Below are 112,484 nucleotides of genomic sequence, written 5' to 3'. Positions count from 1 at the left end.
GCCCTGCACACCCCCGAGGGCCTGCGCGGCGCCCCGATCCCCGCCGCGACGCCCACCGCGCGGGTCCTGCCCGCCCCCGGCGAGAGCGCGGCCCGCCGCAACTGGCAGCACTGGCACACCGATTCCTACGCCGACCTGCACGACGACCTCGCCGCCGACGGCACCTCGCACCTGTCGCCGTACCTGCACTTCGGCTGCCTGTCCGCCAACGAGCTGGTCCACCTCGCCGGGCAGCGCGGCGGGACGGGCGCCGAGGCGTTCGTCCGGCAGCTGGTCTGGCGGGACTTCCACCACCAGGTGCTGGCCGCCCGGCCCGCCGCCGCGCACGCCGACTACCGTTCCCGGCAGGACAGTTGGCGCACCGACCCGGAGGAGTTCGACGCCTGGCGGACCGGCCGCACCGGGTTCCCGATCATCGACGCGGGCCTGCGCCAGCTCGCCGAGACCGGCTGGATGCACAACCGGGCCCGGCTGCTGACGGCGAGCTTCCTGGCCAAGAGCCTGTACCTGGACTGGCGGCTCGGCGCCCGGCACTTCCTGCACCACCTGGTGGACGGCGACGTCGCCAACAACCAGCTCAACTGGCAGTGGGTGGCGGGCACCGGCACCGACACCCGGCCCAACCGGATCCTCAACCCGCTGACCCAGGCCGACCGTTACGACCCCGACGGCGCCTACGTCCGCCGCTGGGTGCCCGAACTCGCCGACCTGCCGGGCCGCTCGATCCACCGCCCCTGGCAGCTGCGCCACCGCCCGGCCGGCTACCCCGCGCCGCTGATCGCCCCCGACGCCACCGCGCGGCGGCTGCGCGCGGCCCGGCTGGAGGGCGAGGAGCGGGAGCGCGGCCAGGAGTCACTGCCCGGACTGGGTTGACGAACCGTCAAGGTCCGTGGGGAACCGTCCGGGTGAACCACGCGCGTCGTCACCCACCGTGTTCCGGGAAGCGGACGGGTCGGCCCGGAATCCGGTACCGCCAACCGGAGTAAATCCTGTGCAGATCGTCGGGTCGACCAGCGAATTCCTCCGTCGGGCGGGGCCTGGCCATGACATTTCGCGGAAATTCCTCTCCGTGGCCGCGAAATCATCACCTTCGGCAGGATTGCCGCGGCCGGAATCGGGCACAGGCCGCATACCCCAAGCGATCCCGGAGAAAGGCACCAGAGTGGCACTGAGCGTGAGCTACGGGGAGCGATACGGCTGGACCGTGGTCCAGGTGGCCGGCGAGGTGGACATCAGCGGCGTGGCCGCCCTCCGCGAACGCCTCCAGCGGCTGATCACCGACGGCTGCCTGCGGATGGTGGTCGACATCAGCCGGGTCGACTTCTGCGACTCCACCGGCTTCGCCGTCCTGGTCGCCACCCGCCGCATGCTGGCCTCCCGGTCCGGCCGGCTGCGGCTGGTCCTGCCGGGGCCGGAGACCCACACCCGCAAGATCCTCCAACTCTTCGGCATCGAGCGGATCTTCGACGCCCACGACTCCGTCGAGGACGCCCTCGCCGACCTCCGGGAGGCCGTCCTCGCCGAGGACGCGCCCGCAGAGTCGGCGGGGGCGGCCGGACCGGAGGGTGCCGAGGTCGTCCCGCGCCAGCGCGAGGGCAGCCGCGTCACCGCCGACTGAGGCCACGGGCACGGGACATGACGGGCCGTCAGCGTCGACGGACCGTCAGCACCCGTGTATCAGGCGGGAGTTCCGAAGTCCTGCGTCCACCACGGCCCGCCCGTGCCCAGGTGGATGCCCACGCCCAGCTCGGTGAACTTGCAGTTCAGGATGTTCGCCCGGTGACCGGGGCTGTTCATCCAACTGTCCATCACCGCCGCGGCGTCCTTCTGCCCGCGCGCGATGTTCTCGCCCCAGCCGCTCCACCGGTACCCGGCGGCGTCGATCCGCTGCTGCGGGCCGGCGCCGTCCGGGTTGGTGTGGTCGAAGAAGTTGCGCGCCGCCATGTCGTCGGAGTGCCGCTGCGCCGCCGTCGCCAGCTGCCCGTTCGCCCGCACCGGTCCGCAACCCGCCTGCGCCCGCTGGGTGTTGACCAGGTCCAGCACCTGCTGGCCGAGGTCCGCGGACCGCTTCGCGGCGGTCGCCGCCGCACTGGTCGCGGCGGGCGGGGCCGGCGCGGGGGCCGAGGTCCTGACCGAGGCGGACGGGGAGGCGGACGGGGAGGGCCTGGCCGAGGGCGACGCGGACGGCGCGGCCGAGACGCTCTCCGCGGCGGCCGGTGCCGTGCCTTCGGCCGGGTCCACCAGCGCCACCGCGGTCGGCGCCTGCTCGGCCGCGCCCGTCGCGGGCGGCGGGTCCTCCATCCCGAGCGCCACCAGCAGGCCCACGGCCACCGTCAGCACGCCGCCGCCGACGACCAGCACCCGGGCCGGGCCGCGCCGACGCGCCCCCCGGTGGCCCCGGCGCGTCCCCGCCCGGCGCGCACCGCCCTGCGGCCCCCGCCGGTGCGACCCCGCCGGACGCGCCGCCGGGTGCGCCGTCGGCCGGGCCCCCGAGGCGGCCAGCACCCCGTCCAGCAACCGCCCGTCCGGCAGCGGCACCATCGCCAGGCCGGCCAGCAGCCCCTCCGCCGGGAACAGCCCCTGCCGCTGCTCCGCGCAGTGCGCGCACTCCCGGACGTGCCGTCCCATCCGCTTGCGCCACAGCGTGCTCGGCACCCCGTCCCAGGACGCCGTCAGCTCGCCCAGCCACGGACACGGCGGCACCGCCGCCAGCGCCCGCACCACCAGCCGGGCCGCCTCCAGCTGCCCCTTCATCCGCTGCACCCGCACCGCCGCGTGCTGCGGCGTCACCTCCAGCGCGGCCGCCAGCTCCGGACGGCTCAGCTCGCCCGCCGCCTCCAGCCACCACAGCGCCAGCAGGTCGCGGTCGCCCTCGTCCAGCCAGCGGGTCGCCTCCGCGACCTCGCGGCGCTGCTCGGACAGCCCGAGCCGGACGATCGTCAGGCCCACGAAGTCGCCCGCCGGGTCGGCGACCACGACCGGGTCCGGCACCGCGTCCGGCCCGCTGTCGCGGAACCGGCGGCGGACCTGGTTCACCGCGATGGCCACCAGCCAGCTCCGGAAGCCCTCCGGCTCCCGCAGGCCCGGCAGGCCGTCCACCGCCCGGAGCATGGTCTCCTGCACCACGTCGTCGGTGTCCGGGTGCCCCGAGAGCGCCCGCCCCACCACGTTGTACACCAGCGGCAGATGCTCGCCGACCAGTTCCGCCACCGCCTGCCGGTCCCCGCGCTGCGCGCGCTCGACCAGCGCCGTCACCCGCCCACTCTCCACAGCCCGGACCGTCCTCGTGCTCTCGCTGCCTGCCCTCACGTACTGGGAGATCCACCGACCAGCAGCTGATAACACAAATCTCGGGGAAAACTCCTGGGCCGACGCGAAGCATAAGCGAGAGCCCCTGCCGGGGAGCCCACCGGCACACGGCACGGACATCCCGGGCCCCTGGGGGCTCCCTAGAAGATCTGCAGGGAGGCCCACAGGGCCAGGACCGACGCCGCGAGGGTGGTCGGGACGGCGAGCAGACCCAGCCTGGTGAACGTCGCCGCGCTGCTCGCGGGGGTGAGGCGGCGCCACAGCAGGGTGGCGAGGGAACCCGCGTAGGTGAGGTTCGGGCCGAGGTTGACGCCCAGCAGGACGGCCAGCACCGGGCCCGGCCCGGCCGGCGCGGCGAGCGGGACGAGCAGCAGCGTCGCGGGCAGGTTGTTGACCAGGTTGGCGAGCAGCGCGGCCAGCCCGGCCAGGGCGAACAGCACCGGCAGCGAGTCCCCGGCCGGGACGAGCGCGGCGAGCTGCGCGGACAGCCCGTTGTCGACCACGGCCTTCACCACCACGCCCAGGGCCAGCACGAACGCCAGGAACGGCACCGCCGCCGCGTCCACGATCCGGCGCGGCGTGGTCCGCCCGTCCCGCAGCGCCCGGACGGCCAGCACCAGCGCGCCCGCCGCGGCCGCCCACGCGGGGGACACGTCCAGCGCGGAGGCCAGCACGAAACCGGCCAGCGTGCCCGCCACCGTGAACAGGGCGAACCGGGGCAGCCGGGGCCGTCCGGCGGGGACGGGGTGCTCGGCGGGGACGGCCAGGTCGGCGGCGAAGAACCGCCGCAGCACCAGGTACTCCACGCCGACGGCGGCCAGCCAGGGCAGCGCCATCAGCGCCGTGAACCGGCCGAAGCCCAGGCCGCTCGCCGTGAACGCCAGCAGGTTCGTCAGGTTCGACACCGGCAGCAGCAGCGACGCCGAGTTCGCCAGGTGCGCGCACGCGTACAGGTGCGGGCGGGCCCGCACGCCCAGCACCCCGGTGGTGGCCAGCACCACCGGCGTCAGCAGCACCACCGTTGCGTCCAGGCTGAGCACCGCCGTCACCACGGCCGCCACCGCGAACACCTGCCGCAGCAGCGGCACCGGCCGCCCGCCCGAGGAACCCGCCATCCACCGGCCCAGCGCCTCGAACAGGCCCTCCTCGTCGCACAGCCGGGCCAGCACCAGCACCGCCGCGAGGAACCCGACCACCGGCGCGAGCCGTCCGATCTCGGCCCACGCCGCCGACGGCGACACCGCGCCCACCGCCACCAGCACGCCCGCCGCCGGGACCGCCGCCACCGCCTCCGGCCAGCCGAACGGCCGCCGCACCGCGCACCCCAGCACCACGGCCAGCAGCACCAGCGCCACCACTTCCGCGCCCACTCCCGTCACTCCCGCCACCTCCGGCCCTCTCCTGCCCGCGCGCAAAGGTTCCATCCAAACACCCGCCGAACAGGCCCTTTGCGCCGGGGGAGCGGGCACGGCAGGCTGACCGGCAACGATCACCGGACCCACGGGAGGCGACATGTCCGTCCAGCGGAGCGCGCAGTGGCTGCGGAAGGCGGCGGCGACCGGGTTCCCGGCCGGTTCGACCGGCTCCCTGCTGTCGGTCGGCTCGGTCGGCTCCTTCCTGTCGATCGGCTGCGCCCACTCGGTGCTGTCCATCGGCTCGGTCGGCTCGGTGCTGTCCATCGGCTCGGCCGGTTCGGTGCTGTCGCTCGGCAGCCTCGGCTCCGCGCTGTCGGCCCTGTCGGTCGGCTCCTGGCGCAGCGCCGGGTCGGTGCTCTCCGCGGAGTCCACGCTGGCCGTCCTCTCCTACCGCTCGGTGCTCGCCGTCAGGGCGGTCCGCAAGCGGCGCGGGACCGGACCCGCGATCGCCGCCCGCTGAAAATGCGGTGCGCCGGGGCGGGTCGGACCGCCATCGTTGGCCCATGACAAGTGCGGCCCTCGAAGGCGCGGTGGCAGGACTCGGCGTGGCGGTGCCCCTGGGCGCGGTCGGAGTGCTGCTGCTCCAGGAGGGCCGCCGCGGCTGGGCGCCCGCCGCGGGCGGGGCGACGGCCGTCGCCGCGGTCGACGGCGCGTACGCGACGGTCGCGGTGCTGGCCGGCCCGCAGGTCGCCGCGCTGCTCGCCGGGCACGAGGGCACGGTCCGCCTGGTCTCCGCGCTGCTGCTCGGCGCGATCGCCGTGCACGGCCTGCTCGGTCTGCGGCGCGCCGTCGAACCCGCCCCCGACGCGTCGGCCCGCGGCGCCGGCCGCGCCTTCCTGCGCTTCACCCTCCTCACGGCGGTCAACCCCGCGACCGCCCTCTACTTCACCGCCCTGATCGCCGCCCGCGGCACGGGCACGCACGCCGGGGCGACGGCCTTCGTCACGGGCGTCTTCCTCGCCTCCCTCCTGTGGCAGCACCTCCTCGCCGCCGCCGGCGCCTTCGCGGGCGCCCGCCTGGGCCCGCGCCTGCGCCGGGTCACGTACGCCGTCGGCTACGGCCTGGTCGGACTGCTGGCGCTCCGCCTCGCACTCTGACCTCCGGCAGCTCACTCCGAGCAGGTCGCCCGGTCCTCGGCTCCGCCGAGGGCGGGCCCTACGTCCAGGCGACGGCGACGACGGCCGCGGCGGCCGTCGCGGTGGCCACGGTGTAGAAGGCCCACGGCTGCTTGGTGCGCAGGCCCAGCAGGGCGACGGCGGCGATCAGGACGTCCAGGGCGAGTTTCACGCCGGTCTTCGCGTGCGGGACGGGGAGGTCGAGGGCGAGGCGGGTCCAGACGAGGCCCGCGCCGGTGACCAGTTGGACGACCGCGCTGGTGACCATGTAGCCGCCCGCGACCGGGTCCTTCCCGCGCACCTGGTAGAAGACGCCGCCCAGCAGCGCGGCGAAGCCGAACAGGTGGAAGACGAGGAACACGTACCGAAGGATCTGCATGTCGGTGGTCTTTCTCCAGCGCCGGAACGGGGTGGCGGCCGCCCCCGGGAGGGCGTCCGCACCCTGGACGGGGCAGCGGCCCGGGCTGTGACATCCCGCCGGGGAGACGTGCGTCACACCGGTCCGTGTCACAACGGCGGGCGCCGCCCCGTCCAGGGAGGGCAGGAACGCAACGATCCGGAGGAGCACACGATGGACGCACGACTCGACTACTTCGCCACCCCGACCGCCGGCCGGGCGCTCAAGCACGTGATGGCGGCCGGCCGGACCCTGCAGGAGACGTCGCTGCCCGCCGCGACGCGGGAGCTGGTGGCGCTGCGGGTGAGCCAGGTCAACGGCTGCTCGGTCTGCGTCGACATGCACCTGAAGGAGGCCGCGGCCGCCGGCGAGAGCGCGGTGCGGCTGGGCATGGTCGCGGTCTGGCGCGAGGCCACGGTCTTCACCGAGGCCGAGCGCGCCGCGCTCGCGCTCGCCGAGCAGGGCACCCGGATCGCCGACGGGGCGGCCGGGGTCGACGACGCGACCTGGGAGCGGGCCGCCCGGCACTACGACACGGAGCAGCTGACGGCCCTCGTCGTGCTGGTGTCGTTCATGAACATGGTGAACCGGCTGAACGCCATCACCCGGCAGCCCGGCGGCAGTTACCGGGCGGGGCAGTTCCACTGAGCCGGGGTTCCCCGGCGGGGCGGGAAGTGCCAAGATCACGACGAGCCGGACGGTCCGCGGGAGCGCGGGCCGCCCCGGCTCCGTATCGGGCCCGTCCGGCACCCCCGGGCGGCACGCACCGCAGGGGGAGAGCCGCGTGGGCAAGGTCGAGGAGTTCGAGGAGCTGCGGCCGCTGCTGTTCTCGATCGCGTACCGGATGCTGGGCAGCGTGAGCGAGGCGGAGGACGCCGTCCAGGAGAGCTGGCTCCGCTACGACGCCTCACCGACCCGCCCGGACTCGCCCCGGGCCTTCCTGTCGACCACCGTCACCCGGATCTCCCTCGACGTGCTGCGCTCCGCCCGGGTCCGGCGCGAGGCGTACGTCGGGACGTGGCTGCCCGAACCGCTGCTCGACGACCCCTACCAGGACCCGGCCCGGGCGGCGGAACTCGCCGACTCGGTGTCGATGGCGGCGCTGCTCCTGCTGGAGCGGCTCAGCCCGCTGGAGCGGTCGGTGTTCGTGCTGCGGGACGTCTTCGGCTTCGGCTTCGACGAGATCGGCGCGACGGTCGGCCGCGCCGAACCGGCCTGCCGGCAACTGCTGGTCCGGGCCCGCCGCCACATGAGCGAGGGCCGCCCCCGGTACGCCGCCGACCGCCGGGAACGGGAGGAACTGGCCGGCCGGTTCTTCGAGGCCCTCTCGCAGGGGGACCTGGACGGGCTGCAGCGCCTGCTGTCCGCGGACGTCGAGCTGGTCGGCGACGGCGGCGGCAAGGCCCCGCAACTGGCCCGCGCCGTCGTCGGGGCGGAGAAGGTGGCCCGCCTGCTCGCTACCGCCCACCCGCTGATGGCGGAGACCGGGGTCCGCTGCGAGCCGTGCGAGGTCAACGGGGAGCCGGGGGCGCTGTTCCGCGACCGCGACGGCCTGGTCCTGCGCGTGATGGCCCTGGAGGTGCTCGACGGCCGGGTCCGCACCGTCCGCACCGTCATCAACCCCGAGAAGCTCGGCCACCTCGGCCCGGTCGCCGACGCCTGGGCCCTCGACCGGGAGATCCGCCGCGTCCGCCGCAACCGCTAGGCAGGCGCTTCCGGAAGAAACCAGGGGCCCGGGGAACGGCGGGGCCCAGAGGCGACGCGCCGGAGCACAGCGGGGCGCCACGGGGCGTCGGCCCAGGACCCTCCGACCCGAAACGGGGTGGCGCCTCCGCAGCCCGTCGGACGCCCCCTCCCTCGGCGCCGCCGTTCCCCGGGCCCCTGATTGCGCAACCCCGCCCGGCCGCGGAGCGTCACTCGGCCCGCAGCCAGGTCCGCGCCGCCGTGTCCAGCGGGAGGCCGAGCGCGGCGCAGAGGCCGACGACGGTGCCGAAGCCGGGGCTGGGCAGGCGGCCCATCTCGATCTTGCGGAGGGTTTCGGGGGAGATCCCGGCACGGTGCGCGACCGCCGCGGGGTCGCGGCCGGCCCGGGTCTCGCGGAACAGCGCGCCCAGGCGGCGGCCGGCCTCGATCTGCTCGGGGGTGAGGGGGACTCGGACCATGCCGACACGCTACTGAACGAGGTGCCCGGACGCCCAGGCCCTTCCGTCCGGCGGCCTCAGCGCAGCGGCAGCCGCTCCGCGCCGTCGCGCTCCTCGGCGGGCCGGGGCCCGAAGATGCGGCGGTCGGCGGCGTCGATGGGGGTGTCGTTGATGCTGGCCTCGCGGCGGGCCATCAGGCCGTGCCCGTCGAACTCCCAGAGTTCGTTGCCGTAGCTGCGCCACCACTGGCCGTCGGCGTCGTGCCACTCGTACTGGAAGCGGACGGCGATCCGGTCGTCCTCGAACGCCCACAGGCTCTTGCGCAGGGCGTACTCGTGCTCGCGCTGCCACTTGGCGGTGAGGAAGGCGGTGATCTCCTCCCGGCCGGTGACGAAGGTGTCGCGGTTCCGCCAGACCGAGTCGGGGGTGTAGGCGAGGGCGACGCGCCGCGGGTCGCGGGAGTTCCAGCCGTCCTCGGCGGCCTGGACCTTGGCGAGCGCGCTCTCGCGGGTGAACGGCGGGCGGGGCGGGCGGTCCTCGGGCACGGCGGCCTCCTCCAACAGGTGGAGAACGATCGTTCTCCACGGTCTCGGGCCTAGAGTAGGGAACGACCGTTCTCCAGGTCAATCCGGATCCGACCGCCCGAGGAGCCGCCGTGCCCGCCCCGCTCACCGAGGACCAGGTCCGCCAGGACGGCGCGGCCCTGCTCGACGCCGCCGAGGCGCTGTTCTACGAGAAGGGCGTCCGCGCCGTCGGAATGGACGAGGTGCGCGCCGCCTCGGGGCTGCCGCTGAAGCGGATCTACCGGCTGCACCCCACCAAGGACGACCTCGTGGTGGCGGTGCTGCGCCGGCGGGACGCGCGCTGGCGCGGACGGCTGGCGGCGGCCGTGGCCGAGCGGACCGGCCCCCGGGAGCAGCTGCTGGCCGTGTTCGACTGGCTGGAGCGGTGGTTCGCCGAACCCGGCTACCGGGGGTGCGCCTGGATCAACGCCTTCGGCGAACTGGGCCCGGCCTCGCCGGCGGTGCTGGCCGAGGTCCGCGCCCACAAGGAGGCGTTCCACCGGGACCTCGCCACCTGGTCGCGCGCGGCCGGCCTGACCGACCCGGCGCCGGTCCACCTGCTCGCCGAGGGCGCCATCGTCACCGCCGCCGTCACCGGCGACCCGACCACCGCCGCCCGGGCCCGCACCGCCGTCGAGACCCTGCTCTCCGCCGCCGGCCACTGAACCGGGCGCGGGGCGGGGTGCCGGGCCGGGTGCGGCGGGTGGCGGTATTTGAATACCGTTCGCCTGCTAGCGTGGCGCTGTCCGCCGCCGGTCCGCCAGGGCCGGCGGCCCTTTCGAGCGGGCGGCCGGGCCGTCCTGGGAGCCGCGCCGTGATCGAGTTCAAGAATCCGCAGTCGATCGAGAAGATGGCCGTCACCGGCCGCTTCGTCGCCGACACGCTGACCGAGCTGTCCGCCCTCGCCGAGGTCGGGCGGGACGTGATGGACCTGGAGCTGCGGGCCCGCGAGCTGATCGAGCGGCGCGGCGCGCAGTCCTGCTACTGGGACTACGCGCCGTCCTTCGGCCGCGGCCCGTTCCGCAACGTGATCTGCCTGTCCGTGAACGACGCCGTGCTGCACGGGCAGCCGCACCCCTACGTGCTGCGCGACGGCGACGTGCTGAGCCTGGACTTCGCGGTGTCGATCGACGGCTGGGTCGCCGACTCGGCGGTCACCGTCATCGTCGGCACGCCCGCCGAGCAGGACGTCCGGCTGGTCGAGTCGACCCGGGCGGCGCTGGACGCGGCGATCGCCGCCGCGGTGCCCGGCAACCGGATCGGCGACATCTCGGCCGCCATCGCCGCCGTCGGCCAGGGCGCGGGCTACCGGATCAACACCGACTTCGGCGGCCACGGCCTGGGCCGCACCATGCACGAGGACCCGCACGTGGCCAACGTCGGCCGCCCCGGGCGCGGCCTGGAACTGCGCCCCGGCCTGACGCTGGCGCTGGAGCCGTGGTGGTGCGCCGGCACCGCGAAGCTGAAGACCGACCCGGACGGCTGGACGCTGCGCTCGGCCGACGGCTCGCGCGGCGCGCACGCCGAGCACACCGTGGCGATCACCGAGGACGGCCCGCGGGTGCTCACCGCCCGTTCCTGAGGCGGCAGTTCGGCCACGGTGGGTGAGCAGCGGGTGGACGGTCGGTGGCGGCTGTGGCCCGCCCCATAGCCGGAACGCTGGACAGTCGGCAGCCGGTCAGCGCCCCGTCACGCGCTGTGCGCCGTTCCCCGGCGGTCGGCGGCCAAAACCGGTGAGCCCGGTCACAGCGGCCGCCGGCCGGGCCCGGAAAATCGCGGCCCGGCCGCCCCGCAGCAGCCGCTGTACCGGCGGTAACAGGGCTCTGAGCTGCGCAGACCTTCGAATGCTTGGAGTTCGGTCGGAACGCCCGTAGCTTCGTAACCAGTGCAGGGCGCACTACCCGGGATCACCCGAATCGAAGCCCCGGCGCGGCAGACCAGCCGCCCGCACGGGCAGGGTGACCGCGACGAGCGCCGGTCGACGAGCGACCGGCCCCGTCCGATCCACAAGCGCGAGAGACCGCGGGCCCCTCCGGGCCCTGGTTCCGCCTTGCCTGCCCGGGGCATCCGAAAGGAACCGCATGATCTTCCGTAACGAGACCGCTGCCGCCAAGACCGCCACCACCGCCGAGAAGGGCAGCCGTACCCGCAACCGCGTCCGTGCCGCCGTCGTGGCGGGCTCCGCGGTGGCCGTCCTCCCGGTGGCCGGACTCGTGGCGGCGACCTCGGCCTCGGCCGCGGACGTGTCCACCTGGGACAAGGTCGCGCAGTGCGAGTCGACCGGCAACTGGTCCATCAACACCGGCAACGGCTTCTACGGCGGCCTGCAGTTCACCTCCTCCACCTGGGCCGCCTTCGGCGGCACCGCCTACGCCCCGCAGGCCGACCAGGCCAGCAAGGCGCAGCAGATCGCCGTCGCCGAGAAGGTGCTCGCCTCGCAGGGCCCCGGCGCCTGGCCGGTGTGCTCCGTGCAGGCGGGTCTGACCAAGGGCGGCGCGGCCGCCCAGGTCGACACCTCCTCCTCCAGCTCCAGCAGCAGCACCAAGTCCTCGAAGCCGGCCACCACCTCGACCGACGCGGAGTCCACCAACTCCTCCTCGAACAAGGGCACTTCGCAGCGCTCCACCGACCAGGGCCAGTCCCAGGGCCAGTCCTGGAAGAAGAGCGACAGCGGCTCGAAGGGCAACGGCGGCAGCTACACCGTCAAGGACGGCGACACCCTGGGTGCGATCGCCGCCGCCAACGGCACCACCGTGGACGCGCTGTTCAGCGCCAACGCGCAGACCATCGGCGCCAACCCGGACGTCATCTACCCGGGCCAGGTCCTCTCGGTCTGAGGCAGCCCACCGGCCCCCGGGGCCGCTTCGCAGGACGCCGACGGCCGCCCCTCATGTCGGGAGGGGCGGCCGTCGGCGTCTTCGCGCGCTCCGGCGGCGGCTCAGTCGAACCAGTCGGGGTCGGCGGCGTCGATCAGCTCGCGCAGCGCCGGCCGGTCCGCGAACGCGCCCGAGAGCAGGGCGCCGAGCTCGCGCAGCGCCGCCGGGTCGTCGCCGTAGGCCACGAACATGCCGGCCTCCGGGTCGTAGCGGAGCCGCCCCTCCAGGTGCGGGGCCCGGTTGTGCACCGCGGAGCGCGCCACCGCCTCCCAGCCGTAGCCGCCGTTGGGCTGGCCCGCGGCCTCGAACACCTCGTCCACCTCGACCATCCGGTCGTCCGTCAGCATCAGGCAGTAGGAGCCGGGCCGGTGGTCGTACTCGAAGAACACCAGGGGGGCGTAGGTCTCGCGATCAGTCATGGCGCGGACGCTACCGGCCGCCGCCGACAGCGGGGCGGGCGGGTTCAGCGCGGCAGGACCTCCTCGACGGCGCTGGTGCCCGCGCCCGGGCGGGACTCCCAGCGCCAGGTCTCGTCCAGCCGCAGCCGGCCGTCGGCGAGCCGGGTCAGCACGCTCACGCAGTGGCCGGAGTTGGTCTCGCCGTCCCGGTTGAGCTGCACGTAGCGGAACTCGACGGTGTCGCCGGTGCGGGTGCCGACCAGGTGCCCGTGCACGATCTCGCCGCCCCGGTAGTCGGCCCAGACCCGGCCGTCCCGCTCGCGGTAGGCGAACCGGGTGCCGGGGTCGACCTCGCCGTGCGCGGCGCGGGCGACCGGCGCGAACTCCAGTCCGTCGAGCGAGGGCAGCACGGGCACCACGGCGAACTCCTTCGGCCAGGGGTCGGTGTGCCGCCAAGTCGATCACGGCCGGTACCGGTGCCACCGGTCTTTCCGCATGGTGGGACGCGAGCCGGGCTCGCCTTCCGCGCGGCCGGACACCGGGCCCGGTGGGCCGAGCTGCGGACCGGCGGGAAAGCGCTTTCCGGAACGCCGGCGGGGCGGCCGGGGGACAGGTAGGGGGTTCGGTCCGGTTCGGGGGAGTGCGCGCGGCCGCGCCCCGGGGGTCCGGGGCGCGGCCGTGGGTGTGCGGGCGGTGCGGGGTCAGGCGGCCGCGGCGATCTGGCCCAGGACGGCGGTCAGCTGGGCGGCGACCTCGGCGTCGTCGGACGGGTGGGTCTCGGCGAAGCGGACCACCGAGCCGGCCACCGAGAGCTTGACGTCCTCCAGGACCTTGGCGCCGGCGATGCCGGCGGCCTTGCGGGCCTCGTCCTGCGCCCAGACGCCGCCGTACTGGCCGTAGGCGGTGCCGACCACGGCGACCGGCTTGCCGGTCAGCGCGCCCGCGCCGTACGGGCGGGACAGCCAGTCGATGGCGTTCTTCAGCACGGCCGGGATGGTGCCGTTGTACTCGGGCGAGAACAGCAGCAGCGCGTCGGCGGCGGCAGCGGCCTCGCGCAGCGCGACGGCGGCGGCCGGGACGCTGCCCTCGACGTCGATGTCCTCGTTGTAGAACGGGATCTCGGCCAGGCCCTCGGCGATGGTCACCTCGGCGCCCTCGGGCGCCAGCTTGACGGCGGCCTCGGCGAGCTGACGGTTGTGCGAGCCGGCGCGGAGGCTGCCGACGAGGGCGAGGATACGGACGGACATGGGAACTCCCGGGAGACGTCATCTGCCCGCGGCCTTCGCGGGCCACGGGAACGAGCGGCGGACCCGCTTTACCGGACTGCGGTCCGGTTCGAGGCCCGGGAAGAGCCTGCCACAGAAACGGACCACAGTCCATTTTCTTCCGCGGGGAGTTAGAGTGAGGCCCATGACCTCCCCCGCCCCCTCCGGACCGGTCGCACCCCCCGGCGCGGACCACCCCCTCCTCCCGCTCCACGACCAGGAGCCGAACGAGCGCGCGGACGCCGCCCGCAACCGGGCGAAGGTCCTCGGCGCCGCCGCCGCGCTGATCCGGGAACGGGGCGCGGAACATCTCACCATGGACGCGGTCGCCTGCGCCGCCGGAGTCGGCAAGGGGACGGTCTTCCGCCGCTTCGGCGACCGCACCGGCCTGCTGTACGCCGTGCTCGACAGCATCGAGCGCGAGTTCCAGGCCGCCTTCATGTTCGGCCCGCCGCCGCTCGGGCCCGGCGCCGACCCGCTCGCCCGGCTCACCGCCTTCGGCGAGGCCGCGCTGCACCACCAACTCGCCCACATGAACGTCTACCTGGAGTCCGACCAGCGCACCGCCACCCGCTACACGGCCGCCCCCCGCGCCGTCCGCACCCGCCACCTCGTCCTGCTGCTGCACGCGGCCGGCGTCCACGGCGACCTCGAACTCCTCGCCGACGCCCTGCTCGGCATGCTCGACCCGGCCCTGGTCCACGACCAGTTGACCCGGCGCGGCCGCACCCCCGAACAGCTCGCGGCCGCCTGGCGCGACCTGGTCGCCCGGCTGGCCCGCTGACTCCCCGTCGGCTCCGGTCGCCCCCGTCGGTCCTCATCGACCCCCGTCCCGCTCCGGCGGCCGCGGAGACGTCGGCGGAGACGTCGGCGGAGTGTGAATCCCGGTGCGGCGGAAAGGCGGCACCCGTTCCCCGGCGGACCGTTCGGGGACGGAGGTCGGCGTGAGGAGGCGGGAGCGTGTGGTGGAGCGTGGTACGGCTGGTGGTGGCCGGGGCGGCGGTGGGGGTGCTGCTGTACGGGCTCGACCGGCTCGTCGAGGCGGTCGCGGTCCGGCTGGCCGCCCGGTCCACCCGGTCGGGGGCGGTGCCGGAGCTGCTGCGCGGCTGCCGGCGGCCGATGCTGGCCGTCGCGGCCTGCCTGCTGATGCTCGCCGCCCAGCCGTGGGTCCGGGCGCCCGCCGGTGTCGCGCACCTGCTGACGCTGGCCACCATCGGCTCCTGCGGATGGCTGGCCGGCCGGGCCGCCGTGCTGCTGCTGGACGGCGCGGTGCACCTCGCCGTGCGGCGGCGCGACCCGGGCTGGGTCGGCCGGGCCCGCACCCAGGCCGGGCTGCTCGGCCGGATCCTGCAGGCCGGGATCGCGCTGCTGGCGCTCGCCGCGATGCTGATGACCTTCCCCACGGTGCGGGTGGTCGGCACCAGCCTGCTGGCGTCCGCCGGACTGGTCGGCGTGGTGGCGGGCATCGCCGCGCAGAGCGCCCTGTCGAACCTGTTCGCGGGCATCCAGATGGCCTTCGGCGACCTGGCCCGGATCGGCGACGTGGTGGTGGTCGGCGGCGAGTGGGGCACCGTCGAGGAGATCACGTTGACCGCCGTGGTGATCGCCACCTGGGACCAGCGCCGGATCGTCATGCCGATGTCCTACTTCGCGGGCCGCCCGTTCGAGAACTGGTCCCGCCGCACCTCCCGGATCACCGGCACCGCGCTGCTGCACCTCGACCACAGCACGCCCGTCGACCTGCTGCGGATCGAGTTCGAGGACTTCCTCGCCAAGAACCCGCACTGGGACGGCGAGGGCAGCGCCCTCCAGGTGGTCGACACCACCCCCAGCACCCTGGTGGTCCGCGCCCTGGCCACCGCCGCCAACGCGGACGACGCTTTCGCGCTCCGCTGCGAACTGCGCGAGCACCTGGTCGCCCACCTGCGCGAGCACCATCCGCACGCGCTGCCCAGGGTCACCGTCTCGGGCGGACGGGAGGGGTGAACACGCCTCCGGCCTGTATGGTCCGACATGTCGTCAGGAAGCTCGGGGAGGGGCGGACGTGATCGGTCTCGAGGTCGCGGTCGGGTACGTGTTCGGGTGGCTGGTGCGCAAGGCCGGGCGGGTCGCCGGCCGGGCCGACGCCGAGGTCGACCGCACCGCGGACGCCCTGATGGACCGGCTGCACGACGCGGTCGGCCGCAAGCTCGGCGCGGACCCGGCGCTCGCCCGGGCCGCCGAGGAGGCCGCCGCCGGGCAGGCCGAACCCAGCGAGCGGACCGGGCGCCGGCTCTCCGACGCGCTGGCGGACGCGATCGAGCACGACCCCGGCTTCGGCGAGCAACTCCAGTCCCTGCTGAAGCAGTTGCAGGCCACGGGCACCGCCACCGGGCCGGGCGTCACGGCTTCCGGCGACGCCGTCGTCGTCCGGGGCGACGTCGACATCAAGGCGGAGGGCGGCTCGGCCGCCGCCCTCCGGATGGGCAACGTCACCCTCGGCGCGGCCCCGGACCGGAGGCCGTGACGCCGGGGATCGGGCGGGTCAGGTCAGCGGCGGATTGTCGGGGGCGGCGGTGACGGTGTCGGCCTGCAGGGACAGCAGGCGGCCGGCCACGTACTGCTCGGGGGTGAAGCGGACGCGCCGCCCGGTGTCGTCGTCGTCACCGGGGACGCCGGTCCCGGTCCATTCCAGGGCGGCCCGGCCGGACAGGTGCAGGGTGCGGCCGGTGGTGAAGTCGCAGAAGAGCAGTGCGGCTGCCGGGTCCGCCTGCAGGTTGCCGAGCGTGTTGAACATGTTGTTGCCCCGGTAGTCGGGCCACCACAGGGCGCCGCCCTCGACCCGGACGAATCCCGGGGGCCCTCCGCGGTGCGAGGCGTCGTTGCCGCGGGCCGGGTGGGTGGTGCCGATCACGAGGGTGTCGGCCCGGCGGACCAGGTCGATGTCGTCGGCGGTCAGGCCGCGCCCGCGGCGTACCGGCCCCGTATCGGGGGCTGTGCCGGGCCCGCTGTGCAACTGCCGGCTCTGGATGTACTGGGGGCAGTTCCCGTAGGCCTGCTCCACGTCGACGCGCAGTCCGTGGCGGTGGGCGTGGGACAGGGTGCCGTTGATCCGCAGGCGCCGCCGGGCGGCGAACTCGAGGGCGATCAGTCCGACGGCCTGGTGCGCGGGCAGGTCCTCGAGCGGGTCGCCTGCCGCGGGGAGCGCGCGTACGTCGAGGGTGGTCGGCGAGGAGGCGTGCAGGAAGCCGGGCGGGCCGGTCAGCGGCGACGTCCACAGCGCGCCGTCGGTGTCGCGGGCGGCGATCGCGGCGAAGGTGCGTCCGGCCAGGAACCGCGTCGCGCCACCGCTCAGGTCGGCCGGGGCCAGCATGCCCGCGAGTCGCGCCGCCTGCCGTGTCGCGCCCGCTCTGAGCTGCACGGCCAGTTCGCCCTCGTGGAAACCGGTCCTGACGCCGTGTGCCGGGTTCGTCATGGTGTCTCCTTCCGCCGGACCGGCGCGGGGCGCAGGTCCGTGCGAGGCGGGCCGCCCGCCGGGCCCGAGGAGCGGGGTCGGCGGGCGGGGTTCCGGCGCGGGTCAGGCTGCGGTGCGCAGGGGGACCGCGGGCCAGTCGTTGTCGACCTTCGCCAGGACGTTGAAGTAGTTCGTCAGCACGTTCAGGGCCAGGTGTCCGACGACCTCGCCGATCTCGTCGTCCGTGGCTCCCGCGTCCCGTGCCGCCCGCAGGACGCTGTCGTCGACCTGGCCCCGGCCGTGGGCGATCGCGTCCGAGAGGGTCAGCAGGGCCTGCGTGCGGGGGTCCGCGGCCTTCGCGTCCCGGGCCGACTCCAGCTCGACCGCGTCGATCCCGGCGATGTTCGCGCCGATGTAGGTGTGGGCCGACAGGCAGTACGCGCAGCCGTTGTACTCGGCCGTCGCCAGCGCGAGACGCTCGCGGACCGGGGCCGGCAGGACACCGCCGGCCAGCGCCCCGTTCAGGGCGAGGTAGCCCTTGAGCAGGGCCGGGCTGTTCGCCATCGCCTTGGTCATGTTCGGGGTGAGGCCGAAGGTCTTCTGCACGTCGGCCAGCAGGTCGGCGGCCTTTCCGGTCGCGGCGGCAGGCTCGACGAGGGGGAAACCGGTCATGGGGACAGCGCTCCTTCATTCATCCGATTCTGACGCTTGGATGCACCAGTAACCGTTAGGGGAACCATGGCATCGGGTTTCCGGGATGTCAAACGGTTGGAGAGGCATGTATCCGTTGGAAGTGCGGTAGTCTCGGCGCCATGGACACGAACGCACCGCTCCTGGGCGAGTCCCTGCCCGTGGAACTGATGAACACGGTCTGGGCGGACCGCGACGGTGTGCACGACGCACTGCGCGATCCGGACGGAACCCGGGCCTGGCTCCGTGCCGTCTCCCCCCGGGTCGATCTGCTGGTGCCGGAAGACCTGGACGCGCTCACCGCGGGGGAGGTGGGACGGCTCGCCGACCGTCTGGTCGGCCTGCGCGACGCCTTGCGCCGGCTCGCGGCCGAGGTGACCGGGGATCCGCGCCCGGCCGCCGCGTCCGACATCCGCGAGCTGGAGGCGGCCGTCGCCGTGCTCAACCGGGCCGCAGGCGACACGCCCCACTGGTCGGCGCTGTCGTGGACGCCCGGCCAGGAGCCCATGCGACACACCCGCACGGGCGGGCGGACGGCCTCCGCCGCCCTCTCCGCGATCGCGGAGGAAGGAGTCGCGCTCTTCGGCCAGGACGCCCGCCACGAACTGCGCGCCTGTCTCGCGCCGGGGTGCGTCCTGTACTTCCTCAAGAACCACCCCCGCCGCGAGTGGTGCTCCGCGGGATGCGGCAACCGTGCCCGCTCCGCCCGCCACTACCAGCGCCACCGCCGGAGCGCCGTCTGACGGCCGTGCGCGGGCGGCGGCGCAGGTGGGGCGGGTGGGGCGGTCCGGGCGGCGGCGCAGGTGGGGCGGTGGCGCGGGTGGGGCCGGGGTCAGTTGAGGTCGAGTTCGCCGACGGTCTGGTCGCCGCTGGTCTCGCCGGTGGGGCGGAAGCCGAGGCCGAGGTAGAAGGCCTCGGGGCCGTCCGGGCCGGGGTGCCAGGTGGTGGTGAGGCGGGTGCCGCCGCGGCGGCGGATCTCGGCGGCGACCTGCTGCACGGCGTAGCGGCCGTAGCCGCGGCCCTGCTCCCCGGCGACGATGTTCAGCCGCCACAGGCCGGAGCGGTGGTCGGTGCCGTCGTTGCGGAAGTCGATGTCGAAGAAGGCCATCAGGAAGCCGACGATCCGCTCGCCGTCCATGATCAGCCGGGGCCAGGCGACCCCGGGGTAGACGTACGCCTCGGCCAGCGAGTGGACCACCGGGGAGACCAGGTGGGCCTGGTCGGGGCGGACCTGCACGGCGAGTGCCGCGTCCAGGTTCGCGGCGGTGATCTTCTCCAGACGGGGTGACGTGATCATTCGGGAAGGCTACCTCCGCCCGTCGGTCCGGCCGCATTCCCGGTCAGAGGTAGTCCTCCAGGCGGGCGACGGCGAAGCCCTGGGCGGTGGCGGTGTCGACCACCCGGCGCAGCATGTCGGACATGTCGCCCTTCCAGTCGGCGGCCGGGGCCCGGAAGTGGGTCAGCACGATGTCGCCGGGGTGCAGCTTCTGGTCGGCGTAGCGGTACTCGACGTGGTCGGGGAAGGCTTCCTCGTTCCAGAGCGGGACGGCCTCGACGCCGCAGGACGCGGCGGTGCGCAGCGCGGCCTCGGTGTACTCGCCGTACGGGGGCCGGAACAGGCGGGGGCGGGTGCCGGTCTCCTGTTCCAGGCGGTCCTGCTGGCCGCAGATCTCGCGCCGCAGCGCGTCGGGGCCCAGCCGGCGCAGGTCGGGGTGGTTGACGGTGTGGTTGTTCAGGGCCGTGCCGTGCTCGCGCATGGCGCGGAAGTAGCCGTAGTCGGAGCGGGCCAGGTAGTCGGAGAGGAACGCGGACAGCGGCACGCCCAGCTCGGCGGCCATCGCGGCGAACCGGGGGTCCTTCTCGGCGCCGTCGTCGACGGTCAGGAACACCACCTTGTCGGTGGTCGGGACGCGGTACACCACGGGCGGCAGGCCGGGGGAGCGCTTGACGCCCGGGCCGTCGGCGAGCGCGGGCTTGACGGCGGGCGGGGCGGGAGCCTTCGGCGGGAGCGCGGCCAGGCCCCAGCGGCGGGCCGTCGCGGCGGCCTGCTCGATCGTCAACTCGTGCTCGGCGGAAGACAGTTGGGCGTTCATCTCCTGCCGCCCGGCAGCCTGCGGGAGCACCGCGGGCGCGGCGGCGGGTGCGGCGGGCGCAGCGGGTGCGGCCGGTGCCCCGGCGGCGGGCGGGGCGGCCCGGGTGGGCCGGTCGGCGGCCTGCGGGGGCGGGTCCTGGGCGTGCGGTCCGGAGCAGCCGGCCGCGAGCGCGGCGAGCGCCGTGAGGGCGGCCAGCCCCCGGCGGCGGGGACGTTTCGCGGGGCGGCGGGCCGCGACGGGCGCCGCGGCCCCGGAGCAGTCGGCGCGGCCGGGGGTTTCGGCGGGTTCGGCGGGTTCGGGCGGGGCGGCAGGGGTCGGCATACCGGCCGATGATCCCCTTGTCGTACCGGGCGTACCGCCGGTTCGGGGGCCGTCACCCGGACGGACCGCCGTCGTCCCCCGTTTGACGCGCACCCGGTGGCGGCGTACAGAGAAGAACATGCGCCTGGGTGTCCCGGCGGAGCCTCCCGAACCGCCTCCGTCCCCGTCACCGCGCACCGAGCCGGCGACGCGTCCCGTCCGGACCACGGACGACGCCCGCCCGCCCTGGAGCGCGGCCGAACCCCTGCTCGCGGACGGTCTGCTGCGGGCCGTCCGGGCGACGGCCGCGTACGGCGGGGTGCTCTACCTGCGCTCGGCCGACCGCCGCTCGCTGGTGGCGGCGGCCGTCGTCGGCATCCCGCCGCGCCTGCTCGAACCGTTCCACCGGATCGCCGTCGCCGCGCCGCTGCCCGTCGCCGACTCCTACCGGGGCGGCCGCACCGTCGTCCTCGCCGACGCCGACGACACCGCGCGCCGCTACCCCCGGCTGGCCGTCGGGCTGCCCTACGCGCACGCCTCCGCCACCACCCCCGTCACCGCCGGGGACCAGGACTTCGGCGCGATCGCCGTGTTCTGGCCGTCCGACGGCACCCGCCCGCCCGCCGCCACCCGCCGACAGCTGCGCAGCGCCGGCAACCGCCTCGCCACCGGCCTGCTCCCGTACGGGGACCTGGTCCGCGCCGCCGACGGCCCGCCCGCCGTGGTGCCGCTGCCCGGGCCCGGCGGCGACGGCGTCCGGCTCGGCTTCCTCGACCTGGACCCGGCCACCGGCCTGCTCGTCCCGGACGCCGCCCTGCGCGACCTGCTCGACCCGGGCAGCGGCCTGCTCGAACCCGGCGACCCGATCCCCGGAGACCCGGGCCCCGGTGCCCCGGCACCGGCCGGGTCCGGGTCCGGGCTGCTGGACCGCCTCGTCCCCGAGGACGCCGCCCGGCTGCGCCGCACCGCCCGCCGGGCCGCCCAGCAGGGCCGTCCGTTCAGCGAGCAGGTGCGGCTGCGCGATCCCGGCGGGGGGCTGCGCCCGCTCGCCCTGCACGGGCACCCGGTGGGCGGGTCGGGCCGGCTGGTGGTCGCCGTGGTCGACGCGACCGCCGCCGTGGCCGCCACCGTCGCCGTCGAACGGCTCCGCGACGGCGTGTTCGCGCTCGACCCCGACGGGCGGGTCGGCCACGTCAACCGGAGCGCCGAACTGCTGCTGCACGTCACCCGGGCCGAGCTGCTCGGCCGCCGCCCCTGGGAGGTGCTGCCCTGGCTCGCCGACCCCGCCTACGAGGACCGCTACCGCTCCGCGATGCTCTCCCAGCAGCCCACCGCGTTCCTGGCCCGCCGCCCGCCCGGCCACTGGCTGGCGTTCTCGCTCTACCCCGACGGGCACGGCCTGACCGGCCGGATCGTGGCGGCCGCGCCCAGCGAGGACACCACCCTGCCGGAGGCCCCGCCCGCCACGCCCGCCTCCGTCGGCACCGTCTACCACCTGCTGCAACTGGCCGCCGCGCTGGCCGAGGCGGTCACCGTCCAGGACGTCGCCACGGCCGTGGTCGAGCAGATCCTGCCCGGGTTCGGCGGCCAGGAGACCGCCCTCTACCTGGCCCGCGACGGGCGCATGCACCTGGTGACGGAAAGCGGTTACCCACCGGGTTTCCTCGAACCCTTCGAGGGCACCCCGATCCGCACCCGGCTGCCCGGCACCGAGGTGTTCACCACCGGCGCGCCGGTCTTCTTCGAGTCCGAGCGGGAACTCGCCGCCGCCTACCCGGGCATCGCCCGCGACGAGATGCGGGCCTGGGCGTTCCTCCCGCTGATCGCCTCCGGCCACCCCGTCGGCAGCCTGATCCTGGGCTTCGACCGGCCCCGCTCCTTCACCGTCGAGGACCGCTCGGTGCTCGGCGCCCTCGGCGGACTGATCGCCCAGGCGCTGGAGCGGGCCCGGCTCTACGACGCCGAGGCCGCCGTCGCCCGCGGCCTGCAGCGGGCCCTGCTGCCGCACCGGCTGCCCGACGTCCCCGGGCTGGAGACCGCCGCCCGCTACCTCCCCGGCACCCGCGGCATGGAGATCGGCGGCGACTGGTACGACGTGCTGCCGGGCCGCGCGGGCGTCGTCCTGGTGATCGGCGACGTCGAGGGCCACAGCGTCAAGGCCGCCGCCCTGATGGGCCAACTCCGCAGCGCGGTAAGGGCGTTCGCCACTGGCGGGGAGCCGCTGGCGGACGTCGCCCGGCGCACCAACCGGCTGCTGGTCGACCTCGACACCGGGTTGCTCGCCTCCTGCTGCCTGCTCCGCCTCGACCCGGCGACCCGCCTGCTGCACGGCGTCCGGGCCGGGCACCTCCCGCCGCTGCTGCGCGACCCGGGCGGCCGCACCGCCCTGCTCGACCTGGACGGCGGCCCGCTGCTCGGCATCGACGCGGACCTGGACTTCCCCGTCACCGCGACCGTGCTGCCGCCCGGCGCCACCCTGGTGCTGTACACCGACGGCCTGGTCGAGTCCGCCACCGCCCCGCTCACCGAGGGCATCGACCGCCTGCGCAGCACCCTCGCCCACGCCGCCGCCGACACCCTCGAACCGCTCGCCGACACCCTGCTCGGCCTGGCCCGCCACCGCGACCACCGGGCCGACGACGTCGCCGTCCTGATCGCCCGGCTGACCGGCTGACCGGTTGACCGGCTGACGCGCGGGCGGGCCGGCGGGCCGGCGGGTACGACGATGGTCGCGGCCGGGGCGCTGCTTTCGGCGACAGCGGGGCGGGGCGCGCACTCGCTAGGGTCGCAGCGTGACGCGTGTGTGGATGGAGAAGGCGTTCCCGGGGCCGTGGAACTGGCGGCTGGTGGTTCGCGAGGTCCTGGTCGGCCTGTTGGTCGCTGCCCTGGCCTGGCTGTTCCAGCTGGGCGACAGCGTCGGCTGGCCGCCCGTCCCGGTGACGGTGGTGGCCGTGCTGCTGTTCGCGCTGCGGCGCGGCCTGCCCGGCCCGGTGCTGGTGCTCACCGCGCTCGGCAGCGGCGGCGCCTCCGGCTTCGTGCCGGTGCTGGCCGCCGCCGGGTACTCGGCGGGCCGCCGGATCACCCGCCCCTGGCAGGCGCCGCTGCTGTTCGGCCTGGGCTTCGTCGGCATGATCGGCGCCGCCCTGGTCCAGCACGCGCGCGAGCCCTTCCCGGTGATCGGCCTGATCGGCGTCTGCACCGTCGGGTTCCTGCTGACCGGTGTGCTGCCCGCGGTCTTCGGCCGCTACCGGGCCCAGCGCACCCAGCTGTTGGACAGCCTGCGCCAGCGCAACGAGCAGCTGGTCCGGGAACGGGTGATGATCGCCCACCAGGCCCGGCTGCGCGAGCGCCACCGGATCGCCCAGGACATGCACGACAGCCTCGGCCACCAGCTGGCCCTGATCGCCGTGCACACCGGCGCGCTGGAGGTGGACCGCACCCTCGGCGAGCGCCAGCGCGAGGCGGTGGGGGTGCTGCGGCAGGCCGCGACCGGGGCGATGCGCGAACTGCGCGAGGTGGTCGGCCTGTTGAAGGACGACAGCGCCACCGTGCCCGGCGGGGTGGACGCGATCGACGCGCTGGCCGAGGCGTCCCGGACGGCCGGCACCGAGGTCGAGCTGCGCCGGGAGGGCGCGCCGCGCGAGGTGTCCGCGCCGACCGGCCACGCCGCGTACCGGATCGCGCAGGAGGGGCTGACCAACGCGCACAAGCACGCCCCCGGCGGGCGGATCGTGCTGACGGTCCGGTACGAGCCGGACACCCTGGTGGTGGAGGTGCTCAACGGCCCCGGCGGGGACGGCGCGGCGGCGGTCTCCGGCGGCCAGGGCCTGACCGGGCTGCGCGAACGGGCCCGGCTGCTCGGCGGGATCGTGCACGCCGGGCCGGCGCCGGACGGCGGGTTCCGGCTGGCGGGCCTGCTGCCGTACGCCCCCGACGGCGCGGCCGCGGCGCTCTCCGCCGAGCTGGAGGACGAGGAACTCGCCTCGCTGACAGGTCAGTTGATCGGCCCGGAGAAGCGTCGCCGGAGCCCGATGATCGGCTGCGCGCTGGGCGCGTTCGTGGTGCTGGGCCTGGTCGCGGTGGTCGGCGTGGTCGGGGTGATCCTGTTCGTCAACTCGCTGCGCGAGGCCACCGTGGACACCGGGCTCTACGACTCGATCCAGGTCGGCCGGTCCGAGCAGAGCGTCAACGACCAGCTGCCGTCCGGCAGCGACTTCCTCACCCACGACTTCCGCAAGGTCGGCCCGCCGGTCCCGGACGGCGCGCACTGCCGCTGGTTCGCCGGCGACCTCGAGACCGACCCCGAGGGCGAGCAGGACGTGGTCCGGTTCTGCTTCAAGGACGGCGTGCTGGTGGAGAAACAGCACTTCCGTGGGAAGGTGTAGCCGCCCGGTCCGCCGGACCGGGCGGAGCGCGAGAGGGAGTCCGTGCGGTGATCCGTGTGCTGGTGGCCGACGACGAGCCGCTGATCCGGGCCGGCATCCGGATGATCCTCGGCTCCGCCGAGGACATCGAGGTGGTCGGCGAGGCCGCGGACGGCGCGCAGGCGCTCCGGCTGGCCCGCGACCTCGCCGCCGACGTCCTGCTGCTGGACATCCGGATGCCGGTGCTGGACGGGCTGGGCGCGCTCGCCGAACTGCCCCGCGCGGCGCCCGGCACCCGGGCGATCGTGCTGACCACCTTCGGCGAGCGGGAGAACGTGCTGCGGGCGATCAGCGCCGGCGGGGCCGGGTTCCTGCTCAAGGACACCGCCCCCGCCGAACTGATCCAGGCGGTCCGGGCCGCCGCCACCGGGCACGCCTTCCTCTCCCCGGCCGCCACCCGGCACATCGTCGACAGCCTCGCCGACGGGACGGCCGCCGCGCGCGGCGAGCAGGCCAGGCGGCGCCTGGCGGTGCTCACCGCGCGCGAACGCGAGGTGGTCGACCTGCTCGGGGAGGGCCTGTCGAACGCCGACACCGGCGCCCGCCTGCGGATGAGCGAGGCCACGGTGAAGACCTACGTCAGCCGCATCCTCGCCAAACTGGACTGCGGCAACCGGGTGCAGGCCGCCCTGCTGGCCCGCGACGCCGCACTCTGACGGACCGTCCGGCGGGCCGTCAGGAGAACGGGACCTCCGGGTCGATGCCGAGCCGCTCGGCCTGCTCGCGGTACTCCTTCCGGAAGACCGCCAGCGCCCGGGCCGGAACGGGTCGCCGGGGTCGATCGCCGCGAACGCCGCCAACGCCTCCTCCATCAAAGCCAGTTGGAGGTCCCGGCGGAGCGCCACCGGCGGGTGGCCGGCCATCTCGACCGCGGCCAGCGCCAGGCGCGGCAGGTGCGCCTGCGGGGCGATCCGGGCCAGCAGCCGGTGCGCCCGGTAGCTCTCCCACGGGCCGGGCGCCTCGCTGCCCGCCAGCAACACCCGCGCCCGCAGGGCCAGTTCATGATCAACGCGTGTGGACACACGGCTCCCGTCGACTCGTCCAAGGGGGGAATGCGGACGAGTCTGCGCCCCGGCGGGCCGCCCCGGCAAGGGTGGTCGGATGTGCGTCCGGTCCTACCGGAACAGCCCTCCCAGCAGGCAGAATGGGGTCGGTACGCTGCCGGAGGGGATCTCAGGACACGCGATCGGGCCCCGCGGCCGGGTCGGTGGCCGATTCTGTGGCCGGGCCCGCGGGCGGGCCCGCCGCGGCGGCGGCGAGACGGTCGCGCATCGCGTCCAACTCGGCCGCGACCTCCGCCCGCAGGGCCGGCAGCAGCGTCAGGGCCGCCCGGGCCGCGTCCGGATCGGGGCACCGGTCCCGGTGGGCGGCCGCGACGGCGGTGCGCACCGGCAGGACGGCGAGCGCGGTCTCCCACGCCGTGCGGTGCACACCCGTCGCGTAACGGGACGTCAGGTACTCCAGCGGGGAGAGCGCCGAGGCGTCCCGGTCGGCGGGCCCGGCGAGCCGGTGCCCGGGCAGCAGCCAGGCGACGCCGTGCCGGGCCACCAGGTCGAAGGCCAGCGCCAGGTCGGGGGCCGAACTGCCGCGCCCCGCACCGGCGCCGGCCGCCGACAGCAGGCGCTCCAGCATCGCCGCCTCGCGCGGGTCGACCGGCCGGTCGGGGTGCTCCCGGTCGGTGAGCAGCTGCTCCAGGTGGTAGCGCTGGCCCCAACTGCCCTCGGCCCGGTGCATCGCCCCGGCCCGGGTCTCCCGGATCGCGGCCAGCGCCAGCGCCCGGGTGCTGAGGTCCCGGCGCACCGCGAACCCCGCCCCGTCCGGGCCGGGCCGCTCCAGCGCGCAGCGCACCGCCGCCACCGTCGGCCCGTCGTACCAGCGCAGCGTCCAGCGCCGCCCCGCCGGGTCGTACTGCGGCTCGATCGGCACCCGGAACCGCACCGAGAGCCGGTCCGCGACCCGCCGCGCGTGCGGCCCGCGCTCCGGCCGCCCGTCGGCCGCGGCCCGCTGGACGTCCTGCGCCGGGCCGGGGCTGAGCCGCTCGGCCTCGGCAAGCTGTTCGGGGGTGCCCATGGCCGGAGCGTAGCCAGCGGACGGGCCCGCACCGGCCCCGCCGGCGGGCGACGCGCGCGGCGGCTCAGCCGTTCGCCGCAGTCCCGGCCGGGAACGGGCACCCGGCGGTCCGGCTCGGCCCTCGGCCCTCGGCCCTCGGCGGCGGCGGCCGGTGGGACGGTGACCGGCGGGGCAGGTGACCGGCCGTCGGTCCGGTTCAGCCCTTGGCGGCGGCGGCCAGCGGGGCGGTGACCGGCAGGTCGGGGGCCGGGCGGGGGACCGGGATCGGGCCGACGGGGGCGGGGGCGGGGGCGGTGAACACTATCGAGGCGAGCCGGGCCGCCGAGGTGCGCGGCAGCAGGACGGCGGAGGCCACTCCCGTCGGGAGCGGTCCGGGGGCCGTCACCAGGGCGCGCAGCCTGGCCGAGGCACGGCGGTGCCGGGCGAACGCGTACCGGGAGACCCGGCGGCCGCGGCGGCGCTGCCCGTCCGCGGCCTGCGCCGCGCTCGCGTCGAGCAGCAGCAGGTGCACCCGGCGGCCGCGGGCCGCCGCCGCCCGGACGATCGCCCCGCGCACCCACGGCAGCGTCCCGCAGTCGTGCACCACCAGCGGGCCGCCGGCCCGGATCGCCGCCCGCAGCCCCAGGTAGTGCGCCAGCCGCACCGCAGGCCGGTACAGCGCGTACGGGACGCCCGGCAGTGCGGCCGCGAACCGGGCCCGGGTGTGCTGGGAGTCGACCACCCGGGCCCGGGCGCAGCGCCCCATCAGGGTGCTCTTGCCGCTGCCGGGCAGCCCGGACACCACCAGCACGTCGTCCGCCGGGTAGGCCAGCACGGCCGGTGCGGGACGGTCCGTCAGGTCGTGGCGGGCGTGCGGCCGCAGCTGTGGGTGCACGCGGTCCTCCTCGGGTCGGGGCGCCCAAAGGAATGGCCAAGGGCGCGTCATGACAACGTCATGCCCGGGGCATGCGGTTCCAGACCTGCGGCAATGCGGCTGTGACCCGGCTGTTTCCGTTCCCGGACACCCTGGGCGAAATCCGCCCGATGATCCGTGGCAGGGTGGTCCGATGCGAAACGCCCCGGGCGGCCGGACGGTTCGGCGGCCGAGGGGCGGCGAAAGGGGTGGGGTAATGAGGTTCTGCTTCCTGGTCGAGGAGCACTACCGCAACGACGGGATGCCGCTGGCGGTGGTCGACCGGCTGCGGGCCACCGGCCACCGGGTGGACGTGCTGCGCCCCGGCGCGGACCTGCTGGACCTCGCCAAGCTGGTGCGGTCCGGCAAGCACGACGCCTGGGTGCTGAAGACCGTCTCCGGCGGGCCCGGGCTCGGCCTGCTGGAGTCCGCCGCCGCGGCCGGCCTGACCACCGTCAACGACGCCCGGGCGATCCGCCCGGTCCGCGACAAGGCGCAGGCCGCCGTGGTCGCCGCGCTGCACGGCCTGCCGATGCCGCGGACCTGGGCCGCTGCCGACCCGGCCGCGTTCGCCTCGATACCCGGCCGCCGCTGGCCGCTGGTGGTCAAGCCCGCCGACGGCTCCTCGGGGCGGGCGGTCCACCTGGTCGAGCACCCCGGGCAGCTGTCCCGGATCGCCGCGCCCGCCGACGGCGGCCTGCTGATCGCCCAGCCGTACGTGCCCAACGACGGCCTCGACCTCAAGGTGTACAGCGCGGGCGGCGAGCTCTTCGCCACCCAGCGGACCTCCCCGCTGCACCCCGAACACCCCGCCACCGAGCGCCCGGTGCCGCTGCCCCGCGAGGTCGCCGCGCTGGCCGCCCAGGTCGGCGAGGTCTTCGGCCTCGACCTGTACGGGCTCGACGTGCTACTCGGCCCCGACGGCCCGGTGGTCGTCGACGTCAACGACTTCCCGAGCTTCCGCCAGGTCCCGCACGCCGTCGAACGGGTCGCCGACGCGGTGCTCCGGCTCGCCCGCACCGGCTCGTCCTGGCCCACCCCGGCCGCGGGTTCGCTGATCGACGCCGCCCGGGCCGGTCGGTGACCGCCCCGTTGCGGATCGCCGTCCTGGCCCGCGACCTCGACCACCCGCTGCTCGCCGCCGTCGGCGAACTCCTCGCCGCCGCAGGGCATCTGATGGTTCCGGCCGGGCCGGAGCCGGACGCCGACCTGCTGCTGCTCAAGGCCCGCGGCCCGGCCGACCTCCGACTCGCCCGCCGCTACGAGGCGTTGGGCCGCCCGGTGCTCAACCCGGCCGACGCCACCGGGTTCTGCCAGGACCGGGTGGCGATGGAGCAGCGGGCCCGGGCCGCCGGCCTGCCGTTCGCGCCCACCGTCGCCACCGGCGTCCTGGGCGAACTCGCCTGGCACGGACCGGTGGTGGTGAAGAGCCGGCGCAGCCGCAAGGAGGACCTGGTGGCCCGGGTCGAGACCCCCGCGCAGTGGGCGGAGGTCGCCGCCCGCTGGCCCGGCGAACCCGTGCTCACCCAGCGGCCGGTGCCCGGCGACGGCTGGGACCGCAAGATCTGGGTGGTGGCCGGCACCGTCTTCGCCGAGCAGCGCCGCTCCGAACTCGACCCGCACGCCCCCGACCGCCGCCCCTGGACCCCCGACCCCGTCGAACGCGCCCTCGCGCTCGCCGCCGGCCCCGCCTACGGCCTCCAGGTCTACGGCGTCGACCTGCTGCCCGGGCCCGACGGCCCGGTCGCCGTCGACGTCAACGCCTTCCCCGGCATCCGCCACCAGCCCGGCGCCCCGGAGGCGCTCACCGCCCTGGTCCTCCGCACCCTGAACCGCTGACCCGCCCCTGTCATGACCTGCCGTTCCTCGCTCGGCGCATTCCGCCCCGACGGTCCACCCGGCCGCCCGGGTCTGCGAGAATCGCGGGGCGGCGGAGCGACGGACGAGGAGGAGCGCGGTGCGCGAGGAGGAAGTGCGGTCGCGGCTCCCGCAGCTCAGGCTGGACGAGCTGCTGGCCGAACTGCAGGCCCGGATCGACGTGGCCCGCGGCACCAGGGACCGGGTGCACAGCCTGCTGGAGGCGGTGCTCTCGGTCGGCCGGGAGCTCGAACTCACCCAGGTGCTGCGCCGGATCGTGGAGGCGGCGGCCGTCCTCGCCGACGCCAAGTACGCGGCGCTCGGCATCATCGGCCCCGACGGCGACACCCTCTCCCAGTTCCTCACCGTCGGCCTCGACGAGGAGGAGATCGCCCGGATCGGCCCCTACCCGACCGGCAAGGGCCTGCTCGGCGAACTGATCCGGCACCCGCAGCCGCTGCGCCTGGACGACCTGAAGCGGCACCCGGCGTCCACCGGCTGCCCGGCCCACCACCCGGAGATGCGGACCTTCCTGGGCCTGCCGGTCCGGGTCCGGGACGAGGTGTTCGGCAACATCTACCTGACCGACAAGCGCGGCGCGGCCGGTTTCGACGACGACGACGAGTCGGTGATCGCCACGCTGGCGGTCGCCGCCGGAGTGGCGATCGACAACGCCCGCCTGTACGAGGAGGCGCAGCGCCGGCAGCGTTGGCTGACCGCCACCGCCGAGATCAACCGCCGTCTGCTGTCCGGGAGTTCGCGCACCCAGGTGGTGGAGCTGATCGCCCAGCGGGCCTGCGACATCAGCGGGGCCCGGCGGGCCGACGTGCTGACGGCGCTGCCCGACGACGGCGGGCTGCGGGTGGAACTGGCGCTGGGCGGGGAGAGCGCCGGGCGGCTCGGGGCGACGGTGCCGCTGCACGGCACGCTGTGCGGCGCGGCCTGCGTCGAGGGCGTCCCGACCACCTCGTACGACCTGGCGGCCGACCCCCGCTACCGGGCCGGGGCGGCCCGGTTCGACGGGATGGGCCCGGCCGTCGCGGTGCCGCTGGGGCGGGCCGAGGGGCACACCGAGGGGGTGCTGCTGCTGGTCCGGGCGGCGGGCGAGCCGGAGTTCACCGAGCGCGAGATCGACCCGCTGCTGGGCTTCGCCGACCAGGCCGCGCTGGCCCTGGAGCTGGCCGAACGGCGGCGCGACGCCGAGCAGTTGGCGGTCCTGGAGGACCGCGACCGGATCGCCCGGGACCTGCACGACCTGGCGATCCAGCGGCTGTTCGCGACCGGCATGACGCTGCAGAGCGCGTCCCGGTTCATCGACCACCCCGGGGCGGCCGACCGGGTGCTGCGCGCCGTCGGCGACCTGGACGAGACCATCAAGATCATCCGGTCGACGATCTTCGGGCTGCGGGTCCGCGAGGCGGGCGCCGGGCAGGGCCTGCGGGCCCGCGCGGTGCACGTGGTCGAGGAGGCGCAGGCCGCGCTGGGCTTCGCGCCCCGGCTGAGCATGGAGGGCCTGCTCGACACCGACGTCCCGCCCGAGGTCGCCGACCACCTGGTCGCCGTCCTCGGCGAGGCGCTCAGCAACGCCGCCCGGCACGCCCGGGCCGGACGGGTCGAGGTCACCCTGCAGGCCGCCGGCGGCCAGGTCGCGCTCACCGTCCAGGACGACGGCGTCGGCATCCCCGCGCAGGGGCGCCGCAGCGGCCTGCGCAACCTCGCCGAACGCGCCGACGCCCTCGGCGGCACCCTCGCCGTCACCGCCCCGCCCACCGGCGGCACCGTCCTCAACTGGACCGCCCCGCTCGTACACTGACGTTCCGTCAGGAGTTCCGCGCGGATTCAGCGGTGCTCCGCCGGGGTCCGGTCCGGTGGCGGTGGGGCGGCGGGCCGCACGTCGAGGGAGAGCAGCGTGCCGGCCAGCAGGCCCGCGCAGAGCAGGCCGAGCGCGGTGGCCAGGCGGCGTCGACGGGCGGGGTCGGCGGCGGACGGCGGAAAGGTCATGGGGGCGTGGCTCCTCGGGAACCGTCGGGGTTTCAGAAGGCGAAGGTCTCGCAGTGGACGCGCCGGGGCGGCACACCGGCCCGCCCCAGCGCCTCGACGGCGGCCGCGGTCATGCCCGGCGGTCCGCACAGGAACACGTCCCGCTCGGTCAGGTCCGGCAGCAGCCGGAGCAGCAGCGCGGGCGCGAGCGGGTTGTACTCGCCGTCCGAGGACCCGAGCAGGTAGTGCAGCTCGGCCTGCCGCCGGGCCGCGATCTCCTCCAGCTCCCGACGCAGCACCAGGTGGTCGGCGCTTCCCGCCCGGTACAGCAGGGCGAGGTCGCCCGGGCCGCCCGGCAGGGTCTCGAAGAGCGCCCGCATCGGGGTGATGCCCACGCCCCCGGCCAGCAGCAGCACCTTGCGGCGGGTGCGCCGGTGCGCGGTCATCGACCCGAACGGCCCGGTGGCGACCACCCGGACGCCGGGGCGCAGCCGCCGGACCCGGCGGGTGTGGTCGCCCAGCGCCTTGACGGTGATCCGCAGCGCGCCCGCCTGTGGCGCCGCGGACAGCGAGAACGGCAGCGCGGTCGACCACAGGCGGCGGGTGAGGAACCGCCAGCGGAAGAACTGGCCCGCCTCCGCCCGGAGTTCGTCCAGCCGCTCGCCCGCGATCAGCACCGAGACGACGTCCGGCCCCTCGATCTCCACCCGCACCACCCGGAGGCGGTGCCGCAGCACCTGCCGGAGCGGCACCGCGCAGCGGTACCAGAGCAGCAGCACCGCGACCTGCGCGTGCAGCAGCGACCACAGCAGGGCGAAGAACGGCGGGTCGGCGAGGTCCGGCCCGGCCGCCTCGTGGGCGAACACCAGGGAGGCGGCCAGGTAGGTCAGCAGGTGCACGGCCCGCCAGGTCTCGTGGCGCACCCGGCGGCGCACCGCCCGCGCCGAGACCGCGCCGACCAGGGCCAGCAGCGCGGTCCCGAGGGCGGCCGCGGCCAGGGCCGGGAAGGCGAGCAGCGCGCGGACGGAGGCGACCAGGTCACGGCCGGAGAAGGCCGCGAAGCCCGCCGCCGCGAGCAGCACGTGCGCCCCGACCAGGGCCAGCACGTACCGGCCGCCCCGGGCGTGCCAGCGGGCCAGGACGTCCGCGCCGACCCCGTGCTCGATCGCGGGCACCCGCGCCATCAGCAGCAGCATCACCAGCATCCCGTAGTCGGCCAGCAGCCCGGCGAGGTGCGCCCCCGTCGCCAGGACCGCGGCCAGCCGCGCGGACGGCACGGCTCCCACGGCCCAGCAGGCCGCCGTCGCCGCGCCCCCGGCCCGGATGCCGAGCAGCAGGGCCTGCGGACTCAGCCGGGGGACGGTGCCGGCCCCGGCCCGGGCGCGGTGCCGCGCGGCGGACAGGCGGGTCGGGGTCGGGCGGACGGGTGGACGGGTCGCGGGCGGGTGGACGGGCGGGGCGGGTGACGGGAGGTCACCGGGAACGGTCATGGCGAGGGACCCTGCGCTGGAGGTGAGGGACGGTCCGGCCGGTGCGCCGGCGGCCCGTCCACGACCCTAGCCAGCCTCCCCGGGGCCGGCAGCCCGCGCGGGCTTAAGGAACCTGCAAGGAACGGTAATCGCCCCTCGCCCGGTGGCCGTCACTCCCGTCCGCCGTCGGGGGAGGGGCCGAGGTCGGGGACGAGGCGGTCGGCCAGTCGGTCGGGCGTCAGGCCGAGTCCGTCGGCGAGCTCGGCGACCTTCTCCTGGGCGCGGGTGCGCAGGCCCTTGAACTTCACCCACTGCGCCAGGGCGTGGAGTTGGCGCAGCGCGGTGTCGGTGCCGAGCGCGGCCAGCACGTCCAGGCCCTCGACGGCCCGCCGGTGCGCGCCCTGGCCCGGCCACTCGCACAGCACCGGCGTCAGGCCGCGCGCCACCGCGTCGTCGCCGAACTCGCCCAGCAGGTGCAGCGCCCAGCCCTCCTTGGCGGGCATCCCGGCCAGCCGCCACTCCTGGAACAGCGCCCAGCAGAACGCCGCCAGCGCCTGCGGCCGCAGCACCTCCGCGACCTGCGCCAGCCCCGGGTACGGGTCGCGGGGCCGGGTCAGCGCCGCCATCGCCAGCACCCGCCGGACGGCCTGCCCGGACAGCGCCGAACCGTCGGGCAGCAGCAGGGGCGGCAGGGCCGACGGGTCGGCCCAGTCCGGCAGGTGCGGCATCCGGGCGGGCAGCGCGGCGACCAGCGGGTCGGCGGCCAGCAGCTCTTCGACCGGCCCGGCCACCGCCGGGCCGAACCGCTCCGCCACCGCCGCGACCAGCGCCCCGGCCCCGGTGTCCGCCGCGACCAGGCGCAGCGCCCGCTCGGCGGCCGTCCGGGCCGGGCCCGGACGGCCCACGGCGTCCGGGACGAGCAGCAGCGCCCCCGCCGTGCCGTGCCGGGCGAGCCATGAACGGGCCGTCCCGCGAACCGACTTGAGCGTGGTCAGGCCCTCCGCGAGCAGCCGGGCCGCGTCCGCGTCCAGCACCGGCAGCAGCAGCGGCGAGGCCGAACCCGGCAGCAGTCGGACGGTGTGCAGCACGGCGGGGAGTGCCGCCGTGCCGTACCGGGCCAGCACCGGACGCAGGTGCTGCGCGTCCCCGTGCGCGGCGGGCGGCCGCCAGGACGCCAGGTACGGGGTCAGCACCTCGGCCGGGCCCAGGCGCAGCAGCCGGCAGACCTGGCCGGGGCTCCCGGTCCCGAAGCTCCGCCCGGCCTCGACGGCCCAGTCGGTCGACTCCGGGTGGTCCCACCGGTCGTCGGCGTGCCCCGGGTCCGCCCAGGCGGCCCGTTCGCCGTCCTGCCAGCGCAGTTCGGGCTCCGGGTCGGTGAACAGCCCCGGGAGCGCCTTCGGCCGGGCGGGCCGGCGCGGCCGCTCCCAGGGCGGGGCGGTCAGCACGGCGGGCAGCGCCTCGGGCGGGGCGGTCGGCGCGGGGGGCCCGGCCGCCTCCAGGGCGGTGACGAACGCGGCCGTGGTGGCGTCGAGTTCGGCCAGGATCGCGGGCAGCACGTCCGCGTGCGTGCGCAGGTGGCGGTCCAGCAGGTGCCCGGCCATCGGCCGGCCGGACCGGGCGGCGGCGGCCAGCATGCGGGTGGCGCGCACCGGTTGACGGTCCGCGGCCTGTCGCAGCACCGGCCCGACGTGCCGGTCCTCGGCCCGTTCCAGCAGGGCCGCGAACGCCTCGTCGGAGGGGAACTCCAGGAGGTAGTCGGCGAGTTCGCGGACCGCTTCGCCGTCCACGTGCACCCGCAGCGCGGCGGCCAGCAGCGGCACGCACGCGGTGCCGACGCCGTCGGCGAGGGTGGCGACCACGGCCGGCGTCCACACGTACCCGTGCGGCGGGGTCGCCCCCAGCCGGGCGACCTGCGCCGCCGTGCCGAGCGCCGACAGCACCTGGCGCTGCCGCACCTGGGTGTCGTTGCCGTGCCGCGAGGGGAACTCGTCGAGCGCGGCGTCCACCCAGCCGGTCTCCGCCGGGAACAGGTACGCGGCCAGCGCCCGCCGGTCGGTGTCGGTGCGCAGCTCCGCGACCGCCGCCCGGGCCTCCTCGTAGGCGGGACGCCCGGCGATCGACAGCAGGTGCCTGGTCCAGCGCAGCAGTGCCGTCTGGGCCTCGCCGAGGTGCCGGGTGAAGCGGTTCGGCCGGGTCAGCCCCGTCCGGTGGGCGTCCGGGTCGGCGGCCCGGTAGTCGATGCCGAAGGACTCGACGGCCGCCCGGGCCGCGAACGCCAGGCCGTGCCGGGCCGTCCAGGCGTCCACCAGGTCGCCCCCGGCCGTGCGGTGGGGCAGGTGCACCGGCGGCAGCATCGCCGCGACACAGGCCGCGCCCAGCGGGTCGGCCGCCCCGTGCAGGTAGGCGCGGGCGGCCTCCAGCAGCTCCGGGTCGGTGCGCTCCGACCGGCACACCCACTGGACGGCGGTGCGGTTCCCGGCGATCAGCGCGTCCTCGACGGCGACGGCCGCCGCGTCCGGCCAGTCCGCCGGGGACTGCGCCCGGCCGCCGCGCCGCGGCACCACCAGGGTCCGCCAGTGGTCGGGCAGGGTCGGGGTGTCCTCGTCCGGGAGCGGGCCGCCGACGGCGGGTGCGGCGCCGACCGGGCGGTACCCCTGGCGCTCCTGATCGGCGATCATCCCGGCCAGCCGGGTCGAGGCGACGGCCGGATCGCCGAACGGATGCACGCCCCAGCCGGTTCCGTCGTCGGCGCCGGTCCGGCCCGCGCGGACCCGGACCGTCCCGCCGAGGAGTTCGGCCTCCCAGAACCTCGCCGCCCCGCCGCCGGCCAGCTCCCAGCGCCGCACCGTGCCCCCCGGACCACCCGCGAGAACCATCCGATCCACCCATCCGATCATGCGTGTGATCGGTTGACCGGACAGTCGGACGATCACTGCGCCGCACCCTAGCGACCGCCCCCGACAGGGCGGGACGCGACCGCCCCCGGAGGGGCGGCCGCGCCCGGGCCGACGTCGGGTCAGAACGCGGAGGTGTAGGCGGTCAGGAACGGGGCCGAGACCGGCGCCCCGCCCGGGTTGAAGCAGAGCGGGTTGAGCTTCACCGTGCCGGAGACCCGGCTCCACGGCAGCGCCAGCTGGCACCAGCCCGGGCCGGTGCCGTACGCGGTGACCTGCGCGGTGTCGGACGGCACGGCCACGCCCGGCAGGGTGACGGTGGCGGGGACGCCCGCCGCGAAGCCGTTCACGCCGCCCACCGAGTTGAAGTTCGTCCCGCCGGGCACCCCGCCGTTGAACCACAGGTAGCCGAAGGACTTCGGCGGGAACGCCGGGCCGTGCACGGCCCGCTTGACCGAGTAGCTCAGCGTCCACTGGGTGTCGTACGGCACGTTGCCGGCGTTGAAGCAGGCCACCACGAAGGTCTGCCCCGTCGCGGCCGGGGCCCAGGTCGCCACCTTGCAGCGGGCGCCCTGCGACGGGTCGACGGCCGTCACCTCGACGTTGCCCAGCTCGGTCGAGGAGCCCAGGCCCGGCAGCCACGCCTTCCAGATGCCGGTCGAACCGTGGCTGGACAGGTTCGCCCCGCCCGAGGAGTTGTACTGCGTCACCAGCGCGCCGCTCACCGTCGAGTACAGGTAGCCGTAGTCGCCGCCGGGCGGCGCGGGCGTGCCGGTGCTACTGGTGAACAGCACCGTGAACGGAGAGTTGTCGGGCGTCCCGGTCGGCTTGTAGCAGGCCACCTTGACGTCCAGTCCGGTGCCGACGGTGCCCCAGCCCTGGATCTGGCACCAGGTGCCGGTCCGGTTGACGGCGGTCGCGTGCGCGATCCCGCCCGGCCCGCCGATCAGCGGGAAGTGCACCACGTACGCGCCGAGGCCGACCTGGTCGACCTTGACCGGGTTCGCGGCCGGAGAGGCCCAACTGCCCCACTGGCGCGTGGTGTCGGGCACGTAGCCCGGCGGCGGCGTCGGGTTGTCCAGGTAGGCGAAGCCCCAGCGGTCCGGCACCGCGGCGTGCGCGGGCGCGGCCGCCGGGACGACCACCGCCAGCAGCGCCGCCAGCAGGGCGAGGACCAGCGGGACGCTGCGGGCGGGTCTGAACCCCGACGCTTCGAATCGGTCGTGCATGGACGTAACCCCCAGAGTGGTGAGGACGGTCGCCGCCCGAAGGCTCGGGCGGGCGCGACGACTCCCGCCCGGGGCGCGGCCGGAGCCGGACCGGGACGGGACGAACCGTTCGAACTACCGGACCGGGCAGGCCCGTTGGGCCGCACCGACCGGCAGCGGAGCGAGGGAGCCCGACGCCCTCGCGGCGGCGTCGCGGACACGTCGTGCACGTGCCGGACCACTGCGGGACGGGGATGGTGCGGGGCGCGGCCGGCGGCACGCCGGGACGCCCGGGAACGGGCCGCCGCCACCCCGGACAGCGGGTCGGGCAGCGGCCGTCACCGCACGGGCGGCCGCCCGACGGCGCCTCACATGCTAGGAGCGGCAAGCCCCGGCGGCCCATACCCCCGGCATGCCCACGCCCGTCGATTCCCGGCCGATCCGACCCCCGCCACCCCCGCCCCGCACCCCCCAGCCGCCGCGCCCCGCCCACCCCGTCGCCCCACCCGCCCCACCGCCCGCCCGCCGCCCCGCCCCGCACCCCCACCGGCGGCCGGAACCACGCCTCCCCGCTTCCGGTTCCGGTTCCGTTCCCGCCGCCCCGCCGGTCGGCCCCCTGCCCGGCCTCCTTGCGCGGCCCCCTTGCCCGGCCCGGGGCGGTCGCGCCGGCGTGGCATCATCGCCGGATGCGAACGATCGAAGAGCTGACCGACGTCGACGACCCGGCCTGGCCCGAACTCCGCGACCTGCTGGCCGGTGCGGCCGTCCCCGTGCGGGTGCTCCCGGCCGACCCCGTGGAGGGCGCGCGCTGCCTGCTCCAGACGCAGGTCACCGCACGGTCCACGCTGGGGGCGCTGACCCTGCACACGGGCGGGCTGCTGGTGGACGGCGGCTGGCTGCGGGTCTTCGGCGGCGGCCGGGCCGACGGCCCCGAGGGCGTCCCGGGGCTGGGGCAGGTCAACGGGTTCCCGGCGGAGTTCGACCCGGCCTGGTACCCGGCGGACGGGCTGGTCGTCGGCCACGACGTCCTCGGCGGGGTCTTCGTGCTCAACGGCCACGACCCGGCGGCCGCGCACCGCCCCGGCGCGCCCGGCCAGGTGGTCTACTTCGCGCCCGACACGCTGGCCTGGGAGGCCCTGGGCATCGGCCACTCCGGGTGGATCGGCTGGCTGCTCTCCGGCGGTTCGACCGCCTTCTACCAGGGCCTGCGCTGGCCCGGCTGGGAGGAGGAGACCGCCGGGCTCACCCCCGGCCAGGGGATCTCCACCTACCCGTTCCTCTGGTCGGAGGAGGCCGCCGCCGACCTGTCGACCACCAGCCGCCGTGCCGTGCCGATGCGCGAAGTCCTCGGCCTGGCGGCCGACTTCGCCCGGCAGACCGGCGCCTCCGTCCCCGGCTTCCTCGGCCTGGTCTGAGTCACCGCGCCTCCACCGAACTTTCCCGGGAACCGGTTGTACGGCTGCTCCCGGTGTCGTGCACGGCTGCTCCTGACCCGCCGTTCGGCGGTCGACGCGAGGGGGAGGGCGCGGGGGTGCCGCTCAGGGGGACGTCAACCTGCCTAGTTCGGTGAGGAGTTCGGAGGAGGTGACCGGGTCGAGGGTGCCGAGGCGCTCGGGGGGCCGACCGGGGACGGGCCAGTGGTCGCCGGGGCGGGTGTCCAGCCAGACGGTTTCGAAGGTCTGCTCGGGGGCTTCGCCGACCAGGCCGACGCAGATGCCGGGACGGAGTTGGACCACCAGGTGGCGGCCGTCCGGGAGGGGCTTGTGGAACCAGCGCTCCACGCCACCGTCCTCGGGGGTGCCGCGCTGCCAGCTGCGTCGGGCGAAGGACAGCAGGCGGCCGGTCGGAACGGTGGCGCGCTCGAACCGGTGCAGCCGGTACCCGGCTGCCTCCTCGGGGGTGAACACGTCGACCGGGCGGGTGAGTTGGGGGAACGGCTGGGCGAGTCCGCGCTCGGCGAACCGGGCTGTCCAGGCGGCGAGGTCCGGGCCGGGCAGTGCCGGGTGGGCGAGGCGGACCTCGGCGCCGGCGGGCAGGGGGAAGGGCACGTCGTGAACGTCGACGGGGGTGCCGTCCTCGGCGATCCGGAAGGCGGTGCCGTCGGCCGTCCACAGCAGTTGCCGGACCGGGTGGCCGAGCAGCGGGTGCGCCACCAGCAGGTCGGTGAACTCGCCGGTTTCCCAGCTGCGTTGGGAGACCATGGCGGCTTCCAGGCGGGTGAGCTGCTCGGTGGCCAGGGCCCGGGCGTCCTTCTTCAGCGCGGCGTAGCGTTTGCGGGCGGCGGCCGCCGCTTCCGGGTCGTCCTGCGGGCCGGGTGCGGGCAGGTCCTTGCGTCGCCGACCGTTCGCGCCGTCGAGCACGTACGGGCGCAACTGCTCGTCGAGGCCGACGGTGAACGTCCGTGCCCCGTAGTCGAGCACGGTGGTGCCGTCGGGGGAGAGGCCGAGGTCGGGGACGAGGCGGTCGGCCAGTCGGTCGGGCGTCAGACCGAGGGCCTCGGCGACTTCGGCGACCTTCTCCTGGGCCCGGGTGCGCAGGCCCTTGAACCTCACCCGCTGGGCCAGGGAGTGGAGTTGGCGCAGCGCGGTGTCGGTGCCGAGCGCGGCCAGCACGTCCAGGCCCTCGGCGGCCCGCCGGTGCGCGCCCTGGCCCGGCCACTCGCACAGGACGGTGGCGAGCCGCCGCGCCGCCCCGTCGTCGCCCCACTCGCCGAGCAGGTGCAGCGCCCAGGCGTCCGCGGCGGGCATCCCGGCCAGCCGCCACTCCTCGAACAGCGCCCGCGCGAAGGCGGCGGTCGACTCGGGCCGCAGCAGCGCGGCGACCTGCGGCAGCCCGGGGTACGGGTCGCGCGGCCGACCGAGGGCGGCCATGGTCAGGACGTGCCGGACGGCGGACGGCGGGAGCGCCGAACCGTCGTCCCGCAGCAGCAGGCGCGGCAGCACGCCGGGGTGCAGCCACGGAGCCGGTTCCGGCAGGCGGGCGGGCAGCGCCGCCACCAGCGGGTCGGCGGCCAGCGTCCGGCGGACCTCGGCCGCCACCCGCGCCCCCAGGCGCTCCGTCACCGCGGCGAGCAGCACGTCCGCGCCGTGCCGCCCGGCGACCAGTCGCAGCGCGTGCTCGGCGGCGTCGCGGGCCCGGCCCGCCCGGCCCGCCCGGCCGACCGCGGCCGGCGCCAGCAGCAGCGCGCCCGCCACCCCGTGCCGCTCGAACCACGAACGGGCCGTCGGGCGCAGCGACTTGAGTCGCAGCAGGGCGTCCGCCATGACGCCCGCCGCCCCGGCGTCCAGGACCGGCAGCAGCACCTGCGCGGTCCGGCCCGGCCGGACCAGCGCGGCCTCGCGCAGCAGCGGGACGGCGGCCTCCCCGTACTTGGCGAGGACCGGCCGCAGCGACTCGGCGTCGGCCCAGAAGTCGGCGGGCCGCCAGGTCGCCAGGTAGGGGGCCAGTACCTCGGCCGGGCCCTCGACCAGCAGCCGGACGCCGTACCAGAGGCCGCCGGTGCGCAGCCGCCGTTCCGCCTCGGCCCGCCAGTCGGTGCCCTCCGGGTAGGCGCGGTGCCGGTCGTCGTCCCGCGCCCACGCGGCGGCCTCGCCGTCCCGCCAGACCACCCGGACGGCCGGGTCGGGCTCGACGCCGGTCAGCGCCTTCGGCCGGTGCGCGGTGCGCGGCCCTAGCCAGGGCGGGGCGACCAGCAGGGCGGGCAGTGCGGCGACAGGGGCCTCGACGCCCCGCTCCCGGGCGTCGTCCAGCGCGCCGACGAACGCGGCGGTCGGCCCGTCCAACCTGGCCAGCAGCGCGGGCAGTTCGGGGCCGAGCGCCGCCACCCGGCCGTCCAGCAGCTGCCGGGCGGCCTCGCCGGGCCGCCCGCCGGCCCGGGCGGCGGCCGCCAGCAGCCGGAAGGCGCGCACCGGGCGGCGGTCGACGGCCCGCAGCAGGACCGGGCGCACCTCGTGGTCGGAGATCCGGTCGAGCAGCGCGCCGAAGGCCGCGTCGGACGGGAACTCGGCCAGCAGCTCGGCGAGCCGGAGCGCCGCCGGGCCGGTGTGCGCGCGGTCGAGCAGCGCCACCAGCAGCGGTGCCCCGGCCGCGCCGGGCCCGGCGGCGAGGGTGGCGGCCAGCCGCTCGGTCCAGCCGGGCGAGAGCGGGGCGGTGCGTCCGGCCGGCAGCCGCTCGACCTGCTCGGGGCCGCGCACCGCGAACAGCAGCAGGGTGCGCAGGAGCCAGCCCTCCGCCGTCCCGAGGCCGGGCTCCTCGTCCAGGCAGCCGTCCACCCAGCCGGGCACGTCGGGGGCGAGGAAGGCGGTCACGGCCCGGCGGGTCGCCGTGCTCCGGGCGGCCGTCAACTCGGCGACGGCGGCGCGGTGCTGCTCGGCGTCGGCGGCGGCCAGCGCCCGGCGAACGGCGATCGCCAGCCCCAACTCCAGCGGCATGGAACTGAATTCGACCTGCTCCGGGTCGCCGGGCAGGAGCCGGCAGACGTGCCGGTTCGGGCGGGCCTGCCGGGTGTCCACCTCGAAGGAGGTCAGCGCGGCCCGGGCGGCGAAGCCGAGGCCGAACCGGACGATCCAGGAGTCCACCAGCTCGGCGAACCCGTCCGACCCCCAGGTCTCCCACAGCAGCGCCGCGACGGTGACCGCGCCGAGCGGGTCCGGCATGCCGCGCAGGTGGGCCCGGGCGGCCCGCACCGCCGGCGGGTGGGAGTCCGGGGCGTCGAGCGCCAGGTCGATCCAGCGGCGGTTGTCGGCGATCCGCCGCCGCTCCACCGCCTCCGCGGCGGCCTCGGTGGTCGCCGTGGCCACTGCGGTCGCCGTGGTCACTGCGGCCGACGCGGTCTCGACGGCCCCGGTGGGCGCGGCCCCGTCCCGCCGCCAGGGCAGGGCGAGCGCCCGCCAGGACTCCGGCGGCACCAGCACGTCCTCGTCCGGCAGAGCGGCGCCCGGCCCCGCCCCCGGCCCCGTCTCCGCCGCCCTGCCCGCCCTGCCCGCCCTGACCCGTCCGCCGTAGCGCACTGTTCCCCTCCAGACCCGCCGACGTCCTCGTCCGGACCCTAGCGAGCGGCCCCGACAACGCCCGCCGCCGCGGGCGGGTACGGGCGGGTACGGGCGGGGCGGGCTCAGCGGCCGGTGGACTGCGCGGCCAGCGTCTGGGTGGCGATCACCGCGGCCTGCACCCGGCGCTCCACCCCGAGCTTGGCGAGCAGCCGGGAGATGTGGTTCTTGACGGTCTTCTCGGCCAGGAACACCCGCTCGCCGATCTGACGGTTGGTCAGGCCCTCGCCGATCAGCGCCAGGATCTCCCGCTCCCGGTCGGTGAGCTGCGGGACCCCGGCGGCGGGCGCGGGCGACTCGCCGCGCAGCCGGGCCATCAGCCGGGTCGCCGCGCCGGAGTCGAGCATCGACTGCCCGGCGGCCACCGTGCGGATCGCGGTCACCAGGTCGGTGCCGCTGATCTGCTTGAGGACGTAGCCCGCCGCGCCCGCCATGATCGAGTCGAGCAGGGCCTCCTCGTCGTCGAAGGAGGTGAGCATCAGGCAGGCCAGCCCGGGCATCCGGGAGCGCAGCTCGCGGCAGACCGTCACCCCGTCGCCGTCGGGCAGCCGCATGTCGAGCACCGCGACGTCGGGGCGCAGCGCGGGCACCCGGGCGAGCGCCTGCTCGACCGTCCCGGCCTCGCCCACGACCTCCAGGTCGGGCTCGGAGTCCAGCAGGTCGTGCACCCCGCGGCGGACCACCTCGTGGTCGTCCAGCAGGAACACCCTGATCGGCGCCGAAGCCTCGGACATGGCAGCAACTCCTCCTCGCGGACCGCAACACCCCGCAGTCTGCCAAACCCCGCCCGCCCGCCGACAGGGCCCTCCCGTCCCCGTCCGCCACCCGCACCCGGGACCGAACGGCCCTTGACGCCCCCGGCCCGAACGTGCTCGAACCGTCCGCACCCGGTCGACGGACCCCGCGGCGCCCCCGGAGCGTTCCCGGGTCGTTCCGCCGCCCCAACTGCTAGCCTCCCGCGATGACTTCGACATTCGACGCGGCCGTCCGCGCCCGCCTGCTGGCCCCCAACATCTGGTACGTCGGCACGGTGTTCGCCGACGGGGCGCCGCAGGTCAGCCCGATGTGGGTGGACCTGGAGGGGGACGGGGAGCTGACGTTCAACACCTCGGTGGGCCGGGTGAAGGAGGAGAACCTCCGCCGTGACCCCCGCGTGTACCTCTCGCACGCGGACGCCGCCGACCCCTTCGACCGGGTGCAGATCAGCGGCGTGGTGACCCGTTTCGTCGAGGGCCCGGAGGCGCACGAGCGGATGGACCGGCTGGCCCGCAAGTACCTGGGCGTCGAGCGCTTCGAGTGGACCATGCCGGGGGAGCGGCGGGTCTCGGTGATCGTGAGCCCGGTCAAGGTGCGGCACATCGTGGGTGTGGAGCGGTTCCGCCCCGGCGGCCCCGTCCCCGCTCCCTGACCGCCCCGGCGGGTCGGCGGGTCGGTGGGGCGGCGGGTCGGCGGGGCGGTGGGTCGGCCGGTCGGTGGGCGGCCGGGCAAACCGGGCGGCAACGGGTGATCAAGGGATCGTCAAGTGGCCGGTACCGGTGCCGGGCTGGGCCGAAGGGGGGCGTTACGCTCCAGCCTGCCCCGGACGGCGGCGGAGCTGACCTACATTGGCGTGGGAGTCCGCCCGGCGGGCCGGAGCCCCCGGCCGCCCCGGGGCCCGTCCCCCGCGACCCGCGACAGGAGCAGCACTGTGGTGACTTCCGCCCCCATGGACGGAGGCCCGGCCCGGGAGCGATTCCGGGCCTGGCTGCTGGAGGGCCTGTCCGACATGGCCAAGCAGCACCCCGGGCCGCACGCCCAGCCCACCGAGCAGCACCGGGGCCAGCGCTGGTGGAAGGTCATGTGCCTGACGGGCCTCGACTACTTCTCCACCCTCGGCTACCAGCCCGGCATCGCCGCGCTCGCCGCCGGCCTGCTCTCCCCGGTCGCCACCGTCGTGCTGGTGCTGGTGACGCTGTTCGGCGCGCTGCCGGTCTACCGCCGGGTCGCCCAGGAGAGCCCGCACGGCGAGGGCTCGATCGCCATGCTGGAGCGGCTGCTGTCGTTCTGGAAGGGCAAGCTGTTCGTCCTGGCGCTGCTCGGCTTCGCCGCCACCGACTTCATCATCACCATCACGCTGTCCGCCGCCGACGCCACCGCCCACCTGGTGGAGAACCCGCACCTGTCCGGCGTGCTGGGCGGCCACCAGGTGCTGATCACGATGGTGCTGGTGGCCGGGCTCGGCGCGGTCTTCCTGAAGGGCTTCAGCGAGGCCATCGGCGTGGCGATCGTGCTGGTCGCCGTCTACCTGACGCTGAACGTGGTGGTGGTCGCCGTCGGCCTCTGGCACGTCGTCACCGCGCCGTCCCTGGTCACCGACTGGACGCACGCGCTGAGCGTCGAGCACGGCAACCCGGTCGCGATGATCGGCGTCGCCCTGGTGGTCTTCCCCAAGCTCGCGCTCGGCCTGTCCGGCTTCGAGACCGGCGTCGCCGTGATGCCGCACATCGAGGGCGACCCGGACGACACCGAGGAGCGCCCCGTCGGACGCGTCCGCGGCGCCCGCAAGCTGCTCACCACCGCCGCCGTGATCATGAGCTGCTTCCTGATCACCACCAGCTTCATCACCACCCTGCTGATCCCCGCCCAGGACTTCGAGCCCGGCGGCCCCGCCAACGGCCGCGCCCTCGCCTACCTGGCCCACCACTACCTGGGCGGCGCGTTCGGCTCGGTCTACGACCTGTCCACCATCGCCATCCTGTGGTTCGCCGGCGCGTCCGCGATGGCCGGGCTGCTCAACCTGATGCCCCGTTACCTGCCGCGCTACGGCATGGCCCCGCACTGGGCCCGCGCGGTGCGGCCGATGGTGCTGGTGCTCACCGCGATCGCCTTCCTGATCACCTGGCTGTTCGACGCGAACGTCGACAAGCAGGGCGGCGCGTACGCCACCGGCGTGCTGGTGCTGATCACCTCCGCCGCGATCGCGGTCACCATCGCCGCCCGGGCGGCCCGCCAGCGCGGCTGGACGATCGGCTTCGCGGCCATCGCCGCGGTCTTCCTCTACACCACCGCGATCAACATCGCCGAACGCCCCGACGGCGTGAAGATCGGCGCCTGCTTCATCGCCGGCATCGTGCTGGTCTCGCTCGCCTCCCGGCTCGCCCGCGCCTTCGAACTCCGGGTCATCGACGTGCAGTTGGACGAGGTCGCGGAGCGCTTCGTCCGGGACACCGCGCACCGCACGATCCGCTTCATCGCCAACGAGCCGTCCGGCCGCGACCTCGCCGAGTACCGCGACAAGGTGCACCAGATCCGGGCCGACAACGACATCCCGACCGAGGACGACCTGGTCTTCGTCGAGGTCACCGTCCTCGACCCGTCCGACTTCGAGGCCGAGCTGAAGGTCCGCGGCGAGGTGCTGCACGACCGCTACCGGGTGCTGACGCTGGAGCACTCCAGCGTCCCGAACGCGCTCGCCGCGATACTGCTGCACGTCCGCGACACCACCGGCCAGCTGCCGCACATCTACTTCGAGTGGACCGAGGGCAACCCGTTCGCGCAGTTCCTGCGCTTCTTCCTGTTCGGCCAGGGCGAGGTCGCGCCCGTCACCCGCGAGGTCCTCCGCGAGGCCGAGGCCGACCGCGCCCGCCGCCCCCGGGTGCACGTCGGCTGAACGGACGCCCCCGCTGGCCCGCCGTCCCCGGGTGACGGGGGGTCAGCGGGCGTTCTCGTGGTCGGAGAGGGTCTTGCCGACCGCCCGCTGCAGCGGGGTCAGGTGCTGGTCCACCAGCTCCTGGAAGTCGCGGCTCCGGCCGTCCGCCCACTGGCCCATGCCGACCAGGGTGGCCCGGCCCGTGCCGGTGAAGCTCTGCACCAGACCGCTGGTCTCCGACAGCGTCGCCAGCCCCGAGCCCGGCGGCGGGGCCTGCACGCCGACCTGGTAGTCGTCGTAGGCCATGGTCAGTTCGGTCACCAGGCGGGCGGTGTCGACCTGGTCGTTCATGGTGAACACCGCCAGGTTGTACTGGTTGTGCCGCGCGTCGGTGTACAGCGCGATCTGCTCGGCCAGGCACCCCTTGGCCGAGGTCCGAATCAGCTGGATCAGCCGCGGGCCCACCGAGTCGCCCTCCACGCAGGAGTCCATGGTCTTCGACGCGACCAGGGTGTACTCCGCCCCACCGGACCCGGTCACCTTCGCCGGGAACAGCTTGTCCAGCGCCAGCAGCGAGGAGGGGGAGGAGGCAGCGGCGGTGGCCGAGGCGGTGGCGGTGGCCGAGGCGGTGGGCGGCGCGGCGGCCGGGGTGCTGCTGTCCTCCTCGGCGGGGTGGACCAGGACGTACCCGAGCGCGGTCAGCACGCCCGCGCCGACGGCGAGGGCCAGGTTGCGGGGCCAGACCCGCTTCGGCCGGGGCGCCTCGCCACCGCCCGTCCGGCCGGGCAGTTCGGACTCCTTGAAGCGGGCGGAGCGGATGAAGTTCTCGTCGAGGGGGACGTTCCAGGCGGAGTCGTCCTCGGGGCCGCGCGGCGGTTCGGGGTGGGGCATAAAGACGTACCGTAGTGAAAATGACGTATGCGATGAGTAGGTGAGGATCACATTCCGATCACACTTCCGATCAGCGTGCCGGTGTCGGGCCGCCCGCGGACGCCTGTTCGGCCCGGGTCGTCCAGCGGGCCATGAACTGGCCGACCAGCTGGGACGGCAAGGGGGTGGGAGCAGGGGCGGTGCCGGTGAAGGTGTAGAGCCACACGGTGCGGTCCGCCCGGCCGACGGACGGCGGGGGGTCGGCGGCCGGTGCCGCGGGGTCGGCGGCGGGGGCTGTGCGCAGGGCCGACACGGCGGCGTCGGCCTGTTCGGCGGAGGCCATGGTGAGGACGGACATCGTCAGGCGGCCCTCGCCGACGGTGTAGACCGCGCGCTGCGCCGCCACGCAGCGGCCCGCCCGGCGGAGCAGTTCGCCCTGCGGGGCCGGGACGGCGGGGTCGGCGCAGGAGGGCAGGTCGGCGGCCGACTCCCGGACCGGTGCGGGGCCGAGCCGGTCGGCCGGCCGCGCGGCGGGCCGCTCGGGGAAGACGGCGTCGAGCGGAGCGACCCAGTCCGCCGGCAGGGCGAGCGGGGGGACGGCGGCGGCGTTCACCTCGGTGGCGGACTCCGGCGCGCGACTCGCCGGGACGTACAGCAGCCACGCGCCGACGGCGGCCAGCACCAGCGCGCTCCCGCTCAGCACCAGCCTGCGCAGCCCCGTCCGCGGCCCGGGCTCCGGCGGCCCGGCGGGCCGCGCGTGCAGGGTGTCCTCCCGGAACGCCGCGGCGCGGACGAACTCCTCGTCGAGGGTGAGGTTCCAGTCGGGATCGTGGTCGCCGCCTGGCGCGGGGTCGGAAGGGCGCATGACGATCCACGGTAGTGAGCCCGGACTGTCAGAAGTTGATCATCACATCACAGTAATGTCACATCTGACGTTCTTTCATGAACCCGCGCTCAGCGGGCCGGTGTGCCCGGTGTGCCCGGGGCGCCGTTCGGGCCGGCGGGCTCGGGGGCCCAGGCGCCGACGCCGAGCCGGCCCGTGGTGCCCAGGTCCAGTTCCGGGGTCACCATCACCGGCGCCGCGCCCGGGACGGCCCGCACCCGCGCGTACGGGGCGTTCACCGGCTCCGACTCCAGGCCGGTCGTGTTGCGCCAGACCAGGACCGCCACCGCCCCCTGGCCGGACCGCAGGGTGAAGCGCCGCTGCGGCACGTCCGCGCCGGTGCCCGTGGCGATCTCCGCGCCGCCGGCCAGCACGCGCACCGAGTCGACCCGGCGGTGCGCCCCGTCGAGCACCTCCACCTCCGGGCGGCCGTTCAACTCGACCGCCGCCGTCCCGCAGTTGACCAGGTGCAGCCCCACCGCCCGCAGGCCCATCGCGGCGTCGGGCCGGTCCGTGAACACCCGCATCCCGGAGGCCGGGCACGGGCCGTCCGGCGCGGGCGCCTCGGCCGTCGGCACGCTGCGGACCCGGAGGACCCGCACGTCGGGCACCATCGGCGGCCGGTCCGCACCCTTGCGCTGCGCGCCGACCCCGCCGCCGCCCACCGTGAAACGGCCCGTCGCCGTCCCGCCCGCCGGAACGGCCCTGACCGTGGCGGTCGGATCGTCGCTCGGAAACTCGCCCGCGCCCGACCGGCGGAACAGCACCGACACGTCCATCGGCTCGGTGCCCCGGTTGGTCACCTCGTACTCCGCGCACACCTCGTTCGCCGCCAGGATGCGCACCCCGTCCATCGACCAGCCCGGATGCGGCTCCGCCCCGCCGGTCGGCCACACCGCCGCCGCCCCGCACGGGCCCGCCGACGCCGACGCCGCCGGACCGCCGCCCGCCGCCGACCCGGACACGCTGCCGCACCCCGCCAGGGCCAGGACGGCGAACAGCGCGGTGCCGCCCGCCGCCAGCGGCAGCGGACGCCGCACGGCGGGGGAGGAGGGGAGGACGGGCGCGGTCATCCGCCCATCCGATCACATCGTGCACGCACCGGACTGTGGCCCGGCTCACAGCCACCGCAACAGCCCCGCAACAGCACACCCGCCGTCCGGGCCCGCCGTCCGGGCGGGACCCGCGGTCAGGGCCGGGCGAGCGGGACGCCCTCGGGGCGGCCGGCCAGCAGGGCGGCGAGCTGGTCCGCGCAGCGCAGCGCGGCCCGCTCCATCGCGTCCCGGGTCATCCCCGCCACGTGCGGGGTCAGCAGGGCGTTCGGCAGGCCGACCAGCGGGGAGGCGAAGGCGGCGTGCTCGTGGACGAAGGTGTCGACGGCCGCCGCCGCGAGCGGGTGCGCCGGGTCGCGCAGCGCCGCCGCGAGGGCGTGCTCGTCGACCACGCCGCCGCGCGCCGTGTGCACCAGCACCGCGCCGGGCGGCAGCAGCGCCAACTCCCGGGCCCCGATCAGGTTCCGGGTCGCGTCGGTGAGCGGGACGTGCAGCGAGAGGACGTCGCTCACAGCCAGCAACTCGTCCAGCGAGCCCAGGAGTTCGACCCCTTCCAGCGGCGCCGGCGTCCGCGACCCGGCCGACACCCGCAGGCCGAGCGCCCGCGCCCGGACGGCCAGCGCCCGCCCGGTCCGGCCCAGCCCGACGATGCCCAGGCGCAGCCCCGACAGGCCCCGGGACGGCCCGGGCGACACCCAAGCGCCCTGCTGGCAGGCGGCGTTGAGGCCGACCAGCTGCCGGGTCAGGGCCAGTGCCTGGGCCAGGGCGAACTCGGCGACGGCCTCCGCGTTGGAGCCCGGCGTGTGCGTGACGGCCACCCCGAGCCGGGCCGCCGCCGCCAGGTCGACGTGGTCGGTGCCCGCGCCCGCCCGGCCGATCGCCCGCAGCGGGCGGGCCAGCGCCGGATCGGTCGCCGCCGCCAGGAACCCGGCCCGCAGCGGGGCCCCGGCCCGGGACTTCACCGCGTCGAACCCCCGCCCGCCGCACCGGACTTCGGCCACCAGTGCGGCCGGGTCGAACAGGTCGAGATCGGTGAACGCCACCCGCCCGGCCCAGGCCGCCCGGGCCTCGTCCGGCCGCTCCACCCGGCGCAGGTTCAGCGTGACGTCCAGCCCGTGCCCGAGCAGCCGCTCCAACTCCCGCCCGAGCAGCTCGCCCGGCGCGGCGTCCAGCAGCAGCACCCGTGCGGCCGAAGGCACTTGACGGCCCATCAGAACGGGAGGGAGTGCAGCCGCGCCGGACCGCCGTCCGGCCAGCGGGCCCCCGCCGCGACGGCCGTCCACATCGCGCCGAGCGGAACGGGCGCCGGGCCGTCCGGCTGGTCCGCCGTCACCGGGTCCGGCAGCGCCGTCCAGCCGAGCCGGGCGTACAGCGGGGCCCGGTCCGGCAGGCAGAACAGCAGGGCCAGGCCGAGCCCGTCGGCGCGCGCCGCGTCCAGCGCCCCCGCCACCGCGATCCGGGCCAGCCCCTGGCCCCGCCACCCCGGGTCGACGATCACCCCGCCGACGCCCGCGACCTCGAAGCGCCGCCCGCCGACCTCGACCGGCGCCGTCACCAGCCCCGCGTGGGCGACGACCCGCCCGCCCCGCCGGACCCCGAAGTGCCGGTCCTTCGGCCGCCAGGTCACCGGCAGCACGCCGACCTCGAACGGGTCCGCCGCGCCGCCGCCCAGCGCCCGCACCTCCGGCCAGCCCCACGTGGCCAGCTCCACCGCCGCCGACCCCGACTCCGCCGACCCCGACCCGTCCGTCATGCCCGCTCCCCGTTCCGTTCCGGTGTGCCCGTCGTCCGGGCCCGTCATCCGCAGTCGCACCCGCAGTCGCAGCAGTCACAGCCGTCGCAGCAACTGCAGCAGTCGCAGTCGCAGCCGCTGCAGCAGTCGCACCCGTCGCAGCAGTCGTTGCGCCGGCAGTACGCCTCGCGGCGCTCCCGGGAGAACGGGTCGTCGTGGCTGCAGCACAGCAACTGGCAGGTGCAGGCCATCGCCAGCCACACCGCGCAGCCCGGGATCAGCGAACGCGGCTGCTTCGGCTCCTCCGGGTGGCCGTGGCCGGGCCGCTGGTACGGGTTGTTCGGGTCCAGTCCGGGCGGCGCGGTGCTCGCGCAGGCGTGACCGGGCCGCCCGAACACCCGGTCCACGGCCTCGCCGGTCTCGTGCGCCAGCAGCCGGTGCACCAGCGCCCGGTCGGTGAACTCCACCTCGGACAGCGCCAGCCGGATGCCGTGCACCGCGTCCCGGCACAGCCGTTCCGCCTCCGCCTGCGCGGTACCGGTGACGGTCAGCGGGTTCCACAGGCCCTTCGCCTCGTCCTCCGCCCGGTCCTCCGCCGCGTCCAGCAGGTGCGCCAGCCGCCCGAACAGCCGGCCCGCCTCGGCCAGCGCCGCCGCGTTGCCCGGACGCCCCGCCAGCACCGCCGTGTGCGCGAACGCCGCCGCAGTGGCCTCCTCCGTCGGCGCCGTCGCCAGCAGCAGCGGGCCGCCCGCCGTCACCGCCGACTCCGCCGCCTCCTGCCGCCCTGCCGCCGCCAGCAGCACCCCCGTGTCGAAACCCACCACGGCCGCGCTGCCCGCGCTCTGCCGCTCCCAACGGCGCGTCACCCGCCGCGCCCCCGCCGCGACCGGGCGGCGCGCGAACACGCCGTCACCGTCCAGCACGTGGTCCCGGACCTTTACCGACGCCAACGCCAACGAGACCGCCGCCGCCAGCCGGGCCCCCTCGCCGCGCGCCACCGGCGCCGTCCGCATCCCCCGCAACGGGCACGGCCCGGCCGTCCGGCGGTCGGCGGCCTTCGGCGACTGCGCCTCCACCAGCACCGAGATCACCAGACCGTCGTAGTTGGTCGCCGTCCGCGCCAACTGCCCGTGGTCGTCCCGCAGCGCCAGGCACAACCCGCACAGGTGCGCCATCCACGAAGCGTGCAGCCGCTCCGACAACCGGTGCCGACACGGCCTGATGATCCCGAACACACGCGCCCCTTCCGCCCCACCCGTTTGACCTGCGCCATCCTAGTGACGCACCCCGCAGGGCAGAAGGTTCCGATCCGCACCTGCCGGGGCGGGTGGGGCATGGCCGGTGGGCGGGCAGAAGGCTCCGACTCGTACCCGCCGACAGGCAGGGGCGGGGGAAGGGAAGCGGCGGACGGGCCCCGGCCCGTCCCTGCCGGTGCCGGGGTCAGGGGGTGGTGCCGTCCGGGCCGCCGGTGAAGAGGGGCCCGGCGGGGGAGTCGAGGCGCCAGGGGTGGGCGGGGCCGCCCGGGGACGGGTCGGGGGCGACGGCGAGGGAGTGGCCGGTGTCGAAGACCAGCAGCAGGCCGCCCGCCGGGGTGACGGTCGCCGCCGTCACGACCGCGTCGGCGAGCCGGGCCAGCGGGCCGGACGGGGAGACGCCCAGTGCCGGGTAGAAGTGGTCGACCTCGGCGGCGCGCAGCAGCCGGAAGTCGTTCTCCACCGTCAGCCGCAGCCCGTCGTCCAGCTCCAGCACCAGCCGGTCACCGCCCCGGAGGGTCCGCACCGCCCGCCCGCCCACCGCGGACCCGACCGACGACCACTCCACCGCCCACCTCCACGCGCCGCCCGGGGCCGACCAGGTCCGCCGGGCCGCCGGGACCGCTCCGACCTGCCTATTCATACCCGGTGCGGCCCCCGTCACCCGCCGCGAACCGCCGGGGCCCGGTTCGGCCGGCCCCGTCCGGCGGCGCGCCGCACAGCAGTTCGGCGGGCCCGGCCCCGGGCGGCAGCGCGCGGACGGCCAGACACGCCGTCAGCCGCCGCAGCGCGGACGGCCGCAGCACCTCCGCCGCCTCCGCCGGGGTGCACAGCCGCCACTCGACGATCTCCTCCTCCTGCAGCCGGATCGCCGCCAACTGCTCCGGCGTCACCGTCCCGCCGTCGTACGTCAGCGACAGGTGCGGCGGGTCCCACGGGTGGTCGGCGATCCAGTCGACGGTGAGCAGCCGCCCGGGCTCGCGCCGCCAGCCCAGCTCCTCCAGGGTCTCCCGGCGGGCGGCGTCCCGGGGCAGCTCCCGGTCGGCCTCGACGGAGCCGCCGGGCAGCAGCCAGCCCGACTGGCCCTCCCAGGGCGTCAGCCGCAGCAGTAGCACCCGCCCGGCGGCGTCCGTGAACAGCATCCGGGCCTTCGCCCGCAGCCGGGGCAGGCCCGCCAGGTACGCCGCCCGGTCCAGCGGCGGGACGACGACGGCCTCGCCGGCACCCGGCAGCAGACCGGCCGGGCCGGTGTACGGCGGGGCCGGGCGCGACCCCGGGTGCAGCGCGCTGTGGCCGACCGGACGGCCGTCCGCGAGTTCCAGCGGCGCGGCCGAACGCGGGGCCCGCAGACAGGCCCCGACCCGGCGCGCCAGCACCGGCGTCAGCGCCGAGTCGAGCTGATCGGCCGTCAGGTGGGCGAAACCGCTCAGCTCCGCGGCCTGCGGACGGAGCGCCGCGAGCTGCTCCGCCGTCAGCGGGTCCGCCCAGTACAGGAACACCACCAGCGGCGGCCGCCCGGCGTCGCGCGACCAGTCCAGGCAGGCCAGCTCCCGCAGCACCGGCGTGACGCCCCACTCCTCCCGCACCTCCCGGACGGCGGTCGCCCGGGCCGCGGCGTCCGCGACCTCCCACCCGCCCCCCGGCACCTCGACGGGGTGCGCCGACCGGTACGCCACCAGCACCCGCCCCCGCTCGTCGGGGAACAGCACCCCCGCCGCCACCAGCACGTCCCGACCCGACACCGCCGCCCCTCTCCGCCCGATTCCCCGCGCCCCCAGAATGGCGCACCCGCCCCGGGCCGGGGAGAGGACGGACCGGGCCCGGGACGGGAAAAGCCGCGGAGCCCGCGACGGACCCGACGGGTCGTCACGAGCTCCGGGCGGTCGCCCCGTTCGGGGCGGGGGGCGTCAGGCGTTCGCCCGCGCCTCCTGCAACTGGGCGTAGGGCGCGAGCTTGCGCAGGGACTCGATGCTCTTCAGGCACTGCTCACGGGACTCCTCAGGGTCTCCGGTGACCACGACGGCCCCGTTGGCCGCCTTCAGGCGGAAGCGGTGGTTACCCGACTCGTCCGTGTAAAGCTCGAACTTCCCGGCCATGGAAATGCGCACCTCTCGCTCGGATGGCCCCCCGGCAGCCAACGTAGGGTCAACTTCCTTCCCCCGCCTCCCGGCTGTGCCGTTCGAGTGCCCGGCCGGACCGGCGGCACGGCCGACGGCGGACGCGGTCTTCCGACGGACGGCGTGACGGTTCGGAGGGTGGGGCGACCGGTGGCCGTGTCATATTCTTGGGTCCATGTCGAATCCCGACGGGTTGCTCGTCGACATCGCCGCGATGGTCGAGTCCGAGCACAACAATCAGATGTCCCTGACCGTGGTGGTCCCCGGGGCGGTGATCACCGGCAGGCTCGCGCCGGTGACACTGTGGTGGGAACGGGTGGCGGAGGTCCTCCAGGCTTCGGAGCACCTGAAGCCGTTCGCCGCTCTTTTCGCGTCGCCCCCCGAAAGCCGCACGGTGCCGCCCACCCACCTGCATTTCCACCGGGCGAAGATCCTGCAAGGAGACTTCGGACTGCCGCACACCGGCGGCATGTACCGCATCGCCATCGACGACGTCAGCAGTTGGACGGTCGGGGACCTCAGCTACTCCGACTCCTGACGACCGGGGCGGCCGTGCCCGGCACACCGCCGGGCACGGGCGCGCCGGACGGCCCGGTGGCGCCCGTTCGCGGGCGCGGAGCAGTGCGCGTTGCCCCTCCCGGAACGGGGCAACGGCCTCTCAGCGGCTGCCGGTCCCGTCGGCGCCGGGGGCGCCGGACAGGCACCGCGTCGTCTGCGGGCGGACGGTGCTGGTGGACCGGCGGTCGACGATGCTGAGCGGACCCAGCCCGCCCACCAGGGACAGGACGCGTGCGGTGGTCGGCGAGCCGGGGGAGCCGGGGACCGGTTCGAGAACGGTCAGGGTGGAGACGTCCGTCAGGAGTTCGGGGGTCAGCACGCCCACCCTGCCGACCCGGACGGTGCGGCCGGCGGGGAGCCACGGAGGCAGCGCCGCCCCGGGAGCGCCGAGCAGCATCACCAGGTCGCTCTGCCGGGCCGCCGACTCGACGGCGTCGCGCTGGTCCGACGCCCGGTAGCACCACTGGTCGGGATGCTGTCCGCGCAGTGCGGGGAACCGTCGGCGGAGCACGGCGACGATCTCGCGCAGCTCTTGCACCGGAGTGCAGGGCACGGCGACGAAGGAGGTCCTCTTCGGGTTCGCCGGTGCGACCAGCTCGGCCTGCTCCGGCGACCTCACCGTCAGCGTCTCGGGACGGCCCGGCACCACCGCTTCGGGCGGCAGGGCGCCGAGGGCGCCGAGGGTGCCGAAGGCGCCGGATCCTGAGCCGACGAGGAGGAGCGACTCGCCCTGGCCGAGGTGGAGTGCGGCCGTCCGCCGGGCCTCGCCCACGGCCGGGCAGGGCTCACGGTGGGCGGCAGGCGTGTTCTCCGGAACGGGGTCCGGTGACCGGCGGGGGCCGGGCGCCGTGAGGTGACTGCGGGCGGAGGGGCACGCGGTGGCAGGGGCGGGCAGAAGAATCCGGCGGGTGCGCAGCGCGGCAGTGAAGGTCTGCACCGCGAGGCGGGCGGCCGAGACATGGCGGGCCGGCGCCACCAGGGCCACACCCACCGCGTTCCCGTCCTGGTCGAGGTAGGTGGTCGCCAGCATGCCGGGACGTCCGTTCTGATGGGCAGCGGGTTCGCCCGCGCCCGGAGGACGGACCGCCCCGCTCGCGTGGGCGATCCCCCGGGCGGCCAACCACGCCGCCAGCAGCGGAGCGGCCGGAAGCCGCACGGTCCCGCGCTGCGGATGCTCGAACGAGGTCACCACCGTGACCCTGTCCTGCGGAGCAGCCGCTGCGCGGAAGAACTCCGTCATGGTCGACCGATGCACGTGTGGTCATCCTTCTGCGTTTCGAGGTCCGGGCAGGGAGCGCCCGGCACACTGCCCGGTATTCGGCAGTGCGCCCCCTCGGGATGGGGAGCCTCGGGGGCGCGCGGTCGCACCCGGCGGGCGTGCGGGGCTCACGGGCGTGGTGAACACGCGCCCCCGAGGCCCCGGCGGCGGAGCGTGCGCACGGTGGGCGGCGTTCACTCGGGCGCCCCGGTCCGCTCGGCGAGCCGCAGCGCCTCCTCCAGCAGGGCCTCCACGATGCGTGACTCGGGTACGGTGCGCACGATCTCCCCCTTGACGAAGATCTGCCCCTTGCCGTTGCCCGAGGAGACGCCGAGGTCGGCCTCGCGGGATTCGCCGGGCCCGTTGACCACGCATCCCATGACGGCGACCCGGAGCGGGACCGGGAACCCCTCGAAGGCCGCCTCCACCTCGCGGCTGAGGCGGTGGATGTCGACCTGGAGCCGGCCGCAGCCCGGGCAGGAGACGATCTCCAGCTTGCGCGGGCGGAGCCCCAGGGACTGCAGGATGTGGTTCCCGGCCTTGACCTGCTCCACGGGCGGGGCGGAGGTGGAGACCCGGATGGTGTCGCCGATGCCCTCGTGGAGCAGGATGCCGAAGGCGACGGCGGACTTGACGGCGCCCTGCAGTTCGGGGCCGGCCTCGGTCACGCCGAGGTGGAGCGGATAGTCGCAGGCTTCGGCGAGCAGCCGGTAGGCGGCGATCGTGGTGAGCGGGTCGTGGTGCTTGACGGCGATCTTGAGGTCGCGGAAGCCGTGCTCCTCGAAGAGCGAGGACTCCCACAGGGCGGACTCGACCAGCGCCTCCGGCGTCGCCTTCCCGTACTTGGCGAGCAGCCGGTTGTCGAGCGAGCCGGCGTTGACCCCGATCCGGATCGGCACGCCCGCGGCGGCGGCCGCCCGGGCGATCTCCTTGACCTTGTCGTCGAAGGCCTTGATGTTGCCGGGGTTGACCCGGACCGCGGCGCAGCCGGCGTCGATGGCGGCGAAGACGTAGCGGGGTTGGAAGTGGATGTCGGCGATGACCGGGATGGGGGACTTGCGGACGATGGCCGGCAGGGCCCGGGCGTCGTCCTGGGAGGGGACGGCGACGCGGACGATGTCGCAGCCGGCGGCGGTGATCGCGGCGATCTGCTGGAGGGTGGCGTCGACGTCGGCGGTGACGGTGGTGGTCATGGTCTGCACCGAGACGGGCGCGTCGCCCCCGACGGGTACGGTGCCGACCTGGATCTGCCGGGAGGCGCGGCGCTTGGGGAGCGGAGCCTGGAGGCTGAGCATCGTCTCTCCGAAGGTAGGAGGTGAGGGCGCGTCAGGTGAACGGGTGGGCGGGGTCGGCCCGGGCGCGGAGCACGGCGTGGACGATCTGCTCGGCGCTCAGCCCGGCCGCGGTCAGCAGCTCCGGCCGGGAGCCGTGCGGCAGGAAGCGGCCGGGCAGGCCGAGGGAGGTCACGGGCACCCGGCAGCCGCGGTCGGCGAGCGCGCGGGCGACGGCGTCCCCCACCCCGCCACTGCGGACGTTGTCCTCCACGGTGACCACCAGGCGGTGCCCGGCGGCCAGGTCGAGCAGTTCGGCCGGGACGGGCAGCACCCACCGCGGGTCCACCACCGTGGCGCCGGTTCCGGTGGAGGCGAGGTGGCGCCCCGCCTCCAGGCATGCGGCGGCGAGCGGGCCGACCGCCACCAGCAGCACCTCCGGGGTGTCCGGGCGCAGCAGCACGTCGACGGGTCCGAGGTGCCGCACGGCCGGGATGTCCGCCCCGGCGGCGGCCTTGGGGAAGCGCAGGGCGGTGGGGTGCTCCTGGTCCTCGACGGCCTCGGTGAGCAGGGTGCGCAGGGAGGACGGGTCACGGGGGACGGCGAGGCGCAGGCCGGGGACGGAGGCGAGCAGCGGAACGTCCCACATTCCGTGGTGGCTGGCCCCGTCGGGGCCGGTGATCCCGGCCCGGTCGAGCACGAAGGTGACGGGCAGCCGGTGCAGGGCGACGTCCATCAGGACCTGGTCGTAGGCGCGGTTGAGGAAGGTGGAGTAGACGGCGACCAGGGGCCGGGCGCCGGCGGTGGCCAGGCCGGCCGCGCTGGCCACGGCGTGCTGCTCGGCGATGCCGACGTCGTGGAAGCGCTCGGGGAAGCGTTCGGCGAAGCGGGACAGCCCGGTCGGGCCGGGCATCGCCGCTGTGATGGCGACCAGGTCGTCGTAGTGGCCGCCCAGTTCGGTCACGTGCTCGGAGAACACGTCGGTCCAGGTGGGCGGGGGCGGGCCGGACGCGGGACGGCCGGTGAGCGGGTCGAGGACGCCGACGGCGTGCATCTTCTCGTCCCGGTCGGCCGGCGCGGGCGGGTAGCCGCGGCCCTTGTCGGTGACGACGTGGACCACCACCGGCCGGGCCATCTCCCTGGCCCGGCGCAGCGTCGGTTCGAGTACGGCGAGGTCGTGGCCGTCGACGGGGCCGAGGTAGGCCAGGCCCAGTTGCTCGAACAGGTTGCCCCGTGCCCTGCCGTCCCGCAGCGCGGCCAGGTGGGCGGCGAGCGCGCCGGCGGTCGGGGCGTAGGAGCGGGTGTTGTCGTTGAGGACGACCACCACCGGCCGCTCGGGGGCGGCGCCGAGGTTGTTCAGCGCCTCCAGGGCGAGGCCGCCGGTGAGCGCGCCGTCGCCGACCACCGCGACGACCGCCCGGCCGTGCTCCCCGGTCAGGGCGCGGGCCTTGGCGATCCCGTCGGCGTAGGAGAGGGCGGTGGAGGCGTGGCTGTTCTCGATCATGTCGTGCGCGGACTCGGTCCGGCTCGGGTGGCCGGAGAGCCCTCCCGGCCGGCGCAGGGCGTCGAACTCGTGCTGGCGGCCGGTCAGCATCTTGTGCACGTAGGTCTGGTGGCCGGTGTCGAAGAGCAGGGTGTCGTGCGGCGACTCGAAGACCCGGTGCAGTGCGATGGTCAGCTCGACCACGCCGAGGTTGGGTCCGAGGTGGCCGCCCGCAGCGGTGACCTTCTCGATCAGCAGGGTGCGGATCTGCTCGGCCAGCAGTGCCAGGGCGCCGACCGGGAGGGCCCTCAGGTGTCCGGGGCCCGCCAGGTCCCCGAGCGGGCCGGGCACCGCCCGGTCGTCGGTGCCGGCGAGGACGGTGGGGACGGTGGGGACAGTGGGGACGGTGAGGACGGTGGGGGCGGTCATGCCCGGCCCCTCACCGGTGCGGGCGGCTGGAAGGCGACGTCCTCCACGGTGGTGGTCAACTCCTCGACGGTGACCGGGCCGTGGGCGCCGAGCGCCTCGACGACCTCGGTGACCAGGTCGGGCGGGGCGGAGGCGCCCGCCGACAGGCCGATCACCCGGACGCCGACCAGCCAGGCCGGGTCGATCCCCGAGGCGTCCTCGACCAGGTGGGCCGCGGTGCCGCCGCGGCGGACCACTTCCACCATCCGGACCGAGTTGGAGGAGTTGGCGGAGCCCACCACCAGCACCAGGTCGGCGCGGTGCGCGACCGCCTGGACGGCGAGCTGGCGGTTGGTCGTGGCGTAGCAGATGTCGTCCCCCGACGGACCCTGGAGCAGCGGGAAGCGCTCGCGCAGGGCCCCGACCACGTCGGCGGTCTCGTCCAGGGCCAGCGTGGTCTGGGTGAGGTAGGACACCCGGCCCGGATCGGGCACCTCCAAGCCGGCTGCCTGTTCAGGGGTTTCGATCAGCAGCATGCTCCCGGGCGCCTCGCCGAGGGTGCCTTCCACCTCCTCGTGGCCGGCGTGCCCGATCAGCACCACGGTGTCGCCCCGGGCGGTGAAACGGCGGGCCTCGGAGTGCACCTTGGTGACCAGCGGACAGGTGGCGTCCACCACGGTCAGGCGACGCTCCCGGGCCTGCTCGCGGACCTGCGGTGAGACGCCGTGCGCGGAGAACACCACGGTGGAGCCCTCGGGGACGGCGTCCAGCTCCTCCACGAAGACCGCGCCCCGGGCTGCCAGGCCGGCCACCACGTGGGTGTTGTGGACGATCTGCTTGCGGACGTACACCGGGGCCTCGCGGCCGGGGGCGTCCAGCAGCCGCTCCACGGCGTCGATGGCCCGCTCGACCCCGGCGCAGAAGGACCGCGGAGCGGCCAGCAGCACGGTGCGGGAGGGCAGTTCGTCGGTCGGGTGGACGCTCACAGCTTCCTCCGGGTGATCAGGGCGGACAGGGCACGCAGGTCGGTGGCGTCACCGCCGGACGGCAGCGAGCGGTCCAGCACGTCCAGGGCGGCGAGCAGGTGGGCCTCGGCCTGCCCGCGGGCCCAGCGCCGGCCGCCGGCGAGCTCCAGCAGCTCGGTGGCCCGGGTCACCTCGGCGGTGGTCAGGCAGCGGTCGACCGAGTAGAGGGCGCGGAGCCGGCGCGCCGGCTCGGTCCCCGTCTCCAGCACCGCGACCACCGGCAGCGACATCTTCCGGACGCGCAGGTCGGCGCCGACCGGCTTGCCGGTCACCGCCGGATCGCCCCAGATGCCCAGCAGGTCGTCCACCAGCTGGAAGGCCAGGCCCAGGCGGCGGCCGAACGCGTCCATCGCGCCCACCTGCCCGCCGGAGGCGTCGACGGCCAGCGCGCCCAGGGCGCAGGCGGCGCCGAGCAGTGCGCCGGTCTTGGCCTCGGCCATCTCCAGGCATTCGGCGAGGCCGACGTCGGCGCGGTGCTCGAAGGAGCAGTCCAGGTGCTGCCCTTCGCACAGCTGGGCGACCGCCGTGCCGAGCCGGCGAACCGACTCGCCGAGGGTGGGGCGGTCGTGCCGGACGAGCACCCGGGAGGTCATGGCGAGCATGGCGTCACCGGCCATGATCGCGTCCGGGACGCCGAACGCCTTCCAGGCGGTGGGGCGGTGACGCCTGGTCTCGTCCCGGTCCACCACGTCGTCGTGCACCAGGGAAAAGTTGTGGGCCAGCTCCACCGCCGCCCCGGCGGGCACCGCGTCCTCGGCCCGACCGCCCGCCGCCCGGGCGGCCGCGAGTGCCAGCGCCGGGCGCAGGGCCTTGCCGGCGCCGACCGGCGGTCCGGTGCCGTCGGCGTCCCACCAGCCCAGCTGGTAGCCGCAGATGAGCCGCATCCGGGGCGGCAGGTCCTGGAGGCAGGCCCGGAGCAGTCCGTCGGTCCGGCCGCGGGCCTGCTCCAGCAGCAGGCCGGTCCGCTGTTCGTGGTGATCGGTCGCCCTCGCGCCCATGTGCCGCCTCGCCTCCTCGTGGACCGCCCGCGCCGTTTTCCGGGGCTCTTGCAGCGACGGCTGACGGGCCGTCACAGTGTTCATTGCGCACTTGTTCCCGGCGGCACGGAACTGCCCCGCGCACCGCGGGTGTTGAAAGCCGCCGGCTGTTGAATTCGATCAGGGGGTGCCGTGAAAAATCCTCGGGTGCCGAACATGAAACTCCGTGCCCTGCTCGACGAGGCCCGGTGGACCGGCCCGGAATTCGCCCGGGCCGTCAACGCCGAAGCCCTGGAAAGCGCCCTGGTGACCCACTACGACCGCACGAACGTGGCGCACTGGCTGGCCGGCTCCAGGCCGCGCGGGCAGACCGGCCGGTTCCTCTGCCGCGCGTTGTCCCGACGCCTCGGACGGGAGGTCCGGCCCGAACACGTCGGCCTGGCCGAGCCGTCACCCGACCCCGCCACCGAGCACACCCGCGTCCGGGTGGACGAGCGACTGCGCGAGTTGGGCAAGGAGGAGAAGCTCGCGGGCCGGGACCCGCGGCGTCTTCCCTACGTCCCGGTGCCCGCCCTCCCCGATCCCGAACGGTGGCCGGGGCCCGTGCGGGGCGGCGGACGCATCGGCCTCGACCACGTGCGGTCGGCCGAGTCGATGGTCGACCTCTTCGCCCACGCCGACGCGGCCTTCGGGGGAGGAAGGGTGCGCTCGGCCCTCGCGTCGTACCTGTCCGTGAATATCGCCGAATACCTCACCTGCTCGTCCTCCCCGCACGCCGCCCGACGATTGCTGCAGGCCGCCGGGGACCTCGCCTATCTGGCCGGATTCATGGCGTTCGACGAAAACCTGCACGGCGTCGCGCAGGCGTACTTCCGGATCGCGGTGCGGCTTTCCGCGGAATCCGGCGACCCGGTCCGCCACGCGATCGCGGTGCGTCAGATGAGCATGCAGGCGCACCAGTTGAAAAACCCCCGGCTCGCCCTGCTGTTCGCGGAGGAAGCCGCCAGGAACCTCTCCGGCCTGCCGGCCGAGACGGCGGCTTTCGTCCTCGGCCAGGAAGCCCTCGCGCTCGCCGCGACGGGGGAGCGGCGGCGGGCGCTGGAGACCCTGGGACGGGCCGAGCGGCTGCTGGAAGCCGCCGACGGAGGGGGCTCCCAGCTCGGGGGGTACCACCTGGCCGCGTTCACCCACCAGCAGGCGGAGGTGCTCGCCGCGGTCGGCGACCTGCCCGCGGCCTGCGGGGCGCTGGCGGCCTCACTGCGCCTGCGCCCCTCCCAGGAGCGCCGGGCGAGGATGCTCACCACCGCCCGGCTCGCCGGGCTCCAGCTCGCCCGAGGGCGGCTGGAGCCGGCGTGCTCGACCTGGGACGGGTTCCTGGACGACTACCCCCAGGTGTCCTCGGCCCGCGGTGACGCCGCCCTCCGGGAACTGCGCCGCTCGCTGCGGACCTACCGGCGCGAGCCCGCCGCCCGCCGCCTGCTCGCCCGGGCCGGGCGCCTGTGCGCGGCCGACGCCTGACGGCGGGGCGCCCGCCCCCGCGCAGGGTCAGACGCGGTCGGCGGCGATCAGCAGGTACTGGAAACTGCCGTCCTTGTAGGAGCTGAGGAACGCCTCCTCGATGCCGGTGGTGACCGAGGAGTGGGTGCGCAGTTCCCAGTACGGGACGGTGGCCGGGGTGAGGTTCTCCACGTGCACCGGGACGAGGCGGTTGGCGGCCATCGCCGCGAAGTACTCGGAGCGGGCGTGGATGTTGCACTCGTAGTGCGCGTTGATGGTGGAGACCGCCTTGGACGGCTGCCCGTACACGTCGTTGTAGCAGCCGGTGACGGTCACGTAGCGGCCGCCGCGGGCGAGGAGCCGGGAGTGGGCGGCGAACAGGTCCTTCAGGTCGACGTACATGGTCGACTCGTTGTTCCAGACCGCCTGGTAGGCGCCGGGGTCGAAGCCGGTCTCCAGCATGTTCCCCACGTGGTAGGCGACCTTGTCGTCGATGCCCAGCTCGCGGGCCCGGCGGTTGGCGAAGTCGACCTGCTTGGAGGAGAGCGAGATGCCGTCGGCGTGGCAGCCGAAGGCCTGGTGGGCCAGGACCGAGGTGCCGCCGCGGCCGCAGCCGGCGTCCAGGATCCGCTGCTGGGGCCTGACCGCGCCGAGGTGCTTGATGAGCAGGTGGGCCTGGGCGGTCTCCAGGCGGTGCATCTCGTTGATGATCGCCTGGTCCCGGTCGGGCTCCGCCGCCTCCAGGACCGACCAGTCGACGTCCCCGACGCCGTAGTGGTGGTGGTAGAGGCCGTCGACGTCGCCCAGACGCAGGTTGACGGGACGTTCCTCGGCGTTCCAGTAGTCGGCGATGTCCTGCTGGTAGCGACTGTGGGAGGCAACGGTGCTCATGGGGCGTTCCCTTCAGCTCCAGAAGTCGGGGAGGGTGTAGCGGCCGGTGTTGGTCCGGTGCCAGTGGTGGTTGCCGAGCACCCAGGCGGTGAGGCCGCCCAGGAACCGGTCGAGCGAGTGGTGGCGGCCGCGCAGGCGGCCCGCGGCGTCCTCGAAGGCGCGCATGAGGTCGTTGTGCACCTGCACCGCCCCGAGGTAGGCGCCGCGGTGGTCGCCGGTCCCGGCCGCCAGGACGATCGGCAGGTTGAGGTGCGGGTGCCGCATGTCCAGCTCTTTGGTGTAGGAGTAGAGGTCGTTGACGATGGTGGTGGCGTTGCAGGCCAGCGCCACGGCCTCCTGGACCTCGGGGAGGGCGTAGAGCTCGGCGGCCAGTTCGTAGCCGGCGACGGCGTCGGTGATCGTCAGGCAGGGGCGGAAGTTGTTGAACTGGCGCATGGTCAGGTACTCCCACGCCGCGGGGACCCGCCCGTCGAGCTTCCAGGTCGCCTCGGCCAGGTAACCCAGGTGCAGGCGGGCCATGTCGTGCCGGAACCGGTCCGCCTGGGCGGGGGTGGCGATCGCCTCGAAGTCCCGCACGGCGGTGCGGTAGCTGCGCAGCGCCTCGTCGCCCTGGACGCCCCGCTCCCAGTCGCCCTGGTACGGGCCGGTCAGGTGGGCCGGGTCCAGGGCGGACTGGGCGATCACCAGTCGCGCTCCCAGACCCTCCGGGGAACCGCCGAAGTCCTCGACGTAGCAGTCGTCGACGACGTTCTCGGCGGCCAGCAGCTCCGCCGCGGCCATCAGGTGGTCGATGCTCGCGTGGTCCGGGTACTGCAACGCCACCGCCCGGCCGACCGCGAACCCGATCAGTCCCTCCTGCCACTGCGGCGGGCAGACGTCCTCCTTCCTCACCCACGCCGCGATCCGGGCGTCCACTTCGGCCACCAGGGCGGCGTCGGGTTCGGCGACGGGCGGGCAGTAGAGCCCGGGGATCGGGTCCCCGGGGCGTGGCACTGTCACCTGGACTCCTCGAGCGTGCTGCGTGTCGCGACGACACCGGCCACCGGCATCGCCCCGGACGAGCCGCGAGCGGGGCGAGCCGCGAGAAGGGGGTGCCGTGCCTGAGCCGACGGAGAGGGCGACCGGGTCCTTCGGCTTCTTCGGAGAGCGGGCCGCCGTGCATCCAGTACCTCACCCCGCGCCGGGTCCCGGCCCCGCGGAACGACCGACGAATCGTTGAAAGTACGCGGTCGTTGAACCCCCGCCCCCTTCTCCGCGGCCCCGCGAGGGGGCTCCCGGCCTCCGGTCCGGCACGACCGCACACCCGGCCGGGTCAGCCGCCGGGGCGCAGGGCCGGGACGGGGTGCGGGCGGCTGTCGGGGCCGATCGCGACGAAGACCAGCCGGGCCGTGGCGACGTCGGTGACCGGGCCGGTGAGGTTCCAGCGTTCCGAGGTCACGGCCACCGAGACGTGCATGGAGGTGCGGCCGGCGCGTTCGACCCGGGCGTGGACGGTGAGCAGGTCGCCGGCCCGGACGGGGGCGAGGAAGGACATCCCCTCGACGGAGGCGGTGACCGCGGGGACGCCCGCGTGGCGGCCGGCGGCCGCGGCGGCCGCGTCGTCGATCAGCTTCATCACCACGCCGCCGTGCACCGTCCCGTAGAGGTTGGTGTCGTGCTCGCTCATGATGTGGGCGAGCGTGACGGCGGACTCGGCCGAGGTGCGGGCGGGGGCGGGAGTGGTCGTCATCGGACGGTCCCCCCGGGTCGGGCGGCGTGCTCCACGGAACTCTCCTTCGCGAGTTCACGGACCCGGGTGCGCGGACGGGAACGGCCGGGCCGGCGCGGCCCGTCGTCGCCGTCGCCCGCCCTCGGGGTCGCGGTGAGACCGCGGACCACCGCGGTCCGCGGGCAGCGGCAGGTCTTCGGACTCGCGGGCACGGCCCCCTCGAAGGGGGCCACCTACTGGCCGTCGCTTCCCGGGGCCGGGCCCCAGTGCCTGTGACGGCGGTCGTTCCCGCTCACCGCTGCGGGGCAGTCCCGGATTCCCACCGGGTTCCCTCTTACGACGCGTCCGCCCGGAACGGGCGGGGCGAACCAGCTGCAATCGCCACTTTACGTGCACCCCGGCACTCCCCGGCGCGCGGGGTGTGCCGGGTCCCGGCAGGCCGGGACGGTCTACCGGGGTGCGGCGGAGAAGCGCACCGGCGCCTCGAAGGCGGCGCGGCGGGCGGCGCGGCGGAAGACGGCGAGCACGGCCGGGCCCGCGATCAGGACGGCCAGGCCGGTGGTGACGGCCCGTCCGGTGTCCCAGCCGAGCGAGGTGGCCAGGTCGAACAGCAGGTAGCGGTGCCACTGCTCGGTGAACGGCAGGCCGGGCAGGTAGGCGATCGAGCTGTGCGGGTCGAGCGAGAACGGCCAGAACGACAGGTTGAGCAGGAAGCCGAACAGGTAGCCGGACAGCGCCCCGTACCCGGCCAGCATCAGCACCTCGGCCCGGCCGCCCAGCCGGGGCAGCAGGCCCGCGACCAGGCCGACGAACGCGCAGCCGAACATCTGGTACGGCATCCACGGGCCGACGCCGCCGGTCAGCAGCGCGGACGCGAACAGGGAGGTGCAGCCGAGGGTGAAGCCGAAGCCGGGGCCGAAGACCCGGCCGGCCAGGACGAGCAGGAAGAAGACGGTCTCCACCCCGGCCGTCCCGGCCCCGAGCGGGCGCAGGCCGGCGTTGACGGCCGAGAGCACGCCCAGCATGGCCAGCGCCTTCGCGTCGATGCCGCCCGAGGCGATCTCCGAGACCACCACCGCCAGGATCAGCACCAGCAGCGCGCCGAAGATCAGCGGCGGCGCGTACGCGGACCCGAACCGGCCCGGCGCCACGACGAACGGCCAGGTGAAGGCGGTCAGCCCGGCGAACGCGGCGCACGCGATCACGGCCCGGGCCCTCGGCGGGACGCGGACGGCCCGGGCGTCGGCGGTCATCGGCCGGCCTCCGGTTCCGGCGCGTGGGCCGGTCCGGCGAGGGCGGCGGCGACCTGGCCGACCGTCAGCCAGGGCAGCGGGGCGAGGACCTTGGCGGTCTGCGGGGCGAACACCGGCGAGGCGGTGATCACGGCCGGGGTCGGGCCGTCCGCGACGACCTCGCCCTCGGCCAGCACCACCACCCGGTCCGCGGCGGCGGCCGCGAACTCGACGTCGTGGGTGGCCACGACCACGGCCCGGCCCTCCGCGGCCAGCCGGTCGACGATCCCGGTCAGAGCCTCCTTGGCGGGGTAGTCCAGGCCCCGGGTGGGCTCGTCCAGCAGGACGACGGGCGGGGCGGCGGCGAGCTGGACGGCCAGCACGAGGGCCAGCTGCTGGCCCTCCGACAGGTCGCGCGGGTGCAGCCGCCCCGGGATGCCGGGGGCGAGGACGTCGAGCAGGACGCGGGCGCCGCGCCCCGGAGCGGGGTCCGACTCCCGGTCGGCCTGGGCGAGTTCGGCGTCCACGGTGGCCAGGTAGAGCAGGTCGGACGGGGTCTGCGGGACCAGCCCGACCAGCCGCCGCGCCTCCGCGGCCGACACCCGCTTCGGGTCCCGCCCGCCCACCAGCACGCTGCCGCCCTGCCGGGCGCCCGAGCCCTGCAACGCCCACAGCAGCGAGGACTTCCCGGACCCGTTGCGCCCCATCAGCGCGGTCACCTGGCCCGCCCGCAGGTCGAGCGACACCTCCCGGACGGCGACCTGCCGCCCGTGCCGGACCACGACCCGCTCCGCGCGCAGCAGTCGTTCGCTCCGGCCGCGGGAGGCGCGCACCGGCGGCGCCGGACGCGCGGCCAGGCGTGTGCGCAGCGGCCCGGCGGCCCGGCGGGCGTCGCGCACCGACAGCGGCAGCGGCCGCCACCCGGCCAGCCGGCCCAGCTCGACCACCGGCGGCGCGATCGCGGTGGCGGCGAACAGCTCGGCGGGCGGCCCGTACCGGACGGTGCCGTCACCGGGCAGGTACGCGACGCTGTCCGCGTACTGCACCACCCGCTCCAGCCGGTGCTCGGCCAGCAGCACGGTCACGCCCAGGTCGTGCACCAGCCGGGTGACGGCGGCCAGCACCTCCTCGGCTGCCGTCGGGTCGAGCGCGGAGGTCGGCTCGTCCAGCACCAGGACGCGCGGGTGCGCGGTCAGCACCGAGCCGATCGCCACCCGCTGCTGCTGGCCGCCGGACAGCTCGTGCAGCGCCCGGTGCCGCAGGTCGGCCAGGCCCAGCAGGTCGAGGGTCTCCTCGACGCGCTTGCGCATCACCTCCGGCGGGACGGCCAACTGCTCCATCGCGTAGGCGAGTTCCTCCTCCACCGTGTCGGTGGTGAACCCGGCGAGCGGGTCCTGCCCCACCACGCCCACCACGTCGGCCAGTTCGCGCGGCGGATGGTGCGCGGTGTCCCGGCCGTCGACCGTGACCCGGCCGTGCAGGGTGCCGCCGGTGAAGTGCGGCACCAGGCCGTTCACCGCGCCCAGCAGCGTCGACTTGCCGGCGCCGGTCCGGCCCACCACCAGGCACAACTCGCCCTCCGGGATCGTCAGTCCGACATCCCGCAGGACCGGCTCGGACGCGCCGTGGTACACCACGGAGACCTGGTCGAAACGGATCACTCGGACACCTCGGAGAGTTCGCGGTCAAGGCGGGGGCGCGGGGACGGCACGGACGCCGCCACCGGAGGGCGGCCCGGCGGCGGGGCCAGCACGCCCGCCGCCCCCGCCAGCAGCAGGGCCAGTGCCGGGACGAGCGGCAGGGACGGCCAACCCAGCGGGTACAGCGAGGGGTTGAGGGCCGTCGCGTCGTAGCCCACCGACCCGCACAGCAGGACGGCGGCGGCGAGGCCGCAGCCCGCCACCCCCCACTCGGCGCCCCGCCACGGGTCCGGCCGGTAGGTGGTGCGCCGCACCCGGCGCCCGCCCAGCGCCAGGCCCGCCACGCACAGCGCCGACCCGGCCGCCAGCGCGGGCAGGCCCAGCCAGGCCGGGGCCGTCCCGTCCAGCAGCCCGTACAGGCCGGTGCACAGGCCCGCCATGCCCGCCAGCAGCAGGACGCCGGTCAGCCTGCGGGAGGCCCCGGTCGCGGCGCCGGACCGGCCGTAGCCGCGCGAGTCCATCGCCGCCGCCAGGTGCAGCGAACGGTCCAGCGCGTCGCTCAGCACCGGCACCACGATCCCGCGCAGCGCGTGCAGGCCCTTCGCCCGACCGGCCCGCAACCTCCGGGCCCGGCCGACCCGTTGGACGCTCGCCACCAGCTGCGGGGCGACGCTCAGCGCCACCGTCACCGCCACCCCCAGCTCGTACAGCGCCCCCGGCAGCACCCGCAGCGCCCGCTTCGGGTTGGCCAGCGTGTTGGCCGCGCCGACGCAGCACATCAGACAGGCCAGCCGCAGCCCGTCCACCGCCGAGGACAGCACCGCCTCCAGCGACACCGGCCCGCCGATCGAGATCCCCGCGTACCAGGCGGGCGTCGGCAGGTGCGGCAGGGTCAGCAGCACGTGGTCGTCCGGCGTCACCCCGGTGGCGAACACGCACCGGAACAGCACCCGGACCGCCACGATCGTCAACGCCAGCCACAGGTAGTACGTGAAGCCGCGCGCCCACGGGGCCTCGGTGCGCCGCGCGGTCACCACGAAGCCCAGCACCGCCAGGACCAGCAGGAGCAGCAGCGGGTTGGTGGTCCGGGACGCCGCCGTGCCCACCGCCAGCGCCCACGCCCACCAGGCCAGCGGATGCAGGTCGCGCGGGACGCGCCGGTCGCCGCTCACTCGCGGTCCGCCCGGTGGCGGCGGCGCACCGCCACCACCGCCGTCGCGGTGCCCAGCGCGGCCACCAGCACCACGCCCGTCACCACCGGGGCGATCGAACCGGAGGAGGAGCGCGGGGCGTCCGCGAGCGGCGCGGCGTCCACCGAGGCGGAGGAGGAGCCGCTCGCGGCGGGGGACGGGGCGTCGGACGGGGACGCCTCCGGCCCCGGGGTGTCGGAAGCGGCGGCCGGGGCGCTGTCCGACGGCTCCGGAGCGGTTCCGGCGGGCGGCGGATCACTCGAACTCCCGCCGCCGGTGGTGCCGTTGCCCGTCCGGGGCGTCGGAGCGGAGGGCCTTCCGCCTCCGCCCGTGCTCCCGGCGGTGCCGCCCCCGCCAGTGCCGCCACCGGACGAACCGCCCGTGCCGCCTCCGTTCGTGCCGCCGGAACTCGACCTGTCCGCATCGGAGTCGAGGGCGCGCACCGAGTCCGGCGAGAAGGACGGGCCGCCCCGGGAGCCGCCGATGTCGGTCTCGCCGAACACCCAGGCGTCGACGCTCCCCGGCAGCGGGTGGTAGCTCATCGCGCCCAACCGGCTGTAGGACCAGGTGTGCTGGCCCGGATCGGCGTGCCAGTACGACCAGTAGGTGGTGGCCGGCGGGGTCAGCACGCACTTCTCCTGCTCGGGCGGCGGGAACTGCTTGCCGCCCTGGTAGCCGCTGTACCCGATCCGGCAGATGAAGCCGGGGCCGTCGTGCTGGGTGCCGGTGGTCTTCCAGCCGCCCTGGTTGAGGAGTTGGTAGCCGGTGGTGGGCGTGCTGCCGCAGGCGCGCAGCACCGGTCCGCCCCAGCGGCCGAAGTCGATCGCCAGTACCACGTTCCGGCTGGTCGTGCACTGGTCCATCGGGAGCGCCTCCGCGTGCGCGGACGACGGGGCGAGGCCGCCGAGCGCCACCGCGAGGACCGCCCCCGCCGCCGCGCCCAGCCGGGCCGGACGGGCGAGCCGCCCGCTCACCGCTCGCCCCCGTCGGCCTTCGTCCGCCGCCGGACGGCGACCAGCACCGCACCGCCGGCCACGGTCAACAGCACGCCGGGAAGGACGAGTTCGAGGGCGTCGGTGCCGGTGGACGCCAGCCCGCCCGCGGAGGGGCCGCTGCCCGTGCCGGGGGAGTCGCCCTGCGAGGGCGTGGACGCGGACGGCGACGGGGAGTCCGACGGGGACGGGGAGCCGGAAGCGGACGGCGGCGCGGACGGGGAGTCCGACGGGGATGCGGACGGGGACGGGGATGCGGAGCCGGATGCGGACGGGGAGCCGGATGCGGACGGGGACGGGGAGCCGGAAGCGGACGGCGACGGCGAGGGCGAGGGCGAGCCGCTGGGCTCCGGGGTGCCGGTGCCCCCGTCCAACCGGTGGCTGAGCGTGCCGAAGGAGCGGCCGGTCACCCCGCCCGCGGCCTGGGCGGCGGCGCGCACGTCGGAGGTGCGCGGGCCGTCGGCGGCGACGGCGAATCCGCCGTCCGGGTTCTGCTGCCCGGCCAGGAACTCGGCGGCCCGGGCGATCCGGGCCGCGTACGTGCCCTGGCGCAGGCTCAGGCACTGGACGGCGAGGGCGGCGGAGTTGACCGAGTTGCCCGCCGAGCCGGGGAAGCCGCCGTCCGGCAGCTGCCGGTCGGCCAGCCAGCCGAGGGCCCGCTCGACGGCCTGCCTGCTCCCCTGGTCGGGCAGCAGGTCGAGGGCCATCGCCGCGATCGCGGTGGAGTCCACGTCCGGCGTGTGGGAGTCGGGGATCAGGCTGGGCCAGGAGCCGTCCGCGTTCTGCAGCCCGCGCAGGTAGGCGATCGCGGGCCCGGCCTGCTCGGCGTGCCCGGCCCGGACCTGGGCGATCACGGCCAGGGACTGGGCGAACACCGACTGCGCCCACTGGTGGTTGCCGGGCCCGTCGCAGCCCGCGTCCGCGTCCGCGTGGTCGCAGACCGTCCCGTCGAGGGCGGCGATCAGGTCGTGCCCGCCGAAGTTCCGCGGGTCGCGGCCGAGGACCTCGGCGAGCAGCGCCTCCTTGCCGATCGAGCCGCCGCCCGCCCACTCGGTGCCGATCGCCGTCCAGTCGTCGACGGACCGGTCGGAGCGGTCCTTGCCCCGCTGGTCCAGGAAGTCGGCGATCCGGCGCAGCGCCGCGTCGTCGGTGCCGGTGGCGGCCAGCGCGAACGCGGTGTCGATGGTCAGGCCGAAGTCGGCGAAGTCGGGGAAGCCCTCGTAGTAGTGGCCGTCGACCAGGCGGGCGGGGTCGGTGAGGTAGCCGCCGGCCCTGGCCAGGTCGGGGGTGCGGGCGGCCCGGGTGCTCGGGTCCGAACTCGCGGACGGGATCGGGTCGTCGCCGCAGGGCTCGGCGGCCGGGGCCGGGACCGGGGTACCGGTGGCGGTCCGGCAGAAGAGGCCCGGTCCGTCGTGCAGCAGGTCGATGCCGGTGGCGCTCGCCGGGCCCGGGCGCCCGAGCAGCAGGGTGCCGGTGGTGGCGGCCGCGACGAGCGTGGCGAGCAGGACGGCGGCCGGGCGGCGGCCGCGACCTCTGGACGGGTGCGTGCTGGTGCTGCTGTGACTGACCCTCACCGGTGACTCCCTGATCGGGTCGCGGCGGGGTGTGACGGGGCAGCGGACGGCGGACGAGCCCCCGTACCGACTGCGTCGTAGTCCGCGACGACGCATGTGGTGCTGACGAACCCTCGCGGCCAGGCATTCCGGCTCCCCCACCGGGCGGGCGGGGTCACGGTTGCGGGTCAGCGCCGGAATCGCACCGGCTTCCCCTGGCTGTCGAGGTGGAAAACCCGCTCATCAGACCATGGTGGCTGAGGGTGCGTCAACGTGGCCGCCCACCGGGCAGGCCGCACCCCGAGCAGCTCGAAGCATGCGCAACTGGTCAACACGACAAGGGAGTTGGTTGCCGGGGCGGACCATGGCGGCAGGGCGGTGTCGGGTACGTCACCTGCCGGCCGCGCGCCACCGGTGCGAGCCGCCCGCCCGATCCGGGCCGCCGCCGCCCCCGACCGCTCCGGCCGGTCCGGGCGGGCGGGCGGTGTGCCCGCCTGCCCGGACCGGTGCCGTGTCAGTCGATCCGCCGGTCCCGCAGTTCCGCGCGCAGGGTGCGGGCGGCGGCGACCAGGCTGTCGATCGAGGCCCGGGTCTCCGGCCAGCCGCGGGTCTTCAACCCGCAGTCGGGGTTGACCCACAGGCGTTCGGCCGGGATCGCCGCCAGCCCGGCCCGCAGCAGGCGCAGCGCCTCCTCGGTGCTCGGCACGCGCGGGGAGTGGATGTCCCACACGCCCGGGCCGACCTCGGCGAGGTAGCCGGCGTCGCCGAGTTCCCGGGCGATCCGCATGTGCGAGCGGGCGGCCTCCAGCGAGATCACGTCCGCGTCCAACTCCTCGATGGCGTGCAGGATGTCGCCGAACTCGGCGTAGCACATGTGGGTGTGCACCTGGGTGTCGGCGCGGACCCCGGAGGTGGTGAGCCGGAACGCGTCGGTCGCCCAGTCGAGGTACGCGGGCCACCCGGCGCGGCGCAGCGGCAGCGTCTCGCGCAGCGCGGGCTCGTCGACCTGGATCACGGCGGCGCCCGCCGCCTCCAGGTCGACGACCTCGTCGCGCAGGGCGAGCGCGACCTGCCGGGCGGTGTCGGCGAGCGGCAGGTCGTCGCGGACGAACGACCAGGCCAGCATGGTGACCGGGCCGGTCAGCATGCCCTTGACCGGGCGGTCGGTGAGGCCCTGCGCGTAGGCGAACCAGTCGACGGTCATCGGCTCCGGACGGGAGATGTCGCCCGCCAGCACCGGCGGCCGCACGTACCGGGTGCCGTAGGACTGCACCCAGCCGTGCCGGGTCGCCAGGTAGCCGGTCAGCTGCTCGGCGAAGTACTGCACCATGTCGTTGCGCTCGGGCTCGCCGTGCACCAGCACGTCCAGCCCGGCCCGCTCCTGGTACGCGACCACCTCGCGGACCTCGGCCTCCATCCGCTTGCGGTAGTCCGCCGCGTCCAGTCGTCCCGCGTTCAACTCGGCCCGGGCGGTGCGCAGTTCGCCGGTCTGTGGGAAGGAGCCGATGGTGGTGGCGGGCAGCAGCGGCAGCTGCAGCCGGGCCCGCTGCGCCGCGGCCCGGACGGCGTACTCGGCGCCCCTGCGGGTGTCGGCGTCGGTGACGGCGGCGGCCCGGGCCCGGACGGCCGGGTCGCGGGTGATCGGGGAGGCGGCGCGGGAGGCCAGGTCGGCCCGGTTGGCGGCGAGTGGGGCGGCGATCGCGGGCGAGCCCTCGCGCAGGGCCCGGGCCAGCAGCGCCGTCTCGGCGGCCTTCTGCCGGGCGAACGCCAGCCAGCGGCCGATCTGCGGGTCGACGTCCCGTTCCGCGGCGGTGTCCAGCGGCACGTGCAGCAGCGAGCAGGACGGGGCGACGTCCACCGTGCCGGCCAGGCCGAGCAGGGTGCCGAGCGTGGTCAGCGAGGCGCCCAGGTCGTTGATCCACACGTTGCGGCCGTCGACCACGCCCGCGACCAGCCGCTTGCCGGGCAGGCCGCCGACGGCCGCCAGGTCGGTCAGGTTCCCGGCCGCCGGGCCGGTGAAGTCCAGCGCCAGGCCGTCCACCGGGGCCTTGGAGAGCGTGATCAGCGCCTCGCCGAGGCGCTCGAAGTACGAGGCGACCAGCAGCTTCGGACGGTCCGTCAGCGCGCCCAGCGCGCGGTAGGCGCGGGCGGTGGCGTTCAGCTCGGCCGGGGTGCGGTCCTGGACGAGCGCGGGTTCGTCCAACTGCACCCACTCGGCGCCCGCCGCCCGCAGGTCGGCCAGCAGTTCGGCGTACACCGGCAGCAGCCGGTCCAGCAGGGTCAGCGGCTCGAAGTCGGCGGGCCCGTCGGGCGCGGGCTTGGCGAGCAGCAGGTAGGTGACCGGGCCGAGCAGCACCGGGCGGGCCCGGTAGCCCTGGCCGAGCGCCTCGCGCAGCTCGCCGACCTGCTTCGCGGAGTGCGCGGAGAACACCGTGTCCGGCCCCAACTCCGGTACGAGGTAGTGGTAGTTGGTGTCGAACCACTTGGTCATCTCCAGCGGCGGCGCCTGCTGGGTGCCGCGCGCCATCGCGAAGTAGCCGTCCAGCGGGTCGGCGTCGAACGCCGCCCGGTGCCGGGGCGGGACCGCGCCGAGCGCGACCGTGGTGTCCAGCACGTGGTCGTACAGCGAGAAGTCGCCGGTGGGGACTTCGGTGATCCCGGCGCCGGCCAGCTGCCGCCAGTTGGCGCAGCGCAGTTCGGCGGCGGTGGAGCGGAGCGCGTCGGCGGTGACGGCGCCCTTCCAGTAGCCCTCGACCGCCTTCTTCAACTCCCGGTTCCCGCCCTGGCGGGGGTATCCGTGGACGGTGGCGACGGCCGCGGCTGCGGACTTCGTGGTCAAGGGACTCTCCTTCGCGAGTCTGTCTCCTCAAGCACCCGGGACGGGGCGAGGACGCGAAGGTGCGCGGAACCGGCCGGACGCCGCAACGGCTCCGCCGGAGGTGCACGCCGACCCGCCCACGAGGTCACCGGGGGCCGGGCGCGAACGGTCGCGCCCGGGCAACGGGCAGGTCTTCGGACTCGCGGGCACACCCGGGGAGTTCGGCACTCCCGGGCACCTACTGGCCGTCGCTTCCCAGGCCCGTCCGGGCCCAGTGCGTATGACGGCGGTCGTTCCCGCTCACCGCTGCGGGGCAGTCCCGGATTCCCACCGGGTTCCCTCTTGCGACGCTCTGCCTGGCGGACAGGGCGAACCAGTTGCGCGGCCAGTGTAACGGCCTCTGCGGCCGGGGAGGTTGCGCACGGCCGCAGCGGCGCTCGCGCGGGACCCGGCGGGCGATGCATCGGCTCCGGCGAGCCGTTCGTCCGCTGGATCGGCGACCACACCGTCGTCGACATCCCGCTGCGCTACGAGGCCAGCGAGATGAAGGCGCGCGTCGCCTTCGACACCGACGAGAAGGTCGCCGGGATCTTCGCCCTGCCCCTTAGGCAGCCCGAGCCCCTGAGGCTGCCGCGGCCTGCCCGGCCGACACCACGTCAACCACCCCCACCGGAGGGACAGATGAACGGGAGCGTACCCCGCTACGACGGCGGCGGCATCCGCTGCGACGACCAGGGCCTGACGATCCGCCGCTACCACCCCTGGGCTCCAAGCGGATCCCCTACGCGGCCGTCCGGGGCGTCGAGACGCTGCCCCTGACCGGAGTCAACAAGGTCCGCAGACGGCGGGTCTGGGGCTCCGGCGACCTCCCCCACTGGTGGAACCTCGACACCCGCCGCCCCGGCAAGAGCCTCGCCCTGGTCCTCGGCCGCCAGTACGCCCCGCCATCACCCCCGACGACCCGGACACCGTCGCCCGGATTCTCGCCGACCGCACCGTCTGACGCCAAGTCGGGCCCTGGAGCCGGGACGCCCGACCCCGTCGGTCCCGCGCCCGGGAGTTGCACCGCGCTGCCGACGGGCCGTCACTCGGCTGCGCACAGCGCCTGGAGCCTCACCAGCGCCCCCTCGTCGGGGCGGGCTCCTGCCAGCGCGGCCAGCAGGGCGCGCCGCGCCGGCGGCCCGCCCTCGCCGTACACGTAGGCGGCGATCGCCCGCAGGTAGTCGACGGCGATACTGTGGTCCGCCACCGGGAGGAACCCGTGGGAGCCCATGAGGGTCTGCATGTCCCGCAGGATCCCGTTCCGGAACTCACGGCTCATCATGTCGGGGAATTCCTGCAGGATTTCGACCAGTGCGGCTTCCTCCTGCGCGGGGCGGCTCCGGCGGCCAGCCCCCGACAGGACGCGGACGACCTCGTCGAGGTCAGCCGGTGTCCAGGTCGCCGCGAGGCAGTTGGCCCGCGCCGCAACCAGCGCGGCCCGCAGGCTCAGCCGATCGGGGAACTCGGCAGCCAGCCCCCGTAGTTCGGCGACCGCGGCGGGAGTCCCACGACGGCTCAGCAGACCGGGCAGGGAATCCCGCCACTCCCGGGCCGTCATCTCGGGCGTGACCGCGTAGGCTCCCGTCGGCCGGACGTAGTGGTGCGCCGGGAAGTACCGGTTCAGCCAGTAATAGGTTTCGCGCAGTCCTGACTCGTCGGCGTGGTTCTCGATGAGGGCCCGGCTGTCGTCCTGGGAGAGCCCCAGGGCGAGGGCCCGGCCGAACGGTTCCGGCATGCTGGCCAGTTCTTCGAAAAGCGGCCATGCATCCGATGCGCTGTGGGCGAGAAGCAACTGGGCGGCGATGACGGCGATGTCGACTTCCGGGGCCGCACTGCTTTCCCCGGCCACCGCGAGTGCGTGCTCGGCGATCTCCAGCGCGAGAGGGCAACCGTCGGCGAGGAGCCGGCTGAGCAGCTTGGTCCAGCTGCGGACCAGCGCAGGTCGGCCGTCGGTGCGCTTTTCCGTGATCGCTTCCCAAAGGGCTGCTGCATCGGCTGCCCGATCGGCGCAGCAGCCAGGGACCAAGGCCGCAGACAGCAGGGCGAACAGATCTTCCACCACTGCCCTGACGGTCGGCGACCAGCATGCCTCGACCCGCTCCAGGACCCACGATTCCGATCCTGCGGAGAACTGCCTCTCGGAGAGGGTCTTGATCGCCCTGGCGAGTCCGACGGGATCATGGGTGACTGCCCTTCGGAGGAGTGCGTCCCATGTCTCGGGGGAGAGCAGAGTGCCGTTGGCGATGGCCCCCATCCATGCACCCCACCGATCGGCAGGGAGATCGTCCAACCTGTTGTCGTTCTCCAGCAGGACCAGCGAGATGAGTCCGGCCCATGCGCGCTTGTCCTCCTGGCCGAGACCCAGCCACTCCTCGGCGTGATCGTTCTCGCGCTGCAGGAAGTTCAGGGCGTACACCGGCAGTTCGGCCAGAAACTCCTCGGGTAGGACCGAGGACCCCGGCCATTCCGGGATGTCGACGGTGAAGTGGGGGACGATCAGCCCCCTGTCCGGATCGACCTGGAAGTTCCACAGGAGCATCCAGAAGCTGTCGGTGTCCCCCGAGGACACCCTCTCCCACAGCAAAAGTTGATGTGCGGTGAATTTCTCTCGCTCCGACCATGTCGGTGCGGCGGAGGACCGGTGGTTGCGCCGCCATATCTTGGCCAGTTCGCCATGGATCTCAAAGGGCTGGTAGAACCAGGAAAGATATTTCCAGGCCGGGTTTTCTTGATCGTGGTATGCGAGTTCGAAGTGCTCCCTGTTGTCGATGTCGAAGAGGACCGAGGCCAAGTGGGCGTAGCCGTCGGCGAGTCGGCTGTCTGTCGCACACTCGGCTGCGCGGGCAAGGGCCCAGGCGAAATCGCTGCTGTCGAGCAGCGTGGTCCTGTTGCCCTGAGGCAAAAGGCTTTCGAAGAGCGAGCGATGAGGTGACGACCATTCGCGAATGACAAGCCAGGCAAAATATCTCCCGCCTTCGTCCGTGTCCGACCGGTGGTCGAGCATGGCGGTGGCGAGTGCGCGGCGCATTTCCCGAACCTCGACAGGATCCGACCCGTCGACCAGGACTGGATTCAGCGCGGTGGGGAATTCTATTTTTCTGTGATGCAAGAAGCGGGTGGCGGCGATTCGGGCGACATCGGGAATCATGGCCGCCCAGTCGGGCGCGCTCAATGCCCGGTCGATGATTTCGGAGGAAAATCTCTCATCGATGACAATGATGCCGTGAATTCTGCCTTCGCCAGCAGGTTTGGAAATGTTTTCGACGGCCCAGCTCAGAACCTGCGGGACAGCGTTTTGCGGGCACGTGGTGGGAAGGGTGGAAAGAAAATTCTCATACAGTCCGTACCGCTCATAGGAGGGCGGGGCGGTCAGCGCTTTCAGCATCGCCTCCGTGTCGAGGAAGCGGGGCCAGAGCAGGCTCAGCAGGCTGCCGCGCAGAGCGTGAAAGCGATCCGCATCGGGGTCCTCGGCCAGGTCGGCCAGGACCTTCCGCAGCGCGGGAGCGGCCGTGGCCGGGTCGCAGCCCATGGCGTTCCTGGCCGCGTGGGCACGGTCGTCGGCCGGCCAGGCAGGGTTGGCTGCGACCTTCAGCAGGGGGGACGTCAGCTCTGCGGAGGGGCACTGTTCTGCCAGGCGGAGGGCCACGCGGGCGCGGGCCAGGGTGGGCCAGTCGGTGAGGTCGGCGGGGTCGGTGGCGAGGGCGGGGAGGAGTTGGCGGGACAGGCCGGGGTGGCCGAGCACCCACCGCGTGTGCGGCCACCAGGTTTCGCCCAGTTCGACGTCGACGGCCCGTTCCAGCAGTCGGCCGACGATCAGCTCCTTGACATTGTCGGCGCGGACCAGCCCGCTGTGCATGGCGAGGCTCTCCGGGTCGGCGGAGGCCAGCCACTGCGTGCGCGCGGGGGCGAGGGCGACCAGCCAGGAGGCGGTTTCGCGGAGCGGGACCGGGATGCCGGAGATCTCCTCGCCGGGATTGCCGACCAGGAACAGGCGCTGCAGTTCGGCGTCCGTGACGGAGCGGGCGAGCAGGTGCCGGGCAGTGAGGAAGGCGGCGATCGAGGAGTGCCGGAAGGCGAGGCGGTGGGGTCCGGCGGCGGTGAACAGACCGGTCGCGAGCGTTTCGGCGAGGGCGGCCGGGGTGACGTCGAAGGGCTTACCGTCGACGGGCGTCCGCTCGCTGCCGCCTGGGAGGGTGTCGACGTCCAGGTCGGTGGCGCGCGGGCCGCCGTCCAGCGGGGTGCCCTGCCAGAGTGTGCGCCGACCGGACAGAACCAGCCGGGCGGCGATCCGGCCCGCGATCTCCAGCCGTTGCAGCCACGTGGTGGAGGGCGGCGAGGCGGGGCACCGCTCCTCGTCGTACTCCTGCGCCAGCAACTGCACGCCACTGTCGAATAGTTCGAGCGCGCCGCCAGCGAGATGACCGGTCGTCAGGTAGGTGCGCACCATCAGTTCGAGGGTGAGCGGCACGCTGGCTAGGGCGCCGGCGCGGACGGCGACGATCTCCGCGACCAACTGCTCCCCCCGGCCGGTGTCGGTGCCCTCGGTGCCGGTGAGGGCGCTCTCGGCGAGCATCACCGCGTCCTTGCGCGAGAGCGGGGCGAGGTCCAGCAGCGCGCAACTGCCGAAGGTCTCGTGCAGGACCCGGGTCAGGCGGGCCGGGTAATCGCCGGTGCGGCAGGCGACCCGTAGGCGGAGCGCGTCCGGGGCCTTGTTCCGCAGGGAGCGGGCCAGGCGGGCCGGCAGCCCGCTACTGCGGACCAGTTCGCTCTCGTCGAGCTGGTCGATCACGACTGTCAGGACGCCCCCGGCCGCCCGGGTCCGGCCCGGCGTCCGGGTGGGCAGGGCCGCCAAGTGCCGCCCCAGCACTTCGTCGTAGGTGGCGGGTGTCAGCTCCGGGCCGTCGATCCACAGCAGGCGGTCCGCCGAGGCGGGCAGGGCCGGGTCGTCCCACTCCGGCAGGTCGGACGCCAGCATCCTGAACAGCGAGGTCTTCCCGGCGCCGGGTTCGCCGAGCAGGACGATCGCCTCCCGGTCGGCGATGTCGGCGGCGGCCACCAGCCCGCCCACCCGGTCCGCGTCCCCGGGCCGGGCGAAGGCGGGGATGTCGGCGAAGAAGCCGTCGGGGTCCAGTGGGAACAGGTCGGCGTCGGGCGAGCCGCTGGGGGAGCCGTCGGCGCGGACGCGGCAGTACCGCGAGGCGCGGACGGGGAAGACCTCCCGCCTCACGGCAGCAGCAGGCGGAGCCCGTCGAGGGCCCGGTCGTCGGGGCGGGCGGCGGCGAGCACCTGGTACAGGGCGGCGTACGCGGCGGCGGGGTTCCGGTAGGTGCGCAGCCGGCGCGCGAGGTCGCGCACGTGGTCCCGGGCGACAGGGGATTCGGCGGTGGTGAACGGTCGGGCGAGGCCGAGGAGGTGACCCAGGTCGGAGAGCAGGTCCTGCCGGAAGGCGGTCCTCGACATGTCGTCAAACGCCATCAGGGCGTCGACCAGTTCGGCATCGGGCGGGGACGGCGCAGGTTCCGCAGGCGTCGCGCCGATCCACGGTGCCGGTGCCGGTGCCGGTGCGGAGGGCGCCACCGAACCGGGCAACGGGGCTGGAGCGGGTCGCGGTTCGAGTTCGAGGAGCAGCGCCCGCAGCGCGGCGGCGGCGTGGACGGAGGCGCGGTGCTGCGAACCCGCCGCGTCGGCCCCGGCCTTGCCCTCGTCGGCGTGGTCGCTGATGCCTCGCAGGGTGAGGACCTGGAGATCCCGCGACAGGTCAGCCACACGGTACAGGCCGGCGGACTCCATCTCGACCGCCACCGCGTCGCCGTAGTGGAAGTCGATCTGATTCCGCAGCGGGGCGTCGAGTGAGTTCAGGACCACCTCGGCCGCCACGATCGGCTTGAAGTGCACCTGCGGCGGGTGCGCCGACGGCAAATCGGGAGCGGCCACCCACCAGGTGTCCGACCCCAGGGCGACCCCGGCGGTCTGCTCCAGCACGTGCGAGGCGGCGGAAGTCGCCGGGCGCGCGCGGAACCCCTCGGAGGTCTCCTTGCCAGGGTGAGCGTGGTGCACCACTGTCGCCACCACCACGTCGCCGAGCCGGACTTCTGGTTTCAGGCCGCCGGCCACGCCGACGAACAGCAGTGCCCGGGGCTCCAGCCACGTGCGCACGCGCTCGGCGATCGCTGCCGTGCCCAGGTTGCCCGTCCCGCTCCTGACCACGGCGACGGAGCCGGACGTTCCGGGTAGCCTTCCCCGCACAGCACGGGTGCCTTCCGGGTGGACGAGGGGCTCCCGGTCGACGAGCAGGTCCTCCACGGCCCGGGCCTCGACCGGCAGCGCAGTCAGGACCACCACTTCCGCGACCGACCCCATGGGCGTCTTTCCTCACCTTCCGACGGAGTGTCACCCGAGCCTAGCGTCCCGTCCGTTGCGGAGGTGCCGCCGAACGGGTAGTGGACCGGCGTGTCGTTCGCGCGGTGTGCGAACCGAGGTCGCAGTGGGGCGCAGGATGCCCCGGTGCGGTCCCCTCCGAGGCGTTCACCGCCTTCTGTTCAGGTGCATGTCCAGGTTGCCGCGATGCCCGACGGCCGCCGCCACCTGTGGACCGGCCGCACCGCGGCCCGAAGTCCACGATCCGGCCGGTCCGCGGTCCACGATCCGGCCCGTCGGCGGCGGGGCCGGATGACGGACCGTCAGGGGGCGGTGATGCCCGGCTGGGTGCCCGCGCCGAACGCCCAGCCCTCCACCTCGCCCGGCGCCGGGTCGTAACCGCCCGCGCCCAGGCTGCTGTAGCTCCACGCCCCGCCGTGCGAGGCGTGCCAGTACGACCAGTACGCGGTCGCGGGCGCGCCGTTGCACGGGTTCGGCAGCGCGTTGATCCGGCAGACGAAGCCCGGGAAGCGCGGATGGAACGCGTACGAGAACCCGGCCCCCGTCAGCGCGGCCAGCCCGCTGGACGGGTCGCCGGGCGCGCACCCGGTCTGGACGGTGCCGCCCAGCGCGGTGAAGTCCACCACCACGGTGACACCGGTGGTGCCGCTGCACGCCGCCGCGTGCGCGGGCGGCGCGGCGACGGTCGACGCGCCCAGCAGCGCGGCGGTCAGGACGGCGGCGGCCGTCGGGGCGAGCGGACGGCGGAACGAGAGGGTGCGGAACACGCGGATGCCTCCTCGAAGGGAAGGAACGGAAGGGAACGGAGCGGGGGACGGGCGCCGGGCGTCAGTGCGCGCAGGCCGGGACGGGCGCGGCCGCGCGCGACCCCTGGGAGCGGAGCCCCGCCAACGGGGCGCCGGACAGGCCCAGCACCGCCTGCGCGGTCGCCCGCGTCGCGGTCGCCGGGTTCAGGCCGGCCGCGTCGTAGGCGACCGCGCCCCGGTCGGCGGCCGGCGCGCCGCAGCCCGCCTGGAGCGAGCGGACGAACCCCCGGGCCCGCACCCCCGCCACCGGACGGCCCCCGGTCAGCAGCGCCTGCGCCGCCAGACCGGTCGAGTTGGCGTTGCCCGCGGCCGCCCCGGCCGCCGCCAGCGAACCGTCCGCACCCTGACGCGCCACCAGCCAGGACAGCCCGGCCCGCGCCTCGGCACCCCGGCCGGTCGCGGCCAGCGCCTGCGCGGCGAGCGCCGTCGCGTCCGGGTCGGACGCGCAGACCGGCTGCCCGAAGGAGACCGGGAACCCGCCGTCCGCGCACTGCGCGCCCGCCAGGTAGCCCGCCGCCGCCGACGGCGCGCCGCCGGGGGTGCGGGCCAGCGCCAGCAGCGCGAACGACTGGCCCAGGCTGTTGCTGTAGTCGCCCCACTGCGAGAGGTCGGAGAACCGCCCCGACGGCTGCAGCCGCGCCCGCAGCCGCGCCACCAGGTCGACCCCGCCGAACGCGGCCGGGTTCGCGCCGCGGACCTCCGCCGCGAACGCCAGCTTGGCGGTGGCGCCCGCGTACGACTCGCCGACCCCGTCGCCCGCGTACCCGGCCAGGTTGGCGGGCTGCGCGAGCCAGGCCGTGGCCCGGGCCGCGGCGTCGTCGGAGACCTTGGCGGCGGCGAAGGCCAGCACCGCGTCGATCGTCAGCCCCTGGTCGGGGTAGGAGACGCCGCCGTAGCTGCTCTCCAGGTGGTCGCCGCCCACCAGTTGTCCGGCCAGCCAGCCCGCGGCCGCCGCGTCCGGGCGCACGGTGACGGGCGGGGCCGCCGAGGCGGTGGCGGCGGGCAGCAGGGCGCCGGCGAGAACGGCGCTGGTCAGCAGGACGGCGGCGCGAGCGCGCAGTGACATGGAAGTCGGCCTTTCCGGGCCCGCGGGGCCGGGAGCCCGGCCGTCGCGCGCGAGCACGGCACCGGGGTCCGACCCGCAGTCCGCGACGGGTGGAAGGTCATGGGAGGACCCGGTGACGGGCATTCGGGCTCGCCCACCACCTGCGCGGATGGGCCTACCGTTGCGGGACAGCGCCGGAATTCGACCGGACTTCCCCCACCACCGGACGTACAGCTGAACTGACGGGCCATCATTCCGGCGGCGCCGACGAACGGTCAAGAGCCCGCCCCCGCACGGTGCCGCACCGCACGGCGCGCCGCGAGCGCGCGCGAGCCCCCGTCCCCGGCCCCATCCCCGGCATGTCCGCAGGCCGGTGCGCCGCCGACCCGCGGGAGCGGCGCGCCGCCGACGGGCGGTCAGCCGCCCAGGACGGTGTTGCCCGTGATCGAGAACGTCGCACTGTCGACCACCACGGCGTGCCGCACCCCGTCCGGTCCGAGCACGACCGCCCGCCAGGCCCGGCCGCCGCCCTGCTCCGTGACGGGGCCCAGCGACTCGACCTTGCCGCCCAAGACCGCACCGGCCGCCTTGACCACCGCGTCGGCGGCGTCCAGGGACGGCAGCGGGGCGGGCGCCTGCCGCGCCGCAACGCCGTCGTCCGTCTCCCGGTCCCGGCCCGTGCGGCCCTCGTGACCACCCTGGCCGTCGTGACCGCCGGGTCCGTCCCGGCCGTCCGCCCGCTCGCCCGCGGCGGCCGCCGACCGCTTCCCGTCCCCGCGGTCCTCGCCCTCGTGGTGGAACGCCACGGCGACGCCACCGCCGATCACCACGACGGCCGCGCCCGCGGCGACCCAGCGCGTCGCCCGGCCGCGCACCCACCGACGGACCGCGGCCCCGCGGGGCCGTCCGCCTTCCGGCCGTTCCTGCGACCCGCCCGTGCCTATCGGTTCGTCCACCGTGCCCACCCGTTCCTCGGACCGGACCGGGCCCCTCGCCCGGACGCTGCGGCCAGCATGACGAGGAGGCGCTGAAGGGTTGCTGAAGACCTGAAGACGGCTTCAGGCCCGCCGGCGCGCGTACGGCCCGCGCGCGTACGGCCCGCGCGCGTACGGCCCGCGCGCGTACGGCCCGCGGGGCACGGCGAGGGGGCCGCCGGTCAGCCGGTGGGCAGCAACACCACGAACTCCGCGCCGCCCTCGCCGGAGCGCGCGAGGGCGATGCCGCCGCCGACATCGCCGCCCGCCGGCCCGCCCCGGACCTTGCGGAGCACTGACGGCCAGCCCCCCGCCACGACCTGCGGCAGGTCCCGGGCGAACAGTCCCCGCACCGACGGCGTCCGATCCGGGCCGGTGCCGACGGGGCCTCAGTGCCCCACCAGCACCCGCGCCGCGTGCTCGACGTACTCGTGCAGCCCGTACGACGCCGCCGACGCGACCAGCGCCGCCCCCGACACCGCCGCCGCCAGACCCCACGCCCGCGCCCGGGCGGCCCGCCCCCGCGGACGTTCCGGTACGGGGCCGAGCAGCGCCGCCACCCGCCGCGGCACCGGGCCCGTGCCGACCGCCATCAGCGGCCCCCGCTCCGGGCGGGCGCCGGTGGCGAGTGCGGCCCGGGCCAGCGCGGCCGCCGCCACCCGCCGGTCGCCCGCCCGCTCGGCCGCCGCCTCGTCCGCCCACCGCTCCAACTGGAAGTCCAGCGCCGGGGCCAGCCCGCGCACCGCCGGGTGCACCGCCCCCGCCAGGTCCACCAGCGCGGACAGCAGGTGGTGACGGCCCCTCAGGTGCGCGCGCTCGTGCGCGAGGAGCACCTCCCGCCCGGTCGGCCCCAGCAGCCGCAGCATGCCGGTGGAGACCACCACCCGCCCGCCCGAGCCCCGCCGACCGGGCAGCGCGAACGCCTCCGGACGGTCGTCCGCCACCACCAGCACGTCACCGCCCGGCCCGCCCTCCGCCGGTGCCCGCCCGCCCGCCGGCATCTGCTCGACTGCCGGTGCCTGCTCGACCGCCAGCGCCCAGGCCCGGGCCAGCACGGCCCGCTGCCGCCGACGGCGCACCAGCAGCACCCCCGTCTGCACCGCCAACACCGCCCCGGCCGCCGCCGAGACCGGCACCACGACGGGCCACCGCGCCACCACCTCCGCGAACGGCACCCGCTCCAGCACGGCCAGGAAGGGCACATGGAACAGCGCCACCAGCGCCGCCACGGTCACCCCGGCCATCAGTACCGCCCCCGCCACCAGCACCCCCGCGGCCTCCCGCGGCGGCAGCAGCCCCGCCAGCCGGCGCACCGCCGGCACCCCCGCGAACGGCAGCCCGAGCAGGAGCCCGACCGCGACCAGCGCCGCGGTCACGCGCCGTCCTCCGCCTCGCCCAGCAACTGCCGCAGCGCCTCCTCGTCCTCCGCCGACAGGGACGACACGAAACGCTTCAGCACCAGGTCCCGGTCCGGCTCCTTCTCCAGCTCCCGCCGCATCCGCCCCGCCGCCAGCCCGGCCGCGTCCGCCACCGGCGCGTACGCCAGGGCCCGCCCGGGCCGGGAACGCGACAGCGTCCCGTTCTCGTACAGCCGCACCAGGATCGTCGCCACCGTGGTCCGGGCCGGCGGCCGGCCCAGCGCCTCCTTCACCTGCTGCGCCGTCAGCGGCCGACCCGCCGCCCACAGCACCTCCAGCACCTCCGCGACGAGCTCGCCGTGCGGCCGCCGCGCCTCCCGGTCGTCGTTCACCGTCACCGCTCCGGACCCGCCCGCGCGAGCACTGTCGTTAGCCAAGCCTTACCTGACCACACCCTACGCGCCCGCCCGCCGCGCCCCCCGACGGCGGGTCACCGGCCCGGGGCGGGCGGCGGCGCGAACAGGTCGCGGACGGTCGCGGTCGCCAGGTCGCGCAGCCAGGCGTGGGCGAGGTCCTCGTCGTAGCGCTGGTGCCACAGCAGGTGGAGCGGGACGCCGGGGAGCGGGAGCGGCAGCGGCAGGGTGGTCAGGCCGAGCCGCTCCCGGGCGGCGCGGGTGACCGCGTCGGGGAGGGTGACGACCAGGTCGGTGTCGTGGGCGAGCTGCAGCGCGAAGGCCGTGGTGGGCCCGGCGGCGGCGACCCGCCGTTCCAGGCCGCGGGCGGCCAGCGCGTCGTCGACCGGGTCGCGCAGGCTCCCGCGGCGCGAGACGGTCAGGTGCTCGGCGGCCGCGTAGCGCTCGGCGCTCGGCGGGCCCTCGGCCAGGGGGTGGCCCGGACGGACGGCGACCACCAGTCGGTCGGTGCCGACCAGGCGGTGGCGGACGTCGGGGAGCGTCGGCGCGGCGGAGCCCGATTCGAGGTCGACCTCGCCCCGGCGCAGTTCGGCGTCGTCCGAGCCGGGTTCGGCCGGCAGGCGCAGCCGGACGCCGGGGGCCTCCCGGCGGACGGCGGCGATCAGGGCGGTGCCGCAGGCGGCGGTCAGCGCGTCGTGCCAGCGCACGGTGAACACCCGGTCCAGGCCCGCCAGGTCCAGTTCCCGCTGCGCGGACAGGAGTTGGTGGGCCTGCTGGACGAGGGAGTGCACCTGGGCGCGGATGGCCAGGGCGCGCGTGGTGGGCACCATGCTCCGGCCGGTCCGGACCAGGATCTGGTCGCCGGTGGCCTTGCGGATGCGGCCCAGGGAGCGGCTCATCGCCGGTGCGGTGACGTGCAGGCGGTCCGCCGCGCCCGCGACGCTGCCTTCCTCCAGCAGGGCGTCCAGGGCGGTGAGCAGGTTCAGATCCAGTTGCATGGGAGTAATCCTACGAGTGATCAGCATGCACTTGTTGTTAACGATGAGGGAGCCTACCTTCGAACTGCGGGCGGGAGAGGCCGCCGCACCCACCGGAACCAGGGAGACCGCCATGAGCACCGCCACGCCCTTCGCCGCCGACACCGCCCTGCTGTCCGAGGTCACCGCCGCCGTGCGGGCCGCGGGCCGCACCCTGAGCGGGCGGCACACCACCCGGGCCCGGGGCACCGGCCTGGACGAGATCGTCGCCGAGATCCACGCCAACGACGACGCGGTGCTGGACGTGCTCAAGGAGCCGCTGCTGCGGGCCCGTCCGGGATCGCGGTGGGCCGAGGACGAGCTGGCCGGCGGGGCGCTCCCGCCCGGGGAGTGGTGGGTCGTCGACCCCGCCGAGGGCAACATCAACCACGTCCACGGCATGGACGACTGGGCGGTCACCGCCACCCTGGTCCGGGACAACCTGCCGGTGCTCACCGTCGTCCACCTGCCGCTGACCGGCCACACCTACACCGCCGTCGCCGGCGGCGGCGCCCACCTCGACGGGCGGCCCCTGACGGTGTCCGCCAAGACCGACCTGGGCGCCGCGCTGGTCGGCACCGGCCAGGCCCGGCCCGGCGAGGACGAGCGGACCTTCCGCCGGATCGGCGACTCGGTCACCGCCATGCTGATCAACGGCCTGGTCGTGCGGGTGTCCGTGCCCGCCACGATGCAGCTCATCCACGTCGCGGCCGGACGCACCGACGCCTTCTGGCAGTTCTCCGACGTCCGCTCCGGACTGGTCGCCGGCGCGCTGCTGGTCGCCGAGGCCGGCGGCACCGTCACCGACCTGGCGGGCGCGCCCTGGCACGCGGGCAGCCGCGACTTCCTGGCCGCCGCCCCCGGCGTCCACCCCGCCGCCCTCGACGTCCTCGCGCCGATCGCCTGACCCGGCCCGCCCGCCTGCCTTGCTGTCCCGCCCGTCTCTCGCAGTCCGCAGAAGGAGCACTCCCATGACCAGCATCGGCATCCTGGGCACCGGCCGCGTCGGCGCCGGCCTCGCCCGCGGGCTCGCCGCGGCCGGACACCCGGTCACCCTCGGGGCCCGGAACCCCGCGGCGGCCGCGGCCCTCGCCGCCGTCCCGCGGGTCGCCGTCACGGACCAGCGCACCGCCGCCCGCACCGCCGACCTCGTGATCAACGCGACCCCCGGCGGCACCGCGCTGGAACGCCTCGCCGACCTGCGCGCCGAACTCTCCGGCAAGATCCTCGTCGACGTCTCCAACGCCACCCGCGACGCCGCCGACGGCCTGCCCGGCGACCTCTGCTACCCCGGCGGCAGCCTCGCCGAGCAGCTCCAGGCCGCCCTCCCCGCCACCCGGGTGGTCAAGACGCTCAACACCATGCTGTTCACGGTCATGACCGCCCCCGGAACCCTGGCCGTCCCGCCGACCGCCTACCTCTCCGGCGACGACCCGGACGCGAAGCGGACCGTCGCCGCCCTGCTCGGCGACCTCGGCTGGCGGCCCGACTGGATCGAGGACCTCGGCGGCATCGACACGGCCCGCGCCACCGAGGCCATGATCCTGGTGGTCCCCCACCTCCTGCGCCGGTACGGCTTCCGGCCCTTCGCGGTCTCCCTCGCCCGCTGAACCGCGCCACCGGCCCGCGCCACCGGCCCGTGCTGCGGAACCTGCTGCGGAACGTGCCCCGAACGGCCGTCAGGGGCGCAGCGCCCGCTCCAGGTGCGGGCGCTGCTCGGACAGCCAGGACTGGATGCGGTCCCAGCGCGGCCAGCCGCCGTACGAGGCGAAGACCTCCAGGAAGGCGGGGTCGCCGGCCCCGACCCGGCGGGCGACGAAGGCCCGGCAGGCGGCGGTGGTCTGCTCCAGGGCGGTCGGCAGGGCCGTCCGGTCGGCGGGGGAGAGGCCGTAGGCGTCGGCGAACAGGGCCAGTCGCGGCAGGACCGGCAGGTGGTCGCGGGCGGTCTGCGCGGCGGTGGCCGGGTCCAGCACCGGGGCCCAGTAACGGAGCGTCATGGCGACGTCCCAGACCGGGCGGCCGGGCGCGGCGTAGTCGAAGTCGATCAGCGCGGCGGCCGCGCCCGAGCGGAAGACCACGTTCTCCGCGCACGCGTCGTTGTGGCACAGCAGCGGGCCGCCCTCCGGGTCGGCGAAGTCCTGCGGCCAGTCCGCGGCCGGGTCGAACGGCGTCCGGGCCGAGGCGTCGTGCCAGCGCCGCAGCAGCCGCGCCACCGACACCAGGGCGTCCTCGGAGAGCGCCCACGCCGGGTAGGGCAGCAGCGCGACCTCGCCGGGCAGGAACTCCACCTGCTCGCGCCCGTCGGCCACCGGGCCCACCGGCACCGGCGCCCCCGCGAACCCGCCCGCCCGGAGCGCCGTCAGGAACCCGTGCAGGGCGGCCGCGTGGGCCGGGGCCGGCCGCTCCACCACCGCCCCGCGCCGCCACACCGCACCCGCGTTCGCCAACCCGCCCGCCAACAGTTCCTCGTCCATCCCGAGATGATCAGGGCCCGGGCGGGGCGGCGTCCAGCGCTTTGCCCGGCGTGGGCAACGGAAAGGCCGTCCGAGGGGTCACCGGACCAGGCGGGCCGTCACGGTCTTGGGCCGCTGGTAGTCGCGCAGGGCGAGGGCGGAGAGGTCGGTGCCCGCGCCGGAGCCGCGGCGGCCGCTGTGCGGGAGTTCGGCGGACTGGGCGAGGTGGCAGTTCAGCCAGACCTCGCCCGCCGAGATCCGGTCGGTCAGGGCCAGGCCGGTGGCCAGGTCGGTGGTCCAGACGGAGGCGGCCAGCGCCTGCGGGACGGACTCGGCGAGCGCGACGGCCGCGTCCGGGTCGGCGGCGCGCTGGACGGTCAGCAGCGGGCCGAACACCTCCTCCCGCACCGCCGGGTCGTCGTCCGGCAGGTCGGCCAGTACCGTCGCGGGCCGCCACAGGCCGTCGCCGCGACCGGGCGCGGTGTGCACGGACCCCGCCCCCGAGGCGGCGACGATCCGGTCGTAACGGGCCGCCTGGTCGGGGTTGTTGAGCGGACCGAAGTCCCGCCCGGACCACCGCAGGGCCATCGCGGCGGCCAGCGCCGCCACCGCCGCCCGGTACGCCTCCTCGCGGTCGGCGACCACGATCACCCGGGCGGGCGCCGCACAGCTCTGCCCCGCGTTGTACGTGCAGGCCGCGGCCAACTGCTCCCAGGTGTCGGCCGGTGCGTCGGGAAGCACCAGCACCGGGCTGTTGCCGCCCAGTTCGAGACTGACGGGGGTCAGCCCGGCCCGGGCCGCCACATCGGCGCCGCCCGCCGGACTGCCGGTGAAGGCGACCAGGTCGCAGCCCGCGCCCACCAGCAGGCGGCCGGTCTCCCGGTCGCCCGGCAGCGCCGTCAACACGCCTGCCCCGAGGGCCTGTTCGGCGTGCGCGGCGAGCAGCAGTGCGCTGTCCGGAGTGGTCTCGGCGGGCTTCAGGACCACCGCGTTCCCGGCCGCCAGCGCCGGGGCGCAGCGCCAACCCGCCATCAGCAGCGGGTAGTTCCACGGCACCACGGCGGCGACCGTGCCGACCGGCTCCCAGCGCACCCAGCTCTGGTGCCCGGCCAGGTAGTCCCCGGCCGCGGGCGAGGTCCCGGCCCGCACCGCCCCGCCGTAGAACCGGAACAGGTCCGCGACCTCGGCGATCTCGCCCGCCGCCTCGGCCGCCGGCTTGCCGGTGCCCGCGCACTCGGCGGCCAGGTACTCCGCGGCGTGCCGCTCCACCAGGTCGGCGAGCGCGGCCAGCCGGCGGTGCCGCTCGCGCGGGGTGAGCGCCGCCCAACTCCTTTGCGCCGCCCGGGCCCCGGCCACGGCCGCCGCCACCTCGGCGGCCCGGCCCGGCCGTCGGGCCCCGCGGGCCTCGCCGGTGCGGGGGTCGAGCAGCACGGTCGGGGCGGCCACGGTGTCCCGGTCGGCCTCGTCGGCCTGCGGGGCGGTTCCGGCGTTCGGTGCGGTCATCGGGTGCTCCAGGGGTAGCGAGTCCCGGGCGTACGGCCGGGGTTCAACGGGGTTCGACGGCGTTCAGCGGGGTTCGACGGGGTTCGACGGGGGGTGGGCCGCGCGGGGCGGCCGGTCACAGGTCGTAGGCGCGCAGCCAGAGTTCGAGGGTGAGCAGCAGCCACAGCTTGCCGCCCTGCCGGGGCAGCAGCAGGCCGCCGCCGTGCATCCAGGTCTCCACCGTGTCGGCCCGGAACAGGCCGCGGGCCCGGGCGGTCGGCCCGAGCAGCAGGTCGGCGGTGAGCTCGGCGAGCGGTCCGCGCAGCCACTGCTGCACCGGCACCCGCATGCCGCTCTTCGGCCGGTAGGTGACGGTGTCGGGCAGTAGGTCCCGGACGGCCTCCTTGAGGATCCACTTCTCCTCGGTGCCGCGCAGCTTGAGGTCCGGCGGGGTGGCGAAGGCGTGGTCGACGACCCGCCGGTCGAACAGCGGAGAGCGGCCCTGGACGCCCTGCGAGGAGGTCAGCCGCTCGACCTTGGTGAGGATGTGGTGCGCGCCCTTGGTCCGCAGGTTGCAGTGCAGCAACTGGTCGAGCAGGGACGGCATCCGCTCGTCCGTCAGGTACGGCTCGACGTGCCGGCGCGGGTGCGGCGCGCCGTCGAGCCCGGCCAGCGCCTCACCGGTGAGCAGTACCGGCAGGTCCTCCCAGCACTTGCGGTAGGTGTGCAGGTAGGCGTCGGCCCGGGCGCGCGGGGACGGGTCGTCGCGGAGCAGTTCGAAGACCAGCATCGGCAGGTTCTTCGGCCCGCCGAACACCGGGTCGCCGCCCTCGCCGTTCAGCGAGACGCCCAGCCCGTCGGCGGCCACCGCCTCCGCCAGCATCAGGTTCGGCACCGTCAGCGGGTCGCCGACGGGGCTGTCCAGCAGCGCCACGGTGTCGGCGAGCCGCGCCGCGACCTGCTCGCCGGGGACGGTCAGCACCCGGTGCGCCGTCCCGCAGTGCGCGGCGACCAGGCCCGAGTAGCCCAGCTCGTTGGGCAGTTCGGAACCGAAGCTGATCGAGTAGGTGCGCACCGCCCGGTCGTGCAGCCGCGCGGCCAGCGCCGTCACCAGCGAACTGTCCACCCCGCCGGAGAGCAGCACCGCGACGTCCTGGCCGACCGGCAGCCGCCGCGCCACCGCCTGCTCCAGCAACTCCCGCAGCCCGGAAGCGAAGTGACCCGGCGTCAGGCCGGGGTCGGCGGGCTCGGCGCGCGGCTCCCAGTACGGCTCGGTCCGGACGGTGCCGTCCGGGCGCAGCCGGGTGACCTTGCCGGGCAGCAGCTCGTGGACGCCGCGCAGCAGGGTCTCCTCGCCCGGCAGGTAGGCGAAGGTCAGGAAGGAGCGGACCGCGGCCAGGTTCAACCCGGTGTCCACGCCGGGGTGTTCGCGCAGCGCCCGGAGCGAGCTGGACACGGCCCAGCCGCCGTCCCGGGTCCGGCCGTGGAACGCCGTCCGGGCCCCGGCGTGGTCGCGGACCAGCACCAGCTCGTCGCCGTCCAGCACCGCGAGGGTGAACATGCCGTCGGCGGCCCGCAGGCCGTCCGGGCCCAGCGCCAGCCAGCAGCGCAGCAGCAACTCCCCGTCCGGGCAGGACGGTTCGGCCGGACGCCCGGCGGCGGCCAGCGCGGCCAGCAGCTCGCCCCGGTTGTGCAGGGTCACCTCGCCGACGGCCGTCCGCCCGTCCACCGTGAACGGCCCCTCGGCGAACCCCGGTACCCCGTACAGCAGTTGCGCCGAGAGCCGGGGCCGCGACAGCGCCAGGTAGCGGGCCGCCCGGTGCGGCCGCCCGCCGGCGCCGAGGACCTCCGTGGTCGAGGAACGCGGATCGGTCACGACGGGCTCCCTTCCGGGCGGTACGGGGCGAACGCGCGGGCCGGGCCGCCGAACAGGACTGCGAGAGCAGCGGACACACCCGCGCCGAAGCCCGATCGGCCCCCCGCCCACGGTGCCGCGGCGGCGGGGCGGTCGGTCCTGCGGGCCCGGTGGCCGGTTCGGTGCGGCCGCGCGTCGCCCGCCGTCCGCAGGGCCGGTGCCCCGGCGGGGCGGGCGGAGCGGGCTGCGGGGCAGGCGGTTCGGGGGCGGGGCTCAGCCAAAGTCGTCGCCGTCCCAGCCGTCGTCCGCCGGGGCGGTGCCGTCGTCGCCGTCGCCCGCGCTGCCGAAGCCGCCGCGGTCGTCGTCGAAGTCACCGAAGTCGTCCCCGCCCCCGCCGTCCCCGCCCCCGCCGTCGCCGCCCGAGGAGGCGCGGGCCCGCTCGGCCTCGCGGCGGAGTTCCTCCTCCTCGTCGGCGGACAGGAACTCGGGGGCGTACGCGGCGGCGGCGATGCCCGCGCCGAGGCCGAGGGCGCCGAGGACGACGCCGACCCGGCCGGGGAAGGAGCTGCGGTTGACCAGGACGTACTGGCCCCGGCCCCAGACGGTGCGGCCGTAGCCGAGGTCGCGGCCGTAGCCGACCCGGCCGTCCGCGTGGGTGCGCTTGACCAGGTCGCGGCCGAGGCGTTCGTCGGTGCCGGAGTCGCCCCGGTCGTCCCGCCAGTCGATCCGGCCGTCCGCGCCCCGGGTGCGCCATTCGCTGCGCCCGTCGGAGTACCGGCGGTGCACCGTGCCGTCGGCCAACAACTCGTCGCTGTAGGTGATTTCGGGTGGCTGGGTCATCGTCCACGTCCTCGCGGGGTCAGGGCGTCGGCCAGGTCAGGAAGCCGGTGTCGCGGGCCCGGGTGGGCGCGGCCGGGCGGGCGGGCGGCGCGAAACCGCCGCCGCGCAGGGTGCGCAGCACCGTGCGGAGCAGGCGGGCCGGGCGGACGGCCGCGAGTTCGGCGACCCGCCCGCCGGCCAGCCAGTCCCGTTCGGCGACGGGCAGTTCGGCGGGCAGCGCGTCGGCCGCCGGGCGGGGCCGGCCGCCGGGGGCGGCCAGGTGCAGGGCGGCGGCGTGCCGGGGGAGCAGGCCCGCGGTGCGGACCAGCAGCCCGGGCCCCGCGTGCTCGCGGACCCGCCGGAACAGCTCCAGCCCGGCGGGCGAGGCGTCGTGCAGCACGTGCACCACCGCGCCCTCGGCCCGCGCCATCGCGGCCAGCAGCCGGGGCTCCAGCGGCAGCCGCTCGGGGGTGACGACCGGGCAGGCGCCCTCCAGGTGCAGCCGGTTGGCGAGCAGCATCCCGGCGATGCCCGGGTCCTGGCAGACCAGCAGCCGGGGGAAGGCGTAGTCGTACAGGTCGCGCTCCGGCCCCGGCCGGTGCGGGCGCGGCGCCACCTCGTCCGGCAGCACCGGGAGTTCGGGGTGCCGGGCGAGCGCGGCGGCGAACCGTCCGGCGGACAGCACCGGCCGGGTGGTGTAGCGCAGCCGGTGCGGGCCGCGGTGCAGCGGCAGCAGCACCCGGTCGGTCTCCCAGTACAACTGCCGTGTGGTGAAGGCGAGATGCCCGGGCCGGGCGCACCGCTCGTGGGCCTGCCGCAGGGCGCGGTCGACCAGGCGGTCGGCTAGCGACGGCATCCGGTTCCCCCCGAACGGGCGGCGCGGGCAGGGGAGTTCACCGGCCACCGCCCTCGGCGGGCCGGGCGGCCGGGGCACCCGTGGAGCCGGCGGCGTCGGCGGAGCCGCGGGGCGCGGGGACGGCGGTCGGCCAGGTCAGGAAGCCGATCCGCTCGGCCCGCCGCCGGGTCTCGGCGGGCGACTCGTCCGGGGCGGCCGACGCGACCGAGGCCGGGGCGGGCGACGGGACCGGGGCGGTGACGGCCCGCTCCACGGCCCGCTCGACCATGGCCATCAGCTTCGCGGGCGGCAGCGTGATCAGCGGGGAGGTCCAGTTGTCGACCAGCCAGTCGCGGTCCTCGCGCTCCAGCCGCTGCCAGGCGGGCGTGGCCGCCAGCGCGGGCGGCACGTCCACCGGCCCGGCACCGCCGGCGCCGCGCAGCCGGACCGCCTTCGCGGGCACCCGGACGGCCTTCGGCACCAGCCCGCAGTCGACCACCCGGCGGCCCGGCAGCGCGGCGCGGACGGCCACCGCGTACCCGAGGGCGGCCAGCGACAGGTCGCGGACCAGCACCACCGGCAGCCCGGCCGGGACCAGCGCCGCCCTCTCGACCAGCCGCACCCGGTGCCGGGCCTCGAAGTCGTTGGCGCGCAGGAACGCCGCCACGGCCGGGATCTCGCAGAGCACCGCGGCCCGGGCCTTCACCATCGGCGCGCCGGGCAGCGCGGGCACGTGCTCCACCAGCCCCTCCGGCAGGGCGTGGTAGACCGACCGCCAACGGCCGATCACCTGCCGCTCGAAGGAGTTCAGCGAGGTGGCGAAGACCATCGGGGCGGGCGGCCGCAGCCGCTCGCGGAAGCGGAACTGCCGGGCCGACAGCAGGACGAGGAGCAGCACCGGCACGGCGAACACGCCCCACAGCCAGGGGCCGACGGCGGTGGCGACCACCGCCAGGACCACGGCCGGGACCGCCAGGCCGACCGCGCCGCCGACCGAGCCGACGGTCTCCCGGCCGGTCGGGAAGCGGTACAGGCGGCGCTCGTTGATCCAGTACAGCTGCTCGACGGTGATCCGCAGGCCGCCGCCGGTGGCCTTCTCCACCAGCTGGCGGAACTTGGTGTCGTGCAGCCGCCCGGGCTCCACCTTCGGGTCGAGGGCGAACACCTTCCGGCACTTGTCGCAGGTGTGGTGGGTGCGTTCCCGCTGCCGCCGGTCGACGTGGCAGTGCGGACAGATCATCGGTCGTCCTCCCTGGTCATCGCTTCCCCTCCCGGCCCGCGCCGCGGGCCGCCGGTCTCACCGGGCGTCCTCCAGCGCGGCGGCGATCCGGTGCAGCCGGGCCGCCAGCCGCTCCCGGGCGGTGACGGTACCGATCCGCTGACGGGCCGTCACCTCCCGCAGGGCGGCGGCGAGTTCGGCCTCGCCGCGGTGCTCGGCGACGTCCGCGGTGATCGCGTAGTCCTCGTGGTCGATGCCGTAGCCGGTGTTGGCGGCCAGGATCGCCAGCCGGTCGCCGCCCCGGTTGCCGAACGAGTGCGGCATCAGCTCCGGGATCCGGATCAGCGTGCCCGGCGCCAGCGCGACGTCCACCACCCGCCGCCGGCGCGCGTCGTACAGCCCGCAGGAGGCGGGGCCGAGCGCCAGCACCAGGTGCTCGCCGCCGTGCGCGTGCGGGGTGAAGGCGCTGTGCGGGGCGACCAGGCCGAGCTTGTAGGTGGCGTTCGACGGCCGCTCCGGCGAGGTCCGCGCGTCACCGATGAAGTAGTGCGCCCACTGCCGGTCGTCGATGAAGCGCAGCAGGCCGCTGTCCGGGTCCTCCGGGCCGAGTTCGCGGGCACCCGCGCGGTCCGCGCGCAGCACCCGGCCGTCCGGGCGCAGCCGGTACAGCTCGGCCCCGTCCGGCAGTTCGGACGCCTGCCGCTCCAGCCCGCGCAGTCCCGGCCCGCGCAGCCCTCCGCGTATCGCCACCCGCGCCCCCTCGTCGTCGCCCGGCGTCCCCGGCGTCCCCGGCGTCCCCTCGGCGTGATGCTACCCGGGCTGCCGGGCCCGCTGACCAGCGGGATACTCGAACAGACGCTGAATTCTGCGGAGGTGAGAGCGATGCCCGCTACCGCTGCCGGCCCGTCGCGGCCCAACCCGGTCCAGGAACTGGCCGCCTGGGCGACGGCCAGGCACAACTCCTCGCTGGTGCTCCTGCTCGCGCTGTCGCTGGGCCTCGGCCTGGTCGCCCCGCAGGTGGAGCAGCTCTGGGTGCTGATCGTGTTCTCGGTGGTGTGGGGCGTGACCCTGTTCGCGTTCGCCGCCCAGTTCTGGGGACGCCGCGAACAGGCCCGCCCGGGCGGCCGCCACGCCGCCTGAACCCCCCGGGCCCGGCCCCGGGCCCTATGGTCAGGCCCCGGACCAGACGGTGGTGATGTTGCAGAACTCCCGGATGCCGTGCCCGGACAGCTCCCGCCCGTAGCCGGAGCGCCGGACGCCGCCGAACGGGAACGCCGGGTGCGAGGCCGTCATGCCGTTGAAGAAGACGCCGCCCGCGCGCAGGTCGCGCACGCAGCGCTCGCGCTCGGCCTCGTCCCGGGTCCAGACGCTCGAACTCAGGCCGAACGGCGAGTCGTTGGCCACGGCCACCGCCTCGTCCAGGTCGGCGACCCGGTAGACGGTGGCGACCGGGCCGAACGCCTCCTCCTGGTGGAGCCGCATCCGCCGGGTGATCCCGGTCAGCACCGTCGGCAGGTAGTACCAGCCGTCCGCCAGCGCCGGGTCGTCCGGGCGGGCCCCGCCGCACTCCACCGAGGCACCGAGCCGGACCGCGTCGGCGACCAGCTCCTCCAGGTCGGCGCGGCCCTGCGCGGTGGCCAGCGGGCCGACCTCGGTGTCCTCCGCCGCCGGGTCGCCGACCGTCAGCGCCCGCATCCGCGCGGTGAACCCGGCCAGGAACTCCTCGTACACGTCCGTGTGCACCACGAAGCGCTTCGAGGCGATGCAGGACTGCCCGTTGTTCTGCACCCGGGCCGTCACCGCCCGCTCGACCGCCGCCGGCACGTCCGCCGAGGGCAGCACCAGGAACGGGTCGCTGCCGCCCAGTTCGAGGACGGTCTTCTTCACCTCGTCGCCGGCCACCGCCGCCACCGCGCGGCCCGCGCCCTCGCTGCCGGTCAGCGTCACCGCGACCACCCGCTCGTCCCGGACCACCGCCTCGACCGCGCGCGAACCGATCAGCAGGGTCTGGAAGCAGCCCTGCGGGAACCCGGCCCGGGCGAACAGCTCCTCCAGCGCGAGCGCCGTCCGCGGCACGTTCGAGGCGTGCTTCAGCAGGCCCACGTTGCCCGCCATCAGGGCCGGCGCGGCGAACCGCACCACCTGCCAGAACGGGAAGTTCCACGGCATCACCGCCAGCACCGGACCCAGCGGCCGGTACCGGACGTACGCCGAGACGCCGCCGGAGTCCGCCACGTCCGCGTCCGCCGGGTGCTCGTCCGCGAGCAGCGCCTCGGCCCGGTCCGCGTACCAGCGCATCGCCTTCACGCACTTCGCGGCCTCGGCCCGGGCCTGCGCCAGCGGCTTGCCCATCTCCAGCGTCATCGTCCGGGCCACCTGCTCGTTCGCCTGCTCCAGCAGGTCCGCGGCCCGGTGCATCAGCTCGGCGCGCTGCGCGAAGGTGGTCAGCCGCCAGGACTCGAACGCGGACTGCGCGCGGGCCAACCGGCGCTCCACGGCCGCCTCGTCCAGCGGATCGAAGACCTCGACGGTGCGGCCGTCGGCCGGATTGACGGTGGCGATGGCCATCAGGGCCACTCCCTCCTCGGACGCCGCCCGGCCCGTCCGGGCGGGAGCGGTCGTGCGAGGGGAGCGAGGAGGTGGAGACAGGAATCGAACCCATGTACACGGCCCTGCAAGCCGTTGCCTCGCCTCTCGGCCACTCCACCCGGCTCCCTCGCGTGACTCAAAAACTAGCAGCGCGAAAGCTCCGACACGGGCCGCGACGTGCCCGGCCAACGGGTGAATTGTCCGGTCCGACAATCCCGCCGGGAGCGGTCGGCGGATTGGGGGCCGGGGTGTGCGGCGGTCAGCGTGCCGCGCTCTCCGCCCGACGGCGGGTCAGCCGCCGCACCACCTCCTCGCCGGTCTCGGCCGGGGCGAGGATCTCGGCGGGACGGCGCAGGTGCTCGGTGAAGCCCAGCCGGGTCGGGACGGCGCCGCTGGCCAGGTTGGCCGGGTCGTGGACGATGTCGACGTGCTCGACCCCCGGCAGCCGGAACGCCTCCGCCACCAGCGCCCGGACGGCCCGGGTGGCCGCGCCCCGGCCCGTCGCGGCCGGATGCAGCCAGTACCCGATCTCCAGCCCCGCCGCAGTCCCAGCCCCGGTCCGGCTCCCGTCCTCGCCTGCACTCGTACCTGTACTCGCGTCCCCGTCCGCGGCCTCGTTGCTCTGCTCGGGCCGGAACAGGTCGAAGACGCCGACGATCGCCCCGTCCAGCACGATCGCGTAGCTGAACGCCGCGCCGCTCTCCCAGCGCTCCGCCCGGCCGGCCAGGAACTCGGCGGTGCTGGCCTCGTCGTGCCCGGCCACCCACGGCATCCACGGGCGCAGGTGCTCCACCGACTCCTCGATCACCCGGGACAGCTCCGGCAGGTCCGCCTCGCCGACCAGGCGGCGCAGCACCAGGTCGGGCAGGTCTTCGTCGCCCAGGTCGATCAGCGGCGCGGGCCTCCGCGCGGGGGTCTCCATCCCCGGAGGATCGTGCACGTCCGCCGCCCCGGGCAACCGGATATCCCCGTGCGGGGGCCCGGGGCGGGCGGCCGGGCCGGGGGCGGGAGGAGGGCGGCCGCTACCCTGGGCGGCGTGCAGATCGACGACCTCAAGCGGCTCCGGCGGGCCCGCGACACCATGGACCGCGACTACGCCGAACCCCTGGACGTCGCCGCGCTGGCGAAGGTCGCGCTGATGTCCGTCGGGCACTTCCAGCGCAGCTTCCGCACCGCCTACGGCGAGACGCCCTACAGCTATCTGATGACCCGTCGGATCGAGCGGGCCAAGGTGCTGCTGCGCCGCGGCGACCTCTCCGTCACCGAGGTCTGCATGGCGGTCGGCTGTACCTCGCTGGGCTCGTTCAGCACCCGGTTCACCGAACTGGTCGGCGAGAGCCCCAGCGCCTACCGGGCCCGCGACCACAGCGCCGCCGAGTCGATCACGGCCTGCGTGGCGATGTACCTGACCCGCCCGATCCGCGGCACCGACACCGGACGCCCCGCCGAGCCCGCGACCGGGGCCGCGACCGCCGCCGGGACCGCCGGGCGGTCGGTCAGGAACGGAGAAGCGGACGCCGCCGCCGATCAGTAGCGTCTGCGGCATGGACATCACGCTCTCGCAGTGCTTCATCTCCGTCGACGACCACGACGCCGCGCTCGGCTTCTACCGGGACGCCCTCGGGCTGGAGGTGCGCAACGACGTCGCCTTCGAGGGGATGCGCTGGGTCACCCTCGGCTCCCCGACCCAGCCCGAGGTCGAGGTCGTCCTCGAACCCCCGGTCGCCGACCCCGGCGCCACCGACGCCGACCGCCGGGCCGCCGCCGAACTGCTCGCCAAGGGCCTGCTGCGCGCCGTCAACTTCCGTACCCCCGACTGCGACGGGACCTTCGAGCGGATCCGCGCCACCGGTGCCGACGTGCTCCAGGAACCGATGGACCAGCCGTACGGCGTGCGCGACTGCGCGTTCCGCGACCCGGCGGGCAACATGGTCCGCTTCGCCCAGCCCCGCAAGTAGCGCGCCCGCCCGCCCGCCCGTCCGTCCGACCGCAGCTGCGCGGAGCGCCGTCCGGAAAGCGTTTTCCGGACGGCGCTCCGCGCGTTTCCGTGGCCGGTCAGCCGGCGATCAGCGGGTAGTGGTCCGAGAGGTCGGAGTAGGTGTACGAGGTGCCCCAGCTGCTGACCGTCCACGGCGCGCTGTGGAAGCGGTGCACGGTATTGGTGTACTGCTGCGGGCGGGCGTGGTCGGCCCGGTACAGCACGTAGTCCAGGTCCTCCTTCGGCTCGCCGGGGTAGCGGTAGGCGGCGATCGAGTTGTCGACGGTGTCGAAGGAGTCGGCCCAGCCGCCCCGGGTGGTGGCGGGCGCGAGGTTGCCGTTGGTCAGCAGGGACGGGTACTCGCCGCCGTGCGAGTCGATGTTCAGGTCGCCGGCCAGCACGATCGGCTCGTTCGCCGGGATCTGCTTGGCGTCCAGGAAGCCCTTCATCGCCTGCAGCTGCTTGGCCCGGATGTCGGCGGCCTGGCCGCTCGCGCAGCCCGAGTCGGTGGACTGCAGGTGGGTGCCGACCACGTGGGTGCGCTGCCCGTTCACGTTGAGCTGCGCGTACACGAAACCCTTGTTCGACCACCAGTCGGAGCCGCAGGCATCCTTGAAGACGTACTGCTCCTTGCGCAGGATCGGCCACTTGGAGAGCAGCAGCACGCCGCCGTCCTCCGGGGTGGTGCTGCTGTAGCTGCCCGAGGTGGCGTCCCAGCCACTGGTCGACCGGCCGACCACGGGCGTGTGGTACGGGTAGGCGGCCGTGGCCTTCGCCACCAGCGCGTCGGAGACCGAGTTGTCGAACGCCTCCTCCAGCACCACCACGTCGTGGCCCTGGAAGAAGTCGGCACCGGCGATCGCCTGCGCCCGGTAGGACTGGCCCCAGTTCGGGTACAGCGAGGTGCTCATCAGGAAGGTGTTGTAGGTGAGCACGTTCAGCGGGGCGACGGTGACGGGCGCGCTCTCGGCCTGTGCGAAGGCCTGAGGCGTCGTCAACAGGGCTGCCGCGGCGGTCAGTACGGCGGCGGCGCGGGCGGCACGGGTGGTGGGCATGGTGGCTCCGAGGGTGGCCGGGACGAGATGTTGTGCAGTCAACTCGGGCCCGCGTGACGGGGACAAGACAGCGGACGGCGACGCGGTGAACTCGGCCGAAACAGCCGCTACCCGCGAGTAGGGAGTGGCCGGATCGCGGGGTGCCGGCAGGGCGTCGACGGGGAGTCGATGGGGTGTCAACCGAAGGTTGACAGTGCCGGACTGTCAACCTAGGGTTGCCTCATGGCTGACACCACGGGAAAGAACCCCTCCATCCGGCTCGACGACCTGATCGAGGGCATCAAGCAGTCCTACCCCGAAGCGCTGGACCAGCTCTCCAGCGCCGTCCTGGTCGCCGACCACCTCGGCGACGTCGCCGACCACCTGATCGGCCACTTCGTCGACCAGGCCCGCCGCTCCGGCGCGTCCTGGACCGACATCGGCCGCAGCATGGGCGTCACCCGGCAGGCCGCCCAGAAGCGCTTCGTCCCCAAGGACCCGGGCGAGGGCGGCACGATCGACACCGCCCAGGGCTTCAACCGCTTCACCCCGCGCGCCCGCAACGTCGTGATGGCCGCCCACCAGGCCGCCAAGGACGCCCGCAACGACGAGGTCCGCCCCGAGCACCTCGTCCTCGGGCTGCTCGCCGAACCCGAGGGCCTGGCCGCCGTGTTCATCGCCGCGCAGGGCGTCACCCCGGACGCCGTCCGGGAGGCCGCCCTCGCCGCCCTCCCGCCCGCCGTCGAAGAGGTCCCCGACCTCGTCCCCTACGACGCCGGCGCCAAGAAGGCCCTCGAACTCACCATGCGCGAGGCCCTCCGCCTCGGCCACAACTACGTCGGCACCGAGCACCTCCTGCTCGCCCTCCTCGAACACGAGGCCGGCACCGGCGTCCTCACCTCCCTCGGCCTCGACAAGCCCACCACCGAGACCGCCCTCACCGAGGCCCTCGCCCAACTCGCCCCGCAGCCCGACGCCTGACGCCCGCCCGGCCGACCGCCGGCGGCCCCTCCGACTCCGCCGGCGGCCACGGACTCCCTTATTCAGGGGGCCAGTTCGCTCTGCTGGGTTTCGAGGGCGGCGATGCCGGACCCGGTGTCGGGGTGACTCTCGCCAAGGCTCTCGATCCGGCCCGCGACCAACGATTCGTACGTCTTGAGAGCCCGCTGCGCGTGGCCGTTCTTGGCGTGGGCCCGGGCGAGCAGAAGCAGGGCGGACAACGTTTCGGGATGCCCTGCGCCGAGGAGCTCCGACTGGGCCTCGTGGATGCGGGTCAACTCGGCCACCGGCACGGCCTTGTGATGCGATGTCAACTGAAACTCTGCCAAGGCCGAGTCGATGCGCAGTACCAGCCGACGATGGCCGCCCTTCCCGGCACGTTCCCGAAGGTCGACCAGCAGGGCGAGGTCTCCGGTGGACCGGGCCAGATTCAGCCCACTGGCGAGGGTGTCGGCGTGGTTGGCTCCCTGTCGTGTACGGCGGTAGCGGTACGCGGCGCCGCTGAACCTCGACGCCTTGCCGTTGTCGAGGCGGGCCGCGGTTTCGGACAGGAGGTCGAGGGCGCGCAGTCGGACCTCGACCGTCACGGGCGGGGAGATGGTGCTCGTGGCGGGGCGCCATGCCTTGCGGAGTCGCACCAGCCGGGCGTATGCCTCCTGGTAGTGGCCCTGGGCCCCGGTGAAGTGGACCGCGCCGAGGAGGGTGAACTGTGCCTCCGGCCCCACCGCGTCCGCGGGATCGATGGCCATCAGCACCTCCGAGACCTCGGCCCAGCAGGGCCAGTCGCTCCACTCGGCCCGGCCTTCGTTGGCCGGGACTCGGCTCAGCAGCATCGACAGAGCGAGCTCCGCCACCCGCCGGCGCTCTGCGGGGGCGATCAGGCCACGTACCAGATCGACCTCCAGCGGCCCCATCACGATCCGGTCCGCATCCTGCCGGACCAGGCCGATGGCCTCTGCGGGCTGCAGCGACTTGCGGAACCGCTGCGGCAACATGGCGGGCAATCCGCCGGAGGCCGGGCGCCAGTGCGAGGCGTGTACGTGCTTGCTCGGGACGGGGATCGGAAACGGGCCGCCGCACATGAGGGCGAGTGCGTCCAGTGCGTCGCGGGTCGCTCGTGGGTCGCGTGAGTGGAGACTGCGGAGGAGCGACCGCGTCTCGCCGACCAGGGTGGAGGGGTAGCCGTCCGGGCCGGGTTCCCCGTAGATCCCTACGGCGTGATCGCCGATCATCTCGAGAAACTCCGTAGCCAGCCGGTCTCCCCCGATCGACCGTGCTTGGGCCTGGGACAGCCATACCGCGACGTGGCCGAGTGCCAACGGAAGATGGCCCGCTCGTTCGGCCATCCGTGCGGCTCCCCTTGGAGGCAGGCTCCTGGTGGAACGAGTCAGGTAGTAGATCGACTCGGCGGGGGTGAAGCGGCCCACCTCCACGGTCTGGGCAGGCGGGAGCCACTGGTCGCTGCGGCGGGAGGAGGTGACCACCCGGACGCCGCGGTCGTCCAGCACACGCGGCAAGTCGTCCTGGGCGAGTTCGACGGTCGGCAGCAGGACGGTCGGTCTCGGCAGGCCGGGCAGGACGGTCTCCGTGAACTCTTCCAGTTGCTGCCGTGGATCGCGTCCGGGCTCGGGAGCCCAGTGATGGGGCCACAGCCGACGGGCAGTCAGTTCTGCCGTCACCTCATGGGTGAGCAGCGAGGATTTTCCGACCCCGATTTCTCCCGTGAGTACCACCACGGGGGCGTACTCGAGTTCTGCCAGTACCCGCCGGGCGATCCAGGGGCGAGAGACCCGGGTCCGAACGGCATCCGAATCGACCGGCATCATCCGGTGTGCCCCCTCGATCGACGTTTCGACCCGGGGCGGCAAGGTGTGGCCGCGATCGGGCCAGTGATCAACGAGGCGGTCGGAGCGGGGTTACGTCAACGCACGTCCCCGTGCCAATCGGTCTCGGTGCTCAGCCGATCGAGGTTGACCCACTCCTGGGCGAGCCGCTCGCCCCGCAGCAGCAGATCGACCGCTCGTTCGCGGTGCGCAGGGTCCAGCCAGTCGGCGAGCCGACGTGCCTCCGCGGGAGCGATCCGCGCTTCCTTCGGCATGGCCTTTGCGGGACGGCCGTGGCGCAGCAGCATGTCGTACAGGCCGACGGCCGGCCGGACGGATTCCAGCCAGGGGAGCCTGCGTCGGAGCGCGGTCAGCGGGATGCGCAGGCCGGTGGTGTCGAGGTCGCCGAAGTAGACCACGTGCGAGATGTTGTCGTCCCGGCCGAGGCTGCCGATCGATGCCGTGAAGGTGTTGCCGATGCCCCACGCCACATGGCCGAGCCCGTGGTCGACGTGCTTGAGCAACTGCGAGATGGACCAGTAGGTGGTGGAGTTCTCCACGACCAGGAGGCCGCGTCCCGGTCCGGTCCGGTGGTAGCCGCCCTCCTCCTCGCCCAGCGGCACGGTGTCGAACGCCCGGGTGAGGAGCGGAGGGTCCACCCGGAAAGCGTTGATGAGGGGCAGGAGTCTGGCCGGATCGGACAGGACCGGCTTCGGATTGAGGCTGTCGAAGACCTTCTCGCCAGGGTGTTTTGCCTGCTGGAAGAAGGCTTCGCTGCCGAAGATCTCCAACGCGCGCTCCCGGACGGGCAGCGCCCGGCCCGAGGAGCCGCTGTGGAGCCATTTGTTCATCGCTGTGTAGGCCGCGCGAATGGGCGCGGTGGTGTAGTGCTTCTCCCAGTAGGGCGAAGCCCAGGACATGCTGCTGTGCCACACCGGCTCGGGCGGCATTTGCCGTACGGGGGAGCGGTACGGGAGTAGCAGGACCTGCAGCGGAAGAGAGTCCTTCTCGTGGTCCGTCCTGGTGTCCGAGTACTTCAGGTGTCGAAATTTTCTGAGTTCGCCCAGGTATGCGGCGAGGAGGTTTCTGGGGATCACGTGCTCGCGGCCGGACGGGGCGGGGATCCCATCTGCGGCGTTGATGACGTCGGCGATCGGAATCTGCTTCCCCTTGGCACCTTTCCAGCCGGATTTTTCGGCCGACTCGCGGAGTCGGTGCAAAAGTTCGGTTGCCTGTGCGCTCGGCTCCGCAGAATCCTGTGGGTCATTCCGGTGATGTGGCATCTCCGCCCCTTTCCTTGATGAAGTAACGGGTGGCGCCGATGAGACCTCGACCTTCGACCTGGCCCAACTGGCTGTCGAGATAACGGCCGAAGACCTCTTCCACCGTCAGGTACTTTCGTGCTGCGCTGAGGTCCGCGTCATTGCGCAGCCTGATGACCAGGGGGAAAACATCGAGTGCCGTAGTGTCGAACAGGCCCGTCGTGTAGACGAGTTGGACACCGAGGGCAGTGGCGACGGACTGCTGGAGGCGCAGCAGGTAGGTGGCTGAGGCCCGGCCGATCGGATTGTCCAGGAAGAGCGTGCCCGAGTGGTGATTTCCCATGCGGCCGCGGTCATTGGCGCGGAGCGCCGCCATCGTGCAGTAGAGGATGATCGCGGTGGTGAGCATCTGGCCGCCGGAGAAGATCGCCCGGAGTTCCTTCACCCGGACACGCTCCGAGCGCAGGACGGCGTCCGGCTTGAGGATGGAGACTTTGAACCCCTCGGAAACCGCGCTGGTCACTCCGTCGAGGATCAGCGAAGTTCCGGAACGCCTCAGTTCCCGGCCCGCAGTAAGGGCCTTCGCCGTCTCCTGGGCGGCTTTGTCGATGATGTCGCCCATCTTCGAGCGGAGGGTCGCCTCGTCCACTTCCTTGTAATCGATCTTCAGGAATTGCTTTCCGGACCAGTCGCCGAGTTCCTTGGGGAGGCGGGAGAACCGTTGGGCCCGCTTGAGGATCTGCAGTGCCTCGCCGACCTGCTGCGCGAACTGGTGCACGATCTGGGTGCGGTGGCGATCGATCGTCGACAGGTCGTCGCTCAGCGATCGAAGCCGACGGCTCATGGCGGCCGACCATTCCTCGGCGAAGCCGGGCAGGTCGCTGCGGTCCGTGTTGAGCATGATGTGATAGCTCGGCGTACCCAGGGGAAGGAAACGACGCTGTCCTGCGTGCCTGGCGAGTCGGTCTGCCGCACCTCGTTCGATCTCCTGGGCGGCAGCGGCCTGTTTGCGGGCCTCGTCGTAGGCGAGCCTGGTGGTGTGGTGCCGGGCCTGGGCGACCGTCAGATCTCCTTCGAACGCCGGGGCGTCGAGCAGTTCGGCGGGCTCGGAATCGGCGAACTCGGGCCATTCGGCATGGAACTTCGCAAACATCCGGTGCGAGTCCTGGGACTCTGTCAGGGTCCGTTCCAGATTCTTGCGGTGGAGCTCCATCTCCTGGACGTTGAGGCCGACCCGGTCCCGCGCGGATACGGCTTCGGTGATCTGCCGGAGGCCGTGGGCGATGTGGCGAGGACGTTCGAACGGGGCGAGGTCGATCTCTTCCGGAGGCGCCGGGAGACGCTCGTAGTCCTCTCGGCAGGTCGTCAGCTTCGCCATCGACTCTGCGGCCCGGTAGGACAATTCGGGAGCGGACAACTCGGCCAGCCGACGCGCGGCCTCGCGTGAGGCGTGGTCGGCGCCCTCGGGCGAGGACAGCAGTTCACGTGCACGTGCCACCACGCCGGCCGGATGGCCGCCGATCTCGACGGAAAGTCCGGTGGCTTCTTGCTCCGCCTGCCGGAGATCGGTCGCCAACTGATCACCGACGGCAGCCCTCAGGTAGGTCTCGGAGGCACTGCGGTGGCTGCGCCGTAGGACTTCCAGCGGCTCGGAAGCGGGTTCCGGTTCTCCCGGTTCGACGGGCTGGACCGGGCCGAGCGCGGTGAGCTCCTCGGCCAGTCGGCTCTCGGAAGCCCGATGGCGGTCGGCTGCACGGGTTCGGTCAGCACCTCGGGCCCGGAACTCCGCAGCGAGTTCCGCGGCCGTACGGGCCATGGCCCGCTCCTGCTCGGCGCCGGCCTGTTCCCGTTCGACGGTTGCTTGCCAGCCGGGGATCTTCGCCGCCTGTTCGGCCAGCGCGGTGAGCCGGTGGACAGCGCTCTCCAGACCGGGCTGGTCCGCCTGCAGCGCCTTGACGGTCGTGTGGACCTTTTCACGTCGCTGGTCGACCGTGTCGAGCGCGGCCTGGAGAGCGGCGACCTCCTCGGCACCGGCTGCGGCTTGTGCCGAGGCGGCGACGAGTTGTTCCCGCAACTCGGCCGTCCGTCCGAGCGGGAACTCGCGGCGCCACTCCTGGACCCGGGCCCGGAGGGCGGCGGCATCGTCCCTGCGGGCCGACAGTTCGGTCAACTGCTGCTGTCGACTCCGGTACAGCTGCTGCAGCCGCCCCCGCTCCGCATCGGCGGCCCGCTCGTCGTACAGGGCTGGGTGCGGTGGGACGACGAAGTCGACGCCGCCCGGCGGTTCGTGGTCGGCGGCCATCGCCGCGGTGGTACCCACCGGGAGGTAGGTGAGTGGACGCAGTTCGCCGTCGTCGAGGAGTTTGCGTGCCTGCGGCAGGTCCTCGGCCTCGTTGAGCAGGATGCCGACCGCGAGGTGCGGCATGCGTTCGGCCAGCGTTCGACGCCGGGTCAGATCCGGAATCGCGGCCAGGAACTCCCAGCCGGTCCAGGCCGTGATGCCTTCGTTCCGCAGGGAATCCTTCGCCTCGATGGCTTCCGGCCCGGCCGGCAGCAGTTCGCTGGTCTCCAGGGCGAGGCGCTGCGGCCGTTCCTGGGCATCGGCCACCTGGAGCTTGGTGATGGCGCTGGTGGCCTGCTCCTGCACCTGGGTGAGTTCGACCGCGAGAGTGTCCGCCGCCGTGTCGAACACGTCGGCCGAATAGCCGAGGAGTTCGCCGAACAGGGGGTCCGTGCGAAGCGCCTCGGTCCGCTCGGTGGCCGAAGTGACGTCCCGTTCGGCGGAGTCACGGGTACGGATCAGGCCGGCATGCCGGGCCTGGCCGGCCTGCAGGGCTTTGGAGGCCGTCTTTCGGCCCTGCTCCAGCCGGTCTCGTTCCTCCTCCAGCGCGGCGATCCTGTCGGCGTTCGCCCGTGCTGCTGCTGACGCCTGTTCGAGGGCCGCGGGCACCGAAGTGCCGGCCGGGAGCAGACCGCCGTCGACAGCAGCGGCCATGTCGTTCAGGACCTCGCCGATCCGCGCCTCGGCGAATGCCGCCGCAGAATCGTGCTTGGCTGCCCGCCCGACGGCCTTGTTGTGATCGCTCTGGGCATTCTTGGCCTGTTCCGCGGACTCCTCCGCAGCACGTTCGGCGATGTCGGCCTGGCGCAGCAGCCTCCGGGAGTCCACCTGCAAGGCGGCAGCGAGTCGCGCCGTCGCGCGGTCGCGGGCGATCAGGGCGGGCCGGGCCGCCTCTTCCGTCTCGGTGACCACTGCCCTTACGTCCTTGAGACGCCGCTCGGCGGTGAGATGACGGAGCAACAGGGGGGTCAACTGCCAGGCACTTGCAGTCGTCGCGGCCAGGTCGGCCTCCCGCTTGGCCTGCTGGTGCTCCACTTCGGCCTCCTCGAACCTGAGGAAGGCGACCAGGCGTTCCAGTTCCGTGGTCGCGGCACAGAGAGCGGAGTGCTCCTCCTTCTCCTGCGCGAGGTCGATGGCGAGCTGCCCGGCTTCGGCTTTCGTACGCCTGACGGCTTCGGCCTCGATTTCCGCCCTCGCCTGCAACCGGCGCAGTAGCACGGCCATGCTCCGCGCCGCTGTGAGCCTGTGCCGTCGGGCTTCCTCGGCGGTCCTCCTGGCGTCGGCGAGTTCGACGAGAATGCCCAGGGCACCTTCGACGAAGTCGCGTTCCAGCACCATCCGACTGCGCTGGTCGAGCTTGACCGCGTAGGTGTCCAGCAATTTGGCCAGCTGGTCCGGGGCCTCTGTGGGCAGTACCGCGTTCAGGAGGAAGGCGACGAACGCGTTGTCGCTGGTGAAGGGAAAGGCTTCGGCGGCCTCGCCCTCGTCGGTGTTCATGTTGCGCTGGTAACGGAACAGCTCCGGGTCGAGACCGAGTTCGGTGAGCCGGTCCGTCCATTCCTTGTGCCGCTCGAACTGGCCGTACTCTGCGGCGGGATCGGCCAGGGCTGATTTGAGCGCATCGAGATAGGAGTTGAGCCGGACGTACCGGTTGCTGTCGGCGATCGGCAGGTTCTCCAGCCCGAGACGGCCGGTCGGCCGGAAGTGGTACCAGCGTTCGACAAGATTGCGGGAGTCCGTACTGGGTTTCAGGTCCCTCCACTCGGAGACCTTCCCCGTGATCAACCGGCGCCCGCTGCGGACGTGGATCCACTCCAGCACGATGTGGGCGGTGTCGCCCTCCAGCACGAAGCGCTCCAGCACACCGCTGCTCGCGCCCCCGATCGCCATCCGGCGGCCGGGCAGGACGACCGAGAAGATCAGCTTGATCAGGACCGATTTCCCACCGCCGTTCTCGAGGAAGAGCACGGTCGCCGGCGAGGGCCGGCGCGCTACTGCGCCGGTGCCGAAGAAACCCAACTGGCTGTCCGCCATCGGGTGGCCGACGCCGCTGAGATCCAGTAGGACGTCCTGGTAGCGGGCCCCGGCAGGGCCGACCGACTTGAGCAGGACCCGGGAGAGCTCATACATCGGTCGCCCCCGGCTCGTCGTCGTGCCTGTCCTCGTCCCCGTCCTCGACATGGGCTGCCGGGGCGTCCGAGACCGGTTTCCCCGGCGGTTCGACGAGGTCGGGAACGACCTTCAGCAGGAGCAACTCCGTGAAGGCCGCGGTCGAGGCCAGCTCGCGGATCTGGACGTTGTACCGAGGTGTGCTGCGGTACACGGTCTCGCCGTCCACTTCGCCGAGTTCCACCAGCAGACCCTGCTCGGTGAGGAACTTCAGGGCCCGGCCGACGATGGTCGTCGTGGAGTTCATCGCCGCGCGCCTGTCCTTGGTGCTGGACACCTCCGGTCGGCGGCTGTACACACGCCAGGCCCGTTCCAGTTCCGGCGTGTCCGTCGGAGCGTCCAGGGAGTGCTCGACCCGTTCGGCCCGTGACTTGAGCTTCCGGCAGACCTCCCGCACGGTCTGGTCCACGGCACGGGCGGTGACCCGGCCCACGTAGTTGTCGTCGGCGAGGTCGGCCGGGCGGGGGAACACCAGGGCGGCCACCGCGAGGTGGACGATTCCGTGGATCACTTTCTCGCCGGGCTTCTCCGCAGCGGCGGAACGGGAGTAGTCCTCCATCCGGATCTCGAACACGGACCCCTCGGTGGAGGCCAGCACCACCCCGGTCGCGGCCGACACCCTGACCAGGCGCAGGCCGAGACCTGCCGCGATCCGCGAGGTCAGCAGTTGGAAGTCCTCGTTCGTCTGGTACTGCGTCACCAGATCTTGGTACTCGGTGTCCTGGGTGGGGTGGTATCTCGGTCGCAGACCGAACGCGATCAGTTGTGCGGCTTCTTCCGCGTCGACAGTGCTGATGGCGGCGGTCATGAAGGAACCTCCTCGGAGAGGCCGTCGTTGTCGTGCGGTGCGGTGCTGTCGTCGGCGGGGTGGAACGCCACTGTTTGGAGGAGCAGGTCGTCCCCGGAGAACCGGGGGAGGTCCAACGGGTCGCCGGTCCGGACGGCGATCAGGACATCCGGATCGCCTTGGAGCCGGCGTTGGTTGGCCTGAGGGCTGAATGCGTTGACAGCACGATGAACCAGCAGGTCGGCGGTGCTGGGGGCGATCTCTTCGGCCTCCATCAGCAGGCGGCTCAACCTGCGGGGCCGGTGACGCAGGCTGAGCAGGCGATCGGTGGCGGCCCAGTCATCGAGGGTGAACGGCACCGCTTCCTCGGTGCGCCGGACGTCGGGGTCCGGGATCTCACCGCCGAGCCGCTGCCGCTCGGCCGGCGGCCGCAGCAGCCGGGTGACGAGGGACGGAAGGCCCAGCACCGAGGACCGTCTCACCCCGCTCGCATCACGGAAGAAGCCGGCCCCCAGCGTGGTGGCGTCCCGAGCCGAAAGGCCGAGCATCGGTGTCAGCAACTGTCCGTGCAGGTCGATCGCCGCAGTGCGCGGGGGCTCGACGAACTGCTGCCGGTCCTGCTCGGCACGGAAGAGGTCCCCTGCGGTGAGCAGCCGGGTCTGCAACTGCATGTGGCGTCGGATGCAGTCGCGGACGATCACCACCAACTCGGCGGCCCGCTGCTTGTGCTGCTCCTCGTCGGACTCGTCCCGCGCCTTGCTGATGTTGGTCAGGATGTGGTGTTCGGCCCGGTAGCGGTCCTCGATGTGGTCGAGTGCGTTCTGGAGCAGGCGCGGGACCTCGTGCTCCCAGTCGACCGCCCGTACGTTACGGGTGGTGGCCTCGAGGAGTTGGCGCAGCATCTCGCCGTACTGCACGGTACGGTAGCGCGCCTGTTCGGCAGCCAGTTTGGCTTCGGCCAGGCGGCCCCGCTTGATGAGGCTCTCGAGCTTGACCTCGGCCGCGATCTGGGCGGACTCGACATCGGTGTCGAGGGCCCCGACAAGGACGTTGATCGCCTCGTCCGTGGCGCGGAGGTAGATCTTGCCGTCCGGTCCGGCCCGTTCGACCAGCAGATTGAACTCGAAGGTGAGCCGTCGGTAGACCCCGTCGTTGTCGACCGCGCCGTACACCTGACTGAAGCTGCGGTCGACCGTGCCGATATTGATCAGCCGCTGCAGGACGTGCAGGGCGACGGCCCGGTGCTCCTTCTCGGAGCGGTCCGGGGCTTGGAGCGCCACGAAGCGGGCCGTGTGCGCGAGCACCTGCTCCTGGTCCGCGCCGGAGTCGAAGTCCATGGCAACGGTGACCTGGTCGATGGTGTGCAGCGCGACTTCGGCGAGGTGGTAGACCTTGGCATCGACCTTGCTCAGGCTTCCCTTGTTGCTGTCCAGGGCCTGTAGGGGCGCAGCACAGGCCAGTGCCTTGATCCTCCGGGTCAGACCTTCGTCCCAGAAGCCTGCAGCTGAGGGTTTCTTGCTGTCGAACACAGGACGACACGCTAGTCACATCGGTCCGCCCGCGGTGTCGAACGTGCTGAAAGTTCAAACTATGAGGCGATGCGCTGGCAACGGGAAACCTGCCAAGCCGTGGTAGAGCGACACAAAACCCGGTTGACGGTGGATCACCGGGGCCGGTTCGCTGCTGCCGTGACAGAACTGCGCACCGAGATGCCGGCCGCACCGCCCGCAGGGCCGCCCGCCGGACCGTCAGTCCCGCCGGGGGCGTTGCGGATCGAACGGCCGGTCGGCGAGGAGATGCTCGCCGACTGGCAGTACATCCACAACGTGATCGTCCCGACCGATCCGCTCTCGTTGGACGAGGTCCGGGAGCGGGCCGGGCGGTACCGGCTGGAGGTGGCGTACCTGGGGGCGCTGGCCGTCGGGTGCTCGACGGTCCGGCCGCCCGACGAGGAGTCGGAGGGGGCCGCCACCGTCATCGCCCGGGTGCTGCCGGGCCACCGGGAGCAGGGCTACGGCACCCGGCTGTGGCGGCGCGGGCTCGAATGCGCCCGGGCCTGGGGCGTGGACGCGGTGCAGACCGTGGTGCTGGAGAGCAACGCCGAGGGGCTGGCGTTCGCGCTGGGCCGCGGCTTCGCCGAGACCGAGCGCTACCTGCTGGACGGCGACACCGTTCCGTACGTCACGCTGCGCCGCGCGCTCGGGGCGGAGGAGCAGGCATGACCCGCAGACTCGAAGGGCCGGTGCTGGAAGGCCGGTCGGTGCGCCTGGAGCCGCTGGACCGGCGGCACGAGGCGGGCCTGGCGGCCGCCGCCGAGGAGCACCGGGACAGCTTCGGCTTCACCTGGGTGCCGCGCGCCGCCGAGGTCGCCGCGTACGTCGAGGCGCAGCACCGGCGGGTCGAGGCCGGGCTGCTCGCGCCGTACGCGCAGATCGAGGCGGCGACCGGCCGGGTGGTCGGGGCGACCGCGTTCTGGGAGCCGCGCTACCTGCCCGAGGACGGGCCGCTGTACGCGATCGAGGTCGGCTTCACCTGGCTGGCGGCCTCCGCGCAGGGCACCGGCATCAACGCCGAGGCGAAACTGCTGATGTTCGAGCACGCCTTCGAGCAGTGGGGCGTGTCCCGGCTGGACCTCAAGACCGATGCCCGCAACGCCCGTTCGCGCGCCGCGATCGCCTCGGTCGGGGCCCGCTTCGAAGGGGTGCTGCGCAACTACTCGCGCTCCTGGGCGCCGGGCGAGGACGGCCGGCTGCGGGACTCCGCGATCTTCTCGATCATCGACGAGGAGTGGCCGCGGGCCAAGGCCGCCCTGCGGGAGCGGGTCGCGCCCGACGGGGCGCCCCCCGCGCGGGGCGCCCCCCGCGGACGGGCCCGGATTTGTGGGGGGGGGGGGGGGGGGTGGGCGGCCCCGGCGGGGGGGGGGGGGCGCCGCCC

At 75.0% G+C, this 112,484-nt stretch carries 98 protein-coding genes, 1 tRNA gene, 1 pseudogene and 4 riboswitches (1 of these 104 only partly in view); of the genes and pseudogenes, 32 read left to right on the top strand and 68 right to left on the bottom strand.

Annotated elements, in window-relative coordinates; all coding sequences use genetic code 11:
• Both ACIQBJ_RS03635 and ACIQBJ_RS03630 read left to right on the top strand, forming a co-directional pair.
• Positions 1-873, top strand: partial view of a cryptochrome/photolyase family protein gene (locus ACIQBJ_RS03635; protein ID WP_400702795.1) — the 3' portion only. It extends 498 nt beyond the left edge of the window; only the last 873 of its 1,371 coding nucleotides appear in the window; the start codon falls outside the window, past its left edge; its stop codon occupies positions 871-873.
• 289 nt (positions 874-1,162) lie between these two features.
• Positions 1,163-1,618, top strand: coding sequence for an STAS domain-containing protein (locus ACIQBJ_RS03630; protein WP_400702792.1), 456 nt, complete (start codon positions 1,163-1,165; stop codon positions 1,616-1,618).
• A gap of 59 nt (positions 1,619-1,677) precedes the next feature.
• Here ACIQBJ_RS03630 and ACIQBJ_RS03625 read toward each other — a convergent pair whose 3' ends face one another.
• Complete coding sequence (locus ACIQBJ_RS03625; protein WP_400702789.1) at positions 1,678-3,270, bottom strand: sigma-70 family RNA polymerase sigma factor; 1,593 nt, start codon at positions 3,268-3,270, stop codon at positions 1,678-1,680.
• A gap of 179 nt (positions 3,271-3,449) precedes the next feature.
• Positions 3,450-4,733, bottom strand: a complete 1,284-nt coding sequence (locus tag ACIQBJ_RS03620; protein WP_400702786.1) for an SLC13 family permease — start codon at positions 4,731-4,733, stop codon at positions 3,450-3,452.
• An 88-nt stretch (positions 4,734-4,821) separates the two neighbouring features.
• Between ACIQBJ_RS03620 and ACIQBJ_RS03615 the strand changes: the two genes are divergently transcribed.
• Together ACIQBJ_RS03615 and ACIQBJ_RS03610 are read left to right on the top strand one after the other, a co-directional pair.
• Positions 4,822-5,184 carry a hypothetical protein gene (locus ACIQBJ_RS03615; RefSeq protein ID WP_400702783.1) on the top strand — a complete coding sequence of 121 codons (363 nt, stop codon included), beginning with the start codon at positions 4,822-4,824 and terminating at the stop codon, positions 5,182-5,184.
• 43 nt (positions 5,185-5,227) lie between these two features.
• Positions 5,228-5,821, top strand: coding sequence for a LysE family transporter (locus ACIQBJ_RS03610; protein ID WP_400702780.1), 594 nt, complete (start codon positions 5,228-5,230; stop codon positions 5,819-5,821).
• Between the two features lie 58 nt (positions 5,822-5,879).
• On the opposite strand, the gene ACIQBJ_RS03605 is transcribed toward ACIQBJ_RS03610, so the two are convergent.
• The gene (locus ACIQBJ_RS03605) at positions 5,880-6,218 is read right to left on the bottom strand and encodes a hypothetical protein (protein WP_400702777.1); all 339 of its coding nucleotides are present in this window, start codon (positions 6,216-6,218) and stop codon (positions 5,880-5,882) included.
• 192 nt (positions 6,219-6,410) lie between these two features.
• On the opposite strand from ACIQBJ_RS03605, the gene ACIQBJ_RS03600 reads away from it, so the two are divergent.
• Both ACIQBJ_RS03600 and ACIQBJ_RS03595 read left to right on the top strand, forming a co-directional pair.
• Positions 6,411-6,884: a carboxymuconolactone decarboxylase family protein gene (locus ACIQBJ_RS03600; RefSeq protein WP_400702774.1), complete on the top strand. Its 474-nt coding sequence runs from the start codon at positions 6,411-6,413 to the stop codon at positions 6,882-6,884.
• A gap of 136 nt (positions 6,885-7,020) precedes the next feature.
• Positions 7,021-7,941, top strand: a complete 921-nt coding sequence (locus tag ACIQBJ_RS03595; RefSeq protein WP_400702771.1) for an RNA polymerase sigma-70 factor — start codon at positions 7,021-7,023, stop codon at positions 7,939-7,941.
• A 208-nt stretch (positions 7,942-8,149) separates the two neighbouring features.
• On the opposite strand, the gene ACIQBJ_RS03590 is transcribed toward ACIQBJ_RS03595, so the two are convergent.
• Both ACIQBJ_RS03590 and ACIQBJ_RS03585 read right to left on the bottom strand, forming a co-directional pair.
• On the bottom strand, positions 8,150-8,398 hold the full coding sequence (locus tag ACIQBJ_RS03590; protein WP_400702768.1) for a helix-turn-helix domain-containing protein: 249 nt from the start codon (positions 8,396-8,398) through the stop codon (positions 8,150-8,152).
• 56 nt (positions 8,399-8,454) lie between these two features.
• Positions 8,455-8,922 carry a nuclear transport factor 2 family protein gene (locus ACIQBJ_RS03585; protein ID WP_400702765.1) on the bottom strand — a complete coding sequence of 156 codons (468 nt, stop codon included), beginning with the start codon at positions 8,920-8,922 and terminating at the stop codon, positions 8,455-8,457.
• Positions 8,923-9,032: 110 nt separating this feature from the next.
• Here ACIQBJ_RS03585 and ACIQBJ_RS03580 point away from each other — a divergent pair, with 110 nt between their 5' ends.
• The 3 genes from ACIQBJ_RS03580 to ACIQBJ_RS03570 all read left to right on the top strand — a co-directional run bounded on the left by ACIQBJ_RS03580 (position 9,033) and on the right by ACIQBJ_RS03570 (position 11,777).
• Positions 9,033-9,605 (top strand): TetR/AcrR family transcriptional regulator, encoded by a 573-nt coding sequence (locus ACIQBJ_RS03580; RefSeq protein ID WP_400702762.1) that lies wholly within the window; start codon positions 9,033-9,035, stop codon positions 9,603-9,605.
• A gap of 149 nt (positions 9,606-9,754) precedes the next feature.
• Positions 9,755-10,522: a type I methionyl aminopeptidase gene (gene map / locus ACIQBJ_RS03575; protein ID WP_400702759.1), complete on the top strand. Its 768-nt coding sequence runs from the start codon at positions 9,755-9,757 to the stop codon at positions 10,520-10,522.
• A 499-nt stretch (positions 10,523-11,021) separates the two neighbouring features.
• Complete coding sequence (locus ACIQBJ_RS03570; RefSeq protein WP_400702756.1) at positions 11,022-11,777, top strand: transglycosylase family protein; 756 nt, start codon at positions 11,022-11,024, stop codon at positions 11,775-11,777.
• Positions 11,778-11,878: 101 nt separating this feature from the next.
• On the opposite strand, the gene ACIQBJ_RS03565 is transcribed toward ACIQBJ_RS03570, so the two are convergent.
• The 3 genes from ACIQBJ_RS03565 to ACIQBJ_RS03555 form a co-directional block, all read right to left on the bottom strand.
• Positions 11,879-12,235, bottom strand: a complete 357-nt coding sequence (locus tag ACIQBJ_RS03565) for an immunity 51 family protein (RefSeq protein WP_400702753.1) — start codon at positions 12,233-12,235, stop codon at positions 11,879-11,881.
• Positions 12,236-12,279: 44 nt separating this feature from the next.
• The gene (locus tag ACIQBJ_RS03560) at positions 12,280-12,633 is read right to left on the bottom strand and encodes a hypothetical protein (protein WP_400702750.1); all 354 of its coding nucleotides are present in this window, start codon (positions 12,631-12,633) and stop codon (positions 12,280-12,282) included.
• A gap of 282 nt (positions 12,634-12,915) precedes the next feature.
• Positions 12,916-13,461, bottom strand: coding sequence for an NAD(P)H-dependent oxidoreductase (locus ACIQBJ_RS03555; protein WP_400702747.1), 546 nt, complete (start codon positions 13,459-13,461; stop codon positions 12,916-12,918).
• Positions 13,462-13,624: 163 nt separating this feature from the next.
• Between ACIQBJ_RS03555 and ACIQBJ_RS03550 the strand changes: the two genes are divergently transcribed.
• From ACIQBJ_RS03550 to ACIQBJ_RS03540, 3 genes are all read left to right on the top strand, one after another.
• The gene (locus ACIQBJ_RS03550) at positions 13,625-14,263 is read left to right on the top strand and encodes a TetR/AcrR family transcriptional regulator (protein WP_400702744.1); all 639 of its coding nucleotides are present in this window, start codon (positions 13,625-13,627) and stop codon (positions 14,261-14,263) included.
• Positions 14,264-14,439: 176 nt separating this feature from the next.
• Positions 14,440-15,465, top strand: coding sequence for a mechanosensitive ion channel family protein (locus ACIQBJ_RS03545; protein ID WP_400702741.1), 1,026 nt, complete (start codon positions 14,440-14,442; stop codon positions 15,463-15,465).
• Between the two features lie 58 nt (positions 15,466-15,523).
• Positions 15,524-15,985: a hypothetical protein gene (locus ACIQBJ_RS03540; protein ID WP_400702738.1), complete on the top strand. Its 462-nt coding sequence runs from the start codon at positions 15,524-15,526 to the stop codon at positions 15,983-15,985.
• A gap of 18 nt (positions 15,986-16,003) precedes the next feature.
• Here ACIQBJ_RS03540 and ACIQBJ_RS03535 read toward each other — a convergent pair whose 3' ends face one another.
• A complete protein-coding gene (locus ACIQBJ_RS03535) occupies positions 16,004-16,933 on the bottom strand; it encodes a pyridoxamine 5'-phosphate oxidase family protein (RefSeq protein WP_400702735.1) in 930 nt (309 codons plus the stop codon).
• A 102-nt stretch (positions 16,934-17,035) separates the two neighbouring features.
• On the bottom strand, positions 17,036-17,584 hold the full coding sequence (locus ACIQBJ_RS03530) for a carboxymuconolactone decarboxylase family protein (RefSeq protein WP_400702732.1): 549 nt from the start codon (positions 17,582-17,584) through the stop codon (positions 17,036-17,038).
• A 140-nt stretch (positions 17,585-17,724) separates the two neighbouring features.
• Here ACIQBJ_RS03530 and ACIQBJ_RS03525 point away from each other — a divergent pair, with 140 nt between their 5' ends.
• Positions 17,725-18,345, top strand: a complete 621-nt coding sequence (locus ACIQBJ_RS03525) for a CGNR zinc finger domain-containing protein (RefSeq protein WP_400702729.1) — start codon at positions 17,725-17,727, stop codon at positions 18,343-18,345.
• An 89-nt stretch (positions 18,346-18,434) separates the two neighbouring features.
• On the opposite strand, the gene ACIQBJ_RS03520 is transcribed toward ACIQBJ_RS03525, so the two are convergent.
• Entirely contained in the window at positions 18,435-18,899 is a 465-nt protein-coding gene (locus tag ACIQBJ_RS03520; RefSeq protein ID WP_400702726.1) for a GNAT family N-acetyltransferase, read from the bottom strand.
• A gap of 43 nt (positions 18,900-18,942) precedes the next feature.
• Positions 18,943-20,016 (bottom strand): polysaccharide deacetylase family protein, encoded by a 1,074-nt coding sequence (locus ACIQBJ_RS03515; RefSeq protein WP_400702723.1) that lies wholly within the window; start codon positions 20,014-20,016, stop codon positions 18,943-18,945.
• A 118-nt stretch (positions 20,017-20,134) separates the two neighbouring features.
• Between ACIQBJ_RS03515 and ACIQBJ_RS03510 the strand changes: the two genes are divergently transcribed.
• The 3 genes from ACIQBJ_RS03510 (at position 20,135) to ACIQBJ_RS03500 (ending at position 25,075) form a co-directional block, all read left to right on the top strand.
• A complete protein-coding gene (locus tag ACIQBJ_RS03510) occupies positions 20,135-22,669 on the top strand; it encodes a SpoIIE family protein phosphatase (RefSeq protein ID WP_400702720.1) in 2,535 nt (844 codons plus the stop codon).
• A gap of 118 nt (positions 22,670-22,787) precedes the next feature.
• Complete coding sequence (locus ACIQBJ_RS03505; RefSeq protein ID WP_400702717.1) at positions 22,788-24,380, top strand: sensor histidine kinase; 1,593 nt, start codon at positions 22,788-22,790, stop codon at positions 24,378-24,380.
• A 47-nt stretch (positions 24,381-24,427) separates the two neighbouring features.
• Positions 24,428-25,075 (top strand): response regulator, encoded by a 648-nt coding sequence (locus ACIQBJ_RS03500; protein WP_400702714.1) that lies wholly within the window; start codon positions 24,428-24,430, stop codon positions 25,073-25,075.
• A 517-nt stretch (positions 25,076-25,592) separates the two neighbouring features.
• Here ACIQBJ_RS03500 and ACIQBJ_RS03495 read toward each other — a convergent pair.
• Together ACIQBJ_RS03495 and ACIQBJ_RS03490 are read right to left on the bottom strand one after the other, a co-directional pair.
• The gene (locus ACIQBJ_RS03495) at positions 25,593-26,489 is read right to left on the bottom strand and encodes a hypothetical protein (protein ID WP_400702711.1); all 897 of its coding nucleotides are present in this window, start codon (positions 26,487-26,489) and stop codon (positions 25,593-25,595) included.
• A gap of 196 nt (positions 26,490-26,685) precedes the next feature.
• The gene (locus tag ACIQBJ_RS03490; protein ID WP_400702708.1) at positions 26,686-27,363 is read right to left on the bottom strand and encodes an AAA family ATPase; all 678 of its coding nucleotides are present in this window, start codon (positions 27,361-27,363) and stop codon (positions 26,686-26,688) included.
• A gap of 235 nt (positions 27,364-27,598) precedes the next feature.
• Between ACIQBJ_RS03490 and ACIQBJ_RS03485 the strand changes: the two genes are divergently transcribed.
• From ACIQBJ_RS03485 to ACIQBJ_RS03475, 3 genes are all read left to right on the top strand, one after another.
• On the top strand, positions 27,599-28,465 hold the full coding sequence (locus tag ACIQBJ_RS03485; protein ID WP_400702705.1) for a RimK family alpha-L-glutamate ligase: 867 nt from the start codon (positions 27,599-27,601) through the stop codon (positions 28,463-28,465).
• Positions 28,462-29,220, top strand: coding sequence for a RimK family alpha-L-glutamate ligase (locus ACIQBJ_RS03480; protein WP_400702702.1), 759 nt, complete (start codon positions 28,462-28,464; stop codon positions 29,218-29,220). Before ACIQBJ_RS03485 ends, ACIQBJ_RS03480 begins: the two co-directional genes overlap by 4 nt.
• Positions 29,221-29,338: 118 nt before the next feature.
• Positions 29,339-31,051 carry a GAF domain-containing protein gene (locus ACIQBJ_RS03475; protein ID WP_400702699.1) on the top strand — a complete coding sequence of 571 codons (1,713 nt, stop codon included), beginning with the start codon at positions 29,339-29,341 and terminating at the stop codon, positions 31,049-31,051.
• A gap of 26 nt (positions 31,052-31,077) precedes the next feature.
• Here ACIQBJ_RS03475 and ACIQBJ_RS03470 read toward each other — a convergent pair whose 3' ends face one another.
• From ACIQBJ_RS03470 to ACIQBJ_RS03455, 4 genes are all read right to left on the bottom strand, one after another.
• Positions 31,078-31,239 (bottom strand): hypothetical protein, encoded by a 162-nt coding sequence (locus ACIQBJ_RS03470; RefSeq protein ID WP_400702696.1) that lies wholly within the window; start codon positions 31,237-31,239, stop codon positions 31,078-31,080.
• 32 nt (positions 31,240-31,271) lie between these two features.
• Complete coding sequence (locus ACIQBJ_RS03465) at positions 31,272-32,708, bottom strand: ferric reductase-like transmembrane domain-containing protein (protein WP_400702693.1); 1,437 nt, start codon at positions 32,706-32,708, stop codon at positions 31,272-31,274.
• Between the two features lie 149 nt (positions 32,709-32,857).
• Positions 32,858-35,572: a hypothetical protein gene (locus tag ACIQBJ_RS03460; protein ID WP_400702690.1), complete on the bottom strand. Its 2,715-nt coding sequence runs from the start codon at positions 35,570-35,572 to the stop codon at positions 32,858-32,860.
• A gap of 131 nt (positions 35,573-35,703) precedes the next feature.
• Complete coding sequence (locus ACIQBJ_RS03455; RefSeq protein ID WP_400702687.1) at positions 35,704-36,810, bottom strand: hypothetical protein; 1,107 nt, start codon at positions 36,808-36,810, stop codon at positions 35,704-35,706.
• A gap of 665 nt (positions 36,811-37,475) precedes the next feature.
• Here ACIQBJ_RS03455 and ACIQBJ_RS03450 point away from each other — a divergent pair.
• Positions 37,476-38,204, top strand: coding sequence for a DUF2625 domain-containing protein (locus ACIQBJ_RS03450; protein ID WP_400702684.1), 729 nt, complete (start codon positions 37,476-37,478; stop codon positions 38,202-38,204).
• Between the two features lie 123 nt (positions 38,205-38,327).
• Here the strand turns inward: ACIQBJ_RS03450 and ACIQBJ_RS03445 are convergent, their stop codons facing one another.
• Complete coding sequence (locus ACIQBJ_RS03445) at positions 38,328-41,798, bottom strand: DUF4132 domain-containing protein (RefSeq protein WP_400702681.1); 3,471 nt, start codon at positions 41,796-41,798, stop codon at positions 38,328-38,330.
• A gap of 104 nt (positions 41,799-41,902) precedes the next feature.
• A complete protein-coding gene (locus tag ACIQBJ_RS03440) occupies positions 41,903-42,571 on the bottom strand; it encodes a response regulator (protein ID WP_400702678.1) in 669 nt (222 codons plus the stop codon).
• Positions 42,572-42,798: 227 nt separating this feature from the next.
• Between ACIQBJ_RS03440 and ACIQBJ_RS03435 the strand changes: the two genes are divergently transcribed.
• A complete protein-coding gene (locus ACIQBJ_RS03435) occupies positions 42,799-43,245 on the top strand; it encodes a TIGR03618 family F420-dependent PPOX class oxidoreductase (protein ID WP_400702675.1) in 447 nt (148 codons plus the stop codon).
• A 297-nt stretch (positions 43,246-43,542) separates the two neighbouring features.
• Positions 43,543-45,486 (top strand): amino acid transporter, encoded by a 1,944-nt coding sequence (locus ACIQBJ_RS03430; RefSeq protein ID WP_400703483.1) that lies wholly within the window; start codon positions 43,543-43,545, stop codon positions 45,484-45,486.
• A gap of 42 nt (positions 45,487-45,528) precedes the next feature.
• Here the strand turns inward: ACIQBJ_RS03430 and ACIQBJ_RS03425 are convergent, their stop codons facing one another.
• The 9 genes from ACIQBJ_RS03425 to ACIQBJ_RS03385 all read right to left on the bottom strand — a co-directional run bounded on the left by ACIQBJ_RS03425 (position 45,529) and on the right by ACIQBJ_RS03385 (position 53,351).
• A complete protein-coding gene (locus ACIQBJ_RS03425; protein WP_400702672.1) occupies positions 45,529-46,356 on the bottom strand; it encodes a hypothetical protein in 828 nt (275 codons plus the stop codon).
• A gap of 70 nt (positions 46,357-46,426) precedes the next feature.
• The gene (locus tag ACIQBJ_RS03420; RefSeq protein ID WP_400702669.1) at positions 46,427-47,200 is read right to left on the bottom strand and encodes a hypothetical protein; all 774 of its coding nucleotides are present in this window, start codon (positions 47,198-47,200) and stop codon (positions 46,427-46,429) included.
• A gap of 89 nt (positions 47,201-47,289) precedes the next feature.
• Complete coding sequence (locus tag ACIQBJ_RS03415) at positions 47,290-48,291, bottom strand: DUF4232 domain-containing protein (protein ID WP_400702666.1); 1,002 nt, start codon at positions 48,289-48,291, stop codon at positions 47,290-47,292.
• A 116-nt stretch (positions 48,292-48,407) separates the two neighbouring features.
• Positions 48,408-49,469 (bottom strand): NAD(P)-dependent oxidoreductase, encoded by a 1,062-nt coding sequence (locus ACIQBJ_RS03410; protein WP_400702663.1) that lies wholly within the window; start codon positions 49,467-49,469, stop codon positions 48,408-48,410.
• A gap of 11 nt (positions 49,470-49,480) precedes the next feature.
• Complete coding sequence (locus ACIQBJ_RS03405; RefSeq protein ID WP_400702660.1) at positions 49,481-50,023, bottom strand: GNAT family N-acetyltransferase; 543 nt, start codon at positions 50,021-50,023, stop codon at positions 49,481-49,483.
• A gap of 44 nt (positions 50,024-50,067) precedes the next feature.
• On the bottom strand, positions 50,068-51,237 hold the full coding sequence (locus ACIQBJ_RS03400; RefSeq protein ID WP_400702657.1) for a DUF5685 family protein: 1,170 nt from the start codon (positions 51,235-51,237) through the stop codon (positions 50,068-50,070).
• A 205-nt stretch (positions 51,238-51,442) separates the two neighbouring features.
• Positions 51,443-51,823 (bottom strand): DUF6188 family protein, encoded by a 381-nt coding sequence (locus ACIQBJ_RS03395; RefSeq protein ID WP_400702654.1) that lies wholly within the window; start codon positions 51,821-51,823, stop codon positions 51,443-51,445.
• Between the two features lie 67 nt (positions 51,824-51,890).
• On the bottom strand, positions 51,891-52,997 hold the full coding sequence (locus tag ACIQBJ_RS03390; RefSeq protein WP_400702651.1) for an NUDIX hydrolase: 1,107 nt from the start codon (positions 52,995-52,997) through the stop codon (positions 51,891-51,893).
• 165 nt (positions 52,998-53,162) lie between these two features.
• Entirely contained in the window at positions 53,163-53,351 is a 189-nt protein-coding gene (locus ACIQBJ_RS03385; protein ID WP_400702648.1) for a YegP family protein, read from the bottom strand.
• 196 nt (positions 53,352-53,547) lie between these two features.
• On the opposite strand from ACIQBJ_RS03385, the gene ACIQBJ_RS03380 reads away from it, so the two are divergent.
• Positions 53,548-53,910, top strand: coding sequence for a hypothetical protein (locus ACIQBJ_RS03380; RefSeq protein ID WP_400702645.1), 363 nt, complete (start codon positions 53,548-53,550; stop codon positions 53,908-53,910).
• A gap of 120 nt (positions 53,911-54,030) precedes the next feature.
• On the opposite strand, the gene ACIQBJ_RS03375 is transcribed toward ACIQBJ_RS03380, so the two are convergent.
• The 5 genes from ACIQBJ_RS03375 to ACIQBJ_RS03355 all read right to left on the bottom strand — a co-directional run bounded on the left by ACIQBJ_RS03375 (position 54,031) and on the right by ACIQBJ_RS03355 (position 60,373).
• The gene (locus ACIQBJ_RS03375; protein ID WP_400702642.1) at positions 54,031-54,960 is read right to left on the bottom strand and encodes a hypothetical protein; all 930 of its coding nucleotides are present in this window, start codon (positions 54,958-54,960) and stop codon (positions 54,031-54,033) included.
• A gap of 422 nt (positions 54,961-55,382) precedes the next feature.
• Entirely contained in the window at positions 55,383-56,483 is a 1,101-nt protein-coding gene (ispG, locus tag ACIQBJ_RS03370) for a flavodoxin-dependent (E)-4-hydroxy-3-methylbut-2-enyl-diphosphate synthase (protein ID WP_400702639.1), read from the bottom strand.
• A gap of 31 nt (positions 56,484-56,514) precedes the next feature.
• The gene (locus ACIQBJ_RS03365) at positions 56,515-58,371 is read right to left on the bottom strand and encodes a 1-deoxy-D-xylulose-5-phosphate synthase (protein ID WP_400702636.1); all 1,857 of its coding nucleotides are present in this window, start codon (positions 58,369-58,371) and stop codon (positions 56,515-56,517) included.
• Complete coding sequence (gene ispH / locus ACIQBJ_RS03360) at positions 58,368-59,336, bottom strand: 4-hydroxy-3-methylbut-2-enyl diphosphate reductase (protein WP_400702633.1); 969 nt, start codon at positions 59,334-59,336, stop codon at positions 58,368-58,370. Before ispH ends, ACIQBJ_RS03365 begins: the two co-directional genes overlap by 4 nt.
• Positions 59,333-60,373, bottom strand: a complete 1,041-nt coding sequence (locus tag ACIQBJ_RS03355; protein ID WP_400702630.1) for a polyprenyl synthetase family protein — start codon at positions 60,371-60,373, stop codon at positions 59,333-59,335. The genes ispH and ACIQBJ_RS03355 overlap by 4 nt, the downstream gene beginning before the upstream one ends.
• Positions 60,374-60,568: 195 nt before the next feature.
• Here ACIQBJ_RS03355 and ACIQBJ_RS03350 point away from each other — a divergent pair, with 195 nt between their 5' ends.
• Complete coding sequence (locus ACIQBJ_RS03350) at positions 60,569-61,870, top strand: hypothetical protein (RefSeq protein ID WP_400702627.1); 1,302 nt, start codon at positions 60,569-60,571, stop codon at positions 61,868-61,870.
• Positions 61,871-61,897: 27 nt separating this feature from the next.
• On the opposite strand, the gene ACIQBJ_RS03345 is transcribed toward ACIQBJ_RS03350, so the two are convergent.
• The 18 genes from ACIQBJ_RS03345 to ACIQBJ_RS03260 all read right to left on the bottom strand — a co-directional run bounded on the left by ACIQBJ_RS03345 (position 61,898) and on the right by ACIQBJ_RS03260 (position 85,887).
• Entirely contained in the window at positions 61,898-62,740 is an 843-nt protein-coding gene (locus ACIQBJ_RS03345) for a geranyl diphosphate 2-C-methyltransferase (RefSeq protein WP_400702624.1), read from the bottom strand.
• 12 nt (positions 62,741-62,752) lie between these two features.
• Positions 62,753-63,739, bottom strand: coding sequence for a 2-methylisoborneol synthase (locus ACIQBJ_RS03340; RefSeq protein ID WP_400702621.1), 987 nt, complete (start codon positions 63,737-63,739; stop codon positions 62,753-62,755).
• 313 nt (positions 63,740-64,052) lie between these two features.
• Complete coding sequence (locus tag ACIQBJ_RS03335; RefSeq protein WP_400702618.1) at positions 64,053-64,469, bottom strand: acyl-CoA thioesterase; 417 nt, start codon at positions 64,467-64,469, stop codon at positions 64,053-64,055.
• Between the two features lie 166 nt (positions 64,470-64,635).
• Positions 64,636-64,798, bottom strand: a riboswitch (cobalamin riboswitch).
• A 99-nt stretch (positions 64,799-64,897) separates the two neighbouring features.
• Positions 64,898-65,701 carry an ECF transporter S component gene (locus ACIQBJ_RS03330; RefSeq protein ID WP_400702615.1) on the bottom strand — a complete coding sequence of 268 codons (804 nt, stop codon included), beginning with the start codon at positions 65,699-65,701 and terminating at the stop codon, positions 64,898-64,900.
• Entirely contained in the window at positions 65,698-67,341 is a 1,644-nt protein-coding gene (locus ACIQBJ_RS03325; protein WP_400702612.1) for an ABC transporter ATP-binding protein, read from the bottom strand. The genes ACIQBJ_RS03330 and ACIQBJ_RS03325 overlap by 4 nt, the downstream gene beginning before the upstream one ends.
• Positions 67,338-68,492 (bottom strand): CbiQ family ECF transporter T component, encoded by a 1,155-nt coding sequence (locus tag ACIQBJ_RS03320; RefSeq protein ID WP_400702609.1) that lies wholly within the window; start codon positions 68,490-68,492, stop codon positions 67,338-67,340. The genes ACIQBJ_RS03325 and ACIQBJ_RS03320 overlap by 4 nt, the downstream gene beginning before the upstream one ends.
• Positions 68,489-69,484, bottom strand: a complete 996-nt coding sequence (locus ACIQBJ_RS03315; protein ID WP_400702606.1) for a hypothetical protein — start codon at positions 69,482-69,484, stop codon at positions 68,489-68,491. The genes ACIQBJ_RS03320 and ACIQBJ_RS03315 overlap by 4 nt, the downstream gene beginning before the upstream one ends.
• A complete protein-coding gene (locus ACIQBJ_RS03310) occupies positions 69,481-71,076 on the bottom strand; it encodes a prenyltransferase/squalene oxidase repeat-containing protein (RefSeq protein ID WP_400702603.1) in 1,596 nt (531 codons plus the stop codon). The genes ACIQBJ_RS03315 and ACIQBJ_RS03310 overlap by 4 nt, the downstream gene beginning before the upstream one ends.
• Positions 71,077-71,176: 100 nt before the next feature.
• A riboswitch (cobalamin riboswitch) is annotated at positions 71,177-71,310 on the bottom strand.
• Between the two features lie 259 nt (positions 71,311-71,569).
• Positions 71,570-73,894, bottom strand: a complete 2,325-nt coding sequence (gene metE / locus ACIQBJ_RS03305; RefSeq protein ID WP_400702600.1) for a 5-methyltetrahydropteroyltriglutamate--homocysteine S-methyltransferase — start codon at positions 73,892-73,894, stop codon at positions 71,570-71,572.
• A gap of 146 nt (positions 73,895-74,040) precedes the next feature.
• A riboswitch (cobalamin riboswitch) is annotated at positions 74,041-74,266 on the bottom strand.
• A 691-nt stretch (positions 74,267-74,957) separates the two neighbouring features.
• Positions 74,958-79,142, bottom strand: coding sequence for an NACHT domain-containing protein (locus tag ACIQBJ_RS03300; RefSeq protein WP_400702597.1), 4,185 nt, complete (start codon positions 79,140-79,142; stop codon positions 74,958-74,960).
• Entirely contained in the window at positions 79,139-80,275 is a 1,137-nt protein-coding gene (locus tag ACIQBJ_RS03295; RefSeq protein WP_400702594.1) for a hypothetical protein, read from the bottom strand. Before ACIQBJ_RS03295 ends, ACIQBJ_RS03300 begins: the two co-directional genes overlap by 4 nt.
• Positions 80,276-80,595: 320 nt before the next feature.
• Positions 80,596-81,060 (bottom strand): flagellar hook-length control protein FliK, encoded by a 465-nt coding sequence (locus ACIQBJ_RS03290; protein WP_400702591.1) that lies wholly within the window; start codon positions 81,058-81,060, stop codon positions 80,596-80,598.
• Between the two features lie 61 nt (positions 81,061-81,121).
• Complete coding sequence (locus tag ACIQBJ_RS03285) at positions 81,122-82,165, bottom strand: peptidase (protein WP_400702588.1); 1,044 nt, start codon at positions 82,163-82,165, stop codon at positions 81,122-81,124.
• Between the two features lie 96 nt (positions 82,166-82,261).
• Positions 82,262-82,411: riboswitch (cobalamin riboswitch) on the bottom strand.
• A 149-nt stretch (positions 82,412-82,560) separates the two neighbouring features.
• The gene (locus ACIQBJ_RS03280; RefSeq protein ID WP_400702585.1) at positions 82,561-83,019 is read right to left on the bottom strand and encodes a hypothetical protein; all 459 of its coding nucleotides are present in this window, start codon (positions 83,017-83,019) and stop codon (positions 82,561-82,563) included.
• A 281-nt stretch (positions 83,020-83,300) separates the two neighbouring features.
• Positions 83,301-83,471 carry a hypothetical protein gene (locus ACIQBJ_RS03275; protein WP_400702582.1) on the bottom strand — a complete coding sequence of 57 codons (171 nt, stop codon included), beginning with the start codon at positions 83,469-83,471 and terminating at the stop codon, positions 83,301-83,303.
• A gap of 36 nt (positions 83,472-83,507) precedes the next feature.
• On the bottom strand, positions 83,508-84,494 hold the full coding sequence (locus ACIQBJ_RS03270; RefSeq protein ID WP_400702579.1) for a M56 family metallopeptidase: 987 nt from the start codon (positions 84,492-84,494) through the stop codon (positions 83,508-83,510).
• Positions 84,491-84,868 carry a BlaI/MecI/CopY family transcriptional regulator gene (locus tag ACIQBJ_RS03265; RefSeq protein WP_400702576.1) on the bottom strand — a complete coding sequence of 126 codons (378 nt, stop codon included), beginning with the start codon at positions 84,866-84,868 and terminating at the stop codon, positions 84,491-84,493. Before ACIQBJ_RS03265 ends, ACIQBJ_RS03270 begins: the two co-directional genes overlap by 4 nt.
• A gap of 98 nt (positions 84,869-84,966) precedes the next feature.
• The gene (locus ACIQBJ_RS03260; RefSeq protein ID WP_400702573.1) at positions 84,967-85,887 is read right to left on the bottom strand and encodes a LysR family transcriptional regulator; all 921 of its coding nucleotides are present in this window, start codon (positions 85,885-85,887) and stop codon (positions 84,967-84,969) included.
• Between the two features lie 112 nt (positions 85,888-85,999).
• On the opposite strand from ACIQBJ_RS03260, the gene ACIQBJ_RS03255 reads away from it, so the two are divergent.
• Together ACIQBJ_RS03255 and ACIQBJ_RS03250 are read left to right on the top strand one after the other, a co-directional pair.
• Positions 86,000-86,812, top strand: a complete 813-nt coding sequence (locus ACIQBJ_RS03255; RefSeq protein WP_400702570.1) for an inositol monophosphatase family protein — start codon at positions 86,000-86,002, stop codon at positions 86,810-86,812.
• Positions 86,813-86,876: 64 nt separating this feature from the next.
• A complete protein-coding gene (locus ACIQBJ_RS03250; RefSeq protein ID WP_400702567.1) occupies positions 86,877-87,515 on the top strand; it encodes an NADPH-dependent F420 reductase in 639 nt (212 codons plus the stop codon).
• Positions 87,516-87,584: 69 nt separating this feature from the next.
• Here the strand turns inward: ACIQBJ_RS03250 and ACIQBJ_RS03245 are convergent, their stop codons facing one another.
• From ACIQBJ_RS03245 to ACIQBJ_RS03215, 7 genes are all read right to left on the bottom strand, one after another.
• A complete protein-coding gene (locus tag ACIQBJ_RS03245; RefSeq protein WP_400702564.1) occupies positions 87,585-88,379 on the bottom strand; it encodes a phosphotransferase in 795 nt (264 codons plus the stop codon).
• 78 nt (positions 88,380-88,457) lie between these two features.
• A complete protein-coding gene (locus ACIQBJ_RS03240) occupies positions 88,458-89,861 on the bottom strand; it encodes an aldehyde dehydrogenase family protein (RefSeq protein ID WP_400702562.1) in 1,404 nt (467 codons plus the stop codon).
• A 115-nt stretch (positions 89,862-89,976) separates the two neighbouring features.
• Positions 89,977-91,716, bottom strand: a complete 1,740-nt coding sequence (locus tag ACIQBJ_RS03235) for an asparagine synthetase B family protein (RefSeq protein ID WP_400702559.1) — start codon at positions 91,714-91,716, stop codon at positions 89,977-89,979.
• 252 nt (positions 91,717-91,968) lie between these two features.
• Entirely contained in the window at positions 91,969-92,535 is a 567-nt protein-coding gene (locus tag ACIQBJ_RS03230; RefSeq protein ID WP_400702556.1) for a hypothetical protein, read from the bottom strand.
• 19 nt (positions 92,536-92,554) lie between these two features.
• The gene (locus tag ACIQBJ_RS03225) at positions 92,555-93,370 is read right to left on the bottom strand and encodes a hypothetical protein (protein ID WP_400702553.1); all 816 of its coding nucleotides are present in this window, start codon (positions 93,368-93,370) and stop codon (positions 92,555-92,557) included.
• Between the two features lie 37 nt (positions 93,371-93,407).
• On the bottom strand, positions 93,408-94,589 hold the full coding sequence (locus tag ACIQBJ_RS03220) for a hypothetical protein (RefSeq protein WP_400702550.1): 1,182 nt from the start codon (positions 94,587-94,589) through the stop codon (positions 93,408-93,410).
• 57 nt (positions 94,590-94,646) lie between these two features.
• Complete coding sequence (locus tag ACIQBJ_RS03215; protein WP_400702548.1) at positions 94,647-95,318, bottom strand: cupin domain-containing protein; 672 nt, start codon at positions 95,316-95,318, stop codon at positions 94,647-94,649.
• A 132-nt stretch (positions 95,319-95,450) separates the two neighbouring features.
• On the opposite strand from ACIQBJ_RS03215, the gene ACIQBJ_RS03210 reads away from it, so the two are divergent.
• Positions 95,451-95,708, top strand: coding sequence for a hypothetical protein (locus ACIQBJ_RS03210; protein WP_400702545.1), 258 nt, complete (start codon positions 95,451-95,453; stop codon positions 95,706-95,708).
• 30 nt (positions 95,709-95,738) lie between these two features.
• Here the strand turns inward: ACIQBJ_RS03210 and ACIQBJ_RS03205 are convergent, their stop codons facing one another.
• The 3 genes from ACIQBJ_RS03205 to ACIQBJ_RS03195 all read right to left on the bottom strand — a co-directional run bounded on the left by ACIQBJ_RS03205 (position 95,739) and on the right by ACIQBJ_RS03195 (position 98,079).
• Positions 95,739-97,136 (bottom strand): NADP-dependent succinic semialdehyde dehydrogenase, encoded by a 1,398-nt coding sequence (locus ACIQBJ_RS03205; protein ID WP_400702542.1) that lies wholly within the window; start codon positions 97,134-97,136, stop codon positions 95,739-95,741.
• A 69-nt stretch (positions 97,137-97,205) separates the two neighbouring features.
• Positions 97,206-97,276 (bottom strand) — tRNA-Cys (locus tag ACIQBJ_RS03200).
• 140 nt (positions 97,277-97,416) lie between these two features.
• Positions 97,417-98,079 (bottom strand): GNAT family N-acetyltransferase, encoded by a 663-nt coding sequence (locus tag ACIQBJ_RS03195; RefSeq protein ID WP_400702539.1) that lies wholly within the window; start codon positions 98,077-98,079, stop codon positions 97,417-97,419.
• Between the two features lie 159 nt (positions 98,080-98,238).
• Here ACIQBJ_RS03195 and ACIQBJ_RS03190 point away from each other — a divergent pair, with 159 nt between their 5' ends.
• Complete coding sequence (locus tag ACIQBJ_RS03190) at positions 98,239-98,691, top strand: helix-turn-helix transcriptional regulator (protein WP_400703480.1); 453 nt, start codon at positions 98,239-98,241, stop codon at positions 98,689-98,691.
• A gap of 10 nt (positions 98,692-98,701) precedes the next feature.
• Positions 98,702-99,115: a VOC family protein gene (locus ACIQBJ_RS03185; protein WP_400702536.1), complete on the top strand. Its 414-nt coding sequence runs from the start codon at positions 98,702-98,704 to the stop codon at positions 99,113-99,115.
• A gap of 97 nt (positions 99,116-99,212) precedes the next feature.
• Here ACIQBJ_RS03185 and sph read toward each other — a convergent pair whose 3' ends face one another.
• Complete coding sequence (gene sph, locus ACIQBJ_RS03180; protein WP_400702533.1) at positions 99,213-100,190, bottom strand: sphingomyelin phosphodiesterase; 978 nt, start codon at positions 100,188-100,190, stop codon at positions 99,213-99,215.
• Between the two features lie 222 nt (positions 100,191-100,412).
• On the opposite strand from sph, the gene ACIQBJ_RS03175 reads away from it, so the two are divergent.
• Positions 100,413-101,150: a Clp protease N-terminal domain-containing protein gene (locus ACIQBJ_RS03175; RefSeq protein ID WP_400702530.1), complete on the top strand. Its 738-nt coding sequence runs from the start codon at positions 100,413-100,415 to the stop codon at positions 101,148-101,150.
• A gap of 62 nt (positions 101,151-101,212) precedes the next feature.
• Here ACIQBJ_RS03175 and ACIQBJ_RS03170 read toward each other — a convergent pair whose 3' ends face one another.
• The 5 genes from ACIQBJ_RS03170 to ACIQBJ_RS03150 all read right to left on the bottom strand — a co-directional run bounded on the left by ACIQBJ_RS03170 (position 101,213) and on the right by ACIQBJ_RS03150 (position 111,079).
• Positions 101,213-102,994, bottom strand: a complete 1,782-nt coding sequence (locus ACIQBJ_RS03170) for a hypothetical protein (RefSeq protein WP_400702527.1) — start codon at positions 102,992-102,994, stop codon at positions 101,213-101,215.
• Between the two features lie 95 nt (positions 102,995-103,089).
• The gene (locus tag ACIQBJ_RS03165) at positions 103,090-104,274 is read right to left on the bottom strand and encodes a Wadjet anti-phage system protein JetD domain-containing protein (protein ID WP_400702524.1); all 1,185 of its coding nucleotides are present in this window, start codon (positions 104,272-104,274) and stop codon (positions 103,090-103,092) included.
• Complete coding sequence (locus tag ACIQBJ_RS03160; RefSeq protein ID WP_400702521.1) at positions 104,255-108,724, bottom strand: hypothetical protein; 4,470 nt, start codon at positions 108,722-108,724, stop codon at positions 104,255-104,257. The genes ACIQBJ_RS03165 and ACIQBJ_RS03160 overlap by 20 nt, the downstream gene beginning before the upstream one ends.
• On the bottom strand, positions 108,717-109,571 hold the full coding sequence (locus ACIQBJ_RS03155; RefSeq protein ID WP_400702518.1) for a hypothetical protein: 855 nt from the start codon (positions 109,569-109,571) through the stop codon (positions 108,717-108,719). Before ACIQBJ_RS03155 ends, ACIQBJ_RS03160 begins: the two co-directional genes overlap by 8 nt.
• Entirely contained in the window at positions 109,568-111,079 is a 1,512-nt protein-coding gene (locus ACIQBJ_RS03150; protein ID WP_400702515.1) for a hypothetical protein, read from the bottom strand. The genes ACIQBJ_RS03155 and ACIQBJ_RS03150 overlap by 4 nt, the downstream gene beginning before the upstream one ends.
• A 267-nt stretch (positions 111,080-111,346) precedes the next feature.
• On the opposite strand from ACIQBJ_RS03150, the gene ACIQBJ_RS03145 reads away from it, so the two are divergent.
• Together ACIQBJ_RS03145 and ACIQBJ_RS03140 are read left to right on the top strand one after the other, a co-directional pair.
• A complete protein-coding gene (locus ACIQBJ_RS03145) occupies positions 111,347-111,772 on the top strand; it encodes a GNAT family N-acetyltransferase (protein WP_400703477.1) in 426 nt (141 codons plus the stop codon).
• Positions 111,769-112,377, top strand: a pseudogene (locus ACIQBJ_RS03140) (GNAT family N-acetyltransferase); the annotation flags it as partial. The gene ACIQBJ_RS03145 and the pseudogene ACIQBJ_RS03140, both read left to right, overlap by 4 nt.
• Positions 112,378-112,484: the final 107 nt, after the last annotated feature.

This window comes from Kitasatospora sp. NPDC088391 (genome assembly GCF_044753345.1).
GTDB lineage: Bacteria > Actinomycetota > Actinomycetes > Streptomycetales > Streptomycetaceae > Kitasatospora.
This window is presented reverse-complemented; position numbering and strand designations above follow the sequence as displayed.

Excerpts from the sequence above, each read along its gene's own strand:
- ACIQBJ_RS03620 (WP_400702786.1), bottom strand. The coding sequence starts at position 4,733 with ATGGAACCTTTGCGCGCGGGCAGGAGAGGGCCGGAGGTGGCGGGAGTG.
- ACIQBJ_RS03615 (WP_400702783.1), top strand. The coding sequence starts at position 4,822 with ATGTCCGTCCAGCGGAGCGCGCAGTGGCTGCGGAAGGCGGCGGCGACC.
- ACIQBJ_RS03610 (WP_400702780.1), top strand. The coding sequence starts at position 5,228 with ATGACAAGTGCGGCCCTCGAAGGCGCGGTGGCAGGACTCGGCGTGGCG.
- ACIQBJ_RS03605 (WP_400702777.1), bottom strand. The coding sequence starts at position 6,218 with ATGCAGATCCTTCGGTACGTGTTCCTCGTCTTCCACCTGTTCGGCTTC.
- ACIQBJ_RS03600 (WP_400702774.1), top strand. The coding sequence starts at position 6,411 with ATGGACGCACGACTCGACTACTTCGCCACCCCGACCGCCGGCCGGGCG.
- ACIQBJ_RS03590 (WP_400702768.1), bottom strand. The coding sequence starts at position 8,398 with ATGGTCCGAGTCCCCCTCACCCCCGAGCAGATCGAGGCCGGCCGCCGC.
- ACIQBJ_RS03570 (WP_400702756.1), top strand. The coding sequence starts at position 11,022 with ATGATCTTCCGTAACGAGACCGCTGCCGCCAAGACCGCCACCACCGCC.
- ACIQBJ_RS03565 (WP_400702753.1), bottom strand. The coding sequence starts at position 12,235 with ATGACTGATCGCGAGACCTACGCCCCCCTGGTGTTCTTCGAGTACGAC.
- ACIQBJ_RS03555 (WP_400702747.1), bottom strand. The coding sequence starts at position 13,461 with ATGTCCGTCCGTATCCTCGCCCTCGTCGGCAGCCTCCGCGCCGGCTCG.
- ACIQBJ_RS03550 (WP_400702744.1), top strand. The coding sequence starts at position 13,625 with ATGACCTCCCCCGCCCCCTCCGGACCGGTCGCACCCCCCGGCGCGGAC.
- ACIQBJ_RS03535 (WP_400702735.1), bottom strand. The coding sequence starts at position 16,933 with ATGACGAACCCGGCACACGGCGTCAGGACCGGTTTCCACGAGGGCGAA.
- ACIQBJ_RS03530 (WP_400702732.1), bottom strand. The coding sequence starts at position 17,584 with ATGACCGGTTTCCCCCTCGTCGAGCCTGCCGCCGCGACCGGAAAGGCC.
- ACIQBJ_RS03525 (WP_400702729.1), top strand. The coding sequence starts at position 17,725 with ATGGACACGAACGCACCGCTCCTGGGCGAGTCCCTGCCCGTGGAACTG.
- ACIQBJ_RS03520 (WP_400702726.1), bottom strand. The coding sequence starts at position 18,899 with ATGATCACGTCACCCCGTCTGGAGAAGATCACCGCCGCGAACCTGGAC.
- ACIQBJ_RS03515 (WP_400702723.1), bottom strand. The coding sequence starts at position 20,016 with ATGCCGACCCCTGCCGCCCCGCCCGAACCCGCCGAACCCGCCGAAACC.
- ACIQBJ_RS03510 (WP_400702720.1), top strand. The coding sequence starts at position 20,135 with ATGCGCCTGGGTGTCCCGGCGGAGCCTCCCGAACCGCCTCCGTCCCCG.
- ACIQBJ_RS03495 (WP_400702711.1), bottom strand. The coding sequence starts at position 26,489 with ATGGGCACCCCCGAACAGCTTGCCGAGGCCGAGCGGCTCAGCCCCGGC.
- ACIQBJ_RS03485 (WP_400702705.1), top strand. The coding sequence starts at position 27,599 with ATGAGGTTCTGCTTCCTGGTCGAGGAGCACTACCGCAACGACGGGATG.
- ACIQBJ_RS03470 (WP_400702696.1), bottom strand. The coding sequence starts at position 31,239 with ATGACCTTTCCGCCGTCCGCCGCCGACCCCGCCCGTCGACGCCGCCTG.
- ACIQBJ_RS03465 (WP_400702693.1), bottom strand. The coding sequence starts at position 32,708 with ATGACCGTTCCCGGTGACCTCCCGTCACCCGCCCCGCCCGTCCACCCG.
- ACIQBJ_RS03455 (WP_400702687.1), bottom strand. The coding sequence starts at position 36,810 with ATGCACGACCGATTCGAAGCGTCGGGGTTCAGACCCGCCCGCAGCGTC.
- ACIQBJ_RS03450 (WP_400702684.1), top strand. The coding sequence starts at position 37,476 with ATGCGAACGATCGAAGAGCTGACCGACGTCGACGACCCGGCCTGGCCC.
- ACIQBJ_RS03440 (WP_400702678.1), bottom strand. The coding sequence starts at position 42,571 with ATGTCCGAGGCTTCGGCGCCGATCAGGGTGTTCCTGCTGGACGACCAC.
- ACIQBJ_RS03435 (WP_400702675.1), top strand. The coding sequence starts at position 42,799 with ATGACTTCGACATTCGACGCGGCCGTCCGCGCCCGCCTGCTGGCCCCC.
- ACIQBJ_RS03430 (WP_400703483.1), top strand. The coding sequence starts at position 43,543 with ATGGACGGAGGCCCGGCCCGGGAGCGATTCCGGGCCTGGCTGCTGGAG.
- ACIQBJ_RS03425 (WP_400702672.1), bottom strand. The coding sequence starts at position 46,356 with ATGCCCCACCCCGAACCGCCGCGCGGCCCCGAGGACGACTCCGCCTGG.
- ACIQBJ_RS03420 (WP_400702669.1), bottom strand. The coding sequence starts at position 47,200 with ATGCGCCCTTCCGACCCCGCGCCAGGCGGCGACCACGATCCCGACTGG.
- ACIQBJ_RS03415 (WP_400702666.1), bottom strand. The coding sequence starts at position 48,291 with ATGACCGCGCCCGTCCTCCCCTCCTCCCCCGCCGTGCGGCGTCCGCTG.
- ACIQBJ_RS03405 (WP_400702660.1), bottom strand. The coding sequence starts at position 50,023 with ATGACGGACGGGTCGGGGTCGGCGGAGTCGGGGTCGGCGGCGGTGGAG.
- ACIQBJ_RS03385 (WP_400702648.1), bottom strand. The coding sequence starts at position 53,351 with ATGGCCGGGAAGTTCGAGCTTTACACGGACGAGTCGGGTAACCACCGC.
- ACIQBJ_RS03380 (WP_400702645.1), top strand. The coding sequence starts at position 53,548 with ATGTCGAATCCCGACGGGTTGCTCGTCGACATCGCCGCGATGGTCGAG.
- ACIQBJ_RS03375 (WP_400702642.1), bottom strand. The coding sequence starts at position 54,960 with ATGCTGGCGACCACCTACCTCGACCAGGACGGGAACGCGGTGGGTGTG.
- ispG (WP_400702639.1), bottom strand. The coding sequence starts at position 56,483 with ATGCTCAGCCTCCAGGCTCCGCTCCCCAAGCGCCGCGCCTCCCGGCAG.
- ACIQBJ_RS03365 (WP_400702636.1), bottom strand. The coding sequence starts at position 58,371 with ATGACCGCCCCCACCGTCCTCACCGTCCCCACTGTCCCCACCGTCCCC.
- ACIQBJ_RS03355 (WP_400702630.1), bottom strand. The coding sequence starts at position 60,373 with ATGGGCGCGAGGGCGACCGATCACCACGAACAGCGGACCGGCCTGCTG.
- ACIQBJ_RS03350 (WP_400702627.1), top strand. The coding sequence starts at position 60,569 with ATGAAACTCCGTGCCCTGCTCGACGAGGCCCGGTGGACCGGCCCGGAA.
- ACIQBJ_RS03345 (WP_400702624.1), bottom strand. The coding sequence starts at position 62,740 with ATGAGCACCGTTGCCTCCCACAGTCGCTACCAGCAGGACATCGCCGAC.
- ACIQBJ_RS03335 (WP_400702618.1), bottom strand. The coding sequence starts at position 64,469 with ATGACGACCACTCCCGCCCCCGCCCGCACCTCGGCCGAGTCCGCCGTC.
- ACIQBJ_RS03330 (WP_400702615.1), bottom strand. The coding sequence starts at position 65,701 with ATGACCGCCGACGCCCGGGCCGTCCGCGTCCCGCCGAGGGCCCGGGCC.
- ACIQBJ_RS03295 (WP_400702594.1), bottom strand. The coding sequence starts at position 80,275 with ATGGGGTCGGTCGCGGAAGTGGTGGTCCTGACTGCGCTGCCGGTCGAG.
- ACIQBJ_RS03285 (WP_400702588.1), bottom strand. The coding sequence starts at position 82,165 with ATGTCACTGCGCGCTCGCGCCGCCGTCCTGCTGACCAGCGCCGTTCTC.
- ACIQBJ_RS03260 (WP_400702573.1), bottom strand. The coding sequence starts at position 85,887 with ATGCAACTGGATCTGAACCTGCTCACCGCCCTGGACGCCCTGCTGGAG.
- ACIQBJ_RS03255 (WP_400702570.1), top strand. The coding sequence starts at position 86,000 with ATGAGCACCGCCACGCCCTTCGCCGCCGACACCGCCCTGCTGTCCGAG.
- ACIQBJ_RS03250 (WP_400702567.1), top strand. The coding sequence starts at position 86,877 with ATGACCAGCATCGGCATCCTGGGCACCGGCCGCGTCGGCGCCGGCCTC.
- ACIQBJ_RS03245 (WP_400702564.1), bottom strand. The coding sequence starts at position 88,379 with ATGGACGAGGAACTGTTGGCGGGCGGGTTGGCGAACGCGGGTGCGGTG.
- ACIQBJ_RS03240 (WP_400702562.1), bottom strand. The coding sequence starts at position 89,861 with ATGACCGCACCGAACGCCGGAACCGCCCCGCAGGCCGACGAGGCCGAC.
- ACIQBJ_RS03230 (WP_400702556.1), bottom strand. The coding sequence starts at position 92,535 with ATGACCCAGCCACCCGAAATCACCTACAGCGACGAGTTGTTGGCCGAC.
- ACIQBJ_RS03225 (WP_400702553.1), bottom strand. The coding sequence starts at position 93,370 with ATGCCGTCGCTAGCCGACCGCCTGGTCGACCGCGCCCTGCGGCAGGCC.
- ACIQBJ_RS03220 (WP_400702550.1), bottom strand. The coding sequence starts at position 94,589 with ATGATCTGTCCGCACTGCCACGTCGACCGGCGGCAGCGGGAACGCACC.
- ACIQBJ_RS03210 (WP_400702545.1), top strand. The coding sequence starts at position 95,451 with ATGCCCGCTACCGCTGCCGGCCCGTCGCGGCCCAACCCGGTCCAGGAA.
- ACIQBJ_RS03205 (WP_400702542.1), bottom strand. The coding sequence starts at position 97,136 with ATGGCCATCGCCACCGTCAATCCGGCCGACGGCCGCACCGTCGAGGTC.
- ACIQBJ_RS03195 (WP_400702539.1), bottom strand. The coding sequence starts at position 98,079 with ATGGAGACCCCCGCGCGGAGGCCCGCGCCGCTGATCGACCTGGGCGAC.
- ACIQBJ_RS03190 (WP_400703480.1), top strand. The coding sequence starts at position 98,239 with ATGGACCGCGACTACGCCGAACCCCTGGACGTCGCCGCGCTGGCGAAG.
- ACIQBJ_RS03185 (WP_400702536.1), top strand. The coding sequence starts at position 98,702 with ATGGACATCACGCTCTCGCAGTGCTTCATCTCCGTCGACGACCACGAC.
- sph (WP_400702533.1), bottom strand. The coding sequence starts at position 100,190 with ATGCCCACCACCCGTGCCGCCCGCGCCGCCGCCGTACTGACCGCCGCG.
- ACIQBJ_RS03175 (WP_400702530.1), top strand. The coding sequence starts at position 100,413 with ATGGCTGACACCACGGGAAAGAACCCCTCCATCCGGCTCGACGACCTG.
- ACIQBJ_RS03170 (WP_400702527.1), bottom strand. The coding sequence starts at position 102,994 with ATGATGCCGGTCGATTCGGATGCCGTTCGGACCCGGGTCTCTCGCCCC.
- ACIQBJ_RS03165 (WP_400702524.1), bottom strand. The coding sequence starts at position 104,274 with ATGCCACATCACCGGAATGACCCACAGGATTCTGCGGAGCCGAGCGCA.
- ACIQBJ_RS03160 (WP_400702521.1), bottom strand. The coding sequence starts at position 108,724 with ATGTATGAGCTCTCCCGGGTCCTGCTCAAGTCGGTCGGCCCTGCCGGG.
- ACIQBJ_RS03155 (WP_400702518.1), bottom strand. The coding sequence starts at position 109,571 with ATGACCGCCGCCATCAGCACTGTCGACGCGGAAGAAGCCGCACAACTG.
- ACIQBJ_RS03145 (WP_400703477.1), top strand. The coding sequence starts at position 111,347 with ATGCTCGCCGACTGGCAGTACATCCACAACGTGATCGTCCCGACCGAT.